This is a genomic window from Leifsonia poae (assembly GCF_050632195.1).
In the GTDB taxonomy this organism is placed as follows: Bacteria; Actinomycetota; Actinomycetes; order Actinomycetales; family Microbacteriaceae; genus Leifsonia; species Leifsonia poae_C.
The window spans coordinates 2,086,465-2,201,332 of sequence record NZ_CP192580.1; the positions used below are offsets into that span (position 1 = coordinate 2,086,465).

Genomic DNA, 114,868 nt, shown 5'->3' on the forward strand with positions numbered 1-114,868 from the left:
AGACGCTGGCCGCTCAGCTCGCCAACGAGTTCCGTGAGCTGATGCCGAACAACGCGGTCGAGTACTTCGTCTCCTACTACGACTACTACCAGCCCGAGGCCTACGTACCCCAGACGGACACCTTCATCGAGAAGGACTCCTCGATCAACTCCGAGGTCGAACGGCTCCGGCACTCCACCACAAACTCGCTGCTCAGCCGCCGCGATGTCGTGGTCGTCTCGACCGTGTCGTGCATTTACGGTCTCGGCGCCGCCGAGGAGTATCTCGAGGCTATGGTCGCCCTCCAGGTGGGCGAGAACGTCGGGCGCGACAGGCTCATCCGGCGTTTCGTCGGCATGCAGTACGAGCGCAACGACGTCGACTTCTCGCGCGGAAAGTTCCGTGTGCGCGGCGACACGATCGAGATCATCCCCGTCTACGAAGAGCACGCGGTGCGCATCGAGCTGTTCGGCGACGAGATCGAGGCGATCTACTCGCTGCACCCGCTCACCGGCGAGATCATCGAGAAGGTGGATGCGGTCTCGATCTTCCCCGCAACGCATTACGCCGCGAGCCCGGCGACGATGCAGCGCGCCATCGGCACCATCCAGACCGAGCTGCATGACCGGCTCGTCGAGCTGGAGCGCGAGGGCAAGCTACTCGAGGCTCAGCGGCTCAGGATGCGCACTCAGTTCGACATCGAGATGATGGAGCAGATCGGTTTCTGCTCGGGCATCGAGAACTACTCGCGTCACATCGACGGCCGTCAGGCGGGCGAAGCCCCGAACTGCCTGCTCGACTACTTCCCCGACGACTTCCTCGTGGTGATCGACGAGTCGCACGTGACCGTGCCCCAGATCGGTGCGATGTACGAGGGCGACTCGTCGCGCAAGCGCACCCTGGTCGAGCACGGCTTCCGGCTGCCGAGCGCTCTGGACAACCGACCGCTCAAGTGGAACGAGTTCAAGGATCGCGTCGGTCAGACCGTCTATCTCTCGGCGACCCCGGGTCGCTACGAGATGGGTATCGCCGATGGCGTGGTCGAGCAGATCATCCGCCCGACCGGTCTCATCGACCCGGAGATCGTCGTGAAGCCCACCAAGGGCCAGATCGACGACCTGCTGGAAGAGATCCGCCAGCGGGTGGAGCGCGACGAGCGCATCCTGGTCACGACCCTCACCAAGAAGATGGCGGAGGAGCTCACCGACTACCTCGCCGAAGCGGGCGTCAAGGTTCGCTACCTGCACTCTGACGTCGACACGCTCCGCCGCGTTGAGCTGCTCACCGAGCTGCGAGCCGGCGTCTACGACGTTCTGGTCGGCATCAACCTGCTGCGTGAGGGACTCGACCTGCCCGAGGTGTCGTTGGTGGCGATCCTCGACGCCGACAAGGAGGGCTTCCTGCGGTCGTCGACCTCGCTCATCCAGACGATCGGTCGAGCGGCCCGAAACGTGTCCGGCCAGGTGCACATGTACGCCGACGTGCTCACCGATTCGATGAAGAACGCCATCGAAGAGACCGACCGCCGGCGCGAGAAGCAGGTGGAGTACAACCGCGTCAACGGCATCGACCCGACGCCGCTCCGCAAGCGGATCGCCGACATCACTGATGTGCTCGCCCGAGAGGGTGCGGACACGGCGCAGATGCTTGCGGGCCGCGACGCCCGCAAGAAGAGCCCGACTCCGAACCTGCGCAAGGGCGGGATTGCAGCGAACGGCGCGAACGAGCTCGAGTCGCTCATCGCCGACTTGAACGAGCAGATGCTCCAAGCTGCCGGTGAGCTCAAGTTCGAGCTGGCCGCCCGGCTGCGCGACGAGCTCGGCGACTTGAAGCGAGACCTGCGACAGATGGAGAAGGCCGGCCACCTGGGCTGAGCATCCCCGGCTGAGCATGCCCGCCTGGCCGCGCCGCTCTGAACAGCTTCCGCGGGATACCGCGCTACGGTGAGAGTGTGTGCGGGACAACGGCGTGGGACGACGGTGACTGGGCGGTGACGGCTCGATGAAGCGTCACCGCACCCTTTTCCTCTGCTCCGGGCTGATGCTCCTCGTCATCGGGGCGGTCGCTCTGCAGGGGACGCCGGTCTTTGGCGGGATGGTCTGGGTGCCCGACTGGTCGGCGCAGACGCCGCCGCCCATTCAGGGCACGGATGCACGAGCCAGCGCCACGCCGGCCGCAGTTCCCCACGAGGTCGCGCGGATCGACGCATCCTGGATCTTCCTGCTGATCGCCGTCGTCGTGCTGATTGTGGTCGCGTTCCTGATCTGGCGCGCGGTGCGCAGGCGCCTCCAGCGGCCCGAGCCGGTAGGTGAGATCCTCGACCTCGGCGGACTGGACGACGCCGAACTCGAGCCGCAACCCGAACCGGATGTCCCGCAGGTGCGCCGCGGCCTGGACCGCGCGCTCGACATCCTCGGCGAGCCGCGGCAGCCGAGGGATGCGATCGAGCAGGCCTGGCTGGGGTTGCAGGAGGCCGCCGAAGAATCCGGGGTCCGTCGCTTGCCGGCCGAGACGCCGAGCGAGTTCACCGCTCGCATCCTCTCGCGTGTCGGCGCTGACACGACCGCGGCGCGAGTGCTGCTCGACCTCTACCTCCGGGTGCGGTTCGGCGACGCGGCGGTGACGGCTCAGGATGTCGAGACTGCACGCGCATCGCTCGAGTCGCTGCGAGCATCCTGGACCGCCGAAGCCCCCGGTGCCTCGGGCGGTACGCACCGATGACAGAACGCACAGGACGGCGGGCGCTGCTCGGCCGCACGTATCGCCGAAGGCTCGTGGGATGCATCCTGCTCGGTCTCCTGGTCGGTGTTGCCGCTTGGTTTTTCGGCGTCGACCTCGGGCACGCGATCGGACTCGGTGCGGTGGCCCTCGCCGCCTCCGCCTGCGTCAGCCTGATCGGCGACCAGCCGCGCGTGGACTGGGCACCCGACCCGGCGATGCCGAGAGACGGCGCCCGGCGCGACGTCGTGCAGCTCGGCTGGGCTCTGCACACGCGCGGCGGGGCCGTCGCGCCGGAGGCCGTGCGGCGTCTCCGCACCCTCGCCGCCCAGGTTCTGGACCTGCACGGTCTCGACCTCGACGACCCTGCGCACCGTCCGGCGATCGAGGCGGTTCTTGGAGGCGACCTGCTGCGCATCCTTCGCCGGGGCACCGCCGAGTCGCCCAAACTCGGCACCTATCGAGCCGCTCTCGTCACGCTCGAGCGGGTGGCTGAATCACCGCCCGGCCCACTCGCCCCGACCGAGGCACCCGCTGAATCGAACAAGGAGAACACCGATGCCCGCTGATCCCACCACGACCTCCCCTGTGCCGCTCGGTGTTGCCGACATCGCCGGGCTGAGCGCGGAGATCCTCGACCGGGTGTCGACGGTGGTCGTCGGGATGCGCGCCTCGCTCGAACTCGCCGTCGCGACGATCCTCGCCGGCGGCCATGTGTTGTTCGAGGATGTGCCGGGCCTCGGAAAGACGCTTGCAGCGAGGAGCATCGCGTCGGCCGTCGGCCTGGACTTCCGCAGACTCCAGTGCACGCCCGATCTCCTCCCCGCAGACATCACGGGGTCGTTCGTCTACGTTCCGTCTTCGGGCGAGTTCACGTTCCGCCCTGGGCCGGTGTTCACCGGTCTGTTCCTTGCCGACGAGATTAACCGCACGTCGCCCAAGACACAGTCCGCGCTGCTCGAGGCGATGGCCGAAGGGCAGGTGACGGTCGAAGGGCAGAGCTTTCCTCTCCCGCACCCGTTCCACGTGGTCGCGACCTCGAACCCGATCGAGTACGAGGGAACGTACGCTCTGCCCGAGGCGCAGCTCGACCGATTCATGGTTCGCCTTGCCGTGGGGTATCCGGATGCGCAGGGCGAGAGCCGCGTGCTCCTCGCGCGGGTGAGCCGTCGCCACGAACGAGCGGATGTGGAGCCCGTGATCGATGCGGCGACCCTCCGCGCGATGCAGTCGGGAATCGAACTGGTCGACGTCGATCCGGACATCGCCGCTTACTGCGTCGCCCTCGCGGCCGCGACCAGACGGCACCGCTCGGTCGAGGTCGGTGCGTCGCCGCGCGGATCCCAGGGTCTCCTGCTGGTCGCCCGGGCGCGCGCGGTGATGGCGGGACGTGACTTCGTCATCCCCGATGATGTGAAGGCCGTCGCCGTGCCGGTGCTGGCCCACCGGCTGTCTCTGACGGTTCAGGCGTGGACGAGCGGTGTGCAAGCGAGTCAGGTCGTCGCGGAGGTCGTGAGCTCCGTGCCAGGGCCGCCGGTCGTCGGATCGCGAGAGCGCGCCGGTGCAGGTGCTGGTGCCGGTGCAGGCACGGCTTCGGAGCAGGGTCCCGTCGCTTGAGCGCCACTCCGCGGCCGTCCGGACGGCGGTGGGATCTGAGCCCCGGGATCGTCGGTGGGGTCGTCGCCGCGACCGTGTGCATCATCGCGGGATTCGTGACCGCACGCGTCGATCTCGTGCTCGTCGGTGTGCCGCTGATCGTGGCCGCGGCCTACGCCTGGGACAGGCGGCCTGCAGAGACGCTGCGGGTGGACGTGCGCGCGTCGGCCGAGACGGGCGGTGAGGACGCCCGGGCGATCGTCGAGGTCGCTTCCGGGATGCGGGCGGACGCAGTCGAGATCAGGCTGGCTCTGCGCGGCCAGGCTCCGCTCGAGGCGGTCGTCTCGGTGCGCACCGCGAAGCGGATCACCAGCTCGTTGCGTCTGGCGCACTCGGGCCCGCAGCGACTTGTGAGTGCCGAGACGCGCATCCTGGGCGCCGATGCTTCGATCGTCAGCGCTCCGACCGCGCCCGCAGTCGCCGACCGCGTGGTGCAGCCGAAAATCATCCCGGTGCGAAGTCTGCCCCTCCCCGCGCGCCTGATCGGTTTGACGGGACAGCACGCCTCCGCGCGCCCCGGCGACGGCGGCGAGTTCCGTGATGTCGGCAAGTTCGCACCGGGGGACCGACTCCGTCGAATCGACTGGAAGGCGACGGCGCGGCGCGCCCAGGTGCCCGGCGACCTCTTCGTGCGCCGCACGATGGCGACGTCGGATGCGGCGATCCAGTTCGTGATCGACAGTCGCGACGACCTGACCGGTCGGGTCGTCGACTGGGCGGCCGCGTATCCGGAACCGGGAATCGGCTCGCAGGATCTCGCGCGCGAAGCCGTCGCCTCACTCGCCACCGCATATTCGGGAGCGGGCGACAGGGTCGGCTTCGACGACCTGGCGAACGCGTCGCGCGGCATCCCGCCCCGAGCCGGCGGTCGCCACCTGCAGCGCGTGCTGCGGGCAGTCTCGCTCACCGGTCCGAGCGGGGCGGTGACCGACCGCGTACGCGCGCCCATGCTCGCGCCGGGCGCGCTCGTGTACATGCTCTCGACCTTCCTCGATGAGCAGCCGCTGCGCTTGGCGCTGACCTGGCGGGCGGGCGGACACCGGGTCATCGCGGTCGACGTGCTCCCGCGGATCGACACCCATGGGCTCGTCAGCCGGGAGACGGTCGCGCTGGAGGTCGTCGAGTTGGAGCGGGACCTGAGATTCCGGCGGCTCGCAGCGGCCGGGATCGACGTGATGACGTGGCAGGACCCCGACGGACAGTCGCGCGAAGCGCGGCTCCGCGAGCTCAGCAGACCGAGGAGGATGCGGTGAGCGCGCTCGAACCGGCTGTGCCCGATCTCGGATTCCAGGTTCCCGGATGGGCGGTGCGTGCGCTTTTCGCGATCGTCGCGGTGGCGCTCTCAGTAGCCTTGGCGGCTCCGGGATTCTGGCTGAGCGTCGCGCTGCTCCTCGCGGCGACCGCCGTCGCCGTGCCGCGCTGGCTGACCGCCTGGTTCCTGATCGGCGGCCTCGCGCTCAGCTTGCTGACCCACGGGCAGTCGGCGAACGATTGGCGACCGTACGTCCTGATCGCGGGTGCGCACGCGCTGCACATCCTTGGGTCATGGATGCTCGTCATCCCTCTCCGCGCCAGGACGCAGCCCGCCGCGCTGTGGCCGAGCGCGCGGCGTTTCATATTGATTCAGGTGCCCGTGCAAGTCGTCGCTGCGGCAGCGCTCGTCCTGACGTCGGCGACATCGGGCGGCTCGATCCTGGCGCTCGCGGTCGTCGGGGGAGTCGCGGTCGTTGCCATCATCGTTGTGCTCTCGGCACCTCTCGTGAGGCGACCGCGCGACTGAGGTTGCAATGTCGGTGGTCCGGCATAGACTCGGCGCGTGCTGGGTCGGCCCCCGGATCGGGTTCGGGGCGCGGCGGTCAAGGCGAACCGCTACAATCGAACATATCTTCGATGCGCGGTGGGCGAACACGGGCCGGCATCGTCAACGAATAGCGGAGAATTGATCGAGTGACTATCAGCAAAGTGACCGGATCCCACCTCAGTGTGCGGGGCGCGCGTGTGCACAATCTGCACAACGTCGACCTCGAGATTCCGCGCGACTCGATGGTGGTGTTCACGGGCCTGTCGGGCTCGGGCAAGTCGTCGCTCGCGTTCGACACCATCTTCGCCGAGGGACAGCGACGCTACGTCGAGTCCCTGTCTGCGTACGCCCGCCAATTCCTCGGGCAGGTCGATCGTCCCGACGTCGACTTCATCGAAGGGCTCAGCCCGGCGGTCTCGATCGACCAGAAGTCGACCAACCGCAACCCGCGGTCCACGGTGGGCACTATCACTGAGATCTACGACTACATGCGTCTGCTCTGGGCGCGCATCGGGGTTCCTCACTGTCCTATCTGCGGTGAGCGCATCCAGCGCCAGACGGTGCAGCAGATCGCCGATCAGCTCATGGAGCTCGAGGCGACGACGCGATACCAGATCCTTGCCCCGGTCATCTCGCAGAAGAAGGGTGAGTTCGTCGACCTCTTCAAGGAGCTCGCAGCCGCGGGATACTCGCGCGCGCTCGTCGACGGCGAGCCGGTGCAGCTCAGCGAACCGCCGATCCTCAAGAAGCAGTACAAGCACGACATCTCGGTCATCGTCGACCGTCTGGTGGCCGGCCCCGACATCCTCGGGCGGCTGACCGACTCGCTCGAAACCGCGCTCCGACTCGCCGACGGCATCGTCAAGATCAACTTCGTCGACCTCGAGGGCCCGGAGTCGTGGCGCACGTTCAGCGAGAAGCTGTCCTGCCCGAACAACCACCCCATCCAGCTCACCGAGATCGAGCCGCGCACGTTTTCGTTCAACGCACCGTTCGGTGCGTGCCCCGAGTGCTCGGGCCTCGGCACGCGGATGGCCGTCGACGAAGACCTGCTCCTCGGTGACGACTCGCTCAGCATCGCCGAGGGCGTCATCGTGCCGTGGACGACCCAGGGCAAGGGTCTCTTCCAGTACTACGAGAAGCTGCTCGACGGTCTCGCCCGCGATCTCAAGTTCTCCCTCAAGACGCCATGGCACAAGCTGAGTGAAGAGGTCAAGAACGCGGTCATGCGCGGCGACAACTTCGAGGTCAAGGTCAAGTGGAAGAACCGTTACGGCCGCGAGATGAGCTACACGTCCGGCTTCGAGGGCGTCGTTCCCTACATCGAACGTCAGTACCTCCAGGCCGAGACGGATACGCAGCGCGCGCGTTGGGCGGAGTACCTCCGTGAGGTCCCGTGCCCGGTCTGCGGCGGCAAGCGGCTCAAGCCCGAGGTTCTCGCGGTGCTCGTGCACGGCTCCAGCATCGCGGATGCGTCTGAGCTCAGCCTCAGCGACGCCCGCTCGTTCATGGAGAAGCTGCACCTCACCGAGCGCGAGGAGAAGATCGCGGCGCAGGTTCTTCGCGAGATCAAGGTGCGGCTCGACTTCCTCATCCAGGTGGGGCTGAACTACCTCAACCTGTCGCGCGCGGCGGCGACCCTGTCGGGCGGCGAGGCGCAGCGCATCCGTCTCGCCACGCAGATCGGCTCGGGCCTCACGGGAGTGCTTTACGTGCTCGACGAGCCGAGCATCGGCCTGCACCAGCGTGACAACCGGCGACTGATCGACACCCTGATCGCGCTGCGCGACCTCGGCAACACCTTGATCGTCGTCGAGCACGACGAAGACACCATCCGCACCGCCGACTGGATCGTCGACATCGGCCCCGGCGCCGGCGTCAACGGCGGTCACGTGGTGCACTCGGGCTCGTATGACGACCTGCTCCACAACACCCGCTCGCTCACCGGCGACTATCTCGCCGGCCGCAAAGAGATCGAGATCCCGGCCAAGCGCCGCAAGATCGACAAGAAGCGCAAGATCTCCGTGGTCGGGGCGCAGGCCAACAACCTGAAGAACGTGACCGTCGACTTCCCACTCGGCGCATTCGTCGCCGTGACCGGTGTCAGCGGTTCGGGCAAGTCATCGCTCGTCAACGACATCCTGTACCGAGTACTCGCCAACAGGCTCAACGGTGCGCGCAAGCTCCCCGGCAAGCACAAGGCGATCACGGGTCTCGACAACCTGGACAAGGTCGTACACGTCGACCAGGCGCCGATCGGGCGCACGCCGCGCTCCAACCCGGCGACGTACACGGGTGTGTTCGACCGCATCCGCACTCTTTTCTCCGAGACCGTCGAAGCCAAGACCCGCGGCTATCTGCCGGGCCGGTTCAGCTTCAACGTCAAGGGCGGACGCTGCGAGGCCTGCTCGGGCGACGGCACGATCAAGATCGAGATGAACTTCCTGCCCGACGTCTACGTCGCGTGCGAGGTCTGCGGGGAGCGCGCTACAACCGCGACACCCTCTCGGTGCACTACAAGGGCAAGAACATCGCCGAGGTGCTCGACATGCCGATCAGCGAGGCGGCCGAGTTCTTCCAGCCGATCTCGTCGATCCATCGCTTCCTGCAGACCCTCGTCGACGTCGGCCTCGGCTACGTGCGACTCGGACAGAGCGCCACGACACTGTCCGGCGGCGAGGCGCAGCGCGTCAAGCTCGCCACCGAGCTGCAGCGCCGCTCGAACGGACGCAGCGTCTACGTTCTCGACGAGCCGACCACCGGCCTGCATTTCGAGGATGTTCGCAAGCTCCTGCTGGTGCTCAACGGGCTGCTCGACAAGGGCAACACGGTGATCGTGATCGAGCACAACCTCGACGTGATCAAGTCGGCCGACTGGATCATCGACATGGGTCCCGAGGGCGGCGCGGGCGGTGGCGAGGTCATCGCGACGGGCACCCCCGAGCAGATCGCCGACGCGCCTGGAAGTCACACGGGCTACTTCCTCAAGGAGATCCTGCAGGGCGCGGAGAGCGCCCGGGGCGCCGCGTAGGATAACCGCGTGGCAGACACCGTCAGCTACCGGCCTAAAGCCGGGGAGATCCCGACCCAGCCGGGCGTCTACCGTTTCCGCGACCCGAAGAGCCGCGTTCTGTACGTCGGAAAGGCGAAGAATCTCCGCGCCCGCCTGAGCAACTACTTCCAGCCGCTGCGGAGCCTGCACGAGCGCACGCGTCGCATGGTGACGACCGCCGCATCCGTCGAGTGGACCGTCGTCGCAAGCGAGTTCGAGGCGCTGCAGCTCGAGTACACCTGGATCAAAGAGTTCAATCCGCCCTTCAACGTGCAGTTCCGCGACGACAAGTCGTACCCGTACCTCGCGGTGACGCTCGGTGACCGCATCCCGCGCGTCATGGTCACGCGCCACCGAGGTCAGAAGGATGCGCGCTACTTCGGGCCGTATACGAAGGTCTGGGCGATCCGCGACACCGTGGACCTGATGCTCAAAGCCTTCCCGATGCGCAGCTGCTCTGACGGTGTCTACCGCCGGGCGGAGCTGACCGGGCGGCCGTGTCTGCTCGGCGATATCGGTAAGTGCGCCGCGCCCTGCGTCGGCAGGATCAGTCCCGAGGATCACCGCGAGCTCGCGGAAGACTTCGTCTCTTTCATGGCGGGTAACGACACGCAGTACATCCGGGTCATGACCGACCGGATGAAGCAGGCGGCGAGCACGCAAGACTACGAGGCCGCCGCGCGTCATCGCGACGCGATCCAGGCCCTCGAGGCCGCCATGGGCAAGAGTGCCGTCGTACTGCCCGACAACGTCGATGCCGACGTCTTCGGCATCGCCCATGACGAGCTGGCGGCCGCGGTGCAGCAGTTCATCGTGCGGGGCGGGCGCATCCGCGGTGTCCGCAGCTGGGTCGTCGACAAGGAACTCGACGTCTCCCTGGGTGAGCTCGTCGAGACGGTGGTCCAGAATGCCTACGAGAGCGCGGATGCGCCCCTCGCGAGATCCTCGTCCCCGAACTCCCCGAAGACGTCACCGAGCTGGAGCAGTGGCTCACCGCACGACGTCAGGAGGTCGGCGACCCTTCGGCCCCCCGCGGCGCCCTGAGCGGCCGTGTGGCGATGCGGGTCGCTCAGCGCGGCGACAAGGCCGCTCTTGCGCAGACCGTCGAGATGAACGCGAAGAACGCGCTCATCCTCTACAAGACTCGGCGTAGCTCCGATTTCGTGGCGCGCTCCAAGGCGCTGAACGACATTCAGGATGCCCTGGGCATGACCGACGCGCCGCTCCGGATGGAGTGCTACGACGTCTCGCACCTGAGCGGAACGAACATCGTGGCGTCCATGGTCGTCTTCGAAGACGGACTCCCGCGCAAAGACCAGTACCGCCGATTCAGCATCCCCGAGTCGACCGACGACACCGAGTCGATCTATCAGGTCATCTCACGACGCCTGGCCTATCTCCGCGATCCCGAGCTCGAGCCGGTCGAGGAATCCACTGTCGCGTTCACCACCGACGACGAGCGCTCGGATGAGCGCGGTGACGATCTCGAGATCGACGTCGAGGCCGAGTCCGACGTCGAGGCAGAGATCGAGGCCGCCGCCGAGAAGCGCCGCAAGAAGTTCTCCTACCCCCGAACCTCCTGATCGTCGACGGCGGCCAACCGCAGGTCGCGGCCGCCAGACGCGCTCTGGAGGAGTCCGGTGTGCAGGGTATCCAGCTCGCCGGCATCGCCAAGCGCCTCGAGGAGATCTGGCTCCCCGACTCGGATTTCCCAGTGATCCTGCCGCGCAACAGCGATGCGCTCTTCCTCATCCAGCGCATCCGGGATGAGGCCCACCGGTTCGCGATCACCTACCAGCGCACCCGCCGCAAGCGCGACATCGGTTCGGTTCTCGGGGAGATCCCGGGGCTCGGCCCGTCGCGGGTGAAGGAGCTCCTGAAGCACTTCGGGTCGGTGGCTCAGCTCAAGAAGGCGACGCCCGAGCAGATCGCAGAAGTGCGGGGAGTAGGCCCCACCCTTGCTGGGGCCATCCACGACCGACTCGCCAGTCGGTAGGCTGGGGGCACACCGAGGCCGAGGAGCGAAGCCCATGTCCACCGACAACGAGCAGCAGGAAGTGCTGATCGTCACGGGAATGTCGGGCGCTGGCCGCTCGACCGTCGCGAACGCCCTCGAAGACCTCGACTGGTACGTGGTCGACAACCTGCCGCCCCAGATGCTGCGTCCGCTGATCGAGCTGGCGAACCGAGCCGGCTCGACCCTGCCCCGCATAGCTGCGGTCGTCGACGTTCGAGGCCGCAATTTCTTCACCGACCTCCGCGACATGATCCAGACGCTGCGCGAGGGCACCAAGGTGCGGGTCCTCTTCTTGGAGGCGACGGATGCGGCCCTCGTTCGCCGCTTCGAGGCCGTACGACGACCCCACCCGCTCCAGGGCGATGGGACCATCCTCGACGGCATCGTCGCAGAGAGGTCGCGCCTGCGCGAGATCCGCGAGGCGAGCGACATCATCGTCGACACGTCCGACCTGAACATCCACCAGCTGGCCACGAACATCACCGAGACGTTCGCAGCTGAGAACACGGCCGGCGTTCAGGTCACGGTGATGAGTTTCGGGTTCAAGTACGGACTTCCAGCGGACGCCGACCTCGTCGCCGACGCGCGCTTCCTGCCGAACCCGTTCTGGAATCCTGAGCTGCGACCGTTCACCGGCCTCGACGACATCGTGCGCGACTTCGTTCTCGAGCAGGAGGGCGCCGACGATTTCATCGAGGCGTACTACGCGGCGTTGCGTCCCGTGCTCGCCGGCTACCAGCGCGAGAACAAAAGGCACGCCATGATCGCGGTAGGCTGCACAGGCGGAAAACACCGCTCGGTGGCGATTGCGGAAGAGCTCGCCACCCGTCTGCAGAATCTCCCAGGGATCGCGGTCAACACCAAGCACCGCGATCTCGGCCGTGAATGAAGCCGGCCACCCGACCCCGGCCTCCGCACGGCCGATGACAGAAAAGGAACCCGATTGGCTCTCACCGCCGACGTCAAAGACGAACTCACGAAGGTCGAGGTCAGCAAGACCACCGTCCGGGCCGCCGAACTCGCGACGATCCTCCGGTTCTCTGGCGGGCTGCACCTGATCAGCGGACGCATCGCCGTGGAGAGCGAACTCGACACGCCTGAGCTCGCCCGACGGGTCCGCAAAGACCTCGCCGAACTGTACGGAGTCCGCAGCGAGGTCTCTGTCATCTCGGCCTCGGGCCTCCGCCGTACCAGCCAGTACCTCGTGCGTGTGCTCGACGGCGGCGAGACGCTGGCGCGACAGACCGGGCTTCTGGATGCGCGCCGACGTCCGATCCGCGGCCTCCCGAACCGACTCACTACCGGCTCCCGCGAAGAGCTCGCCGCGGTGTGGCGCGGAGCATTCCTCGCACACGGCTCGCTCACCGACCCCGGACGCTCCGCGGCCCTCGAGGTCACCTGCCCGGGTAACGAGTCGGCGATGGCCCTCGTCGGCGCAGCCGGCCGTCTCGGCGTCGCTGCTAAGGCGCGCGAGGTGCGCGGCGTCCACCGCGTCGTGATCCGCGACGGCGACGCGATCAGCGCGATGCTCGTGCACATGGGCGCGCAACAGACCGTCGAGAACTGGGAAGCCCTCCGCCAGCGGCGTGAGGTGCGAGCGACGGCGAACCGTCTCGTCAACTTCGACGATGCGAATCTCCGCCGCTCAGCACAGGCGGCCGTCGCGGCGTGCGCGCGTGTCGAGCGCGCCCTCGAGATCCTCGCCGATGACGTGCCAGAGCACCTCCGGTACGCGGGCGAGCTCCGCCTGAATTTCCGCGACTCCAGCCTCGACGAGCTGGGCCACCACGCGGACCCGCCCATGACGAAGGATGCCGTAGCCGGCCGCATCCGCCGCCTCCTGGCGATGGCCGACAAGAAGGCCGTGGATCTGGGCATCCCGGGAACCGAGGCCAACCTCCCCGCCGACCTCGACGAGGTCTGATCCTCGACGAGGTCTGATCCGACTATCGGAGAATTGGCCGGGAAGCAACCGGTGGTGGCGACGGTTGCGCTCACTAGACTGGAAAAGTCGCTCGAAGCCCGGTGTGAACCGCTCGTGCCGGGAACCAGATGAGGAGATGAGTAATGGCTGACTACACGCTCGCAGACCTTCCATACGATTACTCGGCGCTTGAGCCGAACATCAGCGGAAGGATCATGGAGCTCCACCACGACAAGCATCACAAGGCGTATGTCGATGGTGCGAACACCGCTCTCGCCAAGCTCGCCGAGGCGCGCGACGCCGACGATCTGACGTACGTCAACAAGCTTCAGAAAGACCTGGCGTTCAACCTCGCCGGCCACGTCAACCACACCGTGTTCTGGACCAACCTGTCGCCCGACGGCGGCGACAAGCCCACCGGCGAGCTCGCTGCGGCCATCGACGAGTTCTTCGGATCGTTCGACAAGTTCCGCGCTCACTTCACGGCGTCGGCGCTGGGCATCCAGGGTTCAGGATGGTCGATCCTCGCGTGGGACTCGCTCGGCCAGAAGCTGATCATCGAGCAGCTGTACGACCACCAGGGCAACCTCGCGGCCGCGACGGTTCCGCTGCTGCTCCTCGACATGTGGGAGCACGCGTTCTACCTCGACTACGTGAATGTTAAGGCAGATTACGTCAAGGCGTTCTGGAACATCACCAACTGGGCGGACGTCGATCAGCGCTTCACCACCGCGCGCGAAAAGACCTCGGGCCTGCTGCTACTGTCATAGCGGGAAAGGTGTCCCGGAAGGGCGACCTCCCGGGACACCGCCGTCCGGTTTCATCGTGAAACGCATTCCAAAGAAAAGTGCGCCCGTCGGCGCCCAGAAGTAACAGGAGACATCTGTGTCCGTAAAGATCGGAATCAACGGGTTCGGTCGCATTGGTCGTAACTTCTTCCGTGCCGCTCTGGCCAAGGGAAGCGACCTCGAAATCGTCGCGGTCAACGACCTCACCGATAACAAGGCCCTCGCTCACCTGCTGAAGTACGACTCGATCACGGGCCGTCTGGATGCCACGGTCGAGCTCGACGGCGACAAGATCGTCGTCAACGGCAAGCCGATCATCGTCCTCGAAGAGCGCGACCCGGCCAACCTCCCGTGGGGCGAGCTGGGCGTCGACATCGTCATCGAGTCGACGGGCCGCTTCACCAAGTCCGAGGATGCGCGCAAGCACATCGCGGGCGGCGCCAAGAAGGTCATCGTCTCGGCTCCCGCCACCGGCGACGACGTCGCCACGATCGTCCTCGGCGTCAACGAGGAGACCTACGACAGCGCGGTGAACGACATCCTGTCGAACGCATCCTGCACCACCAACTGCCTCGCGCCGCTCGCGAAGGTGCTGCTCGACAACTTCGGCATCGAGCGCGGTCTCATGACCACGGTTCACGCGTACACCGCGGACCAGAACCTGCAGGACGGCCCGCACAGCGACCTGCGTCGCGCCCGCGCTGCCGCCGCCAACATCATCCCGACCTCGACCGGTGCCGCCAAGGCGCTCGGCCTGGTCATCCCGGAGCTCGTCGGCAAGCTCGACGGCTACGCGCTCCGCGTGCCGGTCATCACCGGATCGATCACCGACCTGACGGTCGAGCTGACGAAGTCGGCCACCGTCGCCGAGATCAACGCCGCGTACAAGGCTGCGGCCGCTGAGGGCAAGCTCAAGGGCATCCTGAAGTACACCGAAGACCCGATCGTCTCGACCGACATCGTCAGCGACCCGCACTCGTCGATCTTCGACGCCGGCCTGACCAAGGTCATCGGCAACACGGTCAAGGTCGCGTCGTGGTACGACAACGAGTGGGGTTACTCCAACCGTCTCGTCGACCTGACCGAGTACGTCGCAGACCGCCTCTAACACAGGGAACCGACGTGACGCTCCGCACCCTTGATTCACTTGGTTCGCTCGCCGGCAAGCGCGTCATCGTCCGCTGTGATCTGAACGTTCCTCTCCAGGACGGTCAGATCACGGACGATGGCCGTGTGCGAGCGTCGATTCCCACCCTGAACGCCCTGATCAATCAGGGCGCTCGGGTGGTCGTCATCTCCCACCTGGGACGCCCCGAGGGCGCTCCCGACGCCAAGTACAGCCTCGCTCCTGTCGCGCAACGGCTCTCCGAGCTCCTGGGCAAGCCGGTCACGTTCGCGCGTGACACGGTCGGCTCCGGCGCTCAGGATGCGGTCGACGGCCTCGAAGACGGTGACGTCGCCTTGCTCGAGAACCTCCGCTTCAACCCGGGGAGACCAGCAAAGACGAGTCCGAGCGCGAGGCGTTCGCCGCCAAGCTCGCCGGATTCGGTGACGCGTTCGTGTCCGACGGTTTCGGAGTCGTGCACCGCAAGCAGGCCAGCGTCTACGAGCTCGCGAAGGCACTTCCGAGCGCTGCCGGCCTGCTCATCGCCACCGAGCTCGACGTGCTCGATCGTCTCACCGAGACCCCCGAGAAGCCGTACGTGGTCGTGCTCGGCGGTTCGAAGGTTTCCGACAAGCTCGGCGTGATCGGCCACCTGCTACCTCGGGTCAGCTCTCTGCTGATCGGCGGCGGGATGCTCTTCACCTTTGTCGCCGCTCTCGGGCACAAGGTCGGCTCGAGCCTGCTCGAGGCCGACCAGATCGAGACCGTCACGGGCTACCTGGCTCAGGCAAAGGAGCTCGGCGTCGAGATCGTTCTTCCCCGCGATGTAGTGGTGGCTTCGAAGTTCGGCGCCGACGCGGAGCACATCGTGCGACCGATCGACAGCATCGAGGACACCGACTGGGGCTCGAACGGCCTCGGACTCGACATCGGACCTGAGACCGCCCAGGTCTTCTCCGAGTATGTCCGTGCCGCACGCACGGTGTTCTGGAACGGCCCGATGGGCGTGTTCGAATTGGCACCGTTCGCAGCCGGCACCAAAGCCGTCGCGCAGGCGCTCACCGAGGTCGACGGCCTCAGCGTCGTGGGTGGCGGCGACTCCGCCGCGGCCGTTCGCGCGCTCGGCTTCTCTGACGACCAGTTCGGTCACATTTCAACGGGTGGCGGTGCGAGCCTCGAGTTCCTCGAGGGCAAGCACCTGCCGGGACTGGAGGTCCTCGGATGGCAGCAGTGAGCTCGTCGGTGCGGCGTACCCCGCTGATCGCCGGCAACTGGAAGATGAACCTCGATCACCTGCAGTCGATCGCGTTCGTCCAGAAGCTCGCTTGGAGTCTGAAAGACGCGGGCCACGACTTCTCTGCCGTCGAAGTGTCGGTCTTCCCGCCCTACACCGACCTGCGCAGCGTGCAGACCCTCGTCTCGGCTGACAAGCTGCCGCTCGCCTATGGCGCTCAGGATGTCTCGGAGCACGCCTCCGGGGCGTACACCGGTGAGATCTCGGCGGCGTTCCTGGCCGCGCTGGAGTGCCGCTACGTCATCATCGGTCACTCCGAGCGGCGCATCCTGCACAGCGAGACGGATGCTCAGGTCGCTGTCAAGGTCGCAGCGGCGCTCGAGAACAACCTGACGCCGATCATCTGCGTCGGCGAGACTGCCGAAGACCTCGAGACGCACGGCGCTAGCGCTGTGCCGGTCGCGCAACTGCGTGCTGCTCTCGCCAACGTGAAGTCAGCGGCCGACATCGTGGTCGCGTATGAGCCCGTCTGGGCCATCGGCTCCGGTCAGGCCGCGACCCCGGAGCAGGCGGAGCAGGTCGCAGCTGCGCTTCGCGCGGTTCTCGTCGAGACGCTCGGCGAAGACGTCGCAGCCAAGACGCGCATCCTGTACGGCGGTTCGGTCAAGTCGGGCAACATCGCGAGCTTCATGCGTGAGCCGAATGTGGACGGCGCCCTCGTCGGCGGTGCGAGCATCGACGTCGCCGAGTTCGCCAGCATCGTGCGGTACCAGAAGCACGTCGGCCTCTAACAAGAACGCGTTCACCGTTTCAGCACGACCGCAGGCGGCTCCTGGGAGCCGCCTGCGGTTATACTGGCTGTTGGTCTTCCCAGGCGCCTAGCCTGATTGTGTTCGAAAGGTTTCTCGTGCAAATTCTCCAGGTCGTTCTGCAGGTGCTGCTGGGCATCACCAGCCTCTTGCTGACGCTGCTCATCCTCCTGCACAAGGGGCGCGGCGGCGGTCTCTCCGACATGTTCGGCGGCGGCGTCACCTCCAACCTCGGCGCATCGGGGGTCGCTGAGCGAAACCTGAACCGCATCACGGTGATTCTCGGACTGATCTGGATCGTCTGCATCGTGGTTCTCGGTCTGATCACCAAGTTCGATTCGGGCGCGTAAGCGTTCACAGCAGTAACGCCGAGTACACACAGCGAGGAGCAAAATGGCATCCGGAGGAAGTGCAATTCGAGGTTCGCGCGTCGGCGCGGGCCCGATGGGGGAGCAGGACCGCGGTTTCCACGCGGAGCGGATCTCCGTCTCGTATTGGGACGCTCTCGGCAACGAGACGGTGCGCCACTTCGCGGCGAACCTCCCCGACGAGGAGATCCCTGAGGTCATCGACTCGCCGCAGTCGGGGCTTCCCGCCGGCCGCGACAAGGAGAACCCTCCGTCGGTCGCCAAGCTCGAGCCGTACAAGACCCACCTGGCCTACGTGAAAGAGCGCCGCACCGAAGAAGAGGCCGAGCAGCTTCTCGAGGATGCGCTCAACCAGCTTCGCGCGCGTCGCGGCAAGCTGAGCGCCACCAGCTAGGGCGTACGTGCACTAAGCCAAGACAGACAACAGAAGAGCGGCCCGGACATTCGTCCGGGCCGCTCTTCTGTTTGCGTTGGTGTTGCCGGTGTCAATAGCTCGGTGCGATGAGGTTCTCGGGAACCTCGGCGGCAGCATCCTGATCGACGAAGAACACCGTGCGCTTGCGACCTTTCGCGCCGGCCACGGGCACCTCGGTGTAGCTCGCACCAGCGAGGGCGAGCCCGAGTGCCGATGCCTTGTCAGCGCCGGCGAGTACGAGCCAGATGCGATCGGACCCGTTCAGCACCGGTCGCGTGAGCGTGAGGCGCTCGGGCGGCGGCTTGGGTGCTTCACGCACCGCGAGCACGGTCGCCTCGGTCTCGCGGATGGCTGAGCGATCGGGGAACAGCGACGCGATGTGGCCGTCTGGTCCGACGCCGAGGAACGTGATGTCCAAGCGGGGCTGCCGGGCACCCTCGGGGGCGAACGCCTCGAGCTCAGCCGCATACACCGAAGCTGCTTCGTTGATGTCAGCGATCTCGTCGGAGGCGGGCATCGGATGCACGTTCTCCGGCGGGACTGCGATGTGGTCGAGCAACGCGCGACGGGCCTGGAGCTCGTTGCGATCTTCGCTGTTCTTCGGCACGAATCGCTCGTCGCCCCACCAGAAGTGGACCTTCGACCAGTCGACGCTGTCGCGGGCGGGCGACTCGTTGACGGCCGCGAGGACGGCGATTCCGACGGTACCGCCGGTAAGCACCACATTCGCCTCACCCAGATCGTCGAGGATGTCGACGGTCTTGGTCAGAAAGCGAGCGGCGACCGAGCCGGTGAGCGCCAGTTGATCGGGGTGGACGAGCACCCGCCGTTCGTTCGTCATGCCTTCGTGCCCACTCCCGTGTCGGCGGCCTCGAGCTGGTCGAGACTTTTTGTGATCACCTCACCGTACAGATCATCGGGGTCCAGCCTACGCAATTCCTCGGCGAGGCAATCACGCAGGCTCCGGCGGGGCAGCGACAGGTCGTGCGTCGGCTGGTTGGGCTGCGACAGACGGGCGACGTTCGGGATCTCGCGCTCGAGCTCGATGACGCCGGAGGCACGACCCATCCGCACCCCGTGGATGCCGCTGGAGCCGTTCGCACGCGACGTGAGGTCGTTCTGAACCGGCACCTGCAGCTGCAGGGAGAGCCAGGCGGCGAGGAGCACGGTCGAGGGGAGTCGGCGGCGCCGGCGACCTCGACCGACTCGATGGGCTCGTATGGCGGCTGATCGAGCACGGCGGCGAGCTGAGCACGCCACAGGGTCAGTCGCGTCCAGGCGAAGTCCGTGTCGCCGGGGGCGTAGGTCTTGGACAGATGACGCAGCGCGTCCTGCGGATCTGGCTGCGCTGACGCATCCGTGATCCGACGCGTCGCGATGCGGCCGAGCGGCGACTGGGAGACGACCTCGGGGGCGAGCCCCGGCCACCAGACGACGACCGGCGCATCGGGGAGCAGCAGGCCGGTGACCAGGCCCTCTTCGTCGCTCGCAGCAGCGCCGTAGGCGCGCAGCACGATGACCTCGCTCGCGCCGGCGTCGCCGCCGACACGGATCTGCGCATCCACGCGGGAGTCGTTGTTCGAGACCTCCTCCTCGGTGGAGACGACGATCACGCGCATCGGGTGCTCGCGGGAGGCGTCGTTGGCGGCCTCGATGGCCTCCTCCTCCTGGCCGAGGTGGGTCGCGATCACCAGGGTCAGCACGCGGCCGAGGGCGACAGCGCCACCCTCTTCGCGGATCTTGACGAGGGCTTTCGACACCTTGCTCGTCGTGGTGTCGGGCAGGTCGACAATCATGGACGCCTCCATTTGCGGCCGTCGCGGGCCATCAGTTCGTCAGCCGACTCGGGACCCCAGGTTCCGGGCCGGTATTGCTCGGGCTGACCCTGCGTCTCCCAGAACTTCTCGATCGGATCGAGGATCTTCCACGAGAGTTCGACCTCTTCGTGGCGGGGGAACAGCGGCGGCTCGCCGAGCAGCACATCGAGGATGAGGCGCTCGTATGCCTCCGGGCTCGCCTCGGTGAAGGCGTGGCCGTATCCGAAGTCCATGCTCACGTCGCGAACCTGCATGCCGGCACCCGGAACCTTGGAGCCGAAGCGGATGGTCACACCCTCGTCGGGCTGCACGCGGATCACGAGCGCGTTCTGGCCGAGGGCCGAAGTCTGGCTCTCCGCGAACAGCTGCTGCGGAGCACGCTTGAAGACGACGGCGATCTCGGTGACGCGACGTCCCAGGCGCTTGCCCGCGCGGAGGTAGAACGGCACGCCGGCCCAGCGACGCGTGCCGAGCTCCAGCTTGATGGCCGCGTACGTCTCGGTCATCGACTGCGGGTTCATCCCGTCCTCTTCGAGGAAGCCGACGACCTTCTCGCCGCCCTGCCATCCGCTCGAGTACTGGCCACGGGCGGTCGAGGTGCTGAGGTCCTTCGGCAGGCGAACAGCCGCCAGAGCCTTCTCCTTCTCGGCCCGCAGGTCAGCGGCGTCGAAGGAGATGGGCTCCTCCATCGCAGTGAGAGCGAGCAACTGAAGGAGGTGGTTCTGGATGACGTCGCGAGCGGCACCGATACCGTCGTAGTATCCGGCGCGGCCGCCGACGCCGATGTCCTCGGCCATCGTGATCTGCACGTGGTCGACGTAGTTCGCGTTCCAGATCGGCTCGTACAGCTCGTTCGCGAAGCGCAGCGCCAGGATGTTCTGGACCGTCTCCTTGCCGAGGTAGTGGTCGATGCGGAACACCGAGTCGGGCGGGAAGACCGATTCGACGACGGCGTTCAGCTCGCGGGCGCTCTTGAGGTCGTGACCGAACGGCTTCTCGATGACGACCCGACGCCATCCGTCGCCGTGCTGGTCGGCGAGTCCGGACTGGCGCAACTGCTCGGTGACGAGCGGGAACGCCTTCGGCGGGATCGACAGGTAGAACGCATGGTTGCCCATCGTTCCACGTTCTTTGTCGAGCTCGTCGACCGTGTCCTTCAGGCGCTTGAACGCCTCGGGGTCGTCGAACTCACCCGGGACGAAACGGATGCCCTGGGCGAGCTGCTGCCACACCTCCTCCTGGAAGGGGTGCGGGCGTACTGCTTGACCGCGTCGTAGACGACCTTCTCGAAGTCCTGGTCCTCCCAGTCGCGGCGGGCGAACCCGACCAGCGAGAATCCGGGGGAAGCAGGCCACGATTGGCGAGGTCGTACACAGCCGGCATCAGCTTCTTGCGGGACAGGTCACCTGTCACACCGAAGATGATGAGGCTGCTCGGACCGGCGATGCGATTGAGGCGGCGATCGGAGGGCAACCTCAGCGGGTTGAACTCCGGGGTGATTTCCACCGGGGACATTGAGCTCCTTGGATGCGTGCGGCGGTGCTAGTTGACGGCCTCGAACAGCGGGACCAGATTGGCCTCGGGGTTCGTGAGGTTCAGCGTCAGGACGGGGCGGCCGTGCTCGCCGAGCACGCTCGCGTCCCCGGCTGCCTGAGCCTGGATGAGTTGACCGAAGGTGAACGGACGGTCGGGGATCTCGAGATCCTCTACCGGGTTCTGGGTGATCTGCAGGAACACGCCGACGGCGGGGCCGCCCTTGTGGAACTGACCGGTCGAGTGCAGGAAGCGGGGTCCCCAGCCGAAGGTGACCGGGCGCTTCGCCTTGGCGGCGAGCAAGTCACGGATTCCGGCGAGCTGCGACAGGGCGATGCGGTTGACGTACGCCTGGACGGAGACATAGCCGTCCGGTCCGAGCTGCGCGAGCAGCGCGTCCACGGCGGCGTCGAGCGAGGCCGCGTCACCCAGGAAGTCACCCGTGGTGCGCACCTCGATGCCGTCGGCGACGAATGCCGGCGTGGTTGCCTCAGGGCGGTTGTCGAGCAGCGAGCGTGCGGCGACCTTGGCGGCCTCCACATCAGGCTGGTCGAACGGGTTGATGCCGAGCAGGCGTCCGGCGACTGCGGTGGCGAACTCCCAGACAAGCAGCTGCGCTCCGAGGCTGCCCGAGACGAGGATCTCGCCCTCGTGGCGGTTTGCGGGGAACAGGTGGTGCGCCTCGGCATTGTCGACCAGCCGCACGATCTGCAGGTCGGGGAGTCCCTCGGTGATCTCGGTCGAGAGAGGGTCGAGGACCACGGGGAGCAGGCCTGTGCCTTGCTTGCCCGTCGACTCGGCGATCAGTTGCTCGGCCCAGTCGGCGAAGCCCACGATGTGGGTGCCGTCGGAGACGATGCCGAGCTTGTCCTTCAGCGGCGAGGTTCCGGCGATGGCGGCACCCAGGATGAGCCCGGGATTGGTGGGATCGTCGATCGCGAGCTCGAGGGAGATCGTCTCCGCCTCCTCGAGCAGCTCTTCGAGGTCGACACCCGCGAGTCCCGACGGAACGAGGCCGAACGCGGTCAGTGCGGAGTATCGTCCGCCGACGTTCGGGTCGGCGTTGAAGACGCGGTAGCCGGTCTCGCGCGCCGAGGCGTCGAGGGGCGATCCGGGGTCGGTGACGATGATGATGCGCTCGATCGGGTCGATGCCGACCTCGCGGAACGACTTCTCGTAGATGCGACGCTGGCTGTCGGTCTCCAGGGTCGAGCCCGACTTGCTGGAGATCACGACGGCCGTGGTCTGCAGCCGGTCACGCAGGGCGGCGAGCACCTGGCCGGGCTCGGTGGAGTCGAGCACGGTGAGCTCGACACCCGCGGTGCGGGTGATGACCTCTGGAGCGAGCGACGATCCGCCCATCCCGCCGAGGACGATGTGGTCGATGCCCTTGGCGCGCAGTTCGTCGCGCAGTGCGACGATCTCGGGAACGAGGGGACGCGAGATCGAGACGGCCTCGGTCCACCCGAGACGCTTGCTCGCCTCATCCTCGGCCGCCGGGCCCCACAGCGCAGGGTCCTGCGCTGTGATGCCCGAGGCGACGAGATCGGTGACCAGCTGCGGGACGTTCCGCTTGACAGCCTCTTCGGCCGCGCCGGTCACATGGATTTTGAAGCTCACTTGGCGGCCTCCAAAGCGGCAGTGACGGTGTCGAGCAGCTCGTTCCAGGAGACGATGAACTTCTCGACGCCCTCCTTCTCGAGCAGCTCGGTGACCTCGTCGTACGAGATACCCAGCGCGTCGATCGCGTTGAGGACCTCGTTCGCGTCGGCGTAGTTGCCGGTGACCGTGTCGCCGGAGATCACGCCGTGGTCGAAGGTGGCGTCGAGCGTCTTCTCCGGCATCGTGTTGACGGTGTTCGGCGCGACCAGCTCGGTCACGTAGAGCGTGTCGGGGAGGCTCGGGTCCTTGACGCCGGTGGAGGCCCAGAGCGGACGCTGCTCGTTGGCACCGGCGGCCACGAGGGCCTTGGCACGCTCGGTGGCGAAGAGCTCCTCATACACCTGGTAGGCGAGGCGGGCATTCGCGATGCCGGCCTTGCTCTTGAGCCCGAGGGCCTCATCCGTGCCGATGACAGTCAGACGCTTGTCGATCTCCGTGTCGACGCGCGAGACGAAGAACGAAGCGACGGACTGAATGCCCGACAGGTCGATGCCCGCAGCCTTGGCCTTCTCAAGTCCGGTCAGGTAGGCGTTGATCACGCCGCGGTAGCGCTCCAGGCTGAAGATCAGGGTGACGTTCACGCTGATGCCGGCCGCGATCGTCTCGGTGATGGCCTCGAGGCCCTCGACGGTCGCGGGGATCTTGATGAGCACGTTCTTCTTGTTCACCTTGGCGGAGAGGCTCTTGGCCTCGGCGATGGTGCCGGCCGCGTCGTGGGCGAGGTTCGGCTCGACCTCGATCGAGACGCGCCCGTCGACGCCGTTCGTCTGCTCGTAGATGTCGTTGAAGATGTCGCTCGCCTGGGCGACGTCGTGCGTCGTGATCTCGAAGACGGCGTCGGTGACGCTGGCGCCCGCTGCGGCGAGCTGTTTGACCTGCTCGGTGTACGCCTCGCCCTTCGAGAGCGCAGTGGCGAAGATCGTCGGGTTGGTGGTCACGCCGACCACGTTCTTCTCGGCGATCAGCTTCTGGAGGCCGCCCGTGGTGATGCGCTCGCGCGACAGGTCGTCGAGCCAGATGCTCACGCCGGCGGCGGAGAGCTGTGCGGTGGGGGTGGAGTCTGTCATTTTCTTCTATCTCCTTGCTGAAAAGTTTGTCTTCTGGCGCCTAGAGCGACGCGAGCGATTCCTTGGCGGCGGCCACGGCGTGCTCGGTGGTCATACCGAACTCGCGGAAGAGGGTCTTGTAGTCGGCCGACGCACCGAAGTGCTCGATCGACACGCTGCGCCCGTGGTCGCCGACGTACTGGCGCCAGGTGAGGCCGAGACCGGCCTCGATCGAGACACGGGCCTTGACGGCCGACGGCAGCACCGACTCCTTGTACTCGTCGCTCTGCTCTTCGAACCACTCGAGGCTCGGGGCGGAGATGACGCGGGCGTTGATGCCCTCGCCCTTCAGCGCCTCGCGGGCGTCGACGGCGATCTGAACTTCGGAGCCGGTCGCGATGAGCAGCACGTCCGGCGTGCCGTTCGGGGCCTCGGCGAGCACGTATGCGCCCTTGGCCACGTTCTTGGCCGAGGCGAACGTCTCGCCGCTGGCGTCACCGTCGCCGCGCGAGAACACCGGGATGTTCTGGCGCGTGAGCGCGATGCCGGCCGGGCCCTCGCGGCGCTCGAGGATGGTCTTCCAGGCGTATGCGACCTCGTTCGCGTCGCCGGGGCGCACGACGTCCAGGTGCGGGATGGCACGCAGGGTGGCCAGCTGCTCGATCGGCTGGTGCGTCGGGCCGTCTTCGCCGAGGGCGACGGAGTCGTGGGTCCAGACGAAGATCGACGGCACCTTCATGAGCGCCGCGAGACGGACCGCGGGGCGCATGTAGTCGCTGAAGATCAGGAACGTTCCACCGAACGGGCGGGTCGGGCCGTGCAGCACGATGCCGTTCAGGATGGCCGCCATGGCGTGCTCGCGGATGCCGAAGTGCAGCACACGGCCGTACGGGTTGCCGGTCCACTCGTGCGTCGAGTGCTCCGAGGGAACGAAGGATGCGCCGCCCTCGATCGTGGTGTTGTTCGACTCGGCCAGGTCGGCCGACCCTCCCCACAGCTCGGGGATGATCGCGCCGAGCGCATTCAGCACCTTGCCGCTCGCGGCACGGGTGGAGACGTCCTTGCCGGCCTCGAATACGGGAAGAGCTTCTTCAACGCCGTCGGGCAGCTCGCCCGTGAGCAGGCGGTCGAGGAGTTGCTTGCGCTCCGGGTTCGCCTCTGCCCACGCATCGAAGGTCTTCGTCCACTCGGCGTGCTCTTCCGCACCCCGGTCGACGGCCTTGCGGGTGTGCTCGATGACGGCGGCGTCGACGTCGAAGGTCTTCTCGGGGTCGAACCCGAGCACCTCCTTGACGGCGCGCAACTCGTCCGCACCCAGGGCCGAGCCGTGGATCTTGCCGGTGTTCTGCTTCTTCGGCGCCGGCCACCCGATGATGGTCTTCAGGATGATCAGCGACGGCTTGTCGGTGACCGCCTGCGCGGCGACGATGGCCTCGTGCAGCTGGTGCACGTCTTCCTCGTAGACGCCGGACTTCTTCCAGTCGACGACCTGCACGTGCCAGTGGTACGCCTCGTAGCGCGCCTTGACGTCTTCGGTGAAGGCGATGTTGGTGTCGTCTTCGATCGAGATCTGGTTGCTGTCGTAGAACGCGATCAGGTTGCCGAGCTGCTGGTGGCCTGCGAGCGAGGAGGCCTCGCTGCTCACGCCCTCCTGGAGGTCGCCGTCGCCGGCGATCACGTAGACGAAGTGGTCGAACGGGCTGGTGCCCGGTGCCGCGTCGGGGTCGAACAGACCGCGCTCGAAACGGCTCGCATATGCAAAACCGACGGACGAGGAGATTCCCTGGCCCAGGGGGCCGGTGGTGATCTCGACGCCGTCGGTGTGGCCGTACTCGGGGTGGCCCGGGGTGAGCGAACCCCACGTGCGGAGTGCTTCGAGGTCTTCGAGCTCGAGCCCGTATCCGCCGAAATAGAGCTGGACGTACTGGGTCAGCGAGCTGTGGCCCGCAGAGAGGATGAAGCGGTCCCGACCGAGCCAGTGCTGATCGCGAGGATCGCGGCGCATCACCTTCTGGAACAGCAGGTAGGCCAGGGGAGCGAGGCTCATGGCGGTTCCGGGATGCCCGTTGCCCACCTTCTCCACTGCGTCCGCCGCGAGAACGCGGGCGGTGTCTACTGCCTTGTTGTCAATGGGATCCCATTGCAGAGCTGCCACGTGAAAACTGACCCTTCGTAGATATGGTGAGGGCCGTCTAAATGTCCCGCACCGGTTGAGGTAGTGCGCGCCGTGGACGTCATCGGCACCGGGGCTGCACCCGTATGTGTCCTACAAAGGGACGGTGGGAAGGGGCAGCTTCGGCTGGCGAGCATCTCCAAGTATAGGTAACACGCACGAAACGTGGAGTGTTCCCTCCGACGGTTGTGGATTACCGCTCAGGCGGGTACGCGGGAACGGTATCGTAGACTCGTCGGGGGATCATCGAGTCGTTAGAGGAGCAATGGACGTCGCTGTAGAAAGCCGTGTCGAAACGAACCGGATCGGTTTTCGTCGCAAGCTGAAGGCGTACATCTCGCTGACCAAGCCGCGCGTCGTCGAACTCCTGCTCGTCACGACGGTTCCGACGATGATCCTCGCGGCCAACGGCATCCCGAATCTGTGGCTCGTTCTCGCTACCGTGATCGGCGGCTACATGAGCGCCGGCTCGGCTGGCGCGTTCAACTGTTACATCGACCGCGACATCGACCGGGTCATGAAGCGCACAAGCAAACGCCCGCTGGTCACCGGCGAGCTCACCGATCGCGAGGCCCTCGTCTTCGCCTGGGCGCTCGGTGTCGCGTCGATCCTCGTGCTCGGCTTCTTCGCCAACTGGGTCGCCGCCGGGCTCTCGCTCGTCGCGATCCTCCTCTACGTGGTCTTCTACACGCTGATCCTCAAGCGGCGCACTCCGCAGAACATCGTCTGGGGCGGTGTCGCCGGCTGCATGCCGGTTCTGATCGGCTGGGCAGCTGTGACGGGTTCGCTCGACTGGCCGCCGTTCATTCTCTTCGGTGTGATCTTCTTGTGGACGCCGCCGCACTACTGGCCGTTGTCGATGAAGTACCGCAACGACTACAAGGAGGCGGGGGTTCCCATGCTCGCCGTTGTGCGCGGCCGTGCCGCGGTGGGCCTCCAGGTGATCCTGTACGCCTGGGCGATGGTCGCCTGCTCGCTGCTGCTCATCCCCGTAGCGAACATGGGCCTCTTCTATACGGCGATCTCGGTCGTCGCCGGCGGCTGGTTCCTCTACGAGTCCCACCGCCTCTACAACCTCGCGATCCGCCACGAGAACATCTCGCCGATGCGCGTGTTCCACGGCTCGATCGCCTACCTGACGCTGATCTTCCTGGCCGTCGCGATCGATCCGCTGCTTCCGTTCTGACGATGACGACTCTGCGCACGGCCCGGCTGACGCTGGACATGCCGCGTGAGTCGGACGTCGACGCCGTGTTCCGCGCGTGTCAGGATCCGGAGATTCTGCGCTGGGTCCCGCTGCCCGACCCGTACACGCGGGAGAGCGCGGAGTTCTTCGTCCGCAGCTACGTGTCCCACGGGGTAGCGAGCGGCAGGTACAACGTCTGGGCGATCCGGATCGACGACGAGCCGCTGATCGGCGTCGTCGAAGTGCGCAAGGACGAGGCGCCGGGCTCGGCCTCGGTGGGATGCTGGCTCTCGCCGATCGCGCGCGATCACGGGTACATGCGCGAGGCCTTGGCGAGGGTCATCGAGCACGCTTTGCATCCCGAGGGCCTCGGCTTCACGCGATTGCGGTGGGAGTCCCTCGAGGGCAACATCTCGAGCACGCGCTTAGCCGAGTCGGTGGGGTTCGCCTTCGACCCTGCATCCGTGCACCGGGTCGAGTTCCACGGCGAGCAGCGAACAGCGGTCGTCGGGATGCTCGGGTCAGCGCGAGGCGCCGGCTCTCTCTGACGCCGGTTCAGCATCCTGAGCCGCTGCGGTGGGCGCCTTGAGCGACAGGACGACGGCGGTCATGGCCGAGGCGAGCGTCGCGGCGAGCAGCATGTGGATGCCGACGAGCACACCCGGCAGGCCGGTGTTCGCCTGGATGAGTCCGACGACGATCTGAAGCACCTCGACCGCGAGGAGGTACAACGTGTAACGATGCACCGGTGTTGTACGGATTCGCAGAGAGGCGACGACCAGAACCAGCGTCAGACCGAAGGTGACGTATGCGGGGATCGCGTGGACGTGCTGGAGGATCTCGGGGTTGAGCCCGTTGCGCGGCGCGTTCGCGTCGCCCGCGTGCGGTCCGGAGCCGGTCGTCGCGATGCCGACCAGGATCGTGACGGCCACGACGAAACTCGTGATGTGGGTCGTGATGGCGAACCACTTCGGCACGGCGCGGACCCGCGGCCCGGGCACCGCGTAGACGCGCACCAAGAAGGCCGTGCAGAGCGCGACGAGCACGATCGACACCACGAAGTGCAGGCCGACGACGTATGGGTTCAGGTCGGTCAGAACGCTGAGGCCACCGATAACGGCCTGCATCGGGATGCCGAGGCCGGCGAGCAGGGTCAGCCAGAAGAAGTCCTTGCGCTCCTTGCGCAGGCGGAGAATCGCGATGAAGGCGACGATCGCGATCAGTCCGATCAGCACGCCGAGCAGGCGGTTACCGAACTCGATGAAGCCGTGGATCCCCATTTCCGGCGTGTTCACCAGTGAGTCGGCCGTGCACTTGGGCCAGGTGGGGCAGCCGAGGCCGCTGCTCGTGAGCCGCACGAGTCCGCCGGTCCCGACGAGAACGATCTGCGCGATCAGGTAGACCCAGGCGATGACCTTGAGTCTCGTGTCGACGCGGTCGGGCAGCCACTCGGCTATGCGCTTCATTCTTCGGGGGTCTTCCTTGGTTCGTAGATCGGGGGTTCGCAGATCGGATACTCGGCCAACGTGCAGGCGCGCCTCTACTATTACCGCTCTTCACCTGTAGAATTGGTGGGTTCGAGAAACGCGCATCCGCGCGTGCCAGCAAAACCTTCTCGTTTTGCGGCCGAGGCAGCGCCGCCCGTGTCCTCGAACAGTTTAGGTACGCACACCAGCCACCCGCACAATCGTGAACCGCAACCGCCGACGCCTGTCGATCGGAGCGGGGAATGAGCCGGAATGATAGCCGGTTATACGTGGGAGGAAACGAGGTTGAATATGTCAGACATCCTGATCGACCGCCCCGAGCTCAACAGCCTGGGGCAGTATGAGTTCGGTTGGGCGGATTCCGACGCTGCCGGCGCTTCTGCCCGGCGCGGAATATCGCCGCAGGTGGTGACAGACATCTCCAACCTGAAGAGCGAACCCGAATGGATGCGCGACCGCCGTCTCAAGGCGCTGCAGCTCTTCGAGCGCAAGCCCATGCCCACTTGGGGCGCCGATCTGTCGGAGATCGACTTCGACAACATCAAGTACTTCGTGCGATCGACGGAGAAGCAGGCCCAGAGCTGGGAAGACCTGCCCGAGGACATCAAGAACACCTACGAGAAGCTCGGCATCCCCGAGGCTGAGCGTCAGCGCCTCGTCGCCGGCGTCGCCGCGCAGTACGAGTCCGAGGTGGTCTACCACCAGATCAACGAGGAGCTCGAAGCTCAGGGCGTGATCTTCATGGACACCGACACCGCGCTCAAGGAGCACCCGGAGTTCTTCGAGGAGTACTTCGGAACGGTCATCCCGAGCGGTGACAACAAGTTCGCGGCTCTCAACACGGCCGTGTGGTCGGGCGGCTCGTTCGTCTACGTTCCGCCGGGCGTGCACGTCGAGATCCCGCTGCAGGCCTACTTCCGCATCAACACCGAGAACATGGGCCAGTTCGAGCGCACGCTGATCATCGCCGACGAGGGCAGCTACGTTCATTACATCGAGGGCTGCACCGCCCCCATCTACAAGTCCGACTCGCTGCACTCCGCTGTCGTCGAGATCGTCGTGAAGAAGAACGCCCGCGTTCGCTACACGACCATCCAGAACTGGTCGAACAACGTCTACAACCTCGTCACCAAGCGGGCCACCGCGGGCGAGGGCGCGACGATGGAGTGGATCGACGGCAACATCGGCTCCAAGGTGACGATGAAGTACCCGTCGATCTACCTGATGGGGGAGCGCGCCAAGGGCGAGACGCTCTCGGTGGCCTTCGCGGGCCCGGGCCAGCACCAGGATGCCGGCGCCAAGATGATCCACATGGCTCCGTACACGCAGTCGTCGATCGTCTCCAAGTCGATCGCTCGCGGCGGCGGTCGCGCCGGTTACCGCGGTGAAGTTCGAGTGGATGCGAACGCGCACCACGCGGCGAACACCGTGCGCTGCGACGCATTGCTCGTCGACTCGATCTCCCGCTCCGACACCTATCCGGCCATCGACATCCGTGTCGACGACGTGCAGCTGGGCCACGAGGCCACCGTGTCGCGTGTGAGCGAGGAGCAACTCTTCTACCTCATGTCCCGCGGCCTCCCCGAGGACGAGGCCATGGCGATGATCGTGCGCGGGTTCATCGAGCCGATCGCCCGTGAGCTCCCCATGGAATACGCACTCGAACTCAACAAGCTCATCGAAATGGGCATGGAAGGATCCGTCGGCTAAATGACCTCCGCCAGTACTCCGACGAAGACCATCAGCGCCGAGCAGGATGCCGCGCCGAAACACATGCGCAGCGCGGTGCCCGTCCAGACCCGCTCCGACCGCTTCCGTTCCACCCACGTCGCAGATTTCCCGGCCGTCACGGGCCGCGAGCACGGCTGGAAGTACACTCCGGTCGCTCGCCTCGCCGACCTGATTTCGGGTGAGCTCGACGGCGCTCCGTACGTCTACGACGTGACCGCCGCATCCGGTGTCACCACCGAGTGGGTCGGCCGCGACGACGCCCGTATCGGCTCCGCGGGCCAGCCCGAGGAGCGCGCATCCGCCAACGCCTGGACGTCATTCGAGCAGGCGCTCGTCGTGTCGATCGCGGGCGAGGACGCCAAAGAGGTGACGCTCACCCGCGCATCGCTCGGCGACGGCGCCCGTGCCGCTCACACCGTGGTCGAGACGGCCCCGTTCAGCCGCGCAACGCTCATCCTGCAGAACACCGGTCAGGCTCATCTCTCCGAGAACCTGGAACTGGTGCTCGGCGAGGGGTCGCAGCTCACACTCGTCTCGGTGCAGCAGTGGGACGACGACGCCATTCACGTCGCGACCCACTTCGCCGAGATCGCCCGCGACGCGCGCCTCAAGCACATCGTCGTCACCCTCGGTGGCGGGGTGGTGCGGCTCAACCCGGCGGCCCATCTTGCCGGCACCGGCAGTGAGGCGGAGCTCTTCGGCGCCTACTTCGCCGATGCGGGGCAGCACCTCGAGCAGCAGGTCTACGTCTTCCACGACGCCGCGAACACCCGCAGCCGCGTGACGTACAAGGGCGCGCTGCAGGGCGTCGGTGCACGCACCGTCTGGATCGGGGATGTGCTGATCGGCCCGAAGGCCGTCGGCACCGACACCTACGAGCAGAACCGCAACCTCGTGCTGACCGACGGCGCACGCGCCGATTCCGTGCCGAACCTCGAGATCGAGACCGGCGACATCGTCGGCGCCGGTCATGCGAGCGCCACCGGTCGGTTCGACGACGAGCAGCTCTTCTACCTGCAGTCCCGCGGCATCACCGAAGACGAGGCACGTCGCCTCGTCGTGCGCGGCTTCCTGTCGGAGATCGTCCAGCAGATCGGTTCGCCCGAGCTGCAGGAGCGTCTGCAGGCCGCCATCGAGGCGGAGCTCGAAGCCGTCGCGGTGACGAGCTGATGGCGGCGACGAAAGTCGCCTCCGTCGACGAACTCGTGACCGACCAGGCGATCCGCGTCGTCGTGGACGGCACCCCGATCGCTGTCGTCAAAGACTCGGCCGGAGCCGTCCACGCCATCGGCGACACCTGCACGCACGGCGAGATCTCGCTGGCCGAGGGATTCGTCGAGGGCGAGACGCTCGAGTGCTGGGCGCACGGCTCCCAGTTCTCGCTGGTCACCGGCAAACCGCTCAACCTTCCGGCGTACGAGCCGGTTCCCGTCTTCCAGGTCGACGTGGTCGACGGAGACGTCTACATCGACACGAACGCAACGAAAGAGATTTGATCCATGTCAGTTCTTGAGATCCGCGACCTGCACGTCACCGTCGAGACGGAACAGGGCGTCAAGCCCATCCTGAACGGTGTCGACCTGACCATCCGCGAGGGCGAGATCCACGCGATCATGGGCCCGAACGGCTCGGGCAAGTCGACCCTGGCGTACACGATCGCCGGGCACCCCAAGTACAAGGTGACCCAGGGCACCATCACCCTCGACGGCGTCGACGTGCTGGCCATGACGGTCGACGAGCGCGCCCGCGCCGGGCTGTTCCTCGCCATGCAGTACCCGGTCGAGATCCCCGGTGTCACCAACACCAACTTCCTGCGCACCGCCAAGACGGCCATCGACGGCGAAGCACCCTCCATCCGTGGGTGGGTCAAGGATGTGCGCGAGTCGATGGACAAGCTCCGCATGGACAAGTCCTTCGCCGAGCGCAACGTCAATGAGGGCTTCTCCGGCGGTGAGAAGAAGCGCAACGAGATCCTGCAGCTCGAGCTTCTCAAGCCCAAGTTCGCCGTGCTCGACGAGACCGACTCCGGCCTCGACGTCGATGCGCTCAAGGTCGTCTCGGAGGGAGTCAACCGCGCCAAGGAGAACACCGGCCTCGGAATCCTGTTGATCACCCACTACACACGCATCCTGCGCTACATCAAGCCGGACTTCGTGCACGTGTTCGTCGCCGGTCGTGTGGCCGAGCAGGGTGGCCCCGAGCTCGCCGAGCGCCTCGAAGAAGAAGGCTACGACCGCTTCGTGGACGCTCCGGAGTCGGCTCGCGCCGATGCCGCCGAGCTGAGTGAGGCGTAGGCTCGGATCATGCCAGCGACACTAGCGCCAGCGCTCTTCGACCAGGTCGAAGAGGCGCTCAAGAACGTGATGGATCCCGAGCTCGGGATCAACGTCGTCGACCTCGGCCTGATCTACGACCTGGCCTGGGACGAGGAGAACAACGCGCTCATCATCTCGATGACGCTCACCTCGGCCGGCTGCCCGCTCACCGACGTGCTCGAGGAGCAGACCGCTGAGTCGCTCGACGGCATCGTGGAGGCCTTCCGCATCAACTGGGTGTGGATGCCGCCGTGGGGCCCCGAGCGGATCACCGACGACGGGCGCGACATGATGCGCGCCCTCGGCTTCGCGATCTAGCAGGAGTCACCGGCCCCGCCGAACCAGCACCACCACAACCGAGTGGTCCCGACTTGCCGTGCAATCGACCGATTACACGGCAAGTCGGGACCACTCGTTGTGTGAAATAGACTGTTAGCTTCCCCCGCACCCCACCCCCTGAACGAATTGGATGACGACTGTGCTCAACGTGCAAGACCTTGAGCTCAGAGTCGGCGCCCGGCTCCTCATGGAGAACGTGAGCTTCCGCGTCGCCGCGGGGGACAAGATCGGTCTGGTCGGCCGCAACGGCGCCGGCAAGACGACGCTCACCAAGGTGCTCGCGGGCGACCTGCAGGCCTCCGGCGGCAAGGTCGAACGCAGCGACGAGATCGGTTACCTGCCGCAGGACCCGCGCTCCGGCAACCTCGAAGACCTGGCACGCACGCGCATCCTGGACGCCCGCGGCCTCGGTTCGATCGTGCTCGGGATGCACCAGTCGACGCTCGACATGGCGAGCACCGACGAAGATGTCTCGGCGGCCGCGATGAAGACGTACGGCCGGCTCGAAGAGCGCTTCCACATGCTCGGCGGGTACTCGGCCGAGGCGGAGGCCGCGTCGATCGCGAGCAACCTGAACCTGCCCGACCGCATCCTGGACCAGCCGTTGAAGACCCTCTCGGGCGGTCAGCGGCGTCGTATCGAGCTGGCGCGCATCCTGTTCTCCGATGCTCAGACGCTGATCCTCGACGAGCCGACAAACCACCTCGATGCTGACTCTGTCGTCTGGCTGCGCGAGTTCCTGAAGAACTACGCGGGCGGCTTCATCGTGATCTCGCACGATGTCGAGCTCGTCGGCGAGACGGTCAACCGCGTCTTCTATCTGGACGCGAACCGCCAGGTGATCGACATCTACAACATGGGCTGGAAGAACTACCAGCGCCAGCGTGCAGCCGATGAAGAGCGCCGTAAGAAGGAGCGCGCCAACGTCGAGAAGAAGGCCGGTGTTCTGCAGCTCCAGGCGGCGAAGTTCGGTGCGAAGGCGTCGAAGGCCGCGGCGGCGCACCAGATGGTCGCCCGTGCAGAGAAGATGCTCTCCGGACTCGAAGAGGTGCGCGCCGTCGACCGCGTGGCCAAGCTGCGCTTCCCGACCCCTGCCCCCTGTGGTCGCACGCCCCTCCAGGCGAGCGACCTGTCGAAGAGTTACGGCTCGCTCGAGATTTTCACTGCCGTCGATCTGGCGATCGACCGCGGGTCCAAAGTCGTCGTGCTCGGCCTCAACGGTGCCGGCAAGACGACGCTGCTCAGGATGCTCGCGGGCGTCGACAAGCCCGACACCGGGCAGATCGAGCCCGGCCACGGACTCCGGATCGGCTACTACGCGCAGGAACACGAGACCATCGACGTCGAGGCCTCGGTGCTGCAGAACATGGTGTCCTCATCGCCGAGCCTGACCGAGACGGAAGCGCGGCGTGTGCTCGGCTCGTTCCTGTTCACCGGCGACGACTCGCACAAGCCCGCGGGCGTGCTCTCCGGTGGTGAGAAGACGCGACTTGCTTTGGCGATGATCGTCGTCTCGGGTGCGAACGTGCTGCTGCTCGACGAGCCGACGAACAACCTCGACCCGGCCAGCCGCGAAGAGATCCTGGATGCGCTCGCCCACTACGAGGGCGCGGTCGTGTTGGTCAGCCACGACGAGGGCGCTGTCGAAGCGCTCAACCCGGAACGAGTGCTGATCCTGCCCGACGGCGTCGAGGACCACTGGAACAAGGACTACCTGGACCTGATCTCGCTGGCCTAGCCGGCGATCGGTGCTCCCGGGTAGTCCTACCGGGTGGCGTCGAGCAGATCGTCCTCGACGTCTGCATCCGTGCGTCGGAGCGCCCGCTTGCGCAGACGTTCGGCGGCGCGCGCCTGCTCCTCGGGATCGTCCTCGTTGCGCTTGCGGTACTCGGTCAGCAGGGCGTAGCCGAGCCCGAAGAAGCCGATCAGGGCGAAGATGATCCACTGGATCATGTACGACCAGTGCAGTCCCTCATCCTGAGTCGGCGGGTCTGTGACGGTGAGCGTGGGTGCAGTTGCCGGCGCCGGCTTCTGGGTGTCGAGCAGGCCGTACGCGCCCGTGTACACGTCGCTGCCGCCGAGGCGCTCCTTGACGACGGAGAGCTGGATCGTCCCCACCTGGCGCCCCGATGCCGTACGGCCCGGGATGCCCGGCTCGCTCGGCTTCAGACGGGCGACAACGGTGACCTGTCCGGCTGGTGCAGCCGGGACACTGTCGGGCGCATCCTCCGAGTTGCCGGTCGGCACCCAGCCGCGATCGACGATGAAGAGGGCTCCGGATGCGGTGCGCAGCGGCGTCAGCACTTCGAAGCCCGGCCCGCCGTTGAACGGCCGGTTGCGTACGAGCAGTTCTTTGTCGCGCTCATAGGTGCCGGTCACGGTCACGCGCGTCCACTCCTGCTTCGGCTCGAACGATCCGAGCGCGGGGAGTTCCGAGGAGAGGGGCACCGGAGTGGAGTTGAAGTTCGCGGAGATCACGGCGTTCGCTGCCGCAGCCTCTTTGCTGCGGGCGAGCTGCCACGCCGAGAGGCAGCCGCAGGCGATGGCGAAGACGATCGCGAACGCCAGATAGCCCAGCCAGCGGCGGGAGAAGGCGAAGCGCCAGCCGGAGCTCATCGAGCGCTCTCCGCATCCGTCGCCGAAGCGACCTTGTCGTCGATCGCGACCACCGCGACGGGAAAGTCGCGGGCAGCCAAGAACTCTCTCAGAAAGTCGACGTGCTCGTCGCACGCGAGCCACACTTTCACGCGATCCTCTGTGTGGATCTTCGGGTTGCGCCACTCGATCCGCCAGCCCGCGGTCTCACGGCAACCCGCGCGCGAACAGGCCAGAACCTCTGGCTCACCGAACCCGATCACTCGTCGTCGCCTTTCGTGTCGCGCGGCTCCGAGGGCGGGGGAGGGGAGTCGTCATTGGCAGGATATTGCCCGGACGCTGAACATCCCCTTTGCGCGGGTCGGTCGAGACGTTCGCGATGACGACGGCGAAATAGGGCAGGAAGACCGCACCGACGGCCGGAATGATCACCCACCAGCCGGGAACGAAAAGGATCGAGATGATGCAGAGCACGCGGATGCCCATGGCGACCGAATACTTGATCATCCGGTGCCTGCGCTCCTCGTCGGGCGAGAGCGGAAGATTCGTGATCGACTGCGATTGTGGGTGCTTCATGGGCTCGTGCCAAGCCTACGTCCATCCGTGCGGGCCAGTGGTCGCGGGGAGCGAACACGTTGGTCCTCGGGCCGATCAGGGACGCTGTCGCCCGGACGTTCAGCGGACGATCGCCGACCGGAGGAACAGCCAGGTCGCGAGCGAGCACAAGATGATCAGCACGCCCGCGACGACGGCCAGCCACCAAGGTTGGAACGCCGCGAAGATCGCCCCGAGCGACGGCAGCAGGATGATCAGTGCGACGACGATCACGATCGCCAGCAGGATTCCGACGAACTGCGGGCCGCGGGCGCCCAGCCGTACCCAGGATGCGCCGAAGACCCCGCCGATCGCGAGCAGCGTGAGCGTTCCGAGGAAGGCGATCGGCAGCAGCAGTCCGATGTTTCCCGCGCCGAGCAAGAAGACGTCGAAGACGTAAAACCCGGCGAACCAGTGGTCGGTCGCGATCTCGATCATGCAGAGCACTGCGAGGGTCAGGGCGACATAGGCGGAGACGAGAATCGCCCAGAGGAGCGTTCCGGTCACGAACGCCCTCCTGGTCGCCCCGAGCGTGAGAGCGAACGGGAAGGTCGTCGCGGCAGCCTGGACACCGAAGTAGACGAGGAAGCCGGCGAGGCCGTATGCCAGGCCGGGATTGCTTCTCGAGCCCAGGATCCAGTCCGCCGTGGCCGGCACGCTCCCGGAGCGCAGGAACAGCAGCGAGATCAGCACGGAGATCACGGCGACAGTACCGATGATGTAAAGCGGCGTGAGGAACGTGTCCGCACGCTTGTTGAGGTGCAGCTTCACGGTGGAGACGATCGCGCTCATGAGTGGCGCTCCTTCGAGGTGATGGGTGCCGTTTCGTTGGCACCGTACGCGGCGACGACTTCTTTGAGGGTGGCCGGGGTGACCCTCACCCCGAGCTGCTCGGCCGTTCCCTTGGTGTCCTCACTGAGTGGGCCGGAGACCGTGGCCGATTTGAGTCCGCCGATGCTCTGCATCCTGAGCGGGGTGAGGCCGTCGAGCACACGGTCGACAGCGTCCGCAACGCCGCTGAACTGGAACGCGAGCGCGCGGGTCTGGTCGCTCTCGTTGTCGACGACGATCCTGCCCTGTTCGAGCAGCAGGATGCGATCGAAGAGTCCCTCGGACTCCTCGATCAGGTGCGTGGAGAGCACCACCGCTCGTGGATGCTCGGCGAAGTCCCTCAAGAGCACGTCGTAGAAGAGCGACCGAGCGGTGACGTCGAGGCCGAGGTACGGCTCGTCGAGCAGGGTGACGGGCGCGCGGGATGCCAGCCCGAGCACGATCGCGACCGAGGAGAGCTGCCCCCGCGAGAACTTCTTGATAGGCGTCCTCGTCGGGATGCGAAGGCCCTCCGCGAGCTCCTCGGCGAGTTCCGAGCTCCAGTTCGGCGCGAACTCCGGTGCGATGCGGAGCACGTGGTGCATCCGGTAGCCGTCGGGGTAGCGCTGGTTGTCTCGGACGTACGTGATCTGCGCGAGCGTGGCCTCGTGCTCGAACGGTGAATGCCCGAGTACCTCGACCTCTCCCGTCGTTGCTCGGTCCTGGCCGGCGATGATCGACAGGAGTGAGGTCTTTCCTGCACCATTGCGGCCGAGCAGGCCGACGATCGACGGCTCGCCGATCGAGAAGCTGACATCGTCGAGGGCGGTGGCCCGGCCGAATCGCCGGGTGACCGAGTGGATGTCGATGGCGTTTGTCATGGCTGGTTCTCCGAGGTGATCATGTCGACGGCTTCTTGGGGCGAGATTCCGAGCAGGTGGGCTTCCCGCACGAGCGGGGCGATGAACTGCTCGCGGAAGCGGGCTCGTCGACGTTCTCTGAGGATGTCTTGCGCGCCGTCGGCGACGAACATCCCGATGCCGCGCTTCTTGTACAGCACCCCTTGTTCGACCAACACGTTCACGCCTTTCGCCGCTGTGATGGGACTGATCTGGTAGAAGGCGGAGTAGTCGTTCGTCGAGGGAACGGCCGCCCCTTCCGGATATGCACCGGAGACGATGTCGTCAGCGATCCGATCAGCGAGCTGCTGATAGATCGGCGCATCGTCGGCGAGCATCCGGGGCTCCTTAGGTTAGCTAGTTGACTATAGAACCTACCTCCAAGGCCGATGTGGATGCAAGAGGTGCCCGTAAACTGGAGCGCGATCGTTTCGGGTACGAGGCCCGACGCTGCGAAAGGACACCACCCGCATGACTACCCCACGAACCGTGCTCGTCACAGGCGGAAACCGCGGCATCGGCTACGCGATCGCCGAGGAGTTCGTCGCCCAGGGGCACCGCGTCGCGGTCACGGCCCGCTCGGGCGAGGGGCCTGAGGGTGCGCTCACGGTTCGTGCCGACGTGACCGACACGGCATCGGTGGACGCCGCGTTCGCAGAGATCGAGGAGAAGCTCGGTCCGGTCGAGGTCGTCGTCGCGAACGCCGGAATCACGCGCGACACGCTGCTCATGCGCATGTCCGACGAGGATTTCGACGCGGTCGTCGACACGAACCTCGGCGGCTCGTTCCGAGTCGTCAAGCGTGCCTCGAAGGGGATGCTCAAGGCACGCTACGGCCGCATCGTGCTGATCTCCAGCGTGGTCGGCCTCTACGGCTCGGCCGGTCAGGTCAACTACGCGGCGTCGAAGGCCGGCCTCGTCGGGATCGCCCGCTCCATCACTCGCGAGCTCGGAGCGCGGGGATCACGGCCAACGTGGTCGCGCCCGGATTCATCGAGACCGACATGACGGCGGCGCTGCCCGACACGCAGCAGGCAGAGTACAAGAAGAACATCCCGGCGGGCCGCTTCGCGACCGCGTCAGAGGTAGCGAAGGTCGTCGCCTGGGTCGCGGGCGACGACGCCGGGTACATCTCGGGCGCCGTCATCCCTGTCGACGGTGGCCTCGGGATGGGGCACTGACGATTCAGCCGCGGAGGCCGAGCAGGGGGAGCACCTGGCTGAGGTCCTGTCCGTCCACGACGACATCCGCCTCCGCACGCACGAGCGGCTTGGCGTTGAAGGCAACCGCCAGACCTGCCACGGTCATCATCTTCAGGTCGTTGGCGCCGTCGCCGATCGCGATCGTGCGCGAGAGCGGGATGCGCGCATCCTGAGCCCATTCGGTAAGCGCGTTCGCTTTGGCCTGCGCATCGACGACGTGGCCGAGCACGCGTCCGGTGAGTGCGCCGTCGACGACTTCGAGCCGGTTGGCACGCCAGTGGTTCAGGCCGAGTCGGCGGCCGAGGGCGTCGAGCGTCTCGTGGAAACCGCCTGACACGACGCCGACCAGACCTCCCGCGGCCTGGGCTCCGGCGATCAGTTCGGGCACGCCGTCGGTGACCCGGATGCGCTCGGCCACCCGTGTGAACACTCGCTCGGGCAGCCCGGCGAGCGTTGCAACGCGTTCGCGGAGACTCTGCTCGAAGTCGATTTCGCCGCGCATCGCACGCTCGGTGATCTCGGTCACCTCCGCGCGGGCCCCGGCTTCCTCCGCGAGCAGTTCGATGACCTCGTCACGGATGAGCGTCGAATCCGCATCGAGGACGACGAGGAACCGCGGGGCGGAGCTGGGCTTGCTGTCGGAGCCGGAGCGGAGGACGTCGGCTGTGATCGGGGTGCTACCGGTCATGGAACGACGTGAACTCCCTTGCCAACGACGGTGAGGCCGGAGTCGGTGACCGTGAAGCCGCGTGCGCGGTCGCGGTCGTGGTCGATGCCGATGCTGGCGCCCTCCGCGACCACCACGTCTTTGTCGAGGATGGCCCGACCCACGAAAGCATTCGGCTCGATGACGGCGCGTTCGAACACCACCGAATCGACGACCTTGGCGCCGGAGTCGACCTTTGACCAGGGGCCGAGGACGCTGCGCTCCAGGTGAGCGCCCGAGATCACCGAACCGAGCGAGACGATCGAGTCGATGGTGGTGCCGAGCGCGCCACGGTCGTCGCGCACGATCTTGGCGGGCGGTGAGTTGAGCTGCTGGCTGAAGATCGACCACTCGCGGTTGTAGAGGTTGAAGACAGGCAGCGGCGAGATCAGGTCTTGGTGGGCCTCGAAGAACGAGTCGATCGTTCCCACATCCCGCCAGTAGTAGCGGTCGCGGTCGGTAGACCCGGGGACGTCGTTGCGGTTGAAGTCGTAGACGCCCGCCTCGCCGCGCGAGACGAAGTCGGGGATGATGTCGCCACCCATGTCGTGGTTGGAGTCCGGACGGTCGCCATCGCGGATGACGGCGTCGATGAGGGCATCCGCGTCGAACACGTAGTTGCCCATCGAGGCGAGGACTTCGTCGGGGGAGTCGGGAAGCCCGATCGGATCCGACGGCTTCTCGCGGAAAGCCGCGATGCGGTCGGGGTGCGCCGAGTCCACCTCGATGACGCCGAACTGGTCGGCGAGTCCGATCGGCTGCCGGATGGCGGCGACGGTCGCCGGTGCGCCGGACGCGATGTGTGCCTCGATCATCTGGGTGAAATCCATGCGGTAGACGTGATCGGCTCCGACCACGACGACGATGTCGGGCTTCTCGTCGCGAAGGAGGTTGAGGCTCTGCAGGATTGCGTCGGCCGATCCGCTGAACCAGCGCTTTCCGAGTCGCTGCTGAGCGGGCACGGAGGCGATGTACGAGTTGAGCATGCCGTCGAGGCGCCAGGTCTGGGACACGTGCCGGTCGAGGCTGTGCGACTTGTACTGGGTCAGCACGACGATCTGGCGCAACTGGGAGTTGATCAGATTCGACAGGGCGAAATCGATGAGCCGGTACTGCCCGCCGAACGGAACAGCGGGTTTCGCCCGGTCGGCGGTGAGCGGCATGAGGCGTTTACCTTCGCCACCCGCGAGAACAATGCCGAAGATCTTCTTGCCTGCCATGCCACCACAGTAGAGGCAACAGGGGTGGTGTACTAGCGTTCACGTCATGCGCGTTGATCTTTTGACCCGTGAGTACCTGCCGAACATCTACGGCGGTGCTGGGGTGCACGTGGCCGAGTTGGTGCGCGCGTTGCGCACGGACACCGAGGTGGTCGTCCGGGCTTTCGGCGAGCCCGTCGACGAGCCGGATACGTTCGGTTACGGCGTGCCCGCAGAGCTCGCCGAGGCGAACGGGGCCATCTCCACTCTCGGCGTCGACCTTCAGATGGCTCAGGATGCGGGCGGTGCCGACGTCGTGCACTCGCACACCTGGTACGCGAACGGCGCAGGGCACCTCGCGAAGCTTCTGCACGGCGTCCCGCACGTCGTGACCGCGCACAGCCTGGAGCCGTTGCGGCCATGGAAGGCCGAGCAGCTCGGCGGAGGCTACCGGGTCTCCAGCTGGATCGAGAAGACCGCGTTCGAGGGCGCCGACCGGGTGATCGCCGTGAGCGAGGGTATGCGGCGCGACATCCTCGCCTCGTACCCGTCGCTCGACCCTGAGAAGGTCACGGTCGTCTACAACGGGATCGACCTCGAGCGCTGGAAGCCTTTGGAAGACGACGAGCGTGCCCGCGCGCTCGGAGTCGACCCCGACCGTCCCGCCGTCGTCTTCGTCGGGCGGATCACCCGTCAGAAGGGTCTGCCGTACCTCCTGCGGGCCGCGCGCCTGCTGCCCAAGGAGGTGCAGCTCATCCTGTGCGCCGGCGCGCCGGACACGCCCGAGATCATGTCCGAGGTCACGCGCGGCGTCGAAGCCCTCCAGGCCGAACGGGACGGCGTCGTGTGGATCGATCAGCTTCTGTCCCAGGAAGACCTGCGGATCAGTGCTGACGGCGTCGACCGTGTTCGTCTGCCCGTCGATCTATGAGCCCCTCGGCATCGTCAATCTGGAGGCTATGGCCTGCGGGCTGCCCGTCGTGGGCACCGCGACCGGCGGCATCCCCGAGGTCATCGTGGAGGGGGTCACCGGCCGACTCGTTCCGATCGATCAGGCCACCGACGGCACGGGAACCCCCACGAATCCGGATGCTTTCGTCGCCGAGCTCGCCGCCGCCCTGATCGAGGTGGTGAGCGATCCCGAACGTGCTGAGCTGATGGGCCGGGCGGGCCGGCTTCGCGCCGAGACAGCATTCAGCTGGACCTCGATCGCGGACCAGACACGGGAGATCTACCGGTCGCTGGTCGGCTGACGACGCCGGTAGGCTAGAGGTCATGCCCAGCGTTCTCAAGCTTGAAGATGTGTCCGTCGTCCGTGATGGGAATACGATTCTCGACTCGGTGAACTGGACGATCGAGCCGGACGAACGGTGGGTCGTTCTGGGCCCGAACGGCGCCGGAAAGACGACCCTGCTGCAGATCGCGGCCGCGGCTCTTCACCCGACGTCCGGTCACGCGACGGTGCTCGGTGAGCCGCTGGGACACAGCGACCTGGCAGAGCTCAAGCCCCGTCTGGGCTTCGCTTCGAGCGCTCTGGCCCGCCGCATCCCGAGAACCGAGACGGTGCTCGACGTCGTCATGACGGCGGCGTACGCGGTGACCGGTCGCTGGAACGAGGAGTACGAGGAGATCGACGAGCGTCGCGCTCACCGCGTGCTGAGCGAGTGGAACCTCGACCACCTCTCCGAGCGCGCGTTCGGCAACCTGAGCGACGGCGAGCAGAAGCGCGTGCAGATCGCTCGTGCGGTGATGACCGACCCCGAGATCCTCCTGCTCGACGAGCCGGCCGCCAGCCTCGACCTCGGCGGACGCGAGGAGCTGTTGCAGCTGCTCGGCGGCTACGCCAGCGACCCGCGCTCGCCCGCCATCGTCATGGTCACGCACCACGTCGAGGAGATCCCGCTCGGATTCGGCAACGCGCTGCTCTTGAAAGACGGCGGCGTATCGGCGCAGGGCAAGATCGGCGACGTCGTGACGTCGGAGCGTCTGAGCGAGACCTTCGGAATCGACGTCACGCTGAGCGAAGACAGCGGCCGATACACCGCTCGAGCGCGACAGGCCACTGCAGAGGCCGCCGCAGACTGAACAATCTGCTAAACTCGGTAGCCGGCCCGGTGAGCTGTGATGCCCCGTGCCGACATGCTTCCCGCCCCGGCTCTGCCGCCGTGGGCATGACCAACCAACACTACGCAACAAGGAAGTCCTGATGAAGACTGACATCCACCCCGACTACGCCCCGGTGGTTTTCCGCGACCTGGCCTCGGGTGCGACGTTCCTTACCCGCTCCACCGTGACGAGCGAGAAGACGATCGAGTGGGAAGACGGCAACACCTACCCGGTGATCGACGTCGAGATCTCCTCCGAGTCGCACCCGTTCTACACGGGCAAGCAGCGCATCCTCGACTCGGCCGGTCGTGTCGAGAAGTTCAACTCGCGCTACAAGAACTTCGGCAAGTAATCCCAGCCACCGAAAGAGGCCCCGCTCAACAGAGCGGGGCCTCTTTGGTGTTCGTGGACGGGTCGACTAGCTGTTCATCTGGTAGGTGACGCCCGCCGAGCCGATCAGTGCGATGAACACGATCGTGAAGATGATGCCGAGGGCGATCTCGACGAAGCCGATGATGACGGCCGCGAGCGCTAGTCCTCGGCCCTGCTCGCCGGTCTTCTTGATCTGGGACAGGGCGATGAAGCCCAGGATGATGCCGACGATCGAGACGAAGAACGCCAGGATGAACGCGACGATCGACATCGTGTTGTAGCCGCGCTGTGGGGCGTACTGTGCGGATTCGCCGTACTGCGGCGCCGCGGGCGGCTGCTGGCCGTACGGCTGCTGGGGAACGTCGGGCTGCTGTGGCTGATCGGGAGTACTCATGGCGCTGAGTTTATTGCCCAGCAGATTCAGAGGGAACCCCCAGATCAGGATCAGCGGACGGGCCAGAGACCCGACGTCGTGAATGCCGGGTTGTGCTCGCGACGCATGTACGCCTGGAAGTCCTCGGCCTGCTCGCGGCACCACGACACCTGCAGGTGATGCAGTTCGATCGCCTCGAACGCGAGCGCCTCGGCGTGGACGCGGGCGAGAGCCTGGGCGACCCGCCCGGCGGCTATCGCGTCGGCGCCCGCGTCGTGCGCATCCGTGAGGTCGACACCGTAGAACAGGGCGGTGAGGGCGAGGGTGCGCTTGCCTCGGCGGTACTTGTCGACCGCTTTGTCGATCACCAGCGGATCGATGATCGGACCGGGGGTGTCAAGAGGCGCGACGCCGTAGCGCCGCGCCTCCCGGTTCAACAACGTGAAATCGTATGGGGCGTTGTACGCGACGACCGGGGTTCCGCGAGCGAACAGGATGCGCAGCGTCGCCACGATCTCTGCGACAGCCTGCGCAGCCGGCATTCCGACCGTGCGAGCGTGCTCGGTGCTGATGCCGTGCACAGCGGTCGCCTCTGCCGGGATGTCCACCCCCGGATCGACGAGCCAGTCGTGCCGTTCGACCACGTGTCCGTGATCATCGAGACGACCGACGTGCGCCGACACGATCCTGGCCGATTCGACATCGATACCCGTGGTTTCCACGTCGAAGACGCCCAGTTCATCGTGCCAATTGCTCATACGGCAAGCGTATGCGGCACCACCGTCAGTGCCTTGATTCAGGCCCGGCGCGGCTCCACGTGGAGCCAGTAGAAGCTCTGGGTTCCGAGCGTCAGCGTGAAGCGGCCGTCTTCTGCCACCGTCGGGAACTCGCCGCCGCCGAACATGTCGTACAACGTGCTTCCGGCGAATTCAGACGCCTCGAGTTGCACGGAAACAGGGTTGTGGGCGAACGAGAACACACAAAGAACGTCTTCCGGCTGGTCGCCGAAGTGCGAGCCGCTTCCTTCGTACGACCGCACGAAGGCGAGCACGGACTCGTGGTTGGTCTGCAGCACGCGGATCGAGCCGAGCCCGAACACGGGATGCGCTTTGCGAACATGGATCACGTTGCGGATCCAGTGCAGCAGCGAGCGCGACTGGGCGAGCTGCGCCTCGACGTTCACCTGGTTGTAGTGGAACACCAGGGACTGAACGACCGGCAGGAACAGCTTGCCGGGGTCGGCTGTCGAGAATCCGGCGTTGCGGTCAGGCGTCCACTGCATGGGCGTGCGCGAGCTGTCGCGGTCGGGCAGCCAGATGTTGTCGCCCATCCCGATCTCGTCGCCGTAGTAGAGGAACGGGCTGCCAGGCAGCGAGAAGAGCAGCGCGTGCGCGAGTTCGAGCTCGGCGCGCGAGTTGTCGAGGAGGGGCGCCAGACGTCGGCGGATACCGATGTTGGCACGCATCCGGGGGTCGTACGCGTACCAGCCGTACATGGCCTGCCGGTACTCCTCGCTCACCATCTCGAGGGTGAGCTCGTCGTGGTTGCGCAGGAAGACGCCCCACCCCGAGCCTTCGGGAATGTCGGTGGTCTCGGAGAGAACCCGCACGAGTTCGCCGGCCTGCTGCGAACGGAGCGAGTAGAAGATGCGCGGCATCACCGGGAAGTCGAAGGCCATGTGGCACTCGGGCTCCTCCTCGGTGCCGAAGAACGCGGCGACCTCGCGCGGCCACTGGTTCGCTTCCGCGACCATGATGCGCCCCGGGTAGTCGCGATCGACCATCTCGCGGAGCTTCTTGATGAAGTCGTGAGTCTTGGGCTCGCCTTCGCCGTTGCCCTCGTCCGACTCGTAGAGGTACGGGATCGCATCGAGCCGGAACCCGTCGACACCGAGGTCGAGCCAGTACCGCACGATGTCGAACATCGCTTCGTGCACGGCCGGGTTCTCGAAGTTGAGGTCGGGCTGGTGGGAGAAGAAGCGGTGGAAGTAGAACTGTCGGCGTGCCTCATCGAAGGCCCAGTTCGAGTCCTCGGTGTCGACGAAGATGATCCGGATGTCCGGCCACTTCTCGTCGTCGTCGTCGTTCCACACGTAGAAGTCGCCGTACGGGCCCTCAGGGTCGGTGCGGGACTGCTGGAACCACTCGTGCTGGTCGGAGGTGTGGTTCATCGGCAGGTCGATGATGACGCGCATGTTGCGTTCGTGCGCTTTAGTGACGAGGTCTTTGAACTCGTCGATCGTGCCGAAGTCGGGCAGGATCGCTCGAAAATCGGAGACGTCGTAACCACCGTCGCGCAGGGGGACTGGAAGAACGGGGAAGCCACAGCGCGTCGATACCGAGCCACTGCAGGTAGTCGAGCTTGGCCGTGAGCCCCTGGATGTCGCCGGAGCCGTCGCCGTTGCTGTCGACGAAGGAGCGGATCATCACCTCGTAGAAGACCGACCTGCGGTACCACTGGGGGTCGAGGGTGAGCCCGGGGAGCGTGATGGGCGCAGTGAAACTCACGGTTCTCCTTCTGGCGCGGCGGCCGGATGCAAGCGATTACAGTCACACGAGTCTAGGTGTTGGAGACGGTGGGCTGTCCAGTCCTGAGACCACATTGCCGGGACTGTACACCTGCCTTGCCTAAACTGGTCTGCGATGACCGTTACTTCACCATATGCCGACGCCCTCGGGCGCATCCCGGTGCGTACGTCCGAGCTCGCCGTCCTGGGCGGCACGACCCGCTACTGGGACTATGGCGACCCGCAGGCCGACACCACGATCGTGCTGGTGCACGGCTTCCGCGGCGATCACCACGGACTCGAACCCGTCGTCGCCAACCTTCAAGGCGTACGCCTGATCTCACCCGACCTGCCCGGGTTCGGCGAATCCGACCCTCTGGGCGACGTGGCGCACGACATCGACGGGTACTCCGCGTGGCTCCGGGCCTTCGTGCACGGTCTCGGTATCGAGGGCCGGTTCGTGGTGCTCGGACACTCTTTCGGGTCGATCGTCGTCTCCGCAGCCCTCGCGACTCGGGACGTGTCGAGCACGACCGCGGCGCCGGATGCGATCCAACCGTCTGCCGTGATCCTCGTGAACCCGATCGGCGCACCGGCGCTCGAAGGACCCCGCGGGGTGTTCACCCGACTGGCGATCTTCTATTACTGGTTGGCCGCTGTCCTCCCCGAGCGGCTCGGCTTCTGGCTGCTGCGGAACGGCGTCATCGTGCGGGTCATGAGCATGACCATGGCGAAGACCAAGCGCAAGTCGCTCCGCCGGTGGATCCACGACCAGCACGATCGGTACTTCAGTGCGTTCAGCGACCGCCGCGTCGTGCTCGAAGCGTTCCGCGCATCCGTCTCGCACGATGTGAGCGAGTATGCGGCGCGCATCCCGGAACCGACTCTGCTCGTGGCAGCGGAGAGGGACGACATCACGCCGGTCTCGGCGCAGCGCCGTTTGCAGACGCTGTTCCCGGATGCGCGACTCGTGGTGATCCCGGGTGTGGGCCACCTGATCCACTACGAGACGCCGGTCGAGGCCGCGCGGGCGATCGAGGAATTCCTCGCGGTGGGCACGAAATGAAGATCGTGTTCGACTGCCGCTACACCCGCATCGGGCGACACGACGGCATCAGCCGCTACACGGCCGGGCTCGTGGGCGCTCTGGCGAAGCGGCACTCGGTGACCATGCTCATCAGCGATCACCGGCAGCTCGACATGCTTCCCGCGCTGCCGTGGGAGATCGTCAGCTCGCCGACGAGCGCCCGCGAGCCGTGGGTCGCGCGCCAGGTGAACAAGCTCAAGCCCGACGTCGTCTTCACCCCTATGCAGACGATGGGCGGCTGGGGTCGTCGGTACCGCCTCGTGCTGACGGTGCACGATCTGATCTACTACCGCAATCGAACGCCTCCGCGCGATCTGCCTGCGCCCATCCGGCTGCTGTGGCGGCTCTACCACCTCGCCTGGTGGCCGCAACGGATGCTGCTGAACCGGTCGGACGCGGTCGTGACCGTGTCGAAGACGACCAAGGAGCTGATCGCAGAGCACAAGCTGACCCGACGGCCGGTGCACGTGGTGCCGAACGCGGCAGACCTCCCGGAGATGCCGGCGGAGTCGTTCGTCCGCACCTCCCCGGCGCAGAAGACCCTCGTCTACATGGGATCGTTCATGCCGTACAAGAACGTCGAGACGCTCGTGCGTGCTGCCGCGCTGCTGCCCGACTACGAGCTGCACCTGATGAGCCGGGTGACGGATGCGGAGCGAGAGCGGCTCACGGCGGTTGCCCCGGGCGCTCGCGTGGTCTTCCACAATGGCGCGAGTGACGAGGAGTACGCAGAGACGCTGGCGTCGGCAACGGCGCTGGTGACCGCTTCGCTCGATGAGGGCTTCGGGATCCCGCTGGTCGAGTCGATGACGCTCGGCACGCCGGTGGTCGTGAGCGACATCCCGATCTTCCGCGAGATCGGGGGAGAGGCCGCCCTCTACTTCGCGCCGGAGAGCGCCGACGAGCTGGCCGCGCGCATCCGGGACCTGGAATCGGATGGGGTGTGGGCCGCACGGTCGGCGCTGTCGAAGACTGAGGCGGCGCGGTTCACGTGGGACGCGTCAGCCGAGCATTTGCTGACCGTGCTGACGGCGGCTGTCGCGAGGGCCAAGCGCCGGCTCGGCTGATTCCGGATGCTCGGAGCCCGGTGATCTGGCCGCGCTCGTTCAGAGAACGGACGCGGTGAACAGGTCCCGATCCTCGGTGCTGACATTGAAGCGGTCGAGGGTGAGCTTGCCGTCGTCGTAGACGAACTCGTGCACGGATCCGTTCGGGATGACCTCGCCAGGGCCGGGGAGGGCGTGTGAGGTGATGTGGCGGACGAGCGAGCTGATGACCCCGCCGTGGCTCACGACGATGATCGACTCGTCCGGGTGCTTCTCGGCGAGATCAACGAGAGCGGGAAGGGCGCGTTCCACCACCGCCTCGCGGGTCTCCCGGCCAGGGACGGGAGTTCCCTCCGGCCAGCGAGCGAGGATCTCGGCGCCGGTGAGTCCCTCGGCCTCGCCGTAGCGGCGTTCGGCGACAGCGGGGAGCGGGAGCGGAGCATCCAGGCCGGTGTGGCTCGCGATGATCGCGGCGGTTTCGGTTGCCCGGCTCAGGGGACTCGCGTAGATGGCGTCGTAGCTGCCGCCGGCCATGGCCAGCCCGGTCGTCTCCGCCTGCTCGCGCCCCGTCTCGTTGAGCGGGATGTCGCTGGAGCCTTGGATTCGTTTGGCCAGGTTCCAGTCGGTCTGACCGTGGCGAACGAGGGAGATCCGGGTCACGCGCGTCCTTTCGTCGCAGGACGCGCGGTGCTCAGGCGAGTCGCCTGGCGAGCTCGACGAGGGTCTCCGTGGTCCCGGTCTCCAGCTTAACGGTCGCGCGGGAGTCGCCCTTGGTGACGCCGCGATTCACGATCACGATCGGGAGGCGGCGACGACGGGCCTCCTCGAGCAACCGGATGCCCGAGTTGACGACCAGCGACGAGCCGGCGATCAGAAGGGCGTCGGAGGAACGAACCAATGCGCTCGCCTCGCGGTACTTCTCGGCGGGGATGAACTCTCCGAAGAAAACCACGTCGGGCTTGAGCCTGCCACCGCAGACGGTGCAGTTCGGCACGACGAACGAGTCGATGTCGGTGACGATCGCGTCGCCGTCCGGGGCGATCTCGACGGCGCCCTCGGTGTCGAGCCAAGGGTTGGCGGCCTCGATCCGCGCGGAGACGCTCTCACGGGCGAAGACCTGACCGCAGGTGAGACACAGCACGCGGTCCATGGCGCCGTGCAGGTCGACGACCTTGCGGGTGCCGGCCTGTTTGTGGAGGCCGTCGACGTTCTGGGTGATGACGCCGTTGGCCGCGCCGGCCCTCTCCAGGTCGGCGAGCGCGAAGTGGCCGGCGTTCGGCGCGGCCGCGGCGAAGCGACGGTAGCCGAGGTGACTGCCGGCCCAGTAGCGCTTGCTGAACGACTCCGCCGAGAGGAACTGCTGGAACGTCATCGGATTGCGGGTGGGAGCGCCCTCGCCGCGATAGTCGGGGATGCCGGAATCAGTGCTCACACCGGCCCCGGTCAGCACGGCGAATTGCCGCCCGGCCAGAAGGTCGGTCACCTGATCGATCCCGCGGGCGAGTTCGGGGGAGAGCTCCGTCGCGACCGTTTCCATCGACACCTCCAGCTCAACCGACTTCCCTGAGTCTAAACACCGCAGTTTTCCGATTTGTTTCCGACTACTGGCAATGTGGAAGCCGTCATACCGCCGCATCCGGGCGGAACCATCCTCGAAGCCCTCCAGAGAGGCGGACCCGTCGTGCGCATCCATCGCATCACCGATCTCAGCGCGGACGGTCTCGCCGACTATTCGAGCCTCACGGATGTCGCGCTCCGCCGGGTGAGCGAGCCCGCGGGCGGCCTCTACATCGCCGAGTCGACCAAGGTCATCACGCGGGCTCTGGCTGCCGGTCACGTGCCGCGATCCGTGCTGCTGCAGGAGCAGTGGTTGCCCGACGTCGAGCCGCTTCTCGCCGACTTTCCGGATGTCCCGGTCTTCGTCGGGGAGAGCTCGGTGCTGGAGGCGCTCACGGGCTACCACCTGCACCGGGGCGCACTCGCGGCCATGCACCGACCGGTGCTGCCCGATCCGGCGGATCTGCTTCGGGATGCGCAGCTCGTCGTCGTGCTCGAGGACATCGTCGACCACACGAACGTCGGAGCCATCTTCCGGTCCGTCGCGGCGCTCGGCGCGGACGCCGTTCTGATCAGCCCCCGGTGCGCGGATCCCCTCTACCGACGCAGCGTGCGGGTCAGCATGGGCACGGTGCTGCAGGTGCCGTGGACGCGCATCCCGGAGTGGGATGTGGCCGCGCCCATCCTGCACGAAGCGGGCTTCGAGATCGCGGCGCTGGCGCTGGCCGACGACGCGGTCACGCTGGACGCGTACACGGCGGAGCGACCATCGCGCGTCGCGCTCGTGCTCGGCTCGGAGGGCGATGGCCTCAGCCGCCACGCACTCGCTGCAGCGGACACGGTCGTGACCATCCCGATGCTGCACGGGGTGGACTCGCTCAACGTCGCCTCGGCGAGCGCAGTGGCGCTCTGGGCGTTGCGCGCGCGTTCTCAGCAATCGGCGGAATAGTTGCCCGTAGAATTTGCGGGTGCTAGACCAGCCTGAACGCGCCGCCCGGCAGAAGACGTATCGCCGCCGACGCATCGTCGTCTTCGGCTTCGTCGGCATCTTCCTCGTGGCCGCCATGTACGTCTCGGGTGCGCTCTTCGCGCCGGTTCCTGCAACAGCTGCCGTCACTCAGCACGAGTCGACCATCGCCCAGTCGAAGGTCGCACTGAACTGGCCCGCGTTCGGAGCGGGCGGGATCACCGCACCCGACTACCCGGGAGCGACCGAATACCACGGCTCCGACGCGCAGATGCCGATCGCCAGCGTAACGAAGACGATCACCGCGTTGGTGGTGCTCGACAAGAAGCCGCTGAAGGCGGGAGACGACGGTCCGAGCATTTCGTTTACACAGAAAGACGTGAACATTTGGAAGCAGGTGATCGCGGCAGGGGGTTCGTGGGCGCCGGTCGTCGCGGGCACGTCGCTGACCGAGAAGCAGGCACTCGAGGCGATGCTTCTGCCTTCGGCCAACAACTACGCCATCTCGCTCGCCACCTGGGCATACGGGTCCACTGGCGCGTTCGTGAAGGCCGCCAACACCTGGCTCGCAGCGAACCAGTTCAGCGGAACGCATCTGGAGAGCCCTGACGGCCTCACCCCGGGCAGTGTCAGCACGACGAAGGACCTGATCGGTATCGGAAAGCTTGCCCTTGCCGATCCCGTGCTCTCGACGATCGTGTCGCAGAAGAACGTCACGCTTCCGGGCGCGGGATCGCAGGACAATACGAACACGTTGATCGGCGTCGACGGAATCGACGGGATCAAGACGGGAAACACTCCCGAGGCCGGAAACTGCCTCCTGTTCTCGGCACAGATGACAGTCGGTCAGAGCAAGGTGCGCGTGATCGGGGTGGTGCTCGCCGCGCCTACCCACGCCGACCTCTGGGCGGCGGTGAAGACCCTGCTCACGAGCATGCAGAGCGGTTTCCACGAGGTGGACGCCTCGAAGGTCGGGCAGTCGTACGGGACGTACACGACGCCGTGGGGTGCGAAGTCGCGGCTCATCGCGACCTCGACGAAGATGTTCGTGGTCTGGTCGGACACGCCGATCCAGGTCGCGCTCGAGACGCGTCCGCTCCAGTCGGGCACGAAGGGCGAGGTGGTCGGGCAGATCACCTTCACGCTCAATGGCAAGACGCAGACGGCGCTTCTCGCCCTGGCCAAGGCGCTGCCGGATCCGGGACCGTGGTGGCGGCTGGCGCATCCGGGCGGCATGGGGGCCTGAGAGGACTCGCTGGCGCGCGCCTCGCTCGGTCGGTGCTGCGTCTACTCGTCGATCGGGATCGAGAACGGGATCGCTTCCGGTCGCTTGGGCAGCACGTGATCGCCCGACGACTGGTGACGGATGCGGCGCACGACCCACGGCACGAGGTAGGCGCGCGCCCACGACAGGTCTTCGGCACGCGCTTGGCGCCACGTGCGCGGCGGAAGGGGCTCGGGTTCGAGGGGCTGCAGGTCGTTCTCGACGTTGAGCGCCGCCAGCACCATCCTGGCGACGGTGTGGTGGCCGAGCGGGGCGAGGTGGAGACGATCGGGAGCCCACATCCGCGCATCCTGGATCTCGGAAAGCGACCACTGATCGGCGACGATGCAGTCGTACTTGGCGGCGACCGCGCGAACGTTCTCGTTGTAGATCGCCACCTTGCCGCGGATGCCGCGGAACACGGGGAGAACCCGACGTCGACGCCGGTGAACACGACGATGGTGGCGCCCTCCGCGCTGAGCTTGGCGACAGCCTGGTCGAACAGCGTGGCGATCTGATCGGGGTCGGTACCGGGACGGATGACGTCGTTGCCGCCCGCCGAGATCGTGATGAGGTCGGGATGCAGGGCGATCGCCGGCTCGACCTGCTCGTCTAGGATCTGCTTGATCAGTTTTCCCCGAACGGCGAGGTTGGCGTAAGCGAAGTCATCCGTCTGCCGGCTCAGGACCTCGGCTACACGGTCCGCCCAGCCTCGGTGGCCGCCGGGGCTGCCCGGCTCGGGATCCCCGATCCCTTCGGTGAACGAGTCTCCCAGTGCGACATAGCGGGACCACGGATGCTGAGCTTCGGCCATTCATCCATTCTGCACGCCGCGCAGACCCGCGGCACGCCCGGGCGTCGTCGCGAGGTCGGCGAGTGTCGGCTGCAGCGGGTAAATTCGATTCAAGTGGAAACGCCGACCTCGCCCCCGAACTCCGACCAGGAGACTCTGGATGGCGCATCCGTCGACGGGGGCGAGAGACCGGGAGCCCACGCGGGCACGTTCGCCGCCGAGCACCTGTCGCCCTCCTTCCCGGAACGTGCCGCCTGGGGAACGGCGGACAAGCTCCGCGCCTGGCAGGCCGAGGCACTCGACGTCTACTTCAAGAGCGAGCCCCGCGACTTCCTCGCGGCGGCGACCCCGGCGCCGGCAAGACCACGTTCGCGCTGCGGCTAGCGACCGAGCTCCTGCGCTCGCGCGCCGTCGAGCGCGTGACCGTCGTCGCGCCGACCGAGCACCTCAAACGGCAGTGGGCCGAGGCGGCGGAACGTGTCGGGCTGCACCTCGACCCCGAGTTCAAGAACGCTGACGGCCGCTACGCGCGGCACTACAAGGGCGTCGCGGTCACGTACGCGCAGGTGGCGATGCGTCCGAGCCTGCACAAGGACATCACAGAGGGCTACCGCACGCTGGTGATCCTCGACGAGGTGCACCATGGCGGCGACGCACTCAGCTGGGGTGACGGCATCCGGGAGGCATTCGAGCGCGCCACCCGGCGGCTGTCGCTCACGGGAACGCCGTTCCGCTCCGACACGTCGCCGATCCCGTTCGTCACGTACCTGCCCGATAAGGCCGGGATCCGCACATCCCTGACGGATTACAACTACGGCTACGGGCGGGCGCTCGAAGACGGCGTCGTGCGTCCGGTGATCTTCCTGGTCTACGCAGGGCACATGCGCTGGCGCACGAAGGCCGGCGACGAGATGGAAGCGCGCCTCGGCGAGGGCAACACGAAAGACATCACGGCGCAGGCATGGCGAACGGCGCTCGACCCCAAGGGTGAGTGGATTCCGGCCGTGCTGAGCGCGGCCGACCGGCGGTTGACGGAGGTGCGCAACTCCATCCCCGACGCCGGCGGACTGGTCATCGCTACCGACCACTACACGGCGCGCGCGTACGCAGACCTCCTGCAGCAGATCACGGGGGAGCCGGTCACCGTCGTGCTCTCCGATGAGAAGGAGGCGAGCGACCGGATCGAGGCCTTCTCGAAGGGGACATCGCGCTGGATGGTCGCCGTGCGCATGGTGTCGGAGGGCGTGGATGTTCCACGGCTGGCGGTCGGTGTGTACGCGACGAGCGCATCCACGCCGCTGTTCTTCGCCCAGGCGATCGGCCGGTTCGTGCGGGCGCGCCGTCGCGGCGAGACCGCATCCGTCTTCCTGCCGAACGTGCCCGCCCTGATGGCTCTGGCCAACGCGCTCGAACTGGAGCGCGACCACGCGCTCGACCGACCGACCGACGAGAACGCCGAGGGCGACTTCTTCAACCCCGAAGACGCGATGATGGCCGAGGCGAACCGTCAGGAGCGGGGCTCGGATGCGCTCACCGAGGAGTTCTCGTTCGAGGCGATCGGGTCGGAGGCGAACTTCGATCGCGTCCTTTACGACGGCCGGGAGTTCGGCAGCTACGCCGTTCCCGGCAGCGATGAGGAGCACGACTTCATCGGGCTGCCTGGCATCCTCGAGCCCGACCAGGTGCACGAGTTATTGACCCAACGGCAGCAGCGCCAGGCGCGGCGTACATCATCGCGACCTGCGAACGCGGAAGGCCATCCGCCGGCGCCGCTCTACCGCAACCTGAAGGAACAGCGATCGCTGCTCAACAGCCTCGTCGGTCTCTACGCCAAGAACACGGGCGAGGCGCACGGACTGGTGCATGCAGAACTACGACGGGTCTGCGGCGGACCTGCCGTGGCACAGGCATCCGTCACCCAGTTGCAGTCGCGGATCGACTTTCTGCGCAAGCGGCTCGGGCGGGGCTGACCCGCGCCCATCGACTGGTGCCTCCGTCTCACGACGCGGGTCGGGTTCGGGCAGCCTGTCCTGGGTGGCGCGAACCAGCCCGAACGTGCTCTGCTTGAGCCATGTCGGAGTCTGCGAGCAACGAAGGTCCGGTGCCGTTCCAGCACCCGGACGAGCCACATCGCGAGGGCCTCGCCCAGCGGTTGAACTGGCTGCGGGCAGGTGTTCTCGGGGCCAACGACGGAATCGTGTCCGTCGCGGCCGTCGCCGTCGGTGTGGCGGGAGCTACAGCCGAGATCGCGCCGATCCTCACGGCAGGGCTTGCCGCTTTGGTCGGCGGCGCGATCTCGATGGCCCTCGGCGAGTACGTGTCGGTGAGCAGTCAGCGTGACAGCGAGCATGCCCTGATCGCGAAGGAGCGCCGCGAACTCGAGGAGACGCCGGAGGAGGAGCTCAGAGAACTGGCCGGTCTCTACGAGGCCAAAGGCCTCCGGCCTGAGACGGCGCGCCAGGTCGCGATCGAACTCACCGAACACGACGTGCTCGGCGCTCACCTCTCGGCCGAGCTCGGCATCGACCCCGACGACGTCGTGAGCCCGTGGCATGCGGCGCTCGCGTCTGCGGTGGCGTTCACGATCGGCGGGATCCTGCCGCTCATCCCGATGCTGCTGCTGCCCGACGGGGTCAGGGTGCCCGTGACGTTCGTCGTCGTGCTCCTGGCTCTGGCCATCACGGGATATGTGGCCGCGTACATCGGCGGAAGTTCGCGCTGGCGTGCCACGATACGAGTGGTGATCGGCGGAGCCATCGCGTTGGTGGCAACCTTCGCCATCGGCGCCCTGCTGGGCACCACCGGCGTCGTCTGAGGGAGGACATCGTGAAAGAGAAGCAGGAGATCGTGGCCAACTGGCTGCCGCGGTACACGGGAACGCCGCTCGAAGAGTTCGGCCAGCACGTGCTGCTCACCAACTTCAGCGACTACGTCTCGCGGTTCGCCACCGACAACGGGGTCGAGATCCGGGGAGCCGACAAGGCGATGCCCAACGCCACCGCCGACGGCATCACAATGATCAACTTCGGGATGGGGAGCCCGAACGCCGCCACGGTGATGGACCTGCTGAGCGCTGTCGCTCCGCAGGCGGTGCTCTTCCTCGGCAAGTGCGGCGGGGTGAAGAAGAAGAACAAGCTCGGCGACCTCCTGCTGCCGATTGCGGCCATCCGTGGCGAGGGTACGTCGAACGACTACCTGCCGCCGGAGGTGCCCGCGCTGCCGGCGTTCCAGTTGCAGCGCGGTGTCTCCACGACCATCCGCGACCTCGGCCACGACTACTGGACCGGCACGGTGTACACGACCAACCGCCGGGTCTGGGAGCACGACGACACGTTCAAGGCCTACCTGAAGCGCACGCGGTGCATGGCTGTCGACATGGAGACGGCGACCATCTTCGCCGCGGGGTTCGCCAACCGCATCCCGAGCGGGGCGCTGCTGCTCGTCTCGGACCAGCCGATGGTGCCGGAGGGTGTGAAGACGGCCGAGAGCGACATCGGGGTGACGGCGCAGTTCGTCGACCGGCACATCCAGATCGGGGTGGAGGCGCTGAAGCTCGTTCGCCGCAACGGTCGCAGCGTGAGGCACCTGCGGTTCGAAGACGCCTGAGGCCGAGTCCGGCGCGCTGGCATTGTGACGCTCGCGCGGTTAATGGAAGTCGCGTGAGGTCGTGCGCATCCCCACGGTCAGGGTCTCCAAGCGGTCGGCGATGACGTTGACGACACCTTCCTCGCTGCGTTCCAGCATGCCCCGGATGACCATGGCCGGCGCCTCCCGAGCGACCCGCCGATAGCGGTTCCAGACCCCGACCGGGCACACCACGTTCACCAGTCCGGTCTCGTCCTCCAGATTGAGGAATGTCACCCCGGCGGCCGTGGCCGGCCGCTGCCGGTGCGTCACCACGCCACCCACCTCGATGCGGCGGCCGGACTCTGCCGCTGCCAGCTGGTCGGCCCGGTAGACGCCTCGCTCGTGCAACTGGGCACGCAGAAAGCTGATGGGGTGGTCGTCGGTGGAGATGCCGGTGGCCCAGAGATCGCTCGCGAGCTGTTCTGCTGGGGTCAGGATGGGCAGCAGCGGCGGCTGCACAGAGATGCTCGTGCCGATCAGGTACTCGGGCTTCTCCTGGGCGGCGTTGCCGGCCTCCCAGATCGCCTGCCTGCGGCTCAGATCGAAGCTCTCGAAGGCTCCGGCAGCGGCGAGCGCCTCCAGCTGGGTGACGTTCAGCCCGACCCGGCGGGCGAGGTCGCCGAGACTCGTGTACGCGCCGCCGCGCATCCGTTCGGTCACGATCTTCTCGGCCAGCTTCTCGCCGATGGAGGTGACACCGGCGAGACCGAGGCGCACGGCGTGCCCGGCGTCACGGCGGTGGCTCTCGTAGTCGAGCGGCACCTCGCGGCGGTATGGCTCGATCGGCGGCTGCTCGGTGACGAGACAGGGGTCCATCCCGGTGGGTCCGGAGCGGGAGCGGTTCTCGTCCAAGGGTTCGAGCACCGGGAACACCTCGGAGCGCAGGATGTCGGGGCGGCGCACGATCACGCCGTGGCGTCGAGCATCCGCGGTCAGGGTGCGCGGTGAGTAGAACCCCATCGGCTGCGCGCGCAGCAGGGCGGCGAGAAAGGCGCCGGGGTAGTGCAGCTTCATCCACGAGCTCACGTAGACGAGCAGGGCGAAGCTGATGGCGTGGCTTTCGGCGAAACCGAAATTGGCGAAGGCTTCGATCTTCGAGTAGATCGCGTCGGCATCGTCACCGGTGATGCCGTTGTGCGCCATGCCGTCGTAGAGCTTGGCCTTCAGGGTGCCGATCTTCTCCTGCCCGCGCTTCGACCCCATCGCCCGGCGCAGCAGGTCGGCGTCTTCGGCGGTGCAGTCGCCGACCGCGACGGCCATCTGCATGAGCTGCTCCTGGAACAGCGGGACACCCATCGTGCGTTCCAGCACCGGCTCCAGCGCCGGATGCAGGTAGGTCACCTCCTCCTGCCCGAGCTTGCGGCGAATGTACGGATGCACGGCCCCACCCTGGATCGGCCCCGGCCGGATCAGCGCGATCTCGATCACCAGGTCGTAGAACGTGCGCGGCTGCAGCCGCGGAAGCGTGCCGATCTGGGCGCGGCTCTCCACCTGGAACACCCCGATCGAGTCGGCCCGGCAGAGCATGTCGTAGACGCCCTGCTCCTCCTTCGGGATGCTGTCGAGCGTCCACTCCTCGCCGAGAGCGGCCGCGATGGTCTTCATCGAGTAGTCGAGCGCGCTGAGCATCCCGAGACCGAGCAGGTCGAACTTCACCAGGCCCATCCACGCGCAGTCGTCTTTGTCCCACTGCAGAACCGTGCGGTTCTCCATGCGGGCATGCTCGATGGGGCACACCTCGCCGACCGGCCGGTCGGTGAGCACCATGCCGCCGGAGTGGATGCCCAGGTGCCGCGGGAACTTCAGCACCTGCTGCGCGAGGTCGACCACCGCATCCGGGATGTCGTGGTCGGCTGTCGCCTGCACCGACCCCCACGAGTCGATCTGCTTCGACCAGCCGTCTTGCTGACCGGGGCTGTGGCCGAGCGCCTTGGCCATGTCCCGCACGGCGTTCTTCGGGCGGTAGGTGATGACGTTCGCCACCTGGGCCGCGTTCAGCCGGCCGTACTTGCGATAGACGTACTGGATGACCTCCTCGCGCCGGTCGGAGTCGAAGTCCACGTCGATGTCGGGCTCCTCCTCGCGCATGCTGGAGAGGAACCGCTCGAACGGCAGGTTGTACTTGATCGAGTCGACCGCGGTGATCCCGAGCAGGTAGCAGACCGCCGAGTTCGCCGCCGAACCGCGACCCTGGCACAGGATGCCCTGCTCGCGCGCGTACTTCACGATGTCGTACACGATCAGGAAGTACCCGGGGAAGTCCTTCGCCTCGATCACCTCGAGCTCGCGTTCGATCCGCTCCCGCTTGGCTTTGTTGCGATCGAGGTCGGAGTAGCGTTCGGCTGCACCCCGCCAGGTGAGCTCACGGAGCCAGCTCATCGGGGTGTGACCTTCGGGAACCTCTTGCTTCGGCAGGTTGGGTCGCGCGCTGCGCAGCCGGAAGGAGAGGTCGTCGGCGACCTCTACCGTGCGCTCCACCGCTCCGGGATACCGGCCGAACCGCGCTGCCATCTCGCGGCCGCTGCGCAGGTGGGCGGCGTCGGAGGCGGGCAGCCAGCCGTCCATCTCGTCGAGGCTGCGGCGCGCGCGCACGGCGGAGAGCGCTGCGGCGAGCGGATATTGGGCCGGGGATGCGTAGTGCACGTTGTTCGTAGCGACCACCGGCATCCCGAGGCGGCCGGCTATCCGGGCGAGGGTGTCGTTGTCGGTGGTGTCGCGCGGATTGCCGTGGTCGATGAGCTCGACGAGCACGTTCTCGCGGCCGAACAGGTCGGCCAGGCGCTTCACCTCGCGTTCGGCCGCGGACTCGCCGCCGCTCGCCAGCGCCAGGCGCACATCGCCTTTGCGGCAGCCGGTGAGGATCGTCCAGGCGCCGTCGGCGCGCTCGGCGAGACTGTCGAGGTCGTAGACCGGCTTGCCTTTCTCGTCACCGGCGAGCTGCCCGGCGGTGAGGGCTGCGGCCAGCCGGTGGTACCCCTCCTGCTGCCGGGCGAGCACGACGAGGTGGCTGCCCTCGGGGTCGGCCTCACCGTTCTGCGGCTTGCTGAGCTGCAGCGACAGCTCGGCGCCGAACACCGTCTTCACCCTGTCGTACGCCTCCGCGGCCTCGGCGAGATGCACGACTCCGTAGAAGCCGTCGTGGTCGGTGACCGCGAGGGCGTGCAGGCGCAGCCGGGTCGCCTCCTCGAGCAGTTCCTCGGGCGAGCTGGCGCCGTCGAGAAAGCTGAAGTTGGAGTGCGCGTGCAACTCCGCGTACGGAACGTGGCCGGGATCGTCTTCCGGCTCCTCCGGCCGGAGCGGGGGTGGGATGTACGCCGCCCGCTTGCGCGACGACGGCCGCTCATCCGCCGGCTCGCTCGTGCGTCGCGTGCCGGACAGTCGTCGCTCGAACTCCGCCCACGGGATCGGCGGGTTATTCCAGCCCATCGGCGGCACCCCCTGCGCGCTCAGTCATAGCGGGCCTCCGCGCGCCACTCGGCGCCGTCGAGCACGAGCAGCCAGGCGGTGCCGTCGGCGTCGACCACCTGAAAGCGCTGCACGGTGCGGGCGAGGGATGCGTCCCACCAGCGCTCGCGCACCGGCCACGGGCCTGCCCAGCCCGCCACTTCGCGGGTGCCGGAGCTGTCACGGGCCGGGCCGGAAGCGCCGACGCGGGTGGGGGAGAACCGCGCGATCGACGCGGTGACCGCCCCCGCTCATCCACCGCGACCGGGCCGCCGTCGGCGGCGAGCACGGTGACCGGGAGCGGCTCCTCGAACACGGTCGCCGGCGCCGGTGCGGGCAGGCTGCCGGGCCACGGCTGCTCCGCCTTCGCCACGCCCACCGCACGGTCACCCCACGGAACGAGCACCTGCCGTTCGGACAGCGCGCGACCGCCGCCGATGGTCGCCGTGAGCACGGCGTCGTGTCCGAGCATGCTCTGCACGCGCGACAACCCGTGGTGGATGCGCTCGTCCGCCCCGCCGCCCCACAACCCGTCTTCGTGGTGGCCGATGTCGTCGACGGCCTCGGGGGCGACCAGCACGCGCATGATGGGGGAGCCGAGCCCGCTGTCGATCGCGCCGCTCCCCTGCAGCTGCCAGCGCACCCGGTCGACGACATCCGGAGCAGAGAACAGGCGGGGGTGCAGCCAGGTGCGCTCGCTCATCCGCCCCCGCTCGTCGGTCACCTCGATGCGCAGCGATGTGCAGACGAGCCCGGCCTTGGTGAGCCCGGCGATGAACGTCTCCGCGGTGGCGCGGAAGGCGAACGTCACCTGGTCGACGCGGTCGAGCGGCGGTTCGAACTCGATCACCCGGTCGAGCTGTTTGGGCGGAGTGCGTGGAACGACCGCGGCGCCATCGAGGCCGCTCGCCAGGGTGTGGCAGTGCGCGCCGAGCTCGCCGAACCTCTCGCGCACATCCGTGCGGTCGAGGGCGGCCAGGTCGCCGAGCCGATGGATGCCGAGACGCCGGAACAGCGGAGTCAGCTCGTCCCGGCCCAGCATCGCCACGGGGAGCGGCGCCAGAAAGGCGGGGGAGTCGCCCGGCGAGATGATGCGCACCCGGTCGGCCCCGGTGCTGCGTGCTGCCTGCTCGGCGGCGAACGGTCCGTCGGCGATGCCGATGCGGGCATCCGGGACGCCGAGCCCTTCCAGGCAGCGCAGCAGCTCGGCGGCAGCACGTTCCTCGCCGCCGTAGTATCGGGCCGGTCCCCGGGCGCGCAGCACGCACGTGCCCGGACGCACCAGCTGCACGCCGGGGGTGATCTCCTCGATGGCGGCGAGAACGGGCTCGAACGTGCGAGCATCCTGCACCGGGTCGTACGGGAACACCAGCAGGGTCGTGCAGCGGGCCTGAGCCTCCCGGATGCGCAGCCCGCGTTTGACCCCTCGATGCGCGCAGCCGCCGAACAGGCGAACACGAGGTTGCGGTCGACGAGCGCGACGGGTGCGTCGGGGGAGAGCTCGAATGCCTGAACCGCGGCCGTCACCGGCCAGTCCGGACACCACAGCACGATCGCTCGGGTGACGGCCGGCACTCAGACCACCGCCTCCAGGCGCACCGGATGCTCGGCAGCGGCAGCGGGTGCGGCGCGGAAGTTCTCGCCGAGGTCGGGCAGCCACAGATCGGCGCGTCGGGGTGCGCCCGAACCTCCGCGGGCCGAGGACTCGACGGTGACGCGCCGGGACGCCAGGTAGCCCGCGCCGTCACCGAGACCGTCCCAGCCACTGCGTGAGACGGTGAGCGTCGCCTCGACCTGCGGCCAGTCGCCGACGACGATCAGGGTCGCCTCGCGCTGTCGCAGCCTGGCGGTGAGTCGGGCCACATCGCCGTCCCGCGCCCGGGCGGGAGGCGCCACCACCACCACCACGCTCAGCACGTCGACGACCGCCGCGGTCACCGTGAGCCACTGCTCGCCGGGATGGGGGACGAGCACCAGCCGCTCGAGGTCGATGCCGAACCGTCCGGCCGCCTCTGCGCCGAAATCGGGCATGCCGAGCACACCGCACCAGGCCCCCGCCGCCGACGGGCCGGCCAGCAGTGCCATGACCAGCGTCGTCGATCCCCGTACCGAGTACGCCGCTCCTGCTTTGAGCGAACCACCCGGCAGTAGGGAGGCGAGCGCCGGATGGGTCTCCAGCCGTCTGCTCTCCAGCTTGGTCGCCTGCATCTGCCGGATGCGCGACTGCAGTTCGTGCACCTGCGCCCGGTCGGACACGGGCGCCCGGTCGGAGACAGGCGCCGACGCCTCTGGGGAGGTCGGCGCCTCCGGGGAGGCCAGAGCGGCAGCTGTCGAGAACACCCTTCAAGTTTCGAACATATGTTCGAAGAGTGCAAATGGAATTTGCCTCGGAACAACCATTCTTCCTCGCACCTCCGTCACCCGCTATCGCGGGCACGAAAAAAGGGGTCGGACCGCATGAGCGGTCCGACCCCTTTCAGAGCTCAGATCAGAGCGGGCGGATGTTCTCCGCCTGCAGACCCTTGGGGCCCTGAGTCACTTCGAACTCGACCTTCTGGTTCTCCTCCAGCGAGCGGTAGCCGCCCGTGGTGATCGCCGAGTAGTGAGCGAAGACGTCAGCGCCGCCGTCGTCGGGGGCGATGAAGCCGAAGCCTTTTTCAGCGTTGAACCATTTGACCGTACCTGTTGCCATGTCTCCTCCAGGAGCGAATTGTCGACCCCGAACGTCGGAGCCTCGCCACGTGTTGTAAGCCTGCTCCTGAACAGGTGGCAACGCTCCGGGCTATCGGGACGTACCGCTCCAACACATGCAAAACACGCGGCGTGCGTCCAGCCTACCGGCTGAGGGCCCAAAATCACACCCGATCGCGGTTCACGGCTCGGTAACGAAGTCGATCAGCTGCTCCACCCGGCCGAGCAGGGCGGGCTCCAGGTCGGCAAAACTGCGCACGGTGCCCAGGATGCGCTTCCAGGCTCTTGCCACGTCCGCCTGCGTGTCGTGGGGCATCCCGAGGGCCTCGCAGATGCCGTGCTTCCACTCGATCGAGCGCGGGATGCTGGGCCACGCGGTCAGACCGACCCGCTCGGGTCTGACGGCCTGCCAGATGTCGATGAAGGGATGCCCGACCACGAGCACGTGCTGACCGAACGGTCCTTTCGCGACCTTGTCCGCGATCCTGCTCTCCTTGGAACCAGGCACGAGATGGTCGACGAGCACACCGATGCGGCGACGCCGGTCCGGCGCGAACTCGCGAACGATCGCATCCAGGTCGTCGACTCCCTCGAGGTATTCGACGACGACGCCCTCTACTCGAAGATCGTCTCCCCAGACGCGCTCGACCAGCTCTGCGTCGTGCCGGCCCTCGACGAAGATCCTGCTGGCGCGGGCAACGCGAGCCTTCTGATCCGCGACCGCGAAGGATCCGGATGCGGTGCGAGCCCTGCCTCCCTCCGGAGCCTTCTTGGGCAGCACCAGATTCACAGGCTCGCCATCGATCAAATAGCTGCCGCCAAGGGGGAAGACCCGCTTCTTTCCGAAATAGTCCTCCAGCTCGACCGTTTGCACCTCGATGCGGGTGATCGCTCCGCAGAATCCCGTCGAGGCCTCTTCGACGACGAGATCGCGCACGGCGGCGACGTCGGGAACGACCTTGCGGCCGGCATCCTTCCAACCGGGGGACAGTACATCGGATCCGTACGGGTCATAGCTCACCCGGTGAGACTAGTTCGCTCCAACCGACCCCGGGCAGAGGCACGCCAGGCGCGGCTCAGTCGAAGATTCTCACCAACTGCCAGCGGCGATGAGCGTCGTCGTGGCGCACGTCGAAGACATGCGCGACTCCGGTGTCATCGGTTCCCTGGAATCGCCAGCCGCCGATCTCTCGCGGCAGTGCGCCGATTCCGTAGTGGTGTTCTCCGAAGGGACGCCACCAGGCGCACACGTCAGCCCAGACAGTGGGGGTATCGGTTACGCGGTACCGTTTCGTTCGCCAAACCAGCCGGGTCGGGATGCCCTCGTCGGTCGTCCACACCGTGACGGTCTCGTCGATCTCCGCCATCTTCACCACCTCATTCGTCGAACATACGTTCGATTAACGAGTGTAAGACCATCGAGCGCCGAGCGCACCATCGAGAATCCGTCCGAGGGGTCCGTTCCACCCGCTGCGGCCTGCTGGCATACTGTGCGCATGACGGACTCCGTTCCCGGCGCGTCGCTGCGCCTCAGCAACGCCGAACGCGACCGCGCAGTCGCCGCCCTGCAGTCCCATGCCGGCGACGGCCGATTGACGGATTCCGAGCTGCAGACGCGGGTGCAGTCCGCGCGCGTCGCGGTCACGCGCGGGGACCTCGCGCCGCTGTTCGCGGACCTGCCCGGATTCGTCGACTTCGATGGAGTCGCGGGTGGGGAGACGGAGCGAGCGCGTTCACCGGCTCTGCCGCATCCGGACCTCCCCAGGAGAGGTACGACAACCAGCCGAGCCGTCAGATGAGCCGCAACGGCTACATCATCGTGTCGATCACGCCGTTCATCGCGCTCATCCTGTTCTTTCTGTCGAGCCTCATCTGGGGCTGGACATACAGCTGGCTCTGGTTTCTGCTCATCCCGATCGTCGGCGTGGTCGTCTACGGCGCGGGGTACGGCAACGACCGCGACAACGACCGCGACCGCGACCGCTATCGACGCTGACTGGGCCAGCCGACAGGGCAGGTCTCAGCCGAGCGTCGTCCCGAAGAGCAGTCCGAGCAGGTAGGTCGCTGCAGCGGCGCCGAATCCGATGCCCAACTGGCGGAGCGCTCGTTTGAGCGGGGATGCGCCCGAGAGCAGGCCGACGACGGCCCCGGTGCCGAGCAGCACGATCCCGACGAGCACGGACGCGACGATGACCGCCGTGGTGCCCTGCAATCCGAACAGGTACGGCAGCACCGGGATGAGGGCTCCGGATGCGAAGAAGCAGAAGCTCGAGATGGCTGCGCTCCAGCCGTTGCCGACGGCCTCGTGCTCGTCGGCGGCGTCGACGCCCTCGATCGGCTCGACGCTGTATGAGGAGAGTCCGCTCAGCACCTCGTGCGCGTGACTCGCGGCCTCTTCGGGAGTCATGCCGCGTGCGCGGTAGACCAGGGTCAGCTCGTTCGCGTCGACGTCGAGGTTCGGGAGCGCGGATGTGGTGTCCGGGTTGGGCGTCGAGGCCTCGAGCAGCTCGCGCTGCGACCTCACCGAGACGTACTCGCCGGCGCCCATCGAGAGGGCGCCCGCCAGCAGTCCGGAGATGCCGGTCAGCAGCACCACATGGTTGGGAACCCCGCTCGCGCTGATGCCGAGCACCAGCGCGAGGTTGCTGACGAGTCCGTCGTTGGCGCCGAAGACCGCCGCGCGGAAGGTGCCGGACAGACGTTGGCGCCCGCGGGCCGCCAGCGCGCGCACGACCTCTTCGTGGATCTGCTCATCCGCGGCCATCTGGGGAGTCGCATCCGAGTCGGATGCGTATGGGGAGCGCGCCTCGGCACGCTGCGCCAGCGCCAGAACGAAGACGGAGCCGAACCGTCGAGCGAGAAAGCCGAGCACCCGGGTGCGGAAGTCGCCCCGCATCGGATGCCCCACATTGTTTCCGAGCAGGTCGAGCCAGTGCTGCTCGTGCCGACGTTCGGCCTCGGCGAGCGCGAGAAGGATGTCGCGCTCCTCTCCGGTGCGTCGGCTCGCCAGATCGCGATAGACGGCAGCCTCCGCCCGTTCGTCGGCGAGATAGCGACGCCAGCGGCGGATGTCGGCCGGGCTCGGCTCGCGGGGTGGGGCTTCGAGGGGCGAGGGCACCAAAAGAGTCTAGAGGATGCTGTTGGCGGCACCGCGGCTGAAGCGCTCGCCCCAGACCCGCATCCGCTCGGCCAGCTCCGGCGGCGAGACCGACTCGATCGGCGCATCGATGGCTCCCAGGCCGAAGAGCACCCAATCGAAGCCGTCGACCGTCATCCGGATGCGCGTCCTCGCATCGTCGATCGCCTCGGCGGTCACCCAGCGGCCGATCGTCGCCTCGACCTGGGCCAAGGGTGCGGCCACGATCGCCTCCACCTCGATGGAGGCGGGCGCTGCGCCGCCCAGGGAGGCGCGGACGAAGTCGGCCGCATCATCGGCGGGAAGCTCGCGCGGCCGGAAGCGAGACCCCGTGGGACGAGGCTCGCTCAGCCGGTCGAGCCGAAAGCTGCGCCAGTCGAAACGGGTCAGGTCGTACGCGACCAGATACCAGCGGCGACCGACCGACACGAGCCGGTGCGGCTCGACGCGACGCTCGGTGTGATCACCGTCGCGGTTGACGTAGTCGAATTCGAGACGTTCCTCGTCTCGGCAGGCTTGGGCGACGGCGGTGAGCACGTCGGCATCGACGGTGGGTCCTGGGCGCAGGGCGCCGGCGACCGTGGCGGAACGCAGTGCGGCTACCCGGGCGCGAAGACGTCGGGGCATGACCTGCTCGACTTTGGCGAGGGCGCGCACCGACGCATCCTCGATTCCGGCAATACCGCTCTGAGCGGCCGTCCGCAGCCCGACAGCGAGAGCGACGGCCTCCTCATCGTCGACCACGAGTGGAGGGAGTGACGCGCCCGCCGCGAGCTGATACCCGCCGTCGACTCCACGGCTGCCGTCGACCGGGTAGCCGAGATCGCGCAAGCGATCGACGTCGCGCCGCAGCGTTCGCACGGAGATCTCGAGCCGGTCGGCCAACTCGGGGCCGGGCCAGTAGCGGTGCGTCTGAAGCAGCGAGAGTAGCTGGAGCGTTCTCGACCCGGTCGTTGCCATGGTCCCAGTCTGCCCTTACAAGCGGTCAGGGCCTGTCCGCAATGCGGGTGTCGTCAGGTCGGTCGACCGCATCCGGCCTCAGCGGCGCGGCGCCCGGGCGCGAGAGCGTGAGGACGACCTCGGTGATGTACTCGTTGTCCTCGATCTCCGCTTCGATTGCCGCTAGATCCGCGGCCACGTCGGATTCGACGTCGTTGCCGACCAGGTCGACGGCCGCCACGAGGTAGAAGCGCTCGGGGCCGACATATTCGAGGTGCAGGTAAGTGACCTTGTCGATCTCGGGATGCTGCAGCAGCATCCCGAGAACCGTCTGGGTCACGCGCTCCGACCCGGGCTCGCCGAGGAGGAAGCGTCGGTTGCGGTCGATGAGGACGAAGGCAACGATCGCCAGCAGCACGCCGACCAGGATGGAGCCGATCGCGTCGTAGACGGCGTTCCCGGTGAGTTCGTGGAGGAGTACTCCCAGGAACGCGATGAGGAGCCCGACGAGCGCTGCCGAATCCTCGGCGAAGACCGCGCGAAGGGTGGGGTTCGAGGTGTTCAGCACTGTCTCGAGCGTTCCCGTCCCGCGCTCCTCGGCGCGATTCCTCGCCTGCCGGAACGACTGGACGAAGGAGATTCCCTCGAACACAAACGACACCGCGAGAACGATGTACGCGATGAAATAGTCGGTCGCCGGCTCATCCGACCACAACTGGGTCACCCCGTGGAAGATCGAGACCACTGCGCCCGCTGTGAAGAGACCTACCGCCGCGAACAGCGACCAGACGTACGCCTCCCGGCCGTAACCGCTCGGATGAGCGCCGTCGGGCGGTTTCGCCGCGCGTCGTTCGGCCTGGATCAGGAAGATCTCGTTTCCCGCATCCGCCCACGAGTGCGCCGCCTCGGCGACCAGCGAGGCCGATCCGGTGATGATCGCGGCGAACGTCTTGGCTATGGCGACGATCACGTTTGCACCGAATGCGACCAGAACGGTGAGAAGGCTGGAAGATTCCCGCTGGGCCGGCATGCGAGCAAGGCTAGTACCGCACGGCTCTGACCGTGCTCCTGCAGACATGAAAGAGGGCCGGTTCATCAGAACCGGCCCTCTTTTCTCGCAGTGTCCGAGGGGGACTTGAACCCCCACGCCCTATACGGGCACTAGCACCTCAAGCTAGCGCGTCTGCCATTTCCGCCACCCGGACGGGTGTTTCGGCTGCCGGTCGAACCGGCCGCCGAAGAAAGACCTTAGCACGAAAACACACCCCGATTTCACACACACGACTCTCAGGATGCGGTCGGCCGGGTCGCGTTGGCGAGTGCGTATCGCCCCGGTAGCGTTGTGCGCATGACGGATGCCCGAAACGACAGCGACCTCGACGAGACGGCGGTGATCGCGCGCGATCTCATCCGCTTCGACACGACCAATTACGGCGAGGGCAAGTCGAATGGCGAGACGGATGCGGCCGAGTACGTCGAGGCTCGCCTGACAGGAATGGGGCTGAAGCCTCAGATCTTCGACTCCGATCCTGGACGCACCAGCGTCGTCGCCCGGGTGGCCGGTCGCGACAGCTCGAAGCCGGCGCTCGTGGTTCACGGACACCTCGATGTGGTGCCCGCCGATCCGCGCAACTGGTCGGTCGATCCGTTCGGCGGCGAGATCAAGGACGGACTCCTCTGGGGCCGTGGTGCGGTCGACATGAAGAACATGGATGCGATGATCCTGACCGCGGTCGGCGACATCCTGAGCGCAGGCAAGCAGCCCGAGCGCGACCTTGTCGTGGCGTTCTTCGCCGACGAGGAGGACGGCGGCCGGCGCGGCTCGCATCACCTGGTCGACAACCATCCAGAGCTGTTCGCCGGTGCCACGGAAGCCATCAGCGAGGTCGGTGGATACTCGATCGACCTCGACGGGCAACGCGCATACCTGATGCAGACCGGCGAGAAGTCGCTCGTCTGGATCAAGCTCATCGCGCGGGGTCGTGCGGCCCACGGTTCCCGGCTCATCCGCGACAACGCGATCACGCGCCTGGCCGAAGCGGTCGTCGCCATCGGCAAGCAGGAGTGGCCGATCCAGCTCACCGACACGACCAGCCAGCTGCTGGCCGAAGTGTCGCGCATCCTGAACATCGATCCTGAGCAGGTCGGTCCCGACGAGATCGTGTTGCGCACGGGCACCGCCGCCGGCTTCATTCTCGCGACTCTGCGGGCGACCTCGAACCCGACCCTGCTGAACGCCGGCTACAAGCACAACGTGATTCCGGATACGGCCGAGGCGCTGATCGACATCCGCACGCTGCCGGGCGACGAGGACCGTGTGCTCGGCATCGTGCAGGAACTCGTCGGCGACGACATCGAGATCGTCGTGATGCACCGCGACGTCGGGCTCGAGGGTCCGTTCGGCGGCCCGCTGATCGATGCGATCGTGGGTACCCTCCGCGAGCACGACCCCGGTGCGCCGGTTCTGCCATACCTGCTGTCCGGCGGCACCGACAACAAGGCCCTGAGCAAGCTGGGCATCACGGGATACGGCTTCGCACCCCTGCGGCTGCCGCCCGAGCTCGACTTTCCCGGAATGTTCCACGGCGTCGACGAGCGCGTGCCGCTCGAAGCGCTAGTGTTTGGTCGCACCGTGCTGCGCGACCTCCTGCTCACGTACTGAGCATCGCCCGACACCCACCGCTGTCTGCGAAAGCGACCTATGGACTTCATCAACGCCATCATCCTGGGACTCGTCCAGGGTCTCACCGAGTTCCTGCCGATCTCGTCGAGCGCGCACATCCGCATCGTCGGCGAGCTGCTCGGCACGGGCGCCGATCCGGGAGCGCAGTTCACGGCGATCATCCAGCTCGGTACGGAAGCGGCTGTGCTCCTCTACTTCTGGAAGGACATCGTCCGGATCGTCGTCGCGTGGTTCAAAGCGCTCTTCGGCAAGATCCCGCGCAACGACCCCGATGCCCGGATGGGCTGGCTCGTCATCATCGGCAGCATCCCGATCGTGGTTCTCGGCGTGCTGTTCCAGGACAAGATCGAGACGACTTTCCGATCCCTCTGGATCGTCGCGGCGACACTCATCGTCTTCGGCATCCTGCTCGGCATCGCGGACTACGTGGGCAGCAAGACGCGACGGCTTCGCGATTTGACGTGGGGCCACGGCATCATCTTCGGTTTCGCGCAGGCCCTCGCCCTCATACCCGGCGTCTCCCGCTCCGGTGGAACGATCACGGCCGGGCTGTTCATGGGGTACCAACGACGCGCCGCGGCCCGGTACTCCTTCCTGTTGGCATTGCCCGCAGTCTTCGGCAGCGGGTTCTTCCAGCTCTACAAAGCCATCAAGGAACCTTGCACGAAGGCTCTCGAGGCCGCAGGTACCTGCACGGTCGAGGTCTTCGGGCCCGCTGAGACGGCCGTCGCGACGCTCGTCGCGTTCATCGTGGGCCTTGTCGTGATCGCGTTCTTCATGAGCTACATCTCGCGTCGCAGCTTCCTGCCGTTCGTGATCTACCGCATCGTGCTCGGCGTGGTGCTCATCGTGCTGCTCTCCACCGGCGTACTCGCCGCCTAGGCATCAGGATGCGCGCTTGGAGCAGGCCCGTCGTGCCGCGGGTCGCGGGTGACAGCACTCCACCGCTGCTCTACGACACGGCCACGCGGGAGCTCGTCGAAGCGAAGCCGGAGGACGTCGCACGTCTGTACGTCTGCGGCATCACCCCGTACGACGCGACGCACCTCGGACACGCGGCAACCTATCTCGCGTTCGACACGCTTCAGCGAGTGTGGCTGGATGCGGGTTATCGCGTGCACTACGCGCAGAACATCACGGATGTCGACGATCCGCTCCTAGAGCGAGCCGCGGCCACCGGCGTCGATTGGCGACAGCTCGCCGATGAGCAGATCGAGCTGTTCCGGCAAGACATGGAGAGCCTGTCCATCCTGCCGCCCGACGACTACGTGGCCGTGACCGAGGTGATCGATCAGATCGGCCGCGCCACGCGCATCCTGATCGAGCGGGGAATCGGCTACCGGGTCGACGACGACATCTACTTCGACACGATGGCGGCCCAGGATGCAACCCCCTGGATTCTCGGCGAGGAGAGCAATCTCGACCGCACGACGATGCTGGCTCTGTTCGCCGAGCGCGGGGAGACCCCGACCGGCCCGGCAAGCGCGACGCCCTCGACCCGCTGTTGTGGCGGGGCGCCCGCGACGGCGAGCCGAGTTGGCCGTCAGAGGCGGGGGATGGGCGGCCCGGCTGGCACATCGAGTGCTCGGTGATCGCGCTCATGCACCTCGGCCGCGACTTCACCGTGCAGGGCGGCGGCTCTGATCTGGTGTTTCCGCACCATGAACTGAGCGCCGGGCACGCGGCCGCGCTCAGCGGTCACCCGCTCGCGCGTGTCTACAGCCACGCGGGAATGGTGTCGTACCAGGGCGAGAAGATGAGCAAGTCGCTCGGCAACCTCGTACTGGTCTCCTCTCTTCGCGACGCAGGGGTGGACCACCGCATCATCCGGCTCGCTCTTCTCGCGCACCACTACCGCACCGACTGGGAGTGGTTCGACGGCGCCACGGACGACGCCGCGGCACGCCTCACGGCGTGGAGCGCAGCCCTGTCGGTTCCGCGAGTCGAGTCGATCGACGCGGATCTCGGGCTGGAAGAGCGTTCTGTGGTCGAGCGGATGCGCACGGCATTACGCAACGACCTGGACACCCCAGGAGCGCTGGCGGCCGTCGATGAATGGGTCGCCACGCATCCGTCGGCCGTCACCGAGCTCGTACCGAGCGCGATCGACGCACTCCTCGGCGTGCGGCTCTAGGGCCGCGCGCGCCAGTGGGTCAGGAACGCCAGGGCTCGTCGGGCCGGCCGCCGGCCTGCCCGTCCCGGCCGTCGCCGCGGCGACGCAGGTAGCGCTCGAACTCTTGCGCGATCGCTTCGCCGCTCGCCTCGGGCGAATCGACGGTGTCGCGCGCCTGTTCGAGCTGCTGGATGTACGCCGCCATCTCCTCGTCGTCGGCGGCGAGCGCGTCGATGCCCGCCTCCCAGGCCGCAGCCTCGTCGACGAGTGTGCCGCGGGGATGGTCACGTCGACGAGCTCTTCGAGCTTGTCGATGAGCGCCAGCATCGCCTTCGGGCTGGGCGCGTTGTGCACGTAGTGGGGCACGGATGCCCAGATCGTGACCGTGGGGATCCCGACGGCCTCTGCTCCCTCAGCTATTGCGCTCAGGATGCCCACGGGGCCCTCGTAGGTCGAGCGCTCGATAGCGAGCTCCGTGCGCACCGCCGAGTTCTCGCTCGACGCGAAGATCGAGATCGGGCGGGTGTGCGGCACGTCGGCGAGCATCGCACCGAGGAAGACGATCCCGCCGACGTCGGCGGCGAGTGCTGCATCCAGGATCTCCGAGGTGAAGCTCTTCCAGCTCCTCGAGGGCTCCGTGCCGAGCAGCAGGTAGATGTTGCCGACGTTGTCGCCACTCACCCTGAGATTGGCGTCGTCGGCGAGGGATGCGCCGGGTCACCGGGATGCACCGGGCCATACATCACAGCGGACGGCCAGATCAGCCGGCGCACGCCGTCATCATCGGTCACGGTCGGGCGGTTGAACTGGTAGTCGAAGTACAGCTCGGGATCTACCTCGGCGATGGGGACGACGTCGAGCACGTCCTGCAGGGTCCTCACCGCGCCGCTCGCCGCCTCGCCTGCGTCGTTCCAGCCTTCGAACGCCACCACGAGAATGCGACCGCCGAGGAAGTTCATGCCCTTCACAGTGCCTTTACCGTGTCCTCTCCCGGCGCTCCGGTCGGACGCCATCCATCCAGGATAGGCCCGTGCGCGCCCGGTAGGCTTGTCGCCCGTGACCTCACTGAATCCTCCAGCGCTCCCGGCCGCCGTTTTCTGGGACATGGACGGCACCCTCGTCGACACCGAACCGTACTGGATGGCTTCGGAGGTCGAACTCGTTCACTCGTTCGGCGGCAATTGGACCCACGACGACGGCCTCATGCTCGTCGGTCAGGGGCTCTGGAACTCGGCGGAGATCCTGCGCTCACGCGGTGTCGACCTGCCAGCCGATGAGGTCGTGCAGTGGCTGACCACTCGTGTCCAGGAGAAGCTCGACACAGAGGGGGTCCCGTGGCGTCCCGGAGCCCGTGAGCTGCTGGCGGCGGTGAAGGAGCGGGGCATCCCCACCGCTCTCGTGACCATGTCGGTGCGCCGGATGGCCGAACAGGTCGTCGCGCACATCCCCTTCGACGCGTTCGACGTGATCGTCAGCGGCGACGAGGTCAGTGAGGCGAAGCCGCATCCTGAGCCCTATCTGCAGGCCGCGCGGCTGCTCGGCGTCGAGCCGCACGACGCCGTGGCGATCGAGGACTCGCTCGTCGGACTGGCGTCGGCGGTCGCCTCCGGTGCGACGTCGATCGGGGTGCCGCATATCGTCCCCCTTCCCGAGAGCGAGGACCACACGCTCTGGGAGACGCTCGACGGCAAGACCGTCGACGACCTCGTAGCGCTCGCGCAGGCGAAGGCGGGCGTGCGATGAGCGACCTGAACCCTCGCAACAGCGGACCTTTCGTCGCCGGCGACCGGGTGCAGCTCACCGGTCCCAAGGGCAAGATGAACACGATCACGCTCGAACCGGGCAAGGTCTTCCACACGCACCGCGGCATCCTCGAGCACGATGCGATCATCGGGCTGCCAGACGGCTCCGTCGTGACCAACAATGTGGGCGTCGAGCACCTCGCGCTGCGCCCCCTGCTGAACGACTTCGTCATGTCGATGCCCCGCGGTGCCGCCATCATCTATCCGAAGGATGCGGCGCAGATCCTGGCGCTGGCCGACATCTTCCCGGGCGCGTCGGTCGTGGAGGCCGGCGTCGGCTCCGGCGCTTTGTCCCTGTGGCTGCTGCGCGCGATCGGCCCGACGGGAATCCTTCGTTCGTTCGAGCGCCGCGACGAGTTCGCCGATGTCGCGCGCGCCAACGCCGCGACCTTCCTCGGGCACGACCCCGAGAATTGGACCGTCACGGTCGGCGACCTTCAGGATGCGCTCCCGGCCGCCGCCGAGGACCAGAGCGTCGACCGCGTCGTGCTCGACATGCTCGCCCCTGGGAGACCCTGGATGTGGTCACCGCGGCGCTCAAGCCCGGTGGCGTGCTGCTCTGCTACATCGCCACCGTCACCCAGCTCTCCCGTGTCGCGGAGGCGATCCGCGCGACCGGCGACTATACGCATCCCCAGTCCAGCGAGACGATGGTGCGCGGCTGGCACGTCGAGGGTCTCGCCGTGCGCCCGGACCACAGGATGATCGCCCACACCGGCTTCCTCATCACCGCCCGGCGCCTCGCCCCCGACACCGTGCTGCCCGAGCTGAAGCGTCGCCCCTCGAAGAGCGACTACAGCGACGACGACGTGGAGGCCTGGACGCCAGGAGCGCTGGGCGAGCGGCAGTCCAGCCCGAAGAGCCTGCGCAAGCGGGTTCGGGCCGCCGCGACGAGTGCGGAACTCTCCAAGGCGCGCGGCCAGGACGACGCGTCGGATCAGTCGCCAACCATCAACTAGCATGGGAGGCCGGAGGGCGCGTCCCTCCTTTCCCATCGATTGCACCGAAAGAGGACTCGTGCGCAGAGCAACCGCACTCGTCGTAGCCGCTGGGCTGCTGGCCATCACGCTCACGGGATGTTCGTCCAACCCGAACCAGAACTGCGACAAGGCCTTGCAGTCCGGTCCGGCGTCCGACCTCGTCAGCGCGACCGGGAAGCTCGGCGACAAGCCGAAGGTGTCGTTCCCGACGCCTGTCGACACGAAGAAGTCCGAGCGCAGCGTCCTCATCGACGGCACCGGCCCCGAGGTCTACAAGGGGCAGATGCTGGAGATCGAGTACTCGATCTTCGACGCGAGCACGGGTGCGTCCATCCAGACGAGCAACTATGCCAAGGGTCAGGAGTCGCTCGTTCCGCTCGGCTCGCTCATCCCGGGCCTCGACAACGGACTCCAGTGCGCCAAGGTCGGCTCACGGATCGCGATCGCGGTCGCCCCCAAGGATTCCGGCCAGAGCGGTGCGACGGGTACGGCTATCGCCGTCGTCGACGTGCTGCACGCCTACCTCTCGCGCGCCGACGGCGCCCCGCAGCCCTCGGTCTCGGGTTTCCCGACCGTGGTGCTCGCGCCGACCGGTCAGCCGGGCATCACCATCCCGGGGACCCCTGCTCCGACCGCCGCCAAGTCCGAGACGCTCAAGTCCGGGTCCGGCGCGACCGTCAAGAAGGACAGCACCGTCGTCGTGCAGTACACGGCCGTCGGGTGGGAGAACAAGAACGTCGTGGTCAGCAGCTGGCAGAGCGGTGCTCCCGACCTGGTGCAGATCGCCGACGGCCAGAGCTCCTCGCAGCAGGGCGCGCTCCCGCAGGCCATGACCAAGGAGCTCATCGGGCACAAGGTCGGCTCGCAGGTCGCGGTGCTGACCCCTGCATCGAAAGACGGCAGCGTTCCGGCTTCGGCTTGGGTCGTCGACATCCTCGGCGTGCGCTAGCCGATTAGAATGGACGGGTGTCCCCGTCCTCCTCTTCGCCTTCTCGCGTGCCCGTCGAGGAGCGTCTCTTCAGCCTGGTTCTCGCCCTGCTCGCGACCGAGACGGGTTTGACCAAGAACGAGATCCTCTCGACCGTGCAGGGCTACCGCCAGCGGTACACGACGCACGGCGACAACAGCAGCCTCGAGCGGCAGTTCGAGCGGGACAAAGACGACATCCGCGAGCTCGGTGTGCCGCTCGAGACCGTCGAGGCGCCCGGGGATGCGGGCAACAATCAGCTGCTGCGCTATCGCATTCCCAAAGGGGCATACGACCTGCCAGCCGATGTGGTCTTCTCGCCTGAGGAGATCACGCTGCTCGGTCTTGCTGCAACGGTGTGGCGCGAGGGGTCGCTCTCGGCCGAGTCACGCCGGGCGCTGATGAAGCTCCGCTCGCTCGGCGTCGAGGCCGACGAGCCGATCGTCGGATACGCGCCGCGGCTGCGCGCACGCGAGAGCGCTTTCGAGCCGCTCAACATCGCACTGGAGCGTCACGCCGTCGTTCAGTTCCCGTACCTGAAGCCGGGGAGACCGCATCCCGAACCCGTACGGTCGCGCCGCTCGCGCTCGTGCAGCACCAGGGTCGCTGGCACCTGCAGGGCATCGATCAGGATGCCAACGGGTCGCGCACGTTCCTTCTCTCGCGCATGGTCGGTCCGGTCAAAGTGACGGGTCGCACGTTCGTGCCCGAGGGCAGCGACTTCGCCGCGAAGGCGATCGACGAGCTCGAGCGCATCTGGGCGGGCAACGTCGCCGAGATCGAGGTCTCGGCCGGCACAGACGCGGCAGCCCGATTGGGCAAACGGTACGGCGACGCTATTCCGGCGGCCGTGCGCGACGGAGAACCACTGCGCCTCACCGTCAACTACTCGGACTTCAACATCCTCGCCGACCAGCTCGCGAGCTTTGGTCCCGAGGTGCTGGTGCTGTCGCCGGATGCGCTCCGCACGGCTGTGCGCGACCGGCTGACCGCGACCTTCCGCGGCGCCGCAGACGCAACGGATGACAGTCTCGAACAGGGGGATCGATCGCATGGCTGAGCGCCGCAAGCCGATGCAGGCCCAGGACAAGCTCGCCTTCCTGCTCGCCCTCGTGCCGTACCTGATGGATCGCGATCGAGTGAGCGTCGCCGAAGCCGCAAGCCACTTCGGGGTGGAGAAGGCACAGCTGCGTGACGCCGTGCGGCTGATCGCCGTGTCGGGCATCCCGGGCGAGACGAACCAGTACCAGCCCGGCGATCTGTTCGACATCGCCTGGGACGATTTCGAGGAGAACGATCAGATCGTCCTCACCCATCAGGTGGCGATCGACGACTCCCCACGCTTCTCCGCCCGGGAGGCGGCGGCCCTCATCGCCGGGTTGCAGTACCTGTCCGCGCTCCCCGAGAACGCCGACCGCGACGTGATCGGTTCGCTGATGGCCAAGCTCGCCCGCGGAGCCTCCGGCGCACCCAGTCAGGTCGCCGTCGCAGGCTCGGAGACCGACGAGACCCTCGCGATCATCCGCGACGCGGTCGCCGCGGGAACGCAGCTCGAGTTCGACTACCTCAACTCGCGAGGCGAGCGGGAGCGGCGTCGGGTGGATCCGTTGCGCATCGAGTCGATCGACCAGGACTGGTATCTGCGCGGCTGGTGCCACCTGCGCAAGGCGATCCGCACGTTCCGTCTCGACCGGATCGACGACCTCAGCGCGACCGACGACCCGATCTCCTACAAGCCCGGCGACCTCACGCTGCCGGAGACCCTCTTCGAGGGCACCCCCGACGACCTGCTCGTGCAGATCGAGGTGTCTGCGTCGGCCGTTCCACTCATCGAGGACTACATCCCGGAAGGCGCACCGCGCCGCGAGGTCGACGGTTTCGTGCGCACGAACCTGCGGGTAGCGCACTACCACGGCCTCAAACGGCTGGTCGCCGGGCTGTCCGATGTGCTGACGGTGCTGGGTCCTCCCGAGGCGCGCCGGGTCGTCGCCGACTGGGCCCGTGCCGGCGCCGAGCGGTACAGCTAGGCTTTCGCACATGCCGTGGTGGTCGTGGCTCGTGATTTGGGGAGTGCTCGTTCTGGGCCTGCTCGGGATGCTCGCGCTCTTCGCGGTCTGGCTCTTCCGTAAGACCATGGCTGCTGCCGCCGAGGTGAGCGCGCTCGCCCAGAAGGCCGAGGTGCTTTCGCGACGGGCAGAGGAGCTCGGCGACCCGCCTTTCCACTCGGCCGTGTTCCAAGACGCCTCGGAGCTCCTGGACGAGCGCGAGTACGCCAAGGCTGAGCGGGCCAACGCGCGGCAAGCTCGCAGGGATGCCCGAGTCAGACGAGGTAAGCTACTCACCAGCGCAGACCCCTCACAGTTCGCGCACCTGACTCGAAGGAATTGACCCATGTTCGGAAACCTCCAGGGATGGCACCTGCTGGTCATCCTCGCGGTGATCCTGCTCCTTTTCGGTGCGCCGAAGCTTCCGGGACTGGCGAAGAGCATCGGCCAGTCGATGCGCATCTTCAAGGGCGAGGTCAACGAGATGAAGAAGGACGGCGAGAAGCCGGCCGACGGCGAGCCCAAGGGGGTAGCACCGTCGCCTCGACGGATGCGCAGACCCAGGCCCCCGTGGTTAACCCCGCCCCCTCCGCAACGCAGACCCCGTCGTCTGAGTCGTCGCCGAAGTCTTAGGCCGTGGCCTCCCGTCAGCGAGGCAAGAACCGCGAAGGACGGATGACGCTCGGCGAGCATTTCGTCGAACTTCGTAAGCGCCTCTTCCGCTCTGCCATCGGCCTCGTCGCCGGCGCGATCGCCGGTTGGTTCCTGGCCGACTACCTCCTCGATGCCTTGCGCGGTCCGATCACCGACATCGCGAAGCAGCAGGGCCGGATCGCCACCCTCAACTACGACAGCATCACGGGCGCCTTCGACCTGAAAATGCAGGTGGCCATCACCATCGGCATCATCATCTCGAGCCCGATCTGGCTGTACCAGCTGTGGGCGTTCTTCGTGCCGGCTTTGAGTCGAAAAGAACTCAAGTACGGTTTCGGCTTCTTCTTCACGGCGATCCCGCTGTTCTTGGCGGGCGCGTACGCGGGTTGGCTGCTCGTGCCGCACATCGTGAGCCTGCTCACCAGCTTCGCGCAGGGCGACGATTCCGCGATCATCTCGGCGAAGACCTACTTCGACTTCGTCCTGAAGCTGGTCGTCGCCGTCGGGGTCGCGTTCGTGCTCCCGGTGTTCCTCGTGCTGCTCAACTTCGTGGGCGTGCTGAGCGCGAAATCCATCATCAAGTCGTGGCGCTGGGCCTTCCTGCTCATCGCGCTGTTCACGGCGATCGCGACCCCGGCCGCCGACGTCATCTCGATGTTCCTGCTGGCCATTCCGATGGTGCTGCTCTATCTCGCGGCCTACGGCGTGGCCTGGATCCACGATCGCCGCGCGGCGAAGACGGCGCTGCGCATCGAGGCCGAGCTGGCGACATAGGCTGGTGGGGTGACCGATCCGTCTCCGGCCGAGCGTTACGCGGCCTCCCGCTCCCGTTCTCGGCAGCCTGTGCTCGAGGCTTTTCGGAGCGGACTCCGTTTCGAACTCGACCCGTTCCAGGTGGAGGCGTGCGCGAGCCTGGAGAACGAACGCAGTGTGCTCGTCGCGGCACCGACCGGGGCAGGCAAAACGATCGTCGCGGAGTTCGCCGTCTTCCTCGCCATGCGGGAGACGAACGCGAAGGTCTTCTACACCGCGCCGATGAAGGCGCTGAGCAATCAAAAGTTCCAGGAGCTCGTCGAGGAGTGGGGCGCCGAGTCCGTCGGCCTGCTCACGGGCGACACGAACATCAACTCGCACGCGCGCATCGTCGTCATGACGACCGAGGTGCTCCGCAACATGCTCTACGCGGATTCCGACCTGCTGACCGATCTGGCCTTCGTCGTCATGGACGAGGTCCACTACCTGGCCGACCGGTTCCGCGGCGCCGTGTGGGAAGAGGTCATCATCCACCTTCCTCCCGCGGTGCGCATGGTGTCGCTGAGCGCCACGGTCTCGAATGCCGAGGAATTCGGCGACTGGCTTCAGGCCGTCCGGGGTGAGACGGATGTGATCGTCTCCGAGGAGCGTCCGGTGCCGCTGGAGCAGCACATCCTGATGCGCTCGAAGCTCATCGACCTCTTCGACTCGTCGGGCCTGGCAGCGACCAACCGCGTGAATCCCGAGTTGGTGCAGATGGCTCGCTACGGCGGTCGCACGCTCAATTCGCGGCAGATGCGGGATGTGGGTCGCTATCACTCGCGCGGAGGCCGCGTCGAGTCGTACCGGATGGACCGTGCCGAAGTCGTCAAGATGCTCGACGACCGCAACCTTCTTCCGGCCATCTTCTTCATCTTCAGTCGCAACGGCTGCGACCAGGCTGTTCGGCAGACCCTGCGGTCTGGAGTGCGGCTCACGCAGGCTCACGAACGCGACGAGATCCGCGAGATCGTGGAAGACCGCTGCCGCACGCTGCTCGACGAAGATCTCGCCGTGCTCGGCTACTGGGAGTGGCTCGAAGGGCTGGAACGCGGCGTCGCCGCCCACCACGCTGGGCTGCTGCCGGCGTTCAAAGAGGTCGTCGAAGAGCTCTTCCGACGCAAACTGGTGAAGGTCGTGTTCGCGACGGAGACGCTGGCACTCGGCATCAACATGCCCGCCCGCACCGTCGTGCTCGAGAAGCTCGAGAAGTTCAACGGCGAGGCTCGCGTGCCGATCACACCGGGGGAGTACACCCAGCTCACCGGCCGCGCAGGGCGGCGCGGAATCGACGTCGAGGGCCACTCGGTGATCCAGTGGCAGGACGGCCTCGATCCGCAATCGGTCGCATCCCTCGCCTCTCGGCGGAGCTACCCGCTCAACTCGAGCTTCCGGCCCACGTACAACATGGCGGTGAACCTCATCGACCAGTTCGGTCGTGAGCGCACCCGCGAAATCCTCGAGTCCTCTTTCGCGCAGTTCCAGGCCGACCGCGCGGTGGTCGACCTGGCGCGCAAGGTGCGTCAGCAAGAGGAGTCGCTCGCCGGCTACGAGAAGTCGATGACGTGCCACCTGGGCGACTTCAAGGAGTACTCGGGGATCCGCCGGGAACTCAGCGACCTCGAACGCAAGGGCGCGCGCATGGAGAACGCATCGCGCTCCGACCGTGACAAGCGGCAGCGGCAACTGACCGCTTTGCGTAAGCGGATGAAGGAGCACCCCTGCCACCGCTGCCCCGATCGCGAGCAGCACGCACGCTGGGCCGAGCGCTGGTGGAAGCTGAAGCGCGAGACGGATGCGCTGAGCGCGCAGATCCGCTCGCGCACCGGCGCCGTCGCGAAGGTGTTCGATCGCGTCTCCGACGTGCTGGGCGAACTGGGCTACTTGACCTCCGACGACGGAACGACCGCGCTCACTGTGCACGGCCGAACGCTCAAGCGGATCTACGGCGAGCGGGATCTTCTCGTCGCGGAGTGCCTCCGTCGCAACATCTGGAACCAGCTCGACGCACCCAGCGTCGCTGCGATGGCCTGCGCGCTCGTCTTCGAGCCACGCCGGGATGAAGGCCTCGCCAGCGAGCGCACGCTCCCGAAGGGCCCGTTCCGGCCGGCACTGGAGAAGACGATCGAGATCTGGAGCCGGCTGGACGACCTCGAACGGGAGAATCGCCTCCCGGGAACGGAACCGCCGTCGACGACGCTGGCCCTCGCCATGCACATGTGGGCGAAGGGCACCAACTTGAACACGGTGCTCTCGGAGGCCGACATGGCGGCGGGCGACTTCGTGCGTTGGACCAAGCAGACCATCGACCTGCTCGACCAGCTCTCGCTCGTCGCCCAGGGACCTGTCGGCAGAACCGCTCGGCAGGCGTTGGAGTCGATCAGGCGCGGCATCGTCGCGTATTCATCCGTTGCCTAGCGCTCTCGCGGTCGAGGCCCATCCTCGTGTCCTAGGCTCGGACGCTGTGACCGCCTCGCCTCGCGCACCGCTGCCTCTGTGGCTCGCGCTCCTGATCGCCGCAGCGGCCGGTCCCGTGCTCGATGCCGGCTTCCCCGATCGGGACTGGTGGCCGCTGACCTTCCTCGGTATCGGCATGGTGCTCATCGCCGTGCGCGGACGCAGAGCGGGCAGCGCCTTCCTCGTCGCGCTGGTGGCGGGGGAGTCCTTCTACCTCTTCCACGTCGCCTGGACATCCCTCTACCTCGGTCCGGAGCCGTGGGTCGCGCTGTCGACGCTCGAGGCGCTCTTCTACGGCCTCGGCGGGATGCTCATCGCGCTTGCCTATCGCTGGGTTCCGCGCGCGTGGCCGACCACCCTCGGCCGGGTAGGTCTCATGCCGGTGATCGTCGCGGGGCTCTGGGTGCTTCGCGAGTGGATTTCGGGCAACTGGCCGTACGGCGGTTTCTCCTGGGGAAGGGTCGCCGAGTCGCAATCGCAGAGCCCGTTTGCACCGCTCGTCGCCTGGATCGGTATCTCGGGGCTCAGTTTCGTCATGGTGTGGTTGGTCGCGCTCATCGTCGAGCTCTGCTTCGCTGTGGATCTGACGCGTTTCTGGCTTGTGAGCATCGCGGTGGCGGCGATCGCAGTCGTGCTGGTCGTCCCGGCTTGGCCGACCCCGACCGACGGTACGATCCGGGTGGCTGCGGTGCAGGGTAACGGCCCCGCCGGCTACTTCGACAACGCGGCTCCGGATGCGGTGCTCAACAGCCAGATCGCCGAGACGCTGAAGATCCAGGACGAGAAGGTGGATGCGGTCGTGTGGCCCGAGGGGGCCGCCCAGCCCGATCCGACTCGCGACGACGACACCGCGGCCATCCTGAACGCTCTCAGTCGCAAGATGGGGGCGCCTTTCGTGGTGGGCACGATCACCTACCGCCACGGTGAGTATTTCAACACATCGCTGTTGTGGAAGGACGGCAAGGGTGCCGTCGACTACTACGACAAGGCGCATCCGGTGCCGTTCGGCGAATATGTGCCCGATCGCAGCTTCTGGCGACAGTTCGCGCCGTCGTTGATCGACCTGATCGGGCGCGACTACACGCCCGGTACTCGGGACAACGTCTTCGACATCAACGGGGTCAGGGCGGGCATCTCGATCTGCTTCGACATCGTCGATGATCAGCTCCTCACGGACATGATGAACGGCGGCGCGCAGGTCATCTTCGCGCAGACGAACAACGCCGATTTCGGTCAGACGGACGAGAACGAGCAGCAGTTGGCGATCGCGCGCCTGCGCGCCATCGAGGCGGGTCGCTCGCTCGTGAACATCTCGACGGTCGGCAGCAGTCAGATCATCGATCCGGCCGGCCGCACGATCTCGAGCATCCCGCCGTTCAAGCCGGGTCACATGGTCGTGGACGTTCCGCTCGGCACCACGACGACCCCCGCCAGCCTAGACAGTCGCGGCATCGAGGTGCTGGTCTCCGGGCTCGGCCTTTTCGGTCTGATCATCGCGTTCGGCGCCCGTAAGAATCCGTTCCCCACCGTCGGTCGCCAGGTGTAGCGTGTGCCGCAGCCGAGACCGAACAGAGTTGCGGGAGAGACCATGACCACGCTGGACAACCGTCCGAATACGGCAGTACTCGTCATCGACGTGCAGAACGGCATCGTCGCCGAGACCTACGAACGCGACGCCGTCGTTGCGAACATCGACAGCCTCGTCGATAAGGCCAGAGAAGCGTCTGTGCCCGTCGTCTGGGTACGGCACTCGAGTGACGAGATCGTCAAGGGAAGCGAAGGGTGGGAGATTGTCGCCGAGTTGAGTCCGGATGCGTCCGAGCCGATCGTCGAGAAGATCTACGCCGACGCGTTCGAGGAGACCGATCTCGAGGGAGTGCTGTCAGACCTGGGCATCGGTCGTCTGGTGGTCGCCGGCGCGCAGAGCGATGAGTGCATCCGGTCGACGCTGCACGGAGCGATCGTTCGCGGGTACGACGCGACTCTGGTCGGGGATGCGCACACCACGGAAGACCTGTCGGAATGGGGTGCCCCGACGCCGGACCTGGTGATCGCGCACACGAACCTGTACTGGGGCAACCACACCGCCCCGGGTCGCAAGGCGGGAACGGTCCAGACGAAGGACGTCGAGTTCGGCCCTGCGATCTGATCGCCCGGTAGACCGTCGAACCACAAGCAGAAAGCCTCCGGTCGAGTGACCGGAGGCTTTCTGCTCGTCTGTCTGATGCGCGTGATGCGCGACCGGCTAGGCGCCGATCTTGTGCTCTCCACCGCGGCGGGCCCGCAGGTAGGTGAGGCGCTCTTCGAGGAGCTCCTCCAGCTCGGCGCGCGTGCGCCGCTCCAGCAGCATGTCCCAATGGGACCGGGGGTCTTGACGTCGGACCTGTCGACCTCGACGGGCTGGTCGCCGACCAGCAGAGTGGCTTCATGGCCGCAGTGGCGGCACTCCCACGTCTCGGGTGCCTCGGCCTCGGCCGAGAACACCATCTCGGTCTCCTGGCCACACTCCGAACACAGGTAGGTATAACGGGAACGCGGGGAATACACGACGCCTTCTTCGCTCTGTAAGCTCTGGGCGCCAAGTCTCATTCCGCGCAAACTACGATCTGCCATTTTGTGGTCTCCTCTTCGCGCGATGCTCATCAGTTATAAACCAACAAGCTGGGCGTTCTCTTTCCATCGGAGACGTACTCTCAGGCCCTTCTCAGTCAGTTTCGCCGGGTGACCAGTGTTTTCAATACGTCGCATCGGTCGGTGACGAGCCCGTCGACGCCGATATCGAGGAGGCGCGTCATCTGCGCCGGGTCGTTGACCGTCCAGACATGCACCTCGACTCCGGCGTCGTGAAGGACGCGAACGGTTCGCGGCGTGACGAGGCGCACCGGACCGCGGCGTTCGGGGATCTGCACCGCGACGAGCCCGCACAGCGCACGTCGCGCTAGGCCGGCGAAGCCGAACTTGGCGGCGAGGATGGCTGGCAGAAATCGCGTGACTGATGCCGAGCTTGCCACACCGGGAAGCGCGTCGGCTGCCGCTCTCCGTCGCTTCTCGTCGAAAGAGGTGATCAACACCCGGTCGGTGGCCCGGGCCTGGAGGATGGCGCGTGCGGCGGGGAGCGCGGCACGCGCATCCTTGATGTCGATGTTGTAGCGGGCTTCGGGGAACGCATCGAGCGCCTCTGCAAGAGAACAGAATGTCTGCCCGTGCCCGAGATCGATGCGGCGGAGCTGGGCCATAGTGAGCTGCTCGACCCGTACCGGACGACCGGCGACGCGGGTCAGATCGGGGTCATGGCTGATCACGGCCTCGCCGTCCGAGCTCGCGTGGACATCCGTTTCGAGGTGTGTCGCGCCCGCGCTCAGCGCGCGCAGGAATGCCAGCAAGGTATTCTCCGGGGCCTCGATCGCGAGACCCCGGTGAGCGATGATGCGCGGGAGCGGTCCGGAGAGGAAGGTCACGCCGGGGGAGTGGCGACGACACCCGCCGGTGCGGGGCTCGGGGCGGATACCGGCTCGGGTGCGCCGGGCGTGGGCTCGGTGCCCTTCTGCGCGAACGCCTGACCTATTCCCTGCAACGCCTGGGTGAGCTCGCTCGGGATGATCCACATCTTGTTCGCCGGACCCTCGGCGAGCTTCGGCAGGGTCTGCAGGTACTGATAGGCCAGCAGCAGATTGTCCGGATTGCCCTCATGGATCGCTCCGAAGACCGTTGTGATCGCCTTGGCCTCACCCTCTGCGCGGAGCACGGCGGCCTTGGCGTCACCTTCGGCTTTCAGGATGGCAGCCTGCCGCATGCCTTCCGCGTTCAAGATCTCGGACTGCTTGGTGCCCTCGGCGGTGAGGATGACCGCGCGACGGTCGCGCTCGGCACGCATCTGCTTCTCCATCGAGTCCTGGATGGAGAGGGGCGGGTCGATCGCCTTCAGTTCGACGCGCGATACTCGGATGCCCCACTTGCCGGTCGCCTCGTCGAGCACGATGCGCAGCTGTCCGTTGATCTCGTCACGGCTCGTGAGCGCTTCCTCGAGGTTCAGGCCGCCGACGACGTTACGGAGGGTCGTCGTCGTGAGCTGCTCGACCGCGCCGAGGTAGTTCGCGATCTCGTACGTCGCGGCTCGCGCATCCGTCACCTGGAAATAGACGACCGTGTCGATCGAGACGACCAGGTTGTCCTCGGTGATCACCGGCTGCGGCGGGAACGAGACGACCTGCTCGCGCATGTCGAGAAGCGGGCGCACCCGGTCGATGAACGGCACCACGACGTTGAGGCCGGGAAGCAGGGTCTTGTGGTACTTGCCGAGACGCTCGACGACCCCCGCTGTGGCCTGCGGCACGATGCGAATCGCGCGGAACAGGGTCACCAGGACGAAGATCGCGATAATCGCGATCACGACGAAGATCACGATCTGCAAGACCAGCTGGCTGGCATCGCTCACGAAGCACTCCTTTCAGTGAAGTCATCTGCGCCGAGAGCGACGGGGGCCGGCGTCACGACGGCGGTTGCCCCTTCGATCGCGACGACGACGACGTGCTCGCCCGGCACGAGCTCGGCCGGGGCCGCGCCGTGTTCGGACGCAAGCCGGGAGGTCCAGGTCTCGCCGACGGCGAGCTTGACCAATCCGGAGGTTCGGGAGACCGTCGAGACGACGGTGCCTGACATGCCGATGAGGGCGTCAACGTTGCTCTTGGCCGGGTCGCCGCCGCGCTTCAGGCGGTGCAACAACGGCGGCCGGATGAAGAAGATCAGCGCCACGGACAGCACCGCCGCGATGATGAGCTGCAGCCACCATGGGGCGCCGAGCAGTCCGGAGACGAGGCCGCCGACGCTGCCGATCGCCAGCATGAGGAACACGAAATCGAGACTGAGCATCTCGATGATGATGAAGACCAGGATCAAGACCAGCCAGACGATCCAGGCGAAGGACAGAATGTCCATTCGAGGCCTCCCTTCACTGGTTGTATCGAAGGTATCAGTTCGCGGAGCGGCTGGACGGAACCCACTTGGTAGTCTCAGGGACGAGAAAACCATCTTGCTAGGAGTCTTCGTGTCCAACCCTCTCGCCCCCGGTTCCCTCGACGGAAAGCGCGCCCTCATCACGGGCTCTTCGCGCGGAATCGGCGCTGACACCGCCCAGTATCTCGCCGCCGCCGGCGCGAGTGTCGTCATCAACTTCCGCAACAAGGAGGCGCGCGCGGTGAAGCTCGCGGACTCCATCCGGGAGGCGGGCGGCACCGCACTCACAGTCGGCGCCGACCTGACCGACGCCGCCTCGATCGCGTCGCTTTTCGCGACGGTCGAGCGCGAGTGGGGCGGCCTCGACATCCTCGTGCTCAACGCCTCGGGCGGCATGGAGTCCGGGATGGCCGAGGACTACGCGATGCAGCTCAACCGCGACGCACAGGTCAACGTCCTGACGGCCGCCCTCCCGCTGCTCGGCGCCGGGTCGCGGGTCGTGTTCGTGACCAGTCACCAGGCGCACTTCATCAACACCACCGAGACGATGCCGGAGTACGAGGCGGTCGCCCTGAGCAAGCGGGCGGGCGAGGATGCGCTCCGTGCGCTCATCCCGACGCTCACCGAGAAGGGCATCGATTTCGTGGTGGTATCGGGCGACATGATCGAGGGCACCATCACCGCGACGCTGCTCAACCGGCTCAACCCGGGAGCGATCGATGCACGTAAGGAAGCCGCGGGAAAGCTGTACAACGTGAGCGAATTCGCAGCCGAGATCGCAGAGGCGGCTGTGGACCCCATCCCTGCCGACCACACCCGGCTCGTCGGGGACATCTCGAGCTTCGTCCCGGTGGCCGAGTGAAGGCCACCGATCTCGACCTGCTGACCAGCGTCTCAGCGCCGACCGTTCACCCCGGTGGCGGACGAGCGGTCGTCTCTGTGACCCGTCCCGATCTCTCCGCGGATGCGACCGTCGGCCAGCTCTGGACCGTTCCGCTCACCGGGCACGCTGCGCCCAAGCGATTGACCCGCGGATTTCGGGATACGGCGCCTCAGTTCTCCCCGGACGGACGGCTGATCGCCTTCCTCCGTGCCGTTCCCAAGGCGCCCCCGCAGCTGTTCGTGATGGATGCGGCGGGCGGCGAGCCCGTACCCGTCACAGACCGCAAACTCGGCGTCTCCGAGTTCGCCTGGGCACCCGATGCGCGGTCGCTCGCCTTCGTGAGCCGCGATCCCGAGCAGGGCCGGTACGGCACGGTCGAGGGTCTCGACCCGAACGCCGAACCGGCGCGGCGCATCCGGACACTGAAGTACCAGGCCAACGGTCTCGGCTACATCATCGACCGCCGTTCGCACGTCTTCCTGACTGCGGTTCCGGATGTCTGGGGCGAGCCGGTCGTGCAGCCGGCGCCGAACGCAGACGGTGTGCTCCCGAGCGTGCCGTTGGTGGCAGAGCCGCGCCAACTGACCACGGGGGACTGGGACGACAACACCATCGCGTTCTCACCCGACGGGACGGCTCTCGCCTTCCTCTCAGCACGGCACGAGGGGCGGGACGACGATCTGCGTTCCAGCGTCTTCGTGATCGACCCGCGCGACCCGAATGCAGAGCCGCGCGACCTCACTTCATCGCACGGCGACTTCTCGATGGTCGAGCTCGAATACGGCCTCAACGGGGTGCTCTACTTCACGGCTCAGGACGTCGGCCCCGCGGGACGGGACTTCGTCGCACGCAACTCGGCGCTCTACGCGGTGGACACCGAGGGCGCGCAGCCACGGCTTCTGACCGACCCGGAGTCGGTCGACCTGACGGAGTCCGAGATCGTCGTCTTCGGTGACGACTCGGTGCTCGTGCAGGATCGCAGCCGCGGCGCCCTCGTGTTGACCAGGGTCACGTCGGCGGGAGACGCCGAGCGTTTGACCGGTGACGATGTCGTGGTTGGCGGGGCAGCCGCCGCGGGCGAGACGCTCGTCATCGCTTTCGCTGACGCTTCGACCGCAGGTGACGTCGCGCTGATCGAGGCGGGCGGGATGCGCCGGCTCACCGACTTCTCGGCGGCTCTGCGCGGGGCCGGCGTGATCGCGCCGCGCGAGCTGACCGTCACGGGCCGCGACGGTTACCCCGTTCACGGCTGGGTCGTCGCTCCGGAGGGCGATGGCCCGCATCCGGTGCTCCTCAACATCCACGGCGGACCCTTCGCTGCCTACACGGTGAGCGTGTTCGACGAGGCTCAGGTGTACGCGCAAGCGGGATACGCGGTCCTCATGTGCAACCCGCGCGGATCGGCCGGCTACGGGCAGGAGCACGGCCGGGTCATCCGGCAGGCGATGGGGACCGTCGACCTCGACGACGTGCTCGACTTCCTCGACGGGGCGATCGCCGCCAATCCTTCCTTCGACTCCGAGCGCGTCGGTGTCATGGGCGGTTCATACGGCGGGTACCTGACCGCTTGGACCATCGCGCACGACCACCGGTTCGCGGCGGCGATCGTCGAACGAGGGTTCCTCGACCCCGAGTTCTTCATGGGGACGAGCGACATCGGCAGCTTCTTCGGCGACGAGTACACGGGTACCGACCCGGAGCTGATGCGTTCGCAGAGTCCGCAAGCGGTCGTCGGACAGGTCACGACACCGACTCTCGTGCTGCACTCGTCCAACGATCTCCGGTGCCCGCTCAGCCAGGCAGAGCGGTACTACGCGGCGCTCAAGCGTCAGGGTGTCGAGACAGAGCTGCTCGTCTTCCCGGGTGAGGACCACGAACTGAGCCGAGGGGGTCGTCCACGTCACCGACAGGAGCGTTTCGACGCGATCCTCGAGTGGTGGGCGAGACACCTTCCGAGCGCCAAGAACGGGCGCTGAACGAAAGAACGGCCCCCGCGTCAGCGGGGCCGTTCTTCGTGGAAGGACGATGGTCAGGCTGTCGCCGGGGCGGCGCTGGTTGCCTTGAGCGCGTCGCGTCCGAACGTGAACGCGCGCCAGATGCCGATCGCGCCGAGCACGATCAGGGCCACGGACGCGAAGAAGACGAGGAACACCGCCGACGAGGCCGGCAGGAACAGCACGACGATGCCGGCCAGGATGCTGATGATGCCCGAGGCGATCGCCCAGCCCGATGAGGATGCGCGGCTCGACTCGGCGATGGACATGATGCCCTCGATGATCCAACCGACGCCGATGAACGCGATGGCGAAGATCACCAGAGTCGTGGCGGCGACGGTCACGTTCTTCAGGGCGATGATGCCGGCGATCACCAGCAGCACGCCGAGGACGATGTTCAGGGTGCGCATCCCCCCGCTGATGCCCTTGCTGAAGATGCCGAGAGCCAGTCGCATCACCCCCGCGATGACGAAGTAGATGCCGAGGAAGATGGCGAGCACCGCGAGCGTCTTGACGGGCCAGACGAGCAGGACGATGCCGAGGATGACAGCGGCGACTCCGCTGATGCCCAGGGCGGTGCGGACGCCGTTGATAGCGGATTTCGTGAGGTTCTTGGCGTCGAGCGAGAACTCGTCGAAGACGGAGTCGATCGGATCAGTGGACGTCATGGAACGACCTTTCCTTAGGGGCCGCTGCACGTGCGGCTGTGCTGCTGACACTATCGGCGGCGGGACATCGGGAGGAGAACGTTCTACCGTGTTTCGCGCTGCCGCACTGTTGCCGCGAAGGTGAGGATAGCTCTAAATTGGGGAGTCGGCTCCCGCGGGCGACGCAGTCCGCCTCCGGCACTAAAGAGGTGCGCGGTGTCCTCCGTTCTCTACTCGCTCGGCAAGTGGGCGTTCCGCGCGCGTTGGCGGATGCTTGCCATCTGGCTCATAGCGCTGGTGGCGCTCGTTACCGGGGCGGGCCTGTTGAGCAAGGGGACGGACAACACCTTCAGCATTCCGGGCACGGAATCGCAGGAGGCGCTCGATTCGCTCGCGAGGACGTTTCCCCAGGTGAGCGGCACATCAGCTCAGCTCATCGCCGTTGCTCCGCCGGGTGGGGATGTACGCGATCCGTCGTTCCAGTCGGCCGTCGAAGCGGCCGTCGCGGCGATCGCGAAGATCCCGCAGATCTCGTCCGCCTCGTCCCCGTACGGGTCGTCGATGTCGAGCAACATCAGCACGGACGCATCGGCAGCACTGGTCCCGATCCAGCTCTCCGTGGCTCAACCCGCGGTCGATCCGTCGACGGCTGACGCATTGCAGGCGGCTGGTAAGAAGCTGGCGTCGGAGCTTCCCGCACGATCCCAGGTGGCGGTCGGGGGTCAGGTCTTCGCGCAGACGTCGACGAGCATCAGCGTCACCGAGCTGATCGGCATCCTGGTCGCCTTCGTGGTGCTGCTCTTCACGTTCGGGTCGTTCATCGCCGCCGGGATGCCGCTGATCACCGCACTGCTCGGGGTCGGGATGTCGCTCTCGATCATCTTCATCTGCACGAGTTTCGCGACCATCGCGTCGACAACACCGCTGCTGGCGCTTATGCTCGGGCTCGCCGTCGGGATCGACTATGCCCTGTTCATCATCTCCAGGCATCAGGACCAGGTGAAACACGGGGTTCCGCCGGAGGAGTCCGCCGCGCGTGCGGTGGCGACCGCCGGGTCCGCTGTGGTGTTCGCCGCGATCACCGTGATCATCGCTCTGCTGGGACTGAGCGTCGCAGGCATTCCCTTTCTGACGACGATGGGGCTCGCGGCCGCACTGGCCGTTGCGATTGCGGTTCTGATCTCCACGACGCTGACTCCCGCGCTGCTGGGCTTCGCCGGGATCCGAATCGTGCCGAAGCGGTTCAGGCCGGTGGAAGCGGCGGCGGAATCCGAGCCGGAGTCGGAGCCGGATGAGCTGCTCGGGGAGTCTGATCAGACAGATGAGGCCGACGAGGAGTTCGACGAGGCCCCCGCCGACGGGGAGGCGCCTGCGGGGGAGGCGCCTGCGGACGATGCGGAGGCACCACATCCTGAACCCACCGAGACGCCGCGGCAGCGCGGGTTCTTTCTCGGCTGGGTACGCGGAGTCACGAAGTGGCCGATCGTCACGGTCATCGCCGTCGTCGCGGTGCTCGGGCTTGCCACCGTTCCGGCCGCGCAGTTGCGACTGGCACTTCCGGATGCGGGATCGCTCGACGAGCACGCGCCCGCACGCATCACATACGACCTGATCGCAAAGCACTTCGGGCCGGGCTACAACGGTCCGCTGATCGTCACGGGGTCGATCATCCAGAGCACCGATCCCGTCGGGCTGATGAACGACCTCGCGGCAGAGATCCGCACGGTGTCGGGGGTTGCAGCCGTGCCGCTCGCCACGCCGAACGAGACCGGCGACACCGGGATCGTGCAGGTCATCCCGGATGGCGCACCAGACTCGGAGCAGACCAAAGACCTGGTCGCCACGCTGCGTTCCATGCACGACCACTTTCTCGAGGAGTTCGGCGCCGACCTCTCGGTGACGGGCTACACGGCAGCGGGCATCGACATCTCCGCGAGGTTGGCCCAGGCTCTCCTGCCATTCGCCCTGCTCGTCGTCGGGCTCTCGCTGGTACTGCTCGCAATGGTGTTCCGGTCGATCGTGGTTCCGGTCACCGCCGCGCTCGGCTACCTGCTGTCGATCGGTGCCGCCTTCGGAGTCACCAGCCTCGTCTTCGAGAGCGGGTTCCTCGCCGGACCGCTCAATGTCGCGGCGCTTGGCTCCGTGATCAGCTTCATGCCGATCATCCTGATGGGGGTGCTGTTCGGCTTGGCCATGGACTACGAGGTGTTCCTCGTCAGCAGGATGCGCGAGGAGTACGTGCGCTTCCACCACGCTCAGGATGCGGTCCAGCGCGGATTCGTCGGCTCGGCCCGGGTCGTCACGGCGGCTGCGATCATCATGTTCGCGGTCTTCGCCGCCTTCATCCCGGAAGGGGATGCGTCGATTCAGCCGATCGCGCTCGGACTGGCCGTCGGCGTGCTCGTCGACGCGTTCATCGTACGGATGACCCTGATTCCGGCTGTGCTCGTCCTGTTCGGAGATCGGGCGTGGTGGATCCCCTCCTGGCTGGATCGCGCGCTTCCCGCTTTCGACGTCGAGGGCGAAGGCCTCCAGAAGGAGCTCGACGCCGCCGAGTGGCCCGCCTCGGAGGAGACGATGGCGATCGCGGCGGAAGGAGTCACGGTCGCAAACCGGCGCCGCGTGCTCGTCGACGACTTGGACGCGATGGTTCCCGAGGGCGGTGCGCTCATCGTCTGCGGACCGCCTGACAGCGGCAAGACCGCCGCGTTGCTTGCTCTCTCGGGCAGACTCCCGATCTCTGGCGGCAGGCTCAAGGTCGCTGGATATCTTCTGCCCGTCCGCGCATCCACTGTCCGCTCCCGCGTCGGGGTCGCGCGCCTCGCGCGCGCATCGGATCCGCGTGTCGCAGTAGAGGATGCTCTCTCGACGGCTGCGGCGATCGTGGTCGTCGACGACCTCGACACGGTCGACAGTCCGCACGTACGCAAAGGGATCGGTCGGGCGCTCTTCGATGCTCGCGCTGAAGCGATTCCAGCAAAGGCCGCGAACTGACGCTCGTCGTCTCCTGCCTCGATGACGCGGCGATCGGCGACATCCTTCCAGCGGACATGCCAAGGCAAACCGTGCACCTGGCGAACGCCGAGGCGCTCCTTCAGGAACTGGTGATGAATTGAGATGAGACACTCACCTTTCGCGGCTCGCTCGGGACTCGAGCGGGTCGGCATGCTCGGGCTTCTCGGACTGGTGCTCCTTCCGCTCACGATCGGTGGGCTGCTCATGTGGGCCCTCTGGACCCCGATCGCGCACCTCGATCGGGTCAGCGCCGCTGTCGTGAACGACGACGTCGCGGTGACGGTGAATGGCAAGAGCGTGCCGCTCGGCCGCCAGTTCGCGGCCGGATTGATCGACGGCGCCGCTACGGATGCGTCGGGAACCACGACGACGACGTCCACGTCCGCCAATCCGGATGCCTCGAACTTCGACTGGACCCTGACCAACGACAAGGACGCGAGAGAGGGTCTCGCCAGCGGTCGCTACGAAGCGGTCGTGACCATCCCGAAGACGTTCTCCGCTGACGCGACATCGCTGTCGGGCCCGGCGGCGAACGCTCGTCAGGCGGACTTCAAGGTGGAGACGAGTCCGTCGGCGGCATTCGCCGATCCCGCCTTCAGCGCCGCGGTCACGGCGGCAGCGACGTCTGCGCTGAACCGTCAGCTCACGAGCCAGTACCTCAGCAATGTTTACGCGGGATTCAACACGATCAATCAGCAGATCGGTCAGGCGTCGCAGGGCGCGACGAGCTTGTCCTCGGGAGCCGCGTCGGTGTCGTCGGGGGCGCAGTCGCTGGCGTCGGGTTCCGCTTCGCTCGCCTCCGGGGTGGGCTCGCTGGACTCCGGCGCCGCCGCACTCGCGAGTGGTCTCGGCACTCTTGCTGCGCAGTCCAGTGCGCTTCCCGGCCAGACAGCGCAGCTCGCGCGGGCATCCGCCGGGGTGGCCGGGGCGACGGATCAGGTGGCGGCCTCGCTTGCGGCGGCGACCGCATCCCTCACCCAGACTGTCGATCAGGTCTGCCAGACGCCGGGGGTAGCGTGCGACGCCGCGAGAGCCGCGCTCGACCGAGTCACAGCAGCCGACCGGACCGCGGCTCAGGTGGCAGCCGGAGCGGATGCGGTGGCGGCAGGGAACAGCAAGCTTGCGTCTGCGATGCCTCCACTGGTGGCGGGCATCGACGCGTCGGCGTCGGGGGCGTCCCAGCTGGCAGCGGGAGCGGCTCAAGCTGACAGCGGCGCATCTGCGCTTCAGTCGGGGTCCGCACAGCTCGCAACCGGGGCGAGCCAGGTGGATTCGGGCGCGGCGCAGCTCGCCGACGGGCTCGCGCAGGCGGTGCAGCAGATCCCCACCTATACGGATTCGGACATCACGACGTTGTCGACCGTTGCGGCACAGCCGGTGGTCGCCACCCAGAAGCCGCCGACGCCCGGCCTGCAAGCGGTTCCGCTGTTCGCGATGATCGCGCTCTGGTTCGGCGGCATGGCGACGGCTCTGGCCCGTAAAGCCGTTCCCACCAGGCCGCTGCTCACCACCGCGTCATCGGCGTCGATCGCTCTCAGATCGGCCGCGACCGGCGCCCTGATCGGCTTGGCACAAGGGCTGCTGGTCGCAGCCGTCGCGCAGATAGGACTCGGCCTCCGTCCCGACCAGTGGCTCGGGTTCGCCGGGCTCGCGATGGTCGCCGGTGCGGTGTTCGCAGTCGTCAACCAAGGATTGGCGGCGGCGTTCGGAGCTGTCGGTCGGCTACTCGCTGTGCTCGTCGGCATCGTCGCGCTCGGGGCAGGGCTGACCGGAACGGTTCCTCCGGTGTTCGAGAGTCTCGCGGCACTCTTCCCGACCGCGCCCGCGCTGACCATGCTGCGAGCCGGAGCGACAGGTCAGCCCGGTCAAGCGTGGCTCGGTTTGGGTGCGCTGCTCGTGTTTTGCGTGATCGGACTGGTGCTGCTGTTCGCGGGCGTCGCGGCACGCCGAGGTGTTCGCGCCCTGGATCTGATCAGCCAACGTGCGCTCACGGCGTGATCTAGACTCGCGCCGTGCGATCGATAAACGGGACCAGTGCTCACTATGTCAAGCCGCTGGGGCGCGGTACCCGGATCAGCACTGCTGTCGGCAGCTGGATCCTCGCGCTGACGGGGCCCGTTCTCGTCCTGATAGCGAGCCTCCAGCCGGGGGACTGCTCAGGGTCTTCGGCGGTATCGTGCTGACGGCCCTGGGGATACCGTTCAGCGTCTGGCTCTGGCGGAGTGTTCGGCGGCAAGAGTCTCGCATCGGGCGGTTGCAAGCATCCGGGGTCGTCGCGGTCGCAGAGATCCTCGCGGTGACGCCGGCCACGGTGGGGAAGACCAGGGATGTCGCACTCGATCTGCGGCTCACCGCATCCGGAATCGAAGCGTATGACGCCACGATCCTGTGCGCTGAGGATGAGCGCCTTGTCGTCGGCGAGACGATGGCGGCGGTCATTGAACCTTCGTCGAAGGACTTCACGGTTGAGAGCGACCTGGTCAGGGGCGAACGGGTCTCGCTGTAGCCGTTTCGGTGAAACCGTGTCGGATCTATGTCCGTCTCGCGAGCGGCAGCCAGTCGCTGTCGTCACCGGGAACCAGGCCTTCGGCGGCGTCACAGAGGCGGGGGAGGAAGTGAGCCCAACCGTCCCGATGACCGTCGCTGTAAATATCGGGCAGGCCGCCGTGCTGCAGATCGACACGTGTCCCATGCTCGAGCGGGGTCAGCGTGAAGGTCACCGTCGTCGATCCCGGCGGGAATTCGTCGTTGCCGGCGACGCCCCAGGACACGACGACGCGCTCGGGCCGGGTCACCTCGAGGAAGCGGCCGCGGATCGGCGAGCCGGAGATGTCCACCGAGAAGAGTCCGCCCTCGACCGGGTCGAGATCGGCGTGCTGGCCCATCCAGGCGGTGAGTCCTGCGGGCGTCACGAGGTAGTCGAAGATCTCCTCCGGCGTCGCCCGGATGTCGACAGCCGTTGAGTAATCAGGCATCCGAATCCCTCGACTCGCGCTCTTTCAGGCCGGACTCGACCGCATCCTGTAGCGCCATGAGTCTGCTTGGCCAGAAGTCGTCGAGATACTCGCGCGTCGCCGCGAATCCATCGCTGTTGACCGCGTAGAGGTGCCGGCGGCCTTCCCGGCTCTCCGTCACGAGACCAGCTACCCGGAGAACACCGAGGTGGTGGGACGTCGTCTGCTGCGAGAGCCCCACTTCCGCCGCGAGCTCGCCGACCGGGAGAGGTGTCATTCGGATCGCCGACAGGATGGCGCGGCGGTTCGCATCGGCCAGCGCCCGCAGCGCGCGGTCGACGTCTGATTCTTGTGCCGAAACTGCCATCGATGCTCCGTTCATGTGCCCCCATTTTTACCACAAACCTCCACTTGTACAAAGGTCCACTTGTGATTAGCGTTGCGTCATGAACACGCAGACCAATTCAGACCTGGCCGTCGAGGCAGCTGCTCGCGCCTACATCGACACTGTCGGCGCGCGCGACCTCACCCCTCTGGACTCGCTTCTCGCCGACACGCTGGTAGCCCGCTTCGCGGGCGGAGCGTTCGACAAGGGGGAATGGATCGAGGCTCTTCGACGACTGCTCCCCGCCCTGGTCAGAAACGACATCCGGGAGATCTACACGCGGGGCCCACGCGCGTGCGTCGTCTACGACTTCGTCACGGACACCCCCGGAGGCGCCGTGCGTTGTGTCGAGTTGCTGACCGTCATCGACGGCCGCATCGAAGAGGTCGAGTTGCTTCTCGACCGGGTGGCGTTCGCCCCGTTCGCGATGCGCTCGAGGAGCGCGCCCGAGCAGCCCATCAGGGCTGATCGGGCGCGGCACCTCGAGATGCGGGCGGAGGATGCACCGTGCACAACGGACAGCGCGAAGCTTCTCGCACGTTCCTGCAGCTCCGCGATCCGCGCTTCGCGTGCCGCGTCGACATCGAAACCGACGTACGCAAGCGGCGGCCGCTTGCGAACCGTCACAGAGCAGCCGAACTCAGCGCAGACGAGCGTCCCGACCGTGTCGCCCTTGCGTCCGGCGTCGCCGGCGCGCTTGGCGCTGTAGAAGGCGACGTCATTGCTCAGGTTCACATCCTGGCACCAGGAGCATTGCGGACGGGACTGCGCCTTCGCCTCTGTCTGGCGAAGCACGATGCCCACGAGCGAATCGTCCAGCGGCACAACGACATAGCTGCGGCGAGGGAGCTTGCGGTCACGCCAGCCGAAATAGTCGAGCGAATCCCACTGGATCTCAGAGAAGTCGAGGGGAAGCGTCAGATCGCTCACCTCCTTGCGCGAGGCATTCACGAAGGAGTTGCGGATCATTTGTTCGGTCAGAGAAATCATGGGTGTCGTCACCAATCGTTTCGGCCATCCGGCCGGGGTGCTGTCAGCAAGCAGGGCTGACGCAAGGTAAGGCGACGGCGTCGGCAGATGCATAGAACACCGTCGGTCTCGCGGAGAGGAGCGAGACGAGAGCCAGGGAGGGTGACGCTATCTCACGCCGGCGACAAGCGCGCCGACGACCTCCGAACGCCCGGAGGGCATGGTGGTGAGTGAGAAGCCGAACATGTCCGCAAGTCTAACAACGTGGGGGAGCACCTTGTCGGGGCCGCCGCTTCTTGCCAAGATGTCTGGCATGTCATCACCGGGAGGGATGCGTGTTTGAGGTCGGGCGACAATGACGCTCGATCCCGTCCTTGGCGACTGGCTTCTCGACTCAGACCCAGCCCTGCGTTGGCAGGTCGAGCGCGATCTGACCGGTGAGCCGGAGGCCGTCTGGCTCGCTACCCGTTCACGAATCGCATCCGAGGGTTTCGGCGCGCGACTGCTGGCGCTTCAGGATGCCGACGGCCAGTGGGCTGGCGGCGCGTTCTTTCCACGCGGTTTCGATTTCGACGGTCCCGAGGCGGCACCGGGCGCGGGGCAACCGTGGACGGCCACGACGTGGTCGCTCAACCTGCTGCGTGACTGGGGTCTCGACGCGGACGCGCTGGCGGGAACGGCCGAGCTCTTGGCTGCGAACAGCCGCTGGGAGTATGACGACCTGCCGTATTGGGGTGGAGAAGTCGACTGCTGCATCAACGCGTACACACTCGCGAACGGGGTGTGGCTCGGCGCCGACGTCTCAGCGATCGCGCAGTGGTTCCTCGATCACCAGATGGACGACGGCGGTTGGAACTGCGAATGGGTCGACGGCTCGACGCGCTCTTCGTTCCACTCGACGCTCAATGCGCTCAAGGGGCTGCTGTACTACGAGACCGTTTCGGGCGGAACGGCGGCCGTGCGGGAGGCGCGTCAGCAGGGGGAGGAGTACCTGCTCCGTCGTCGTCTGCTGTACAGGCTGTCGACGGGTGACCTTGTCGGCCCCTGGACGATGAACTTCACCTGCCCGTTTCGAGCCTTCTACAGCGCGTTGAATGCGGCCGACTACTTTCGTGCGGCGGCCCTCCACGACAGAAGGCAATCCGATCCGCGCCTTGCCGAAGCAATCGACGCCGTGCGAGCGGCCCGTCGCCCGGACGGAACCTGGCTGCAGGGGCAAACGCATCCTGGACGGGTGTGGTTCGATGTCGACGTCTCGACCGGAGAACCCTCGAAATGGCTCACGCTGTACGCCACCCGGGTACTCGACTGGTGGGATCAGGATGCCTAACGCGGCCGGGGAGGAGATCACACTCCCTGCCACTTTCAAGATATATCGCAGTGGGGGGCTTGCCGCAAGGCCCCTGTGGTGACGGAGAATCGTCCACTGTGACTTCGACACTCAGCGCATTCGACCTGCCCGCCCGGCTCGACGCCAAGCTCGATCCCGGGCTGATCGCCGACGATGAACGCCACTTCGCGGCCATTGAAGCGACCCTCGAACAGTCCATCGCGGCCCTCTCCGCCCGCCTCGACGAGGTACGTGCCGCACCCGGTGGAACAGGGCAGGAGGCCTTGGACAGAGACCTCGAGATCCACAGGGTGACCGCGCGCCTGCGCGTACTCCGGCGTTTCGGACTCGACCTGTGTCTCGGCCGCATGGTGAGTGCCGACGGCGACGAGCCGGTGTACGTCGGGCGCCTCGGACTCACGAGCGATGCGGGGGAGAGGTTGTTGCTCGACTGGCGTTCACCCGCCGCCGAGCCGTTCTTCGGGGCGACCCATGGGCATCCGATGGGCCTGCTCAGTCGACGCCGCTATCGCTGGACGCGCGGTCGCATCACCGATTACTGGGACGAAGTGTTCACATCCGACGGGTTCGACGGCAATGCTGCTCTCGACGATCAGTCGACGTTCATCGCGAGCCTGGGCAGCAGCCGGTCGTCCCGGATGCGCGACGTGCTCAGCACGATCCAAGCCGATCAGGACGCGATCATCCGAGCAGGATCGCGCGGCGTGCTCGTCGTCGACGGTGGTCCGGGAACGGGAAAGACCGTCGTGGCTCTTCACCGCACCGCCTACCTGCTGTACTCGGACCCGCGACTGGCCCGCAGCCACGGCGGCGTGCTCTTCGTGGGCCCGCACAAGGGATATCTCGCCTACGTCGAGGACGTACTGCCGAGCCTGGGGGAGGAGGGCGTGCAGCCGTGCACCCTGCGCGACCTCGTTCCCGAGGGTGCCGACGCGGTACCCGAGTCTGACCCGACGGTGGCCATCCTGAAGTCATCGGCGCGACTGGTGACGGCGATCGAGACGGCCGTCGGGTTCTACGAGACGCCTCCCAGCGCGGGGATGACGGTGGAGACTCCGTGGGACGACGTCTGGCTGGACGCCGACGATTGGGCGGAGGCCTTCGCCGCACGCGAGGGGGATACACAGCACAACGAGGCTCGCGACGAGATCTGGTCCGCGTTGGTGGCGATCCTGGCCGACAAACACGGCGAGGACGTGCCGATCAAGCTGTTGCGAAGGTCGCTTGCGCAGAACAGCGAGTTGCGTACGACCTTCAACCGGGCCTGGCCGCTGCTAGACCCGGTCGGGGTCGTCGCCGATCTGTGGTCGGTACCCACGTACCTGCAGAAGTGCGCTCCCTGGCTCGCTTCTGACGAGGTCGAAGCCCTGCAGCGGGAAGACGCACGGGCGTGGACGGTGTCCGATCTACCGATCCTCGACGCCGCACGGCAGCGGATCGGCGATCCCGATGCGTCACGGCGACACCGCGAACGCGAGAGTGCCTTGGCCGCGCAACGGGAGCAGATGGATCGCGTCGTCGACGACCTGATCGCAGCCGAGGTACTCGACGACGGTGAGGGTCTGATGACGATGTTGCGTGGACAAGACGTGCAGAACTCGCTGGTCGATGAGGCGGCGGTGCCGATCGCCGCCTCCGATCAACTCGCCGGTCCATTCGCGCACATCGTCGTCGACGAGGCGCAGGAGTTGACGGATGCGGAGTGGCAGATGCTGCTGCTGCGCTGCCCGTCCCGCAGCTTCACGATCGTGGGAGACCGCGCCCAAGCGAGGCACGGTTTCACCGAGTCGTGGCAGCTGCGGCTCGGCCGGATCGGACTGGATGAGGTCGAGGTCGCATCCCTGACCATCAACTACCGCACTCCGGAGGAGGTCATGGCCGAGGCCGAACCGGTCATCCGCGCCGCGATCCCCGACGCCAACGTGCCGACCTCGGTGCGCAGCACCGGAGCCCCCGTCCTCCATGCGTCAGTGCGGGAGTTGGGACCCATCCTCGATGCGTGGCTTCGAGACCATGCGGACGGCGTCGCCAGCGTCATAGCTGTTGGCCGGTACGAACTGGGGGAGTGGGCGGCATCTCCCCGTGTTCGTCGACTCACCCCGGAACTCTCGAAGGGTCTCGAGTTCGACCTGGTGATCCTTATCGATCCGGATGCGTTCGGCACAGGTGTCGAGGGAGCCGTCGACCACTATGTCGCTATGACGCGAGCGACGCAGCAGCTGGTGATCTTGACGTCGACTCAGGACTGAGGATCGCCAGCGGTCCGGAGGGGGACGTCGACGTCCGAGCCGCCCTCGCGGGTAAGCCGAGCACCCATCTTCACCATCGTCGGCGCGGGCACGAACCCGCCGGCGAACAGCGCCTCGCCCTGTCGGAAGCGCGGGGATCGTTCGAACATCGCCGGCGGAACGAATCCGAAGATCGTCGCGAGCTCGTCCAGGTCGATCGGCGAGCTCATCTTCAGGAGGGCTAGGTTGTCGCACTGCGAGATGATGCTTGGATGCACGCGTGACGGTCGCTGGGTCGAAAGCAGCAGCCAGAGGCCGAACTTGCGTCCCTCGGCGGCGATCTGGATCAGCCGCTCCCGCACGGCCTTCTCGAGCGGAGTGTCTCCTTCGGGCGCGCAGAAGTTGTGTGCCTCGTCGATGACGATCAGGATCGGCCTGCGCTGCTCCCGCTTCTCCCACAGGTCGTCGAGAACGGCGAGCGCCACTGCCAACGACTCGCCGGGGTAGTCGAAGCCGCCCATGTCGAGCACTGTCGCGTCGGGTCGGGTGTCGAGCACGTCGGTCACCGACGTGCGCGGCCCCGCCCAGACCTCCCAGTCGAGCACGCGGAGGTTCTCCGTGCGGGCGGCGAGAGCAAGCGCCGCAGGCGTGCCGCGTTCGTGCAGAACGGGAAGGATGCGAGCCGGGTCCAGGCTTCCGAGGTTCTGCTCGAGGTGCATCAGTTCGTTGAACTCAGCGCGGTCCTCGACGGGATCGACACGGACGACCGCCGCTTTGGACTGCATGGAGAGGTCGGTGTACCGGACGCACAGCGCGTCGGCATCGGTCTCCGCCGCGGAGGGACGCAGGATCCTGATGTCGCGTTCGGCGAGTTCGCGCACATCGTCGACGTTATGGGCGCTTCCGCTGGCGGCGGCCTCTCCCATCCGCACGAAGTCCCCGTTGGGGTCGAAGATGACCATCGGCAGCCGGGTGTGGAGCAGCAACTGTTCGAGCACCACGCCGAGAGCATAGGTCTTTCCTGACCCGCTTTGACCGACCCAGAACGTGTGCCGGTTGAACTTGCGGGCGATGAGTCGCGCAGGGATGTCGTCGCTTCCGAGGATCGAACCGATCGGAAGGACCCCTGAGGAGTTCGTGTAGATCAAGTCGACCGTCTGAGGGTCGGCATGGTGCATCGCGACGTCGGTGAACGGAGCTGTCTCGCTGACCTCGATCCGACCGGATTCGGAAACTCGACCGAGTACTCGCCCGGCGCCGTGGAGGGAGCCTTCGAAGTCGCCGAGCGTGATGTCGTCGATCTGGCCGACGTAGACGAACTCGGTCGAGACGGCGAGTCCGACGAAGCTCCCGGGCTCGAACGGCAGTCCCACCGGACCGGTGAAGTGAAAACGACGGCCGTCGGGGGAGAACGCGACGGGACCTGAGATGGTGCTGGAGTCGCTTGCCATGTCGTTAGCGTATGTGTGCGGCCCGTCGCAGCGGAAGGGTGGATCAGTCGCTAGACTCCTCGATGAACGTGACACGAACGAAGGAGGTGAGCCCGATGTACGCACTGTCCACTCTAGGCGCTCCTTCGAGTTCACGATCGCGCGACTGACGTAGCCGTCGCGGGGAGCGCCGTATGCACTCTCAGAAAGCTACGACTATGAATCATTCACTTCCTCACGCATCCGGCACGGCCTTGGTCCTCGGTGGCGGCGGATCGGCGGGCAACGCCTGGTTGATCGGTGTCATCGCCGGTCTCTTCGATGCCGGACTCGATGCGACCACGGCCGATCTGATCATCGGGACGTCGGCCGGGTCGACGGCGGCAGCCCAGATCACGGGCGCGTCTCCGGATGGCCTGCTTGCAGACATCCTGAACGCTGAGAACCTCGTTCGCCCGGCGCCTGCCGGCCCTGATCGCAGGTCCGCGCCGGCAAGGCAGGTAAGGCCTGCCATGAACGACCTCGACGCCACGAACGCCATCATCGCTTCTGCTCAGGATGCCCCCGACATGCGCCGCAAAATGGGCGCGTGGTCGCTCGCCACGGAGGCATCGTCGGACGGCGCCCGGCAGGCTCAGTGGCGGGCGACCGTCGCCTCCCGACTTCCCCAGCAGAAATGGCCGAGCCAACGGATGCTCATCACAGCGGTCGACGCCGATTCCGGCGAACCCGTGGTCTTCGACAACCAGAGCGGGATCGACCTGGCCGACGCCGTGGCCGCCAGTTGCTCCAGCGGGTTCGCATACAGGATCGGTGAGCACCGCTACATCGACGGCGGCTACAGAACCAATGCCGACAATGCTGATCTGGCAACCGGATACGCACGAGTGCTCGTGCTGTCGCCGTTCGCTGGCAGGTCACGACTGCCGGAAGCATGGGGAATGCACCTCGCAACCCAGGTCGAACAGCTTCGTGCACACGGCAGCATGGTGGAGACGATCTTCCCGGACGCTGCCGCGGGGGACGCATTCGGCGGCAACATGATGAATCTTGCGGCACGACCACCCGCAGCGCGGGCAGGATTCGAGCAAGGCAAGGCCCGAGCCGTGCACCTCGCAGAGTTCTGGCGAACCGAGTGAGGCCGAGTCGAGCATCCTGAGCCCAACACAGGGCTAGGATTCGGCGGAGGGGGAATCATGGTCAGCAGGGAGATTCGTCGGCGCGCGTGCGCGGCCATCATTGGCGCATTGGCGCTCACGGCACTTCTCGCCGGATGCGTTCCGGCCGCTAAGGATGTCAGCGCAGCGGGTCACGACCGAGCCGCTCATGTGACGCGTACGCACACCCCGAAGGCCACCCCCTCCGACCTACCCACTCCGTCGCCGACCCCGACACCCGTCGCTCCGCCGAATCCCGCGATCTCGCACCCGGCCACTCCGGAACCGGTGAGCACGCCCGTGCCCAGTCCGATCCTGATCCCCGTGCCCCGCGGAACGGTGGTGGCGGAGGGTGACGTAGCCTCCCCGAAGGGGAGCATCCATTTCCACTTTCAAATGATCGCCAACGGCGACAACACCTACATAGCCCAGTACTCGCGCTTCACGTCGACTCTGCCGGTTCCGGTGTCGGTCACGCTCCTCGAAATCGCACCGAGAGTCGGCGACGGGCTTACGTATCACGGTGTCGGCGACCACCTGCTCGGGGGTGCGACGACATCGGCCGCGCCAACGTCTTCGGTGTCGCTCGGACCCGGCGGCCAGCCTTCCTATCTCGGCACTCTCGTGACGTATTCGTCGGCACCGTCGGGGGCCATAGTGCCGGTCGAGATCCGCGCGAACAAGGTCCTCGGCGTCAACTCGGTGCACTGGAAGATCCCGGTGCGGCAATCCAATGTCCACCCGGTCGACGGCGGAACCCGGGCCTTCGCATCCGGTGCGATGACGTCGAAAACGGCCGCCGGTGCTCCGAGACGATACCTCGTGGCTCCGGGCGACATCACGTCCGTGGTGGCCGAGCGTTTCGGGATCTCGATCGAAGATCTCATCTGGTTGAACAAGAACCTGCAGGTCTTCGGCGATCAGCAGTACCTGTACGAGGGCACGACCCTGAATCTCGACCCCGACAGCCTCTGATGACGCGTCGTAGGACCTCCCTATAGTTGTTCCACGACCCGATCGCCGGTCGAAGAGGAGGCGCTCATGCTGACGCAGATCGCAGACGGTATCCAGAGCCATGAGGCCGAGTTCTGCCAGAGCAACGCGGTCATCGTTCAGGGTCAGGATGGCGTGCTGCTGATCGACGTCGGCGTGAGCGAGCGCGAAATGGCCTCGATCGTCACCAATCTCGCGGATGCGGGTCAGGGTGTCGTGGCAGGGTTCTCCACGCATCCGCACTGGGATCACGTGCTGTGGGACGCGCGCTTCGGCGATGCGCCCAGGTACGGAACCGCGCTCTGTGCCACGACGATCCGCGACCGGCTCGCAGGCGGATTCGACCCGCGGCGGGTGGGCATCCCCGAGGACGTCTCGCTCGACCTGCTCGGGCAGATCACGGGATTGCCCTCCGGGGCTGAGCAGTTTCCGTGGGAAGGGCCGGAGATCCGGATCATCGAGCATCGGGCACACGCCCCGGGACATGCGGCGCTTCTCCTCGAGGAGAGCAAGGTCCTCGTCGCCGGTGACATGCTCTCCGACGTGCTCGTTCCGATCCTCGACCTGACCGCCGCTGATCCGATCGAGGACTATCTCGCCGCGCTGACGTTGCTCGAGGATGTGGCGGGCGCCGTCGATGTCGTCGTCCCCGGTCACGGATCCATCGGTGGCCGCCACGAGTTGCTCGCTCGGATCGCTCAGGATCGCGCCTATGTTCTCGCCCTCCGTGACGGCCAGGAGACGACCGACCTTCGCGTCGGCCCGGCGGCCAAGCCCGGCTGGGAATGGGTGGGCGAGCTGCACACCGGACAGCGGGAGCGCTTCGCCCAGCGGAAATAGTTTGAGAAGGATTGTCGAATCGGGTCGATCGCGTTCGTAGCAGTAGTGAAGTCACCCCGAACGAGGTGGCGCGAACGAAAGGGAGTTCCACCATGAGCAGCACCCTGACTGTCGACTTCTTCTGCAGCCTCGACGGCTACGGATCGGCCACAGGCTGGCCCGGATACTGGGGCAAGGAAGGCCCTGAGATCCTGGAGGACCGAGTGCGTACTTTCGCCGAGGACCAGGTGCTCGTCTTCGGCGCCACGACCTTCCGCCAGTTCCGTAAGTTCGTGGCCGAATTCGACGAGCCGTACTACGACAGCCTGAACGAGCTGCCGAAGATCGTGTTCTCGAGCACGCTCGAGGAGCCGCTCGGGTGGAAGAACTCCACGGTCATCAACGAGGATGCGGTGACGGCGATCGAACGTCTGAAGCGCACCACGGATGTTCCGATGCGTTCGCACGGAAGCATCTCGCTGAATCGCGCATTGCTCGCCGCAGGCCTGGTGGATCGTCTCGAGGTGATGATTTTCCCGGCGATCACCGGTCGGTCGGGATTCGCATCCCTCTTCCAGGATGGGGCCGAGTTCGACCTCGACCTCATCGAGTCGACGGTGCTCGACGGCCGAACCCAGAAGCTGGTCTACGCCCCCCACCTGCACACCGCGGTTCCCGAGGGCGTCGGACCGCGACGCCGAGACGCCGAGTAGCAGACACCGCCTCAGAGAGTCACCGAAACGAGAAGGGATCCGACCATGCAGTACTTGGTCAACGTCATCGACGGCCGGAGCAATTCCGGTACTGAAGAAGAGGCCGTCGCGATCGACGCCTTCAATGAGAAGCTCCAAGCCGGCGGCCATTGGGTCTTCGCGGCGGGGCTGGCCGACCCGAGCGCTTCGACCGTGATCGACGGGCGCCAGGACGAGCCCGTGTTCACGGATGGCCCGTTCGTCGAGGCGAAGGAGTGGGCGGCCGGCCTGTGGATCATCGAGGCACCCGACCTCGACGTCGCGCTGAAGCTGATGGCCGAGGGCTCGAAGGCCTGCAATCGCCGCCTCGAGGTCCGGCCGCTCCTGCAGGAGCCCTGATCGACGCGAAGGACGCCCTCGCTCGTGCCCACCGCGACGAATGGGCGCGGGTGGTGGCGACCCTCGCAAAGCGCTTCGGCAGTCTCGACATCGCCGAGGAGGCGGCCGCGGAATCCTTCGTGACCGCCGCCGAACGCTGGCCGGTGGACGGCATCCCGCCCAACCCCGGCGCATGGCTCACCACGACCGCCACACGTAAGGCGATCGACCGCATCCGGCGCGAGAGTACCCGCGACGCCAGGCACAGGGAGGCGCAGCTCGTGTACGACACAGATACCGAGCCGCTCGGTGCGATCGACGACGATCGGCTGCGTCTCGTCTTCATCTGTTGCCATCCGGCGCTTGCGATGGAGGCGCGGGTCGCGCTGACGTTGCGGATGGTCGGCGGCCTCAGCGTGCAGGAGATCGCGCACGCGTTCTTCGTGCAGGATACGACAATGGGGGCCCGCATTACGCGCGCCAAGTCGAAGATCACCGCCGCACGCATCCCGTACCGCTTGCCGACCGCTGATGATCTGCCCCGCCGGGTGTCGGGCGTCCTGGCCGTGCTCTTCCTGATCTTCAACGAGGGCTATCTGGCCTCGGGGGAGGAGACAGCGCCCATTCGACCGGAGTTGACCGCCGAAGCGATCCGGCTTGCACGGCTGCTTCATGAACTGCTGCCTGACGATGGCGAGGTCACCGGGATACTCGCCCTGATGCTGCTGATCGATGCGCGCCGCTCGGCCCGGGTTTCATCCGGAGGCGAACTGGTCCCGCTGGGGGAGCAGGATCGAGGGCTTTGGGATGCCGAGCTCATCGCCCAGGGGCACGCTCTGGTGCGCGAGCGCCTGGCCTCCGGCGTCGCACCGGGTCGCTACCAGGTTCTGGCTGCGATCAACGCCGTGCACACGGACGGTGACGCCCCTGATTGGAGCCAGGTGGTGGCGCTCTACGACCAGTTGGTGAGACTCGACAACTCGCCGATCGTGCGGCTCAACCGGGCGGTCGCCGTAGGGGAGCGCGACGGACCGCTGGCCGGGCTTGTGCTCATCGAGGCTCTCGGGTCCGAGTTGTCGGACTACCACCCGTATCACGCGGCGCGCGCGGACGTGCTGCGTCGTCTGGGTCGTGCCAGCGCATCTCGTGACGCCTACACCGCGGCGATCAGCCTGACCGCCAACACAGCCGAAATCGCCTTCCTGGCACGCCGCCGGGACCAAGTGAGTGAGGAATAGTATTTCGCCATGAACAGCGGGGACAGCAAGGACAACGGAGTTCAGCCGTCGGCCACGGAACTGCCGGAGGCCATGACCGGCAGAGCGAGCCCGGCCAAAGCAGCGCTCGGCGACAAGCCGGTCTTCGCATACATCGCCAGCCTGCCCCAGCCTCAGCGCGGTATCGCTGAGGCAGTCGATGCGTTGGCTGCTCAGACGCTGCCCGAGCTACAGCGGTCCGTGAAGTGGGGCATGTCCTACTACGGCGTCGGCGACGGGTGGTGCTTCTCTTGCGGAGGTTTCGCCGGCCACGTCAAACTCATGTTCGTGAACGGAGTGAATCTCGACCCCGTGCCGCCCGTGACCCCTGTGGGGATGGGAAAGGCGACCAGGGGCGTGGAACTCGAGACCGTGGACGACCTCGACGCGCGGCAGCTCGCGGAATGGATGAAGCAGGTCACATCAGTGCCGGGCGTCGGTGGCAAGAAGCACTGAACGCCGGCGCTTCTTCTAGCCAGTCAGGTCAAGCGTCAGACTCATCCGTCCGCTCGATGGGCCGCTTCGCCCCGGCGCGCCATAGCGAGCCGTCATGGTCAGAGGAGCTTGGCCTGATGCGAACGGAATCGAGACGGTCGCCCCGCCCGTCGCGTCGAGTGTCGCTTGCGCGCTCGATGAACCCTCGATCAGCACCGTCACGTGTGCACCCGGATGACCGGTGATCGGCAGCGGAAAGAGGCCGTTGACCAGTGCACCGCGACTGGCGACGATCGTCGGAGGCACGAGGTCCACGGTCGCGGTCGTCGTCGCAGACGTCGCGCCGCGCAGCGTCTGGGCAACGTCGATCGTCGACCTACCCGCCGGGAGCCCTTCAAGCTGCGGCGTCGACCACGTGCCGTCTGAAGCAGCGGCGACGACGACATCCGGAAGTGGACCGTTGCTGACGGTGATCGCGGCTCCGGGCTCAGCTGAGCCGCTCAGCATCGGAAAGTAGAGGCCGTCAGCGGTGTCGACGGATGTCAGGCTCGGCGCCTCGAGCCTCGGAGGGCGCACCGCGACGAGAGGCGCCGGAATCTCTAGAGGCGTCACGAGCTCAGGAAACTTCGCGCTCTCCGGCGGTACCGCGACCTTGGGAAGCACTGACGGATCAGGCGGGTCTGTCGGCGCCATGAGGGGGCTTCGGGCGACACCTTGAGCGGAGGCATAACGGGATACGGTTGCGGACTGCTCGGCACGGGATCAGACTGCGGCGCGCTCGGTGACACCTTGATTTCAACAGGCGGGGGCGCCTGCTCACCAAGGTCGGGCGTCGCGAGGTCGGTCTGCGCGTGCCGAGGCCCGGAGGATCCCGGGTGCCCGGCGTGCGGCGCAGCGAGCGCGATGGCCGCGCTCGCCACAGCAACGACTGCTGTGACCGCGGCCGCGGCGATCCAGGTCGGGGTCAGGCGGGTTGCTTCCGTCACGTGCCGCGCGGGAGCCGAGGCGGCCGCCGGATGCGCCGACTCCTGAGCCAGCAGCGCTGCGGCTCCGCCGACTCCGAGTACCACGGGAAGGATTGCAACGGCGAGGCGCGATCCGACCGTCTCCGCCTCTGCTGCGATGGTCCGACACTGCTCGTGCTCGTCGAGGTGAGCCTCCATCCGTGCCCGATCTTTCGGCTTGAGCGTGCCACGCGCTCTCGCGCCGAGGTGTCCGAAGACCCATTGGCATTCCGACTCGTCGGGAACGTTCGAGATGTGCGCCTCGATCCAGGCCTTTCGGAGCCCCTCGCGAGCTCGGCTGCCCAGCATCGAGACCGCCGTCGGCTTCATCCCGAGAAGAGGAGCGATATCTGCGGGCTTCATGGCCTCGACTTCGAGGTACCACAGGACCTCTTGCCAGCGCGGGTTCAGCGATTTGAACGCCGTGAGGATGAGGGCGCGGTCGAGGCCGGCCACTGTGCTCTCTTCGCTGAACCGCGGGTCTTCGAGGTGCATTTCGATCTCATGCAGCGTGGTGCTTTCGCGCTGTCTGCCACCCCACGTCGCTGCGACGTTGCGGATGGTCGTGTACAGGTATGGCCGGAAGGCACCTTCCGGTCCGTTGCCGCGCTTGATCGTCGTCAGGATCTTCGCGAAGGCCTCCGATACGAGGTCGTCAGGGTCCAGGCTCGAGGTCACCGATCGAGCGACCGAGATGCCTGCCTTGCTGTGACGATTCCAGAGTTCACCGTACGCATCGTTGTGCCCGCTGCGGAGGCGGTAGAGGAGCTCGGCGTCGGAGAGTGAGGTGTTGTCGACTCGGGTGCGGCGTTCCCCCATGGGCACTACGCGCCTTTCTGTAGTGGGTGCGGGGTGGTGGTCATGCACAGAATCGGTTCCCGCACGTGGAGCGTGCTCGCGGCTCCGGTCGGGCGCAGTGATTCAGGGAGCGGAAGGCGAAGGGTTGTCTGTTCGCGGAGGAAGACAGCCGACTCGTCGCATTTCATGTGCAACCGGTCGCCGACGATCACGCCCACGAGGGTCCCCGACATCAGGCCGGCACGAACCGCCTCAGGAGGGATGCTCAGCGTGGCCGGAATGTCATCCAGCGGCACGGTCGACGGAAGTTTGTCCAGGATCTCGTCCACGATCGCCTGACGCAGCCGCCTCCAGGCGCGCTCGCGCTCTTGTTTGCGACTCGTTCGCGATGTCGTACTCGTCATCTCCGCCACCTCCACATGCAATGGATCTCCCGCCTGAAAGACCCAGCGGAATGGTGAACGCAACGAACGCAAGCGAAACAATTTGGACAAAGCCAGAGCCGCCGGTGCGTAGAGGCTTCCGCCGATGCTCGGTACCATGCAGCGCATGCCCATCAAACTTGAGAACGTCGGCATCGCCGTCCGCGACCTCGAAGCAACGATCGACTTCTTCACCGACCTCGGCCTCACCGTGATGGGCCGGGACACGATCAGCGGCGAGTGGGCGGACATCGCAGTCGGCATCGACGGAAACCATGCGAAGATCGCCGTGCTTCAGACGCCGGATGGCCAGGGTCAGCTCGAGCTCTTCGAGTACATCGCTCCCGCAGAAGCAATCGAAACGCAGCCGACCCTTCCCAACGAGATCGGGATGCACCGGGTCGCGTTCTCTGTGGACGATATCGACGACGCGCTCGAGATCGCCGCGAAGCACGGCTGTTTTCCCCTTCGGGGCGTGGCCACCTACGAGGATGTGTACAAGCTCACCTACCTGCGCGGCCCCAGCGGAATCATCGTGATGCTCGCGCAGGAAGTGAAGAAGGGCTGACGCGTTTCGTTACGGGATGCTCGCACCGAGCTTCAGCCGAAGGCGAGGTATTTTCCGCGTTTGCCGGGTTCGACGAGCTCGAATTTCAAGGTCAGATCGGATCGACGGATGAGATCCACCTGCTGTGTGAACTCCGTGTTCGTGACGAACACCGCCGTCGCGACTTTCCAGTCGTCCCTGAACCAAACGCGGAGGGCGTCGAACAGCCGCTCGTCTATTCCCGTCTCCATCTGCGTACGACGTGCCCAGAAGTACACGACGACGTCCACATCCGCCCACCTGTCGTGGCCGACAGCCGTCACGTCGGACTTTGCTAGGAAGGACGCGCCCGGAGGGAAGACGTAGACGCATCCCAGGCACTCTGAGCCGTCCGGGCTGACCACCGTGAAGGTGAAGGCGCGACGGTCGCCGTGCCGCTTCTCGAGGTTGACGAGGTCCTCTCGATTGGCTTCGACGGTGAAGTCGTCGTCAGGCCAGCTCGACTGCTCCCAGAGGCGCAGGCTCTCCCGCGTCTCCATCACGGCGGCATGGTCTTTCGCCGCGTCCGCCGCCACAATCGGCCGGAGGACGAACTCCGTGTTGATGAGGCCGGAGGGAACGTGACCGGGATAGACGTTCGACATCTCTTCGTTTGACGATGCGGTCACGATTTCACTCTTCACTCGGCAGGTTCAGGATGAGCCGTGCAATATCTCGAAAAAGGTCGTCCGGGGTGCGCTGAGTCGAGAAGTACTCCGTGATGGCTTCGATCGTGACCGGAAAACGTCGCTGGAGCTCGACGACATCGGGGGGCTGTTGCGTCTCATCGACAGGCGCCTGCTCTTCGAGCACATACCCGACGGTGAAGCGTTCGCCGGCGAGAACGGTCAGTCGCGCCTGATGCACATCGACGCCATGGGTAACGAGCGTCGACATCGCTTGTTCGGAGAAGTCTCCCCGTCGAAGCGACAGACGAGCCCCGGAGACCGTTCGGGCGCCGTCACGGTGCTTGAGCATCGCTTTGCGTAGCTCGACGAGTGCTGCCAACAGCCATGTCGGACCCTCGTCGGCACCCTGGGCCTGGGGGAGTTCTCGGATGGCGTCGTCCATGATCGCATCTGCCAAGGCGTCGAGAAGTTGGGACTTGCTCCCGATGTGCCAGTAGAGCGTCGGCGCCTGAACGCCGAGCCGGCCGGCAAGGGCGCGGAGGCTGAGCGCATCCAAGCCTTCGTCGTCGAGAAGACGCAGAGCCTCGTCGACGATCTGCTGCCGGTCCAGTGCCATATGGCTCCTTGCACAATGTCTCTTACGGTGTTAGACATAGCTTATCGCTCTAACAGTGTAAGAGACAGGGATTGGTATGTCCCACCTGACAGCCCGAGGAGAGCTCATGAACAAGATCACATCCACGCTGCACGAGGCCACGCATCAGGTGCCCGGAGTTCCAGAGCATCAGGATGCTCGCCGCGGCCACCACGGGGCCACGCCTCACGGACTGTCTTTACAGCACCAGCCGCGGCAGGGTTCCGAAGCTCGCATCCACTCGCGTCAAGCGCATAGTCACGGGGACCCGCGTGTCTTGGTCGAGTGGCAGACCTGGATCGCCGGCCTGTTCACGCGTAAACCCGAATGAGCTCGCTACGACTGGACGTGGATGTTCGGAGCTAGGTGTTCTGGACGCTCCATGCGGCCAGTTGGGCGCGGGAGCGGAATCCGAGTTTGACGAGCGCGTTCTGCACGTGTGCCTCCGCAGTACGTTGGGAGATTAACAGTGCAGCTGCGATCTGCTTGTCGCTGCGGCCGTCGGCGACCAACGCGGCGACCTGAAGTTCCCGCGGCGACAGCGCCTGTCTCTCCGGTGAGACTGACGTTGGGGAAGATCGCGAGGGGGATCCGGCGGCTCTGACGGTGAGGACTGGTGCGGCGCCCGCACACGAGTTTCGCCACCCGCCTCGGTTCCGAGTGCGAGGTCGATGGCCTGATCTGCGCTCAACCGGCGTCCGCGGTCGTAGAAGAGGGCGAAGCGCGCGTCTCCGAGTATGGCCCGCGCGGTGCGGTCCGGCGTTGTTCGAATGGCGAGCAGGGTTGCGTCGCCGATCGGGAACGCGCCCGTCACCCGCCAATAGGTGCGCGCCGCTCCCAGCAGGGTCGCCGCTTGTTCCGCATCCCCTTGTTCGGCGAACGCAAAGCTGAGTACCTCGAGCGCTTGGGCCACTCCTCCCGGGTTCGTCAAGCCGATCTTGTACTGCAGCGCGATCCGTGTGCGGTCGATTGCCGAGGCTGGTTCGCCACTCAGCGCTGCGAGTCGCCCAGAATGGAGCATCAGGTACGACGATTCATATCGTTCGCCGGTTCGGGTTGAGTCGTCGAGAATCTCTTGCCGAGCTTTGGACGCGAGTTCGATGTCGCCCATCCGTTGGTATTGCAGGGCGAGTCGGATTCGAGAGTAATAGCGCGCTGAGAGATCGGGTCGCACCCGCTCGAGACCAGCCATGGCTGCACGCATGGCAAGTGTCTGCTCCGTGTCGGGGAGGAATTCGGCTCCCACACCGTTGACGATCGTCTGCAGGAGGGGGTCGTGCAGGCGGTTGGCCACGTCCTCCGCCTCCTGCATTCGTTCGCGGGCACGGTCGTGCTCGCCCTGAGCCGCGGCGTGGGCTGCGCTGAGCACGAGCGCTTGTGCACGAAGCGGTGTTGGTTCGGAGGTGTGTGCCAGTACGCGGGTGAGCCACGCGCGATGCTCGTCGACGCGGCCCACCGCTTGCCAGCTGACCCGCCAGCCGATGAGCGTGAGCTGGAGGGCTCGCTCCGATTGTTCTCCGGCAAGGCTGATCTCAATCGCCGCACGGATCGTCGCCGCAGCGCGGAAGTAGAGCCGCAGCCAGTGATCCTGCCGTGGACCGATCCACTCGGCTTCGACCTGATAGAGACGCGCGACGGTCGCCGACAGCAGCGCGCCTAGTGCGGCATCCCGTTCTCCGGACGCATCGAGCATGTCGCTGCCGAACTGCCGGATCGAGGTGAGCAGGCTGTACCAGAACTCGTCGCCATCGTCGTGGACGACAACGATCGACTTCTCCACCAGAGACTGAAGAACGTCTAGGACCTCGGATTGAGCGATTACCACGGGGTCGGCGACCGCTTCCGCTTCGGCGAGATCCCATCCACCTGCGAACACCGAGAGCCGGCGCCACAGCCAGCGCTCCTGCGGGGTGCAGAGCTCGTAGCTCCACTCGATCGACGATCGCAGCGTGCGATGGCGGGTCGGCGCATCCGTCGATCGTCCGCTCAACAGGTCGAGTGGCCTGCGCAAACGCTCCAGAATCTGACTCGGGCTCAGGATGCGCTGGCGCACGGCTGCGAGTTCGATCGCCAGCGGGATACCCTCGAGGCTCTCGCAGATGCTGGCGACGGTCGTCAGTTCGGGACCCTTCGGATCGAACGCGGGCACGATCGCCCGCGCGCGATCGATGAAGAGTGCGACCGCCTCGCTTTTGCGGTCGCCGGTTGTCTCGGTGGAGGCATGATCGAGCGGAGTCAAGGGCCGCACGGACTCGCCGCTGACGTTGAGTGGTTCACGGCTCGTAGCGAGGATCTTCGCGCCGGCACACCGATCGAGGATCTCGACGATCAGGCCGCGGATCGCCGGCAGAACATGCTCGCAGTTGTCGAAGACCAAAAGCACCTCGTTGCTCCCGATCGCTGCTGCCACCGCATCCGCAGGTCTGCTCTGGCCCCAGGCGACGAAGAGCGCGCTGGCGACGGCCGCGGCGACACTGTCCGCGTTCGAGTCGCCCGGGAGGGAATCGAGTTCGATGAACCACAGCCCGTCGCGGTAGACGCGGGAGACGGTCTGCGCCAGCTGAACCGCGAAGCGTGTCTTGCCCACTCCGCCCGGCCCCGTCACCGTGAGCAGGCGCGTTGTGGCGAGCTGCGTTCGCGCTTCTGCGAGGTCGTTACGACGTCCGACGAAGGATGTGGACTCGACCGGAAGCGC

At 66.7% G+C, this 114,868-nt stretch carries 98 protein-coding genes, 1 tRNA gene and 16 pseudogenes (2 of these 115 running past the window's edge); 67 read left to right on the forward strand and 48 right to left on the reverse strand.

All coding sequences use genetic code 11. The features are described 5' to 3' along the window. The 16 genes and pseudogenes from uvrB to ACQ86A_RS10645 all read left to right on the forward strand — a co-directional run. Positions 1–1,853, forward strand: the 3' portion of a protein-coding gene (gene uvrB, locus ACQ86A_RS10570; RefSeq protein ID WP_431277041.1) for an excinuclease ABC subunit UvrB. It extends 214 nt beyond the left edge of the window; only the last 1,853 of its 2,067 coding nucleotides appear in the window; the start codon falls outside the window, past its left edge; it ends in the stop codon at positions 1,851–1,853. Positions 1,854–2,019: 166 nt separating this feature from the next. Next, the gene (locus ACQ86A_RS10575) at positions 2,020–2,700 is read left to right on the forward strand and encodes a DUF4129 domain-containing protein (protein ID WP_431277042.1); all 681 of its coding nucleotides are present in this window, start codon (positions 2,020–2,022) and stop codon (positions 2,698–2,700) included. After that, on the forward strand, positions 2,697–3,266 hold the full coding sequence (locus ACQ86A_RS10580; protein ID WP_431277043.1) for a hypothetical protein: 570 nt from the start codon (positions 2,697–2,699) through the stop codon (positions 3,264–3,266). The genes ACQ86A_RS10575 and ACQ86A_RS10580 overlap by 4 nt, the downstream gene beginning before the upstream one ends. Then, positions 3,256–4,314, forward strand: coding sequence for an AAA family ATPase (locus ACQ86A_RS10585; protein ID WP_431277044.1), 1,059 nt, complete (start codon positions 3,256–3,258; stop codon positions 4,312–4,314). Before ACQ86A_RS10580 ends, ACQ86A_RS10585 begins: the two co-directional genes overlap by 11 nt. Then, positions 4,311–5,606, forward strand: a complete 1,296-nt coding sequence (locus tag ACQ86A_RS10590; protein ID WP_431277045.1) for a DUF58 domain-containing protein — start codon at positions 4,311–4,313, stop codon at positions 5,604–5,606. Before ACQ86A_RS10585 ends, ACQ86A_RS10590 begins: the two co-directional genes overlap by 4 nt. After that, a complete protein-coding gene (locus ACQ86A_RS10595; protein WP_431277046.1) occupies positions 5,603–6,133 on the forward strand; it encodes a hypothetical protein in 531 nt (176 codons plus the stop codon). The genes ACQ86A_RS10590 and ACQ86A_RS10595 overlap by 4 nt, the downstream gene beginning before the upstream one ends. Before the next feature lie 167 nt (positions 6,134–6,300). Then, positions 6,301–9,185 (forward strand): annotated as a pseudogene (gene uvrA / locus ACQ86A_RS10600) (excinuclease ABC subunit UvrA). Between the two features lie 9 nt (positions 9,186–9,194). After that, a pseudogene (gene uvrC, locus ACQ86A_RS10605) lies at positions 9,195–11,202 on the forward strand (excinuclease ABC subunit UvrC). A gap of 34 nt (positions 11,203–11,236) precedes the next feature. Continuing rightward, positions 11,237–12,112: an RNase adapter RapZ gene (gene rapZ / locus ACQ86A_RS10610; RefSeq protein WP_431277047.1), complete on the forward strand. Its 876-nt coding sequence runs from the start codon at positions 11,237–11,239 to the stop codon at positions 12,110–12,112. 54 nt (positions 12,113–12,166) lie between these two features. Continuing rightward, positions 12,167–13,147: a DNA-binding protein WhiA gene (gene whiA / locus ACQ86A_RS10615; RefSeq protein ID WP_431277048.1), complete on the forward strand. Its 981-nt coding sequence runs from the start codon at positions 12,167–12,169 to the stop codon at positions 13,145–13,147. A gap of 143 nt (positions 13,148–13,290) precedes the next feature. After that, positions 13,291–13,917, forward strand: coding sequence for a superoxide dismutase (locus tag ACQ86A_RS10620; RefSeq protein ID WP_431277049.1), 627 nt, complete (start codon positions 13,291–13,293; stop codon positions 13,915–13,917). A 115-nt stretch (positions 13,918–14,032) separates the two neighbouring features. Next, positions 14,033–15,043, forward strand: coding sequence for a type I glyceraldehyde-3-phosphate dehydrogenase (gene gap / locus ACQ86A_RS10625; RefSeq protein ID WP_431277050.1), 1,011 nt, complete (start codon positions 14,033–14,035; stop codon positions 15,041–15,043). Between the two features lie 14 nt (positions 15,044–15,057). Further along, positions 15,058–16,274 (forward strand): annotated as a pseudogene (locus ACQ86A_RS10630) (phosphoglycerate kinase). Then, positions 16,262–17,065 (forward strand): triose-phosphate isomerase, encoded by an 804-nt coding sequence (gene tpiA / locus ACQ86A_RS10635; RefSeq protein WP_431277051.1) that lies wholly within the window; start codon positions 16,262–16,264, stop codon positions 17,063–17,065. Before ACQ86A_RS10630 ends, tpiA begins: the two are co-directional and overlap by 13 nt. A gap of 116 nt (positions 17,066–17,181) precedes the next feature. Continuing rightward, on the forward strand, positions 17,182–17,433 hold the full coding sequence (gene secG, locus ACQ86A_RS10640) for a preprotein translocase subunit SecG (RefSeq protein ID WP_431277052.1): 252 nt from the start codon (positions 17,182–17,184) through the stop codon (positions 17,431–17,433). 43 nt (positions 17,434–17,476) lie between these two features. Continuing rightward, positions 17,477–17,845 carry an RNA polymerase-binding protein RbpA gene (locus ACQ86A_RS10645; RefSeq protein ID WP_431277053.1) on the forward strand — a complete coding sequence of 123 codons (369 nt, stop codon included), beginning with the start codon at positions 17,477–17,479 and terminating at the stop codon, positions 17,843–17,845. A gap of 91 nt (positions 17,846–17,936) precedes the next feature. On the opposite strand, the gene pgl is transcribed toward ACQ86A_RS10645, so the two are convergent. The 6 genes and pseudogenes from pgl to tkt all read right to left on the reverse strand — a co-directional run bounded on the left by pgl (position 17,937) and on the right by tkt (position 26,079). Then, complete coding sequence (gene pgl / locus ACQ86A_RS10650; protein WP_431277054.1) at positions 17,937–18,707, reverse strand: 6-phosphogluconolactonase; 771 nt, start codon at positions 18,705–18,707, stop codon at positions 17,937–17,939. Further along, a pseudogene (locus ACQ86A_RS10655) lies at positions 18,704–19,662 on the reverse strand (glucose-6-phosphate dehydrogenase assembly protein OpcA). Before ACQ86A_RS10655 ends, pgl begins: the two are co-directional and overlap by 4 nt. Continuing rightward, positions 19,659–21,198, reverse strand: a pseudogene (zwf, locus tag ACQ86A_RS10660) (glucose-6-phosphate dehydrogenase). Before zwf ends, ACQ86A_RS10655 begins: the two co-directional pseudogenes overlap by 4 nt. Before the next feature lie 27 nt (positions 21,199–21,225). Further along, complete coding sequence (locus ACQ86A_RS10665) at positions 21,226–22,836, reverse strand: glucose-6-phosphate isomerase (RefSeq protein WP_431277055.1); 1,611 nt, start codon at positions 22,834–22,836, stop codon at positions 21,226–21,228. Continuing rightward, on the reverse strand, positions 22,833–23,945 hold the full coding sequence (gene tal, locus ACQ86A_RS10670) for a transaldolase (RefSeq protein WP_431277056.1): 1,113 nt from the start codon (positions 23,943–23,945) through the stop codon (positions 22,833–22,835). The genes ACQ86A_RS10665 and tal overlap by 4 nt, the downstream gene beginning before the upstream one ends. 40 nt (positions 23,946–23,985) lie before the next feature. Beyond that, complete coding sequence (gene tkt / locus ACQ86A_RS10675) at positions 23,986–26,079, reverse strand: transketolase (RefSeq protein WP_431277057.1); 2,094 nt, start codon at positions 26,077–26,079, stop codon at positions 23,986–23,988. A gap of 283 nt (positions 26,080–26,362) precedes the next feature. Here tkt and ACQ86A_RS10680 point away from each other — a divergent pair, with 283 nt between their 5' ends. Both ACQ86A_RS10680 and ACQ86A_RS10685 read left to right on the forward strand, forming a co-directional pair. After that, positions 26,363–27,283, forward strand: coding sequence for a heme o synthase (locus tag ACQ86A_RS10680; RefSeq protein ID WP_431277058.1), 921 nt, complete (start codon positions 26,363–26,365; stop codon positions 27,281–27,283). 2 nt (positions 27,284–27,285) lie between these two features. After that, the gene (locus tag ACQ86A_RS10685; protein WP_431277059.1) at positions 27,286–27,831 is read left to right on the forward strand and encodes a GNAT family N-acetyltransferase; all 546 of its coding nucleotides are present in this window, start codon (positions 27,286–27,288) and stop codon (positions 27,829–27,831) included. Here ACQ86A_RS10685 and ACQ86A_RS10690 read toward each other — a convergent pair. Continuing rightward, positions 27,805–28,749, reverse strand: a complete 945-nt coding sequence (locus tag ACQ86A_RS10690) for a COX15/CtaA family protein (RefSeq protein ID WP_431277060.1) — start codon at positions 28,747–28,749, stop codon at positions 27,805–27,807. The two genes, ACQ86A_RS10685 and ACQ86A_RS10690, sit on opposite strands and share 27 nt — an antisense overlap. A 312-nt stretch (positions 28,750–29,061) precedes the next feature. On the opposite strand from ACQ86A_RS10690, the gene sufB reads away from it, so the two are divergent. The 6 genes from sufB to abc-f all read left to right on the forward strand — a co-directional run bounded on the left by sufB (position 29,062) and on the right by abc-f (position 34,893). Beyond that, positions 29,062–30,480: a Fe-S cluster assembly protein SufB gene (gene sufB / locus ACQ86A_RS10695; protein ID WP_431277061.1), complete on the forward strand. Its 1,419-nt coding sequence runs from the start codon at positions 29,062–29,064 to the stop codon at positions 30,478–30,480. Next, the gene (sufD, locus tag ACQ86A_RS10700; protein WP_431277062.1) at positions 30,481–31,671 is read left to right on the forward strand and encodes a Fe-S cluster assembly protein SufD; all 1,191 of its coding nucleotides are present in this window, start codon (positions 30,481–30,483) and stop codon (positions 31,669–31,671) included. After that, entirely contained in the window at positions 31,671–31,997 is a 327-nt protein-coding gene (locus ACQ86A_RS10705) for a non-heme iron oxygenase ferredoxin subunit (protein ID WP_431277063.1), read from the forward strand. The genes sufD and ACQ86A_RS10705 overlap by 1 nt, the downstream gene beginning before the upstream one ends. 3 nt (positions 31,998–32,000) lie before the next feature. Beyond that, positions 32,001–32,795, forward strand: coding sequence for a Fe-S cluster assembly ATPase SufC (sufC, locus tag ACQ86A_RS10710; protein ID WP_431277064.1), 795 nt, complete (start codon positions 32,001–32,003; stop codon positions 32,793–32,795). A gap of 9 nt (positions 32,796–32,804) precedes the next feature. Further along, positions 32,805–33,134, forward strand: a complete 330-nt coding sequence (locus ACQ86A_RS10715; RefSeq protein WP_387063772.1) for a metal-sulfur cluster assembly factor — start codon at positions 32,805–32,807, stop codon at positions 33,132–33,134. Positions 33,135–33,294: 160 nt separating this feature from the next. Beyond that, on the forward strand, positions 33,295–34,893 hold the full coding sequence (gene abc-f, locus ACQ86A_RS10720) for a ribosomal protection-like ABC-F family protein (RefSeq protein WP_431280426.1): 1,599 nt from the start codon (positions 33,295–33,297) through the stop codon (positions 34,891–34,893). A 26-nt stretch (positions 34,894–34,919) separates the two neighbouring features. Here abc-f and ACQ86A_RS10725 read toward each other — a convergent pair whose 3' ends face one another. The 6 genes from ACQ86A_RS10725 to ACQ86A_RS10750 form a co-directional block, all read right to left on the reverse strand. Further along, complete coding sequence (locus tag ACQ86A_RS10725; RefSeq protein WP_431277065.1) at positions 34,920–35,771, reverse strand: SURF1 family cytochrome oxidase biogenesis protein; 852 nt, start codon at positions 35,769–35,771, stop codon at positions 34,920–34,922. After that, positions 35,768–36,013 carry a hypothetical protein gene (locus tag ACQ86A_RS10730; protein ID WP_431277066.1) on the reverse strand — a complete coding sequence of 82 codons (246 nt, stop codon included), beginning with the start codon at positions 36,011–36,013 and terminating at the stop codon, positions 35,768–35,770. The genes ACQ86A_RS10725 and ACQ86A_RS10730 overlap by 4 nt, the downstream gene beginning before the upstream one ends. Then, entirely contained in the window at positions 35,997–36,326 is a 330-nt protein-coding gene (locus ACQ86A_RS10735) for a DUF3099 domain-containing protein (protein WP_431277067.1), read from the reverse strand. The genes ACQ86A_RS10730 and ACQ86A_RS10735 overlap by 17 nt, the downstream gene beginning before the upstream one ends. A gap of 99 nt (positions 36,327–36,425) precedes the next feature. Further along, positions 36,426–37,136, reverse strand: a complete 711-nt coding sequence (locus tag ACQ86A_RS10740; RefSeq protein ID WP_431277068.1) for a hypothetical protein — start codon at positions 37,134–37,136, stop codon at positions 36,426–36,428. Beyond that, the gene (locus ACQ86A_RS10745; RefSeq protein WP_431277069.1) at positions 37,133–38,035 is read right to left on the reverse strand and encodes an ATP-binding cassette domain-containing protein; all 903 of its coding nucleotides are present in this window, start codon (positions 38,033–38,035) and stop codon (positions 37,133–37,135) included. The genes ACQ86A_RS10740 and ACQ86A_RS10745 overlap by 4 nt, the downstream gene beginning before the upstream one ends. Then, the gene (locus tag ACQ86A_RS10750; RefSeq protein WP_431277070.1) at positions 38,032–38,391 is read right to left on the reverse strand and encodes a GntR family transcriptional regulator; all 360 of its coding nucleotides are present in this window, start codon (positions 38,389–38,391) and stop codon (positions 38,032–38,034) included. Before ACQ86A_RS10750 ends, ACQ86A_RS10745 begins: the two co-directional genes overlap by 4 nt. Before the next feature lie 133 nt (positions 38,392–38,524). Here ACQ86A_RS10750 and fabG point away from each other — a divergent pair. Then, a pseudogene (fabG, locus tag ACQ86A_RS10755) lies at positions 38,525–39,234 on the forward strand (3-oxoacyl-ACP reductase FabG). A 4-nt stretch (positions 39,235–39,238) separates the two neighbouring features. Here fabG and serB read toward each other — a convergent pair. Then, complete coding sequence (gene serB / locus ACQ86A_RS10760; RefSeq protein ID WP_431277071.1) at positions 39,239–39,943, reverse strand: phosphoserine phosphatase SerB; 705 nt, start codon at positions 39,941–39,943, stop codon at positions 39,239–39,241. Then, a complete protein-coding gene (locus ACQ86A_RS10765) occupies positions 39,940–41,181 on the reverse strand; it encodes a glucose-1-phosphate adenylyltransferase (RefSeq protein ID WP_431277072.1) in 1,242 nt (413 codons plus the stop codon). The genes serB and ACQ86A_RS10765 overlap by 4 nt, the downstream gene beginning before the upstream one ends. Positions 41,182–41,227: 46 nt before the next feature. Between ACQ86A_RS10765 and glgA the strand changes: the two are divergent. The 3 genes and pseudogenes from glgA (at position 41,228) to ACQ86A_RS10780 (ending at position 43,618) form a co-directional block, all read left to right on the forward strand. Then, a pseudogene (glgA, locus tag ACQ86A_RS10770) lies at positions 41,228–42,413 on the forward strand (glycogen synthase). Between the two features lie 22 nt (positions 42,414–42,435). Continuing rightward, positions 42,436–43,245, forward strand: coding sequence for an ABC transporter ATP-binding protein (locus ACQ86A_RS10775; RefSeq protein ID WP_431277073.1), 810 nt, complete (start codon positions 42,436–42,438; stop codon positions 43,243–43,245). Positions 43,246–43,366: 121 nt separating this feature from the next. Further along, positions 43,367–43,618 carry a type B 50S ribosomal protein L31 gene (locus ACQ86A_RS10780; RefSeq protein ID WP_387063794.1) on the forward strand — a complete coding sequence of 84 codons (252 nt, stop codon included), beginning with the start codon at positions 43,367–43,369 and terminating at the stop codon, positions 43,616–43,618. Between the two features lie 66 nt (positions 43,619–43,684). Here the strand turns inward: ACQ86A_RS10780 and ACQ86A_RS10785 are convergent, their stop codons facing one another. The 3 genes and pseudogenes from ACQ86A_RS10785 to treS all read right to left on the reverse strand — a co-directional run bounded on the left by ACQ86A_RS10785 (position 43,685) and on the right by treS (position 46,518). Next, entirely contained in the window at positions 43,685–44,032 is a 348-nt protein-coding gene (locus tag ACQ86A_RS10785; RefSeq protein ID WP_431277074.1) for a DUF4190 domain-containing protein, read from the reverse strand. 50 nt (positions 44,033–44,082) lie between these two features. Continuing rightward, positions 44,083–44,769: an exonuclease domain-containing protein gene (locus ACQ86A_RS10790; protein WP_431277075.1), complete on the reverse strand. Its 687-nt coding sequence runs from the start codon at positions 44,767–44,769 to the stop codon at positions 44,083–44,085. A 38-nt stretch (positions 44,770–44,807) separates the two neighbouring features. Continuing rightward, a pseudogene (gene treS / locus ACQ86A_RS10795) lies at positions 44,808–46,518 on the reverse strand (maltose alpha-D-glucosyltransferase). A 135-nt stretch (positions 46,519–46,653) separates the two neighbouring features. Between treS and ACQ86A_RS10800 the strand changes: the two are divergent. Further along, entirely contained in the window at positions 46,654–47,583 is a 930-nt protein-coding gene (locus tag ACQ86A_RS10800) for an alpha/beta fold hydrolase (protein WP_431277076.1), read from the forward strand. After that, entirely contained in the window at positions 47,580–48,671 is a 1,092-nt protein-coding gene (locus tag ACQ86A_RS10805; protein WP_431277077.1) for a glycosyltransferase family 4 protein, read from the forward strand. Before ACQ86A_RS10800 ends, ACQ86A_RS10805 begins: the two co-directional genes overlap by 4 nt. Before the next feature lie 39 nt (positions 48,672–48,710). Here the strand turns inward: ACQ86A_RS10805 and ACQ86A_RS10810 are convergent, their stop codons facing one another. Together ACQ86A_RS10810 and ACQ86A_RS10815 are read right to left on the reverse strand one after the other, a co-directional pair. Continuing rightward, entirely contained in the window at positions 48,711–49,310 is a 600-nt protein-coding gene (locus ACQ86A_RS10810; RefSeq protein WP_431277078.1) for a histidine phosphatase family protein, read from the reverse strand. A gap of 31 nt (positions 49,311–49,341) precedes the next feature. Then, entirely contained in the window at positions 49,342–50,187 is an 846-nt protein-coding gene (locus tag ACQ86A_RS10815) for a Sir2 family NAD-dependent protein deacetylase (protein ID WP_431277079.1), read from the reverse strand. A gap of 144 nt (positions 50,188–50,331) precedes the next feature. Here ACQ86A_RS10815 and ACQ86A_RS10820 point away from each other — a divergent pair, with 144 nt between their 5' ends. Both ACQ86A_RS10820 and ACQ86A_RS10825 read left to right on the forward strand, forming a co-directional pair. Continuing rightward, positions 50,332–51,156 carry a TrmH family RNA methyltransferase gene (locus ACQ86A_RS10820; protein WP_431280427.1) on the forward strand — a complete coding sequence of 275 codons (825 nt, stop codon included), beginning with the start codon at positions 50,332–50,334 and terminating at the stop codon, positions 51,154–51,156. Between the two features lie 19 nt (positions 51,157–51,175). Next, a complete protein-coding gene (locus ACQ86A_RS10825) occupies positions 51,176–52,420 on the forward strand; it encodes a D-alanyl-D-alanine carboxypeptidase family protein (RefSeq protein WP_431277080.1) in 1,245 nt (414 codons plus the stop codon). Positions 52,421–52,461: 41 nt separating this feature from the next. Here the strand turns inward: ACQ86A_RS10825 and ACQ86A_RS10830 are convergent. Continuing rightward, a pseudogene (locus ACQ86A_RS10830) lies at positions 52,462–53,252 on the reverse strand (SGNH/GDSL hydrolase family protein). Positions 53,253–53,387: 135 nt separating this feature from the next. Here ACQ86A_RS10830 and ACQ86A_RS10835 point away from each other — a divergent pair. The 3 genes and pseudogenes from ACQ86A_RS10835 to ACQ86A_RS10845 all read left to right on the forward strand — a co-directional run bounded on the left by ACQ86A_RS10835 (position 53,388) and on the right by ACQ86A_RS10845 (position 56,837). Next, a pseudogene (locus ACQ86A_RS10835) lies at positions 53,388–55,201 on the forward strand (DEAD/DEAH box helicase). Positions 55,202–55,302: 101 nt separating this feature from the next. Beyond that, positions 55,303–56,046, forward strand: a complete 744-nt coding sequence (locus ACQ86A_RS10840) for a VIT1/CCC1 transporter family protein (RefSeq protein WP_431277081.1) — start codon at positions 55,303–55,305, stop codon at positions 56,044–56,046. Between the two features lie 11 nt (positions 56,047–56,057). Beyond that, complete coding sequence (locus tag ACQ86A_RS10845) at positions 56,058–56,837, forward strand: AMP nucleosidase (RefSeq protein ID WP_431277082.1); 780 nt, start codon at positions 56,058–56,060, stop codon at positions 56,835–56,837. Between the two features lie 39 nt (positions 56,838–56,876). Here ACQ86A_RS10845 and ACQ86A_RS10850 read toward each other — a convergent pair whose 3' ends face one another. The 6 genes from ACQ86A_RS10850 to ACQ86A_RS10875 form a co-directional block, all read right to left on the reverse strand. After that, positions 56,877–60,284 carry an error-prone DNA polymerase gene (locus ACQ86A_RS10850; protein WP_431277083.1) on the reverse strand — a complete coding sequence of 1,136 codons (3,408 nt, stop codon included), beginning with the start codon at positions 60,282–60,284 and terminating at the stop codon, positions 56,877–56,879. After that, positions 60,271–61,845 (reverse strand): DNA polymerase Y family protein, encoded by a 1,575-nt coding sequence (locus ACQ86A_RS10855; protein WP_431277084.1) that lies wholly within the window; start codon positions 61,843–61,845, stop codon positions 60,271–60,273. Before ACQ86A_RS10855 ends, ACQ86A_RS10850 begins: the two co-directional genes overlap by 14 nt. A 32-nt stretch (positions 61,846–61,877) precedes the next feature. Then, positions 61,878–62,642 (reverse strand): hypothetical protein, encoded by a 765-nt coding sequence (locus ACQ86A_RS10860; protein ID WP_431277085.1) that lies wholly within the window; start codon positions 62,640–62,642, stop codon positions 61,878–61,880. Positions 62,643–62,790: 148 nt separating this feature from the next. After that, positions 62,791–62,994 (reverse strand): cold-shock protein, encoded by a 204-nt coding sequence (locus ACQ86A_RS10865; RefSeq protein WP_223690547.1) that lies wholly within the window; start codon positions 62,992–62,994, stop codon positions 62,791–62,793. A 180-nt stretch (positions 62,995–63,174) separates the two neighbouring features. Then, complete coding sequence (locus ACQ86A_RS10870) at positions 63,175–64,014, reverse strand: DUF3097 domain-containing protein (protein ID WP_431277086.1); 840 nt, start codon at positions 64,012–64,014, stop codon at positions 63,175–63,177. Between the two features lie 55 nt (positions 64,015–64,069). After that, positions 64,070–64,360 carry a DUF6504 family protein gene (locus tag ACQ86A_RS10875; protein WP_431277087.1) on the reverse strand — a complete coding sequence of 97 codons (291 nt, stop codon included), beginning with the start codon at positions 64,358–64,360 and terminating at the stop codon, positions 64,070–64,072. A gap of 129 nt (positions 64,361–64,489) precedes the next feature. On the opposite strand from ACQ86A_RS10875, the gene ACQ86A_RS10880 reads away from it, so the two are divergent. Then, positions 64,490–64,792 (forward strand): DUF1707 SHOCT-like domain-containing protein, encoded by a 303-nt coding sequence (locus tag ACQ86A_RS10880; protein ID WP_431277088.1) that lies wholly within the window; start codon positions 64,490–64,492, stop codon positions 64,790–64,792. Next, the gene (locus ACQ86A_RS10885) at positions 64,789–64,989 is read left to right on the forward strand and encodes a hypothetical protein (protein WP_431277089.1); all 201 of its coding nucleotides are present in this window, start codon (positions 64,789–64,791) and stop codon (positions 64,987–64,989) included. The genes ACQ86A_RS10880 and ACQ86A_RS10885 overlap by 4 nt, the downstream gene beginning before the upstream one ends. 24 nt (positions 64,990–65,013) lie before the next feature. On the opposite strand, the gene ACQ86A_RS10890 is transcribed toward ACQ86A_RS10885, so the two are convergent. From ACQ86A_RS10890 to ACQ86A_RS10905, 4 genes are all read right to left on the reverse strand, one after another. Then, on the reverse strand, positions 65,014–66,111 hold the full coding sequence (locus tag ACQ86A_RS10890) for a VIT1/CCC1 transporter family protein (RefSeq protein WP_431277090.1): 1,098 nt from the start codon (positions 66,109–66,111) through the stop codon (positions 65,014–65,016). 9 nt (positions 66,112–66,120) lie between these two features. Further along, a complete protein-coding gene (locus ACQ86A_RS10895) occupies positions 66,121–67,089 on the reverse strand; it encodes a helix-turn-helix transcriptional regulator (protein ID WP_431277091.1) in 969 nt (322 codons plus the stop codon). A gap of 25 nt (positions 67,090–67,114) precedes the next feature. Continuing rightward, the gene (locus ACQ86A_RS10900) at positions 67,115–68,098 is read right to left on the reverse strand and encodes a cation diffusion facilitator family transporter (RefSeq protein ID WP_431277092.1); all 984 of its coding nucleotides are present in this window, start codon (positions 68,096–68,098) and stop codon (positions 67,115–67,117) included. 90 nt (positions 68,099–68,188) lie between these two features. Further along, positions 68,189–68,274, reverse strand: a tRNA-Leu gene (locus ACQ86A_RS10905). 142 nt (positions 68,275–68,416) lie between these two features. Here ACQ86A_RS10905 and ACQ86A_RS10910 point away from each other — a divergent pair. From ACQ86A_RS10910 to mshC, 3 genes and pseudogenes are all read left to right on the forward strand, one after another. Beyond that, a complete protein-coding gene (locus tag ACQ86A_RS10910; protein ID WP_431277093.1) occupies positions 68,417–69,730 on the forward strand; it encodes a M20/M25/M40 family metallo-hydrolase in 1,314 nt (437 codons plus the stop codon). A gap of 39 nt (positions 69,731–69,769) precedes the next feature. Beyond that, positions 69,770–70,633 (forward strand): undecaprenyl-diphosphate phosphatase, encoded by an 864-nt coding sequence (locus ACQ86A_RS10915; RefSeq protein WP_431277094.1) that lies wholly within the window; start codon positions 69,770–69,772, stop codon positions 70,631–70,633. Positions 70,634–70,641: 8 nt separating this feature from the next. After that, a pseudogene (gene mshC, locus ACQ86A_RS10920) lies at positions 70,642–71,885 on the forward strand (cysteine--1-D-myo-inosityl 2-amino-2-deoxy-alpha-D-glucopyranoside ligase). Positions 71,886–71,904: 19 nt separating this feature from the next. Here mshC and ACQ86A_RS10925 read toward each other — a convergent pair. Next, positions 71,905–72,823: pseudogene (locus ACQ86A_RS10925) on the reverse strand (proteasome assembly chaperone family protein). A 145-nt stretch (positions 72,824–72,968) separates the two neighbouring features. On the opposite strand from ACQ86A_RS10925, the gene ACQ86A_RS10930 reads away from it, so the two are divergent. The 11 genes and pseudogenes from ACQ86A_RS10930 to ACQ86A_RS10980 all read left to right on the forward strand — a co-directional run bounded on the left by ACQ86A_RS10930 (position 72,969) and on the right by ACQ86A_RS10980 (position 83,710). Beyond that, positions 72,969–73,607, forward strand: coding sequence for an HAD family hydrolase (locus ACQ86A_RS10930; RefSeq protein WP_431280428.1), 639 nt, complete (start codon positions 72,969–72,971; stop codon positions 73,605–73,607). After that, positions 73,604–74,625 (forward strand): annotated as a pseudogene (locus ACQ86A_RS10935) (tRNA (adenine-N1)-methyltransferase). The gene ACQ86A_RS10930 and the pseudogene ACQ86A_RS10935 overlap by 4 nt, the downstream one beginning before the upstream one ends. Positions 74,626–74,683: 58 nt before the next feature. Next, a complete protein-coding gene (locus ACQ86A_RS10940; protein ID WP_431277095.1) occupies positions 74,684–75,595 on the forward strand; it encodes an FKBP-type peptidyl-prolyl cis-trans isomerase in 912 nt (303 codons plus the stop codon). A gap of 17 nt (positions 75,596–75,612) precedes the next feature. After that, a pseudogene (locus ACQ86A_RS10945) lies at positions 75,613–76,673 on the forward strand (helix-turn-helix transcriptional regulator). Further along, positions 76,666–77,640 (forward strand): helix-turn-helix transcriptional regulator, encoded by a 975-nt coding sequence (locus ACQ86A_RS10950; protein ID WP_431277096.1) that lies wholly within the window; start codon positions 76,666–76,668, stop codon positions 77,638–77,640. Before ACQ86A_RS10945 ends, ACQ86A_RS10950 begins: the two are co-directional and overlap by 8 nt. Before the next feature lie 10 nt (positions 77,641–77,650). Continuing rightward, positions 77,651–78,001, forward strand: a complete 351-nt coding sequence (locus ACQ86A_RS10955) for a hypothetical protein (RefSeq protein WP_431277097.1) — start codon at positions 77,651–77,653, stop codon at positions 77,999–78,001. Between the two features lie 3 nt (positions 78,002–78,004). Then, the gene (gene tatA, locus ACQ86A_RS10960; RefSeq protein WP_431277098.1) at positions 78,005–78,337 is read left to right on the forward strand and encodes a Sec-independent protein translocase subunit TatA; all 333 of its coding nucleotides are present in this window, start codon (positions 78,005–78,007) and stop codon (positions 78,335–78,337) included. Further along, positions 78,334–79,086 carry a twin-arginine translocase subunit TatC gene (tatC, locus tag ACQ86A_RS10965; protein ID WP_431280429.1) on the forward strand — a complete coding sequence of 251 codons (753 nt, stop codon included), beginning with the start codon at positions 78,334–78,336 and terminating at the stop codon, positions 79,084–79,086. Before tatA ends, tatC begins: the two co-directional genes overlap by 4 nt. 9 nt (positions 79,087–79,095) lie before the next feature. Then, on the forward strand, positions 79,096–81,522 hold the full coding sequence (locus ACQ86A_RS10970; RefSeq protein WP_431277099.1) for a DEAD/DEAH box helicase: 2,427 nt from the start codon (positions 79,096–79,098) through the stop codon (positions 81,520–81,522). A gap of 46 nt (positions 81,523–81,568) precedes the next feature. Next, positions 81,569–83,107 carry an apolipoprotein N-acyltransferase gene (lnt, locus tag ACQ86A_RS10975; protein ID WP_431277100.1) on the forward strand — a complete coding sequence of 513 codons (1,539 nt, stop codon included), beginning with the start codon at positions 81,569–81,571 and terminating at the stop codon, positions 83,105–83,107. 42 nt (positions 83,108–83,149) lie between these two features. Beyond that, positions 83,150–83,710 (forward strand): isochorismatase family protein, encoded by a 561-nt coding sequence (locus tag ACQ86A_RS10980; RefSeq protein ID WP_431277101.1) that lies wholly within the window; start codon positions 83,150–83,152, stop codon positions 83,708–83,710. Positions 83,711–83,806: 96 nt separating this feature from the next. Here ACQ86A_RS10980 and ACQ86A_RS10985 read toward each other — a convergent pair. The 4 genes and pseudogenes from ACQ86A_RS10985 to ACQ86A_RS11000 all read right to left on the reverse strand — a co-directional run bounded on the left by ACQ86A_RS10985 (position 83,807) and on the right by ACQ86A_RS11000 (position 86,496). Continuing rightward, positions 83,807–84,174: pseudogene (locus ACQ86A_RS10985) on the reverse strand (RNA polymerase-binding protein RbpA). 95 nt (positions 84,175–84,269) lie between these two features. Next, on the reverse strand, positions 84,270–85,019 hold the full coding sequence (locus tag ACQ86A_RS10990) for a glycerophosphodiester phosphodiesterase (RefSeq protein ID WP_431277102.1): 750 nt from the start codon (positions 85,017–85,019) through the stop codon (positions 84,270–84,272). Then, entirely contained in the window at positions 85,016–85,996 is a 981-nt protein-coding gene (locus ACQ86A_RS10995) for an SPFH domain-containing protein (RefSeq protein ID WP_431277103.1), read from the reverse strand. Before ACQ86A_RS10995 ends, ACQ86A_RS10990 begins: the two co-directional genes overlap by 4 nt. Then, positions 85,993–86,496: an NfeD family protein gene (locus tag ACQ86A_RS11000; protein ID WP_431277104.1), complete on the reverse strand. Its 504-nt coding sequence runs from the start codon at positions 86,494–86,496 to the stop codon at positions 85,993–85,995. Before ACQ86A_RS11000 ends, ACQ86A_RS10995 begins: the two co-directional genes overlap by 4 nt. 109 nt (positions 86,497–86,605) lie before the next feature. Between ACQ86A_RS11000 and ACQ86A_RS11005 the strand changes: the two genes are divergently transcribed. Both ACQ86A_RS11005 and ACQ86A_RS11010 read left to right on the forward strand, forming a co-directional pair. Continuing rightward, a complete protein-coding gene (locus ACQ86A_RS11005) occupies positions 86,606–87,376 on the forward strand; it encodes an SDR family oxidoreductase (protein ID WP_431277105.1) in 771 nt (256 codons plus the stop codon). Next, a complete protein-coding gene (locus tag ACQ86A_RS11010; protein WP_431277106.1) occupies positions 87,373–89,373 on the forward strand; it encodes a S9 family peptidase in 2,001 nt (666 codons plus the stop codon). Before ACQ86A_RS11005 ends, ACQ86A_RS11010 begins: the two co-directional genes overlap by 4 nt. 53 nt (positions 89,374–89,426) lie before the next feature. Here the strand turns inward: ACQ86A_RS11010 and ACQ86A_RS11015 are convergent, their stop codons facing one another. Beyond that, positions 89,427–90,059: an HdeD family acid-resistance protein gene (locus ACQ86A_RS11015; RefSeq protein WP_431277107.1), complete on the reverse strand. Its 633-nt coding sequence runs from the start codon at positions 90,057–90,059 to the stop codon at positions 89,427–89,429. Between the two features lie 195 nt (positions 90,060–90,254). On the opposite strand from ACQ86A_RS11015, the gene ACQ86A_RS11020 reads away from it, so the two are divergent. The 3 genes from ACQ86A_RS11020 to ACQ86A_RS11030 all read left to right on the forward strand — a co-directional run bounded on the left by ACQ86A_RS11020 (position 90,255) and on the right by ACQ86A_RS11030 (position 95,559). Next, positions 90,255–93,032: an MMPL family transporter gene (locus tag ACQ86A_RS11020; RefSeq protein WP_431277108.1), complete on the forward strand. Its 2,778-nt coding sequence runs from the start codon at positions 90,255–90,257 to the stop codon at positions 93,030–93,032. 123 nt (positions 93,033–93,155) lie between these two features. Then, the gene (locus ACQ86A_RS11025; protein WP_431277109.1) at positions 93,156–95,051 is read left to right on the forward strand and encodes an ABC transporter permease; all 1,896 of its coding nucleotides are present in this window, start codon (positions 93,156–93,158) and stop codon (positions 95,049–95,051) included. Positions 95,052–95,229: 178 nt separating this feature from the next. Further along, the gene (locus ACQ86A_RS11030; RefSeq protein WP_431277110.1) at positions 95,230–95,559 is read left to right on the forward strand and encodes a hypothetical protein; all 330 of its coding nucleotides are present in this window, start codon (positions 95,230–95,232) and stop codon (positions 95,557–95,559) included. Positions 95,560–95,584: 25 nt separating this feature from the next. On the opposite strand, the gene ACQ86A_RS11035 is transcribed toward ACQ86A_RS11030, so the two are convergent. Continuing rightward, complete coding sequence (locus ACQ86A_RS11035) at positions 95,585–96,028, reverse strand: SRPBCC family protein (RefSeq protein ID WP_431277111.1); 444 nt, start codon at positions 96,026–96,028, stop codon at positions 95,585–95,587. Further along, positions 96,021–96,374: an ArsR/SmtB family transcription factor gene (locus ACQ86A_RS11040; RefSeq protein ID WP_431277112.1), complete on the reverse strand. Its 354-nt coding sequence runs from the start codon at positions 96,372–96,374 to the stop codon at positions 96,021–96,023. The genes ACQ86A_RS11035 and ACQ86A_RS11040 overlap by 8 nt, the downstream gene beginning before the upstream one ends. Before the next feature lie 79 nt (positions 96,375–96,453). Here ACQ86A_RS11040 and ACQ86A_RS11045 point away from each other — a divergent pair. Then, positions 96,454–96,717: pseudogene (locus ACQ86A_RS11045) on the forward strand (hypothetical protein); the annotation flags it as partial. Here the strand turns inward: ACQ86A_RS11045 and ACQ86A_RS11050 are convergent. Continuing rightward, the gene (locus ACQ86A_RS11050) at positions 96,696–97,475 is read right to left on the reverse strand and encodes an FBP domain-containing protein (protein ID WP_431280430.1); all 780 of its coding nucleotides are present in this window, start codon (positions 97,473–97,475) and stop codon (positions 96,696–96,698) included. The pseudogene ACQ86A_RS11045 and the gene ACQ86A_RS11050 overlap by 22 nt on opposite strands. A gap of 241 nt (positions 97,476–97,716) precedes the next feature. On the opposite strand from ACQ86A_RS11050, the gene ACQ86A_RS11055 reads away from it, so the two are divergent. Beyond that, entirely contained in the window at positions 97,717–98,691 is a 975-nt protein-coding gene (locus ACQ86A_RS11055) for a squalene cyclase (protein WP_431277113.1), read from the forward strand. Positions 98,692–98,789: 98 nt separating this feature from the next. After that, positions 98,790–100,961, forward strand: coding sequence for an RNA polymerase recycling motor ATPase HelR (gene helR / locus ACQ86A_RS11060; RefSeq protein ID WP_431277114.1), 2,172 nt, complete (start codon positions 98,790–98,792; stop codon positions 100,959–100,961). Here the strand turns inward: helR and ACQ86A_RS11065 are convergent. Further along, the gene (locus ACQ86A_RS11065; protein ID WP_431277115.1) at positions 100,952–102,391 is read right to left on the reverse strand and encodes an ATP-binding protein; all 1,440 of its coding nucleotides are present in this window, start codon (positions 102,389–102,391) and stop codon (positions 100,952–100,954) included. The genes helR and ACQ86A_RS11065 overlap by 10 nt on opposite strands. Positions 102,392–102,588: 197 nt before the next feature. Here ACQ86A_RS11065 and ACQ86A_RS11070 point away from each other — a divergent pair, with 197 nt between their 5' ends. The 7 genes from ACQ86A_RS11070 (at position 102,589) to ACQ86A_RS11100 (ending at position 108,121) form a co-directional block, all read left to right on the forward strand. Next, entirely contained in the window at positions 102,589–103,509 is a 921-nt protein-coding gene (locus tag ACQ86A_RS11070; protein ID WP_431277116.1) for a patatin-like phospholipase family protein, read from the forward strand. 57 nt (positions 103,510–103,566) lie between these two features. Continuing rightward, positions 103,567–104,502: a LysM domain-containing protein gene (locus ACQ86A_RS11075; protein WP_431277117.1), complete on the forward strand. Its 936-nt coding sequence runs from the start codon at positions 103,567–103,569 to the stop codon at positions 104,500–104,502. 66 nt (positions 104,503–104,568) lie between these two features. Next, entirely contained in the window at positions 104,569–105,360 is a 792-nt protein-coding gene (locus ACQ86A_RS11080) for an MBL fold metallo-hydrolase (protein ID WP_431277118.1), read from the forward strand. Positions 105,361–105,452: 92 nt separating this feature from the next. Then, positions 105,453–106,052 (forward strand): dihydrofolate reductase family protein, encoded by a 600-nt coding sequence (locus ACQ86A_RS11085; protein ID WP_431277119.1) that lies wholly within the window; start codon positions 105,453–105,455, stop codon positions 106,050–106,052. 45 nt (positions 106,053–106,097) lie between these two features. Next, a complete protein-coding gene (locus tag ACQ86A_RS11090; RefSeq protein ID WP_431277120.1) occupies positions 106,098–106,430 on the forward strand; it encodes a YciI family protein in 333 nt (110 codons plus the stop codon). A gap of 50 nt (positions 106,431–106,480) precedes the next feature. Next, the gene (locus tag ACQ86A_RS11095; protein WP_431277121.1) at positions 106,481–107,647 is read left to right on the forward strand and encodes an RNA polymerase sigma factor; all 1,167 of its coding nucleotides are present in this window, start codon (positions 106,481–106,483) and stop codon (positions 107,645–107,647) included. A 9-nt stretch (positions 107,648–107,656) separates the two neighbouring features. Then, positions 107,657–108,121: a DUF1801 domain-containing protein gene (locus ACQ86A_RS11100; RefSeq protein WP_431277122.1), complete on the forward strand. Its 465-nt coding sequence runs from the start codon at positions 107,657–107,659 to the stop codon at positions 108,119–108,121. 15 nt (positions 108,122–108,136) lie between these two features. Here the strand turns inward: ACQ86A_RS11100 and ACQ86A_RS11105 are convergent, their stop codons facing one another. Genes ACQ86A_RS11105 through ACQ86A_RS11115 form a run of 3 tightly spaced genes read right to left on the reverse strand, consistent with a single transcriptional unit; the run spans position 108,137 to position 110,444 of the window. Further along, complete coding sequence (locus ACQ86A_RS11105) at positions 108,137–108,712, reverse strand: hypothetical protein (protein WP_431277123.1); 576 nt, start codon at positions 108,710–108,712, stop codon at positions 108,137–108,139. After that, the gene (locus ACQ86A_RS11110) at positions 108,709–109,923 is read right to left on the reverse strand and encodes a sigma-70 family RNA polymerase sigma factor (protein WP_431277124.1); all 1,215 of its coding nucleotides are present in this window, start codon (positions 109,921–109,923) and stop codon (positions 108,709–108,711) included. Before ACQ86A_RS11110 ends, ACQ86A_RS11105 begins: the two co-directional genes overlap by 4 nt. 5 nt (positions 109,924–109,928) lie before the next feature. Beyond that, positions 109,929–110,444 carry a hypothetical protein gene (locus ACQ86A_RS11115; protein WP_431277125.1) on the reverse strand — a complete coding sequence of 172 codons (516 nt, stop codon included), beginning with the start codon at positions 110,442–110,444 and terminating at the stop codon, positions 109,929–109,931. Positions 110,445–110,451: 7 nt separating this feature from the next. On the opposite strand from ACQ86A_RS11115, the gene ACQ86A_RS11120 reads away from it, so the two are divergent. Continuing rightward, on the forward strand, positions 110,452–110,892 hold the full coding sequence (locus ACQ86A_RS11120; protein WP_431277126.1) for a VOC family protein: 441 nt from the start codon (positions 110,452–110,454) through the stop codon (positions 110,890–110,892). Positions 110,893–110,924: 32 nt separating this feature from the next. On the opposite strand, the gene ACQ86A_RS11125 is transcribed toward ACQ86A_RS11120, so the two are convergent. The 4 genes from ACQ86A_RS11125 to ACQ86A_RS11140 form a co-directional block, all read right to left on the reverse strand. Next, positions 110,925–111,539, reverse strand: a complete 615-nt coding sequence (locus tag ACQ86A_RS11125) for a GNAT family N-acetyltransferase (protein WP_431277127.1) — start codon at positions 111,537–111,539, stop codon at positions 110,925–110,927. A 4-nt stretch (positions 111,540–111,543) separates the two neighbouring features. Then, positions 111,544–112,155, reverse strand: coding sequence for a TetR family transcriptional regulator (locus ACQ86A_RS11130; RefSeq protein ID WP_431277128.1), 612 nt, complete (start codon positions 112,153–112,155; stop codon positions 111,544–111,546). Between the two features lie 380 nt (positions 112,156–112,535). Further along, positions 112,536–112,685, reverse strand: coding sequence for a response regulator transcription factor (locus ACQ86A_RS11135; RefSeq protein WP_431277129.1), 150 nt, complete (start codon positions 112,683–112,685; stop codon positions 112,536–112,538). Beyond that, positions 112,637–114,868, reverse strand: the 3' portion of a protein-coding gene (locus tag ACQ86A_RS11140; RefSeq protein WP_431277130.1) for an ATP-binding protein. It continues 30 nt past the right edge of the window; the window shows 2,232 of its 2,262 coding nt (coding positions 31–2,262); its start codon lies beyond the right edge, outside the window; it ends in the stop codon at positions 112,637–112,639. Before ACQ86A_RS11140 ends, ACQ86A_RS11135 begins: the two co-directional genes overlap by 49 nt.

Coding starts and splice junctions, on each gene's coding strand:
- ACQ86A_RS10900 (WP_431277092.1), bottom strand. CDS start 68,098: ATGCCGGCCCAGCGGGAATCTTCCAGCCTTCTCACCGTTCTGGTCGCA.
- ACQ86A_RS10735 (WP_431277067.1), bottom strand. CDS start 36,326: ATGAAGCACCCACAATCGCAGTCGATCACGAATCTTCCGCTCTCGCCC.
- ACQ86A_RS11055 (WP_431277113.1), top strand. CDS start 97,717: ATGACGCTCGATCCCGTCCTTGGCGACTGGCTTCTCGACTCAGACCCA.
- sufC (WP_431277064.1), top strand. CDS start 32,001: ATGTCAGTTCTTGAGATCCGCGACCTGCACGTCACCGTCGAGACGGAA.
- ACQ86A_RS11120 (WP_431277126.1), top strand. CDS start 110,452: ATGCCCATCAAACTTGAGAACGTCGGCATCGCCGTCCGCGACCTCGAA.
- ACQ86A_RS10685 (WP_431277059.1), top strand. CDS start 27,286: ATGACGACTCTGCGCACGGCCCGGCTGACGCTGGACATGCCGCGTGAG.
- ACQ86A_RS10680 (WP_431277058.1), top strand. CDS start 26,363: ATGGACGTCGCTGTAGAAAGCCGTGTCGAAACGAACCGGATCGGTTTT.
- ACQ86A_RS10585 (WP_431277044.1), top strand. CDS start 3,256: ATGCCCGCTGATCCCACCACGACCTCCCCTGTGCCGCTCGGTGTTGCC.
- ACQ86A_RS11070 (WP_431277116.1), top strand. CDS start 102,589: ATGAATCATTCACTTCCTCACGCATCCGGCACGGCCTTGGTCCTCGGT.
- ACQ86A_RS10930 (WP_431280428.1), top strand. CDS start 72,969: ATGGACGGCACCCTCGTCGACACCGAACCGTACTGGATGGCTTCGGAG.
- ACQ86A_RS10705 (WP_431277063.1), top strand. CDS start 31,671: ATGGCGGCGACGAAAGTCGCCTCCGTCGACGAACTCGTGACCGACCAG.
- ACQ86A_RS10620 (WP_431277049.1), top strand. CDS start 13,291: ATGGCTGACTACACGCTCGCAGACCTTCCATACGATTACTCGGCGCTT.
- sufD (WP_431277062.1), top strand. CDS start 30,481: ATGACCTCCGCCAGTACTCCGACGAAGACCATCAGCGCCGAGCAGGAT.
- ACQ86A_RS11130 (WP_431277128.1), bottom strand. CDS start 112,155: ATGGCACTGGACCGGCAGCAGATCGTCGACGAGGCTCTGCGTCTTCTC.
- ACQ86A_RS10745 (WP_431277069.1), bottom strand. CDS start 38,035: ATGACAAACGCCATCGACATCCACTCGGTCACCCGGCGATTCGGCCGG.
- ACQ86A_RS11050 (WP_431280430.1), bottom strand. CDS start 97,475: ATGCATCTGCCGACGCCGTCGCCTTACCTTGCGTCAGCCCTGCTTGCT.
- ACQ86A_RS10840 (WP_431277081.1), top strand. CDS start 55,303: ATGTCGGAGTCTGCGAGCAACGAAGGTCCGGTGCCGTTCCAGCACCCG.
- ACQ86A_RS10875 (WP_431277087.1), bottom strand. CDS start 64,360: ATGGCGGAGATCGACGAGACCGTCACGGTGTGGACGACCGACGAGGGC.
- ACQ86A_RS10645 (WP_431277053.1), top strand. CDS start 17,477: ATGGCATCCGGAGGAAGTGCAATTCGAGGTTCGCGCGTCGGCGCGGGC.
- ACQ86A_RS10740 (WP_431277068.1), bottom strand. CDS start 37,136: ATGAGCGCGATCGTCTCCACCGTGAAGCTGCACCTCAACAAGCGTGCG.
- ACQ86A_RS11110 (WP_431277124.1), bottom strand. CDS start 109,923: ATGGGGGAACGCCGCACCCGAGTCGACAACACCTCACTCTCCGACGCC.
- ACQ86A_RS11000 (WP_431277104.1), bottom strand. CDS start 86,496: ATGGACATTCTGTCCTTCGCCTGGATCGTCTGGCTGGTCTTGATCCTG.
- ACQ86A_RS10895 (WP_431277091.1), bottom strand. CDS start 67,089: ATGGCAACGACCGGGTCGAGAACGCTCCAGCTACTCTCGCTGCTTCAG.
- ACQ86A_RS10805 (WP_431277077.1), top strand. CDS start 47,580: ATGAAGATCGTGTTCGACTGCCGCTACACCCGCATCGGGCGACACGAC.
- ACQ86A_RS11025 (WP_431277109.1), top strand. CDS start 93,156: ATGAGACACTCACCTTTCGCGGCTCGCTCGGGACTCGAGCGGGTCGGC.
- ACQ86A_RS10790 (WP_431277075.1), bottom strand. CDS start 44,769: ATGAGCAATTGGCACGATGAACTGGGCGTCTTCGACGTGGAAACCACG.
- ACQ86A_RS10690 (WP_431277060.1), bottom strand. CDS start 28,749: ATGAAGCGCATAGCCGAGTGGCTGCCCGACCGCGTCGACACGAGACTC.
- tpiA (WP_431277051.1), top strand. CDS start 16,262: ATGGCAGCAGTGAGCTCGTCGGTGCGGCGTACCCCGCTGATCGCCGGC.
- ACQ86A_RS11080 (WP_431277118.1), top strand. CDS start 104,569: ATGCTGACGCAGATCGCAGACGGTATCCAGAGCCATGAGGCCGAGTTC.
- tatC (WP_431280429.1), top strand. CDS start 78,334: ATGACGCTCGGCGAGCATTTCGTCGAACTTCGTAAGCGCCTCTTCCGC.
- rapZ (WP_431277047.1), top strand. CDS start 11,237: ATGTCCACCGACAACGAGCAGCAGGAAGTGCTGATCGTCACGGGAATG.
- ACQ86A_RS11090 (WP_431277120.1), top strand. CDS start 106,098: ATGCAGTACTTGGTCAACGTCATCGACGGCCGGAGCAATTCCGGTACT.
- ACQ86A_RS11075 (WP_431277117.1), top strand. CDS start 103,567: ATGGTCAGCAGGGAGATTCGTCGGCGCGCGTGCGCGGCCATCATTGGC.
- ACQ86A_RS10980 (WP_431277101.1), top strand. CDS start 83,150: ATGACCACGCTGGACAACCGTCCGAATACGGCAGTACTCGTCATCGAC.
- ACQ86A_RS10785 (WP_431277074.1), bottom strand. CDS start 44,032: ATGAGTACTCCCGATCAGCCACAGCAGCCCGACGTTCCCCAGCAGCCG.
- ACQ86A_RS10915 (WP_431277094.1), top strand. CDS start 69,770: ATGGACTTCATCAACGCCATCATCCTGGGACTCGTCCAGGGTCTCACC.
- ACQ86A_RS10575 (WP_431277042.1), top strand. CDS start 2,020: ATGCTCCTCGTCATCGGGGCGGTCGCTCTGCAGGGGACGCCGGTCTTT.
- ACQ86A_RS10955 (WP_431277097.1), top strand. CDS start 77,651: ATGCCGTGGTGGTCGTGGCTCGTGATTTGGGGAGTGCTCGTTCTGGGC.
- ACQ86A_RS10715 (WP_387063772.1), top strand. CDS start 32,805: ATGCCAGCGACACTAGCGCCAGCGCTCTTCGACCAGGTCGAAGAGGCG.
- ACQ86A_RS10865 (WP_223690547.1), bottom strand. CDS start 62,994: ATGGCAACAGGTACGGTCAAATGGTTCAACGCTGAAAAAGGCTTCGGC.
- ACQ86A_RS11115 (WP_431277125.1), bottom strand. CDS start 110,444: ATGGTACCGAGCATCGGCGGAAGCCTCTACGCACCGGCGGCTCTGGCT.
- ACQ86A_RS10725 (WP_431277065.1), bottom strand. CDS start 35,771: ATGAGCTCCGGCTGGCGCTTCGCCTTCTCCCGCCGCTGGCTGGGCTAT.
- ACQ86A_RS10750 (WP_431277070.1), bottom strand. CDS start 38,391: ATGCTCGCCGACGATGCGCCGATCTATCAGCAGCTCGCTGATCGGATC.
- ACQ86A_RS10775 (WP_431277073.1), top strand. CDS start 42,436: ATGCCCAGCGTTCTCAAGCTTGAAGATGTGTCCGTCGTCCGTGATGGG.
- ACQ86A_RS11015 (WP_431277107.1), bottom strand. CDS start 90,059: ATGACGTCCACTGATCCGATCGACTCCGTCTTCGACGAGTTCTCGCTC.
- ACQ86A_RS10780 (WP_387063794.1), top strand. CDS start 43,367: ATGAAGACTGACATCCACCCCGACTACGCCCCGGTGGTTTTCCGCGAC.
- ACQ86A_RS10765 (WP_431277072.1), bottom strand. CDS start 41,181: ATGGCAGGCAAGAAGATCTTCGGCATTGTTCTCGCGGGTGGCGAAGGT.
- ACQ86A_RS10815 (WP_431277079.1), bottom strand. CDS start 50,187: ATGGAAACGGTCGCGACGGAGCTCTCCCCCGAACTCGCCCGCGGGATC.
- ACQ86A_RS11085 (WP_431277119.1), top strand. CDS start 105,453: ATGAGCAGCACCCTGACTGTCGACTTCTTCTGCAGCCTCGACGGCTAC.
- ACQ86A_RS10880 (WP_431277088.1), top strand. CDS start 64,490: ATGACGGACTCCGTTCCCGGCGCGTCGCTGCGCCTCAGCAACGCCGAA.
- sufB (WP_431277061.1), top strand. CDS start 29,062: ATGTCAGACATCCTGATCGACCGCCCCGAGCTCAACAGCCTGGGGCAG.
- ACQ86A_RS11100 (WP_431277122.1), top strand. CDS start 107,657: ATGAACAGCGGGGACAGCAAGGACAACGGAGTTCAGCCGTCGGCCACG.
- ACQ86A_RS10910 (WP_431277093.1), top strand. CDS start 68,417: ATGACGGATGCCCGAAACGACAGCGACCTCGACGAGACGGCGGTGATC.
- ACQ86A_RS11065 (WP_431277115.1), bottom strand. CDS start 102,391: ATGGCAAGCGACTCCAGCACCATCTCAGGTCCCGTCGCGTTCTCCCCC.
- ACQ86A_RS11040 (WP_431277112.1), bottom strand. CDS start 96,374: ATGGCAGTTTCGGCACAAGAATCAGACGTCGACCGCGCGCTGCGGGCG.
- tal (WP_431277056.1), bottom strand. CDS start 23,945: ATGACAGACTCCACCCCCACCGCACAGCTCTCCGCCGCCGGCGTGAGC.
- ACQ86A_RS11035 (WP_431277111.1), bottom strand. CDS start 96,028: ATGCCTGATTACTCAACGGCTGTCGACATCCGGGCGACGCCGGAGGAG.
- ACQ86A_RS10580 (WP_431277043.1), top strand. CDS start 2,697: ATGACAGAACGCACAGGACGGCGGGCGCTGCTCGGCCGCACGTATCGC.
- serB (WP_431277071.1), bottom strand. CDS start 39,943: ATGACCGGTAGCACCCCGATCACAGCCGACGTCCTCCGCTCCGGCTCC.
- ACQ86A_RS10950 (WP_431277096.1), top strand. CDS start 76,666: ATGGCTGAGCGCCGCAAGCCGATGCAGGCCCAGGACAAGCTCGCCTTC.
- ACQ86A_RS10850 (WP_431277083.1), bottom strand. CDS start 60,284: ATGGGCTGGAATAACCCGCCGATCCCGTGGGCGGAGTTCGAGCGACGA.
- ACQ86A_RS10885 (WP_431277089.1), top strand. CDS start 64,789: ATGAGCCGCAACGGCTACATCATCGTGTCGATCACGCCGTTCATCGCG.
- ACQ86A_RS10800 (WP_431277076.1), top strand. CDS start 46,654: ATGACCGTTACTTCACCATATGCCGACGCCCTCGGGCGCATCCCGGTG.
- tatA (WP_431277098.1), top strand. CDS start 78,005: ATGTTCGGAAACCTCCAGGGATGGCACCTGCTGGTCATCCTCGCGGTG.
- pgl (WP_431277054.1), bottom strand. CDS start 18,707: ATGACGAACGAACGGCGGGTGCTCGTCCACCCCGATCAACTGGCGCTC.